This is a genomic window from Pseudomonas sp. D5(2026) (assembly GCF_057766845.1).
In genome coordinates, this window is sequence record NZ_CM173421.1 from 580029 (window position 1) to 692919 (window position 112891).

The 112891-nt window shown below is 59.8% G+C and carries 96 protein-coding genes, 8 tRNA genes, 3 rRNA genes and 5 pseudogenes (2 of these 112 only partly in view); 64 read left to right on the forward strand and 48 right to left on the reverse strand.

Translation table 11 applies throughout. The features are described from left to right. A protein-coding gene (locus AC3B5Q_RS02680; RefSeq protein ID WP_488392813.1) for an alpha-2-macroglobulin family protein crosses the window boundary here: on the forward strand, positions 1–2800 show its 3' portion. 2102 nt of this gene lie to the left of the window's left edge; 2800 of the gene's 4902 nt are visible here — the last part of the coding sequence; its start codon lies off the left edge, out of view; its stop codon occupies positions 2798–2800. A 151-nt stretch (positions 2801–2951) separates the two neighbouring features. On the opposite strand, the gene AC3B5Q_RS02685 is transcribed toward AC3B5Q_RS02680, so the two are convergent. Beyond that, positions 2952–3245 carry a hypothetical protein gene (locus AC3B5Q_RS02685; protein ID WP_004577004.1) on the reverse strand — a complete coding sequence of 98 codons (294 nt, stop codon included), beginning with the start codon at positions 3243–3245 and terminating at the stop codon, positions 2952–2954. 77 nt (positions 3246–3322) lie between these two features. On the opposite strand from AC3B5Q_RS02685, the gene pbpC reads away from it, so the two are divergent. Together pbpC and AC3B5Q_RS02695 are read left to right on the forward strand one after the other, a co-directional pair. Continuing rightward, entirely contained in the window at positions 3323–5677 is a 2355-nt protein-coding gene (gene pbpC / locus AC3B5Q_RS02690; RefSeq protein WP_488392814.1) for a peptidoglycan glycosyltransferase PbpC, read from the forward strand. Between the two features lie 92 nt (positions 5678–5769). Further along, a complete protein-coding gene (locus AC3B5Q_RS02695) occupies positions 5770–7434 on the forward strand; it encodes a ShlB/FhaC/HecB family hemolysin secretion/activation protein (protein ID WP_275966680.1) in 1665 nt (554 codons plus the stop codon). Positions 7435–7508: 74 nt separating this feature from the next. Here the strand turns inward: AC3B5Q_RS02695 and AC3B5Q_RS02700 are convergent, their stop codons facing one another. The 8 genes from AC3B5Q_RS02700 to AC3B5Q_RS02735 all read right to left on the reverse strand — a co-directional run bounded on the left by AC3B5Q_RS02700 (position 7509) and on the right by AC3B5Q_RS02735 (position 13705). Beyond that, a complete protein-coding gene (locus AC3B5Q_RS02700) occupies positions 7509–8285 on the reverse strand; it encodes a response regulator transcription factor (RefSeq protein WP_021783971.1) in 777 nt (258 codons plus the stop codon). Between the two features lie 119 nt (positions 8286–8404). Then, positions 8405–8875, reverse strand: a complete 471-nt coding sequence (locus tag AC3B5Q_RS02705) for an A24 family peptidase (RefSeq protein ID WP_021783972.1) — start codon at positions 8873–8875, stop codon at positions 8405–8407. A gap of 247 nt (positions 8876–9122) precedes the next feature. Further along, positions 9123–9692: a DUF4136 domain-containing protein gene (locus tag AC3B5Q_RS02710; RefSeq protein WP_021783973.1), complete on the reverse strand. Its 570-nt coding sequence runs from the start codon at positions 9690–9692 to the stop codon at positions 9123–9125. Positions 9693–9711: 19 nt separating this feature from the next. Then, on the reverse strand, positions 9712–10347 hold the full coding sequence (locus AC3B5Q_RS02715; RefSeq protein ID WP_021783974.1) for a DUF4136 domain-containing protein: 636 nt from the start codon (positions 10345–10347) through the stop codon (positions 9712–9714). A gap of 22 nt (positions 10348–10369) precedes the next feature. Then, entirely contained in the window at positions 10370–11119 is a 750-nt protein-coding gene (locus AC3B5Q_RS02720; RefSeq protein ID WP_021783975.1) for a methyltransferase domain-containing protein, read from the reverse strand. Beyond that, positions 11116–11421 (reverse strand): MazG-like family protein, encoded by a 306-nt coding sequence (locus tag AC3B5Q_RS02725; protein WP_021783976.1) that lies wholly within the window; start codon positions 11419–11421, stop codon positions 11116–11118. The genes AC3B5Q_RS02720 and AC3B5Q_RS02725 overlap by 4 nt, the downstream gene beginning before the upstream one ends. A gap of 77 nt (positions 11422–11498) precedes the next feature. After that, a complete protein-coding gene (locus AC3B5Q_RS02730) occupies positions 11499–12350 on the reverse strand; it encodes a MaoC family dehydratase (RefSeq protein ID WP_021783977.1) in 852 nt (283 codons plus the stop codon). Between the two features lie 2 nt (positions 12351–12352). After that, complete coding sequence (locus tag AC3B5Q_RS02735) at positions 12353–13705, reverse strand: 3-oxoacyl-ACP reductase (protein ID WP_021783978.1); 1353 nt, start codon at positions 13703–13705, stop codon at positions 12353–12355. A gap of 117 nt (positions 13706–13822) precedes the next feature. Here AC3B5Q_RS02735 and AC3B5Q_RS02740 point away from each other — a divergent pair, with 117 nt between their 5' ends. Together AC3B5Q_RS02740 and AC3B5Q_RS02745 are read left to right on the forward strand one after the other, a co-directional pair. Beyond that, positions 13823–15100: an acetyl-CoA C-acetyltransferase gene (locus AC3B5Q_RS02740; RefSeq protein ID WP_274102500.1), complete on the forward strand. Its 1278-nt coding sequence runs from the start codon at positions 13823–13825 to the stop codon at positions 15098–15100. Positions 15101–15189: 89 nt separating this feature from the next. Then, a complete protein-coding gene (locus AC3B5Q_RS02745) occupies positions 15190–15969 on the forward strand; it encodes an AraC family transcriptional regulator (protein ID WP_410480409.1) in 780 nt (259 codons plus the stop codon). Positions 15970–16035: 66 nt separating this feature from the next. Here AC3B5Q_RS02745 and AC3B5Q_RS02750 read toward each other — a convergent pair whose 3' ends face one another. From AC3B5Q_RS02750 to AC3B5Q_RS02770, 5 genes and pseudogenes are all read right to left on the reverse strand, one after another. Beyond that, positions 16036–16803: a methyl-accepting chemotaxis protein gene (locus AC3B5Q_RS02750; RefSeq protein WP_370626959.1), complete on the reverse strand. Its 768-nt coding sequence runs from the start codon at positions 16801–16803 to the stop codon at positions 16036–16038. A 90-nt stretch (positions 16804–16893) separates the two neighbouring features. Beyond that, positions 16894–17979, reverse strand: a pseudogene (locus AC3B5Q_RS02755) (HAMP domain-containing protein); the annotation flags it as partial. A 167-nt stretch (positions 17980–18146) separates the two neighbouring features. Continuing rightward, positions 18147–18557 carry a Cu(I)-responsive transcriptional regulator gene (gene cueR, locus AC3B5Q_RS02760; protein WP_021783982.1) on the reverse strand — a complete coding sequence of 137 codons (411 nt, stop codon included), beginning with the start codon at positions 18555–18557 and terminating at the stop codon, positions 18147–18149. After that, positions 18554–20953, reverse strand: coding sequence for a heavy metal translocating P-type ATPase (locus tag AC3B5Q_RS02765; protein WP_103463359.1), 2400 nt, complete (start codon positions 20951–20953; stop codon positions 18554–18556). The genes cueR and AC3B5Q_RS02765 overlap by 4 nt, the downstream gene beginning before the upstream one ends. Positions 20954–21005: 52 nt before the next feature. Further along, on the reverse strand, positions 21006–21392 hold the full coding sequence (locus AC3B5Q_RS02770) for a hypothetical protein (RefSeq protein WP_021783984.1): 387 nt from the start codon (positions 21390–21392) through the stop codon (positions 21006–21008). A 145-nt stretch (positions 21393–21537) separates the two neighbouring features. Between AC3B5Q_RS02770 and AC3B5Q_RS02775 the strand changes: the two genes are divergently transcribed. Next, on the forward strand, positions 21538–21735 hold the full coding sequence (locus AC3B5Q_RS02775; protein WP_014589568.1) for a heavy-metal-associated domain-containing protein: 198 nt from the start codon (positions 21538–21540) through the stop codon (positions 21733–21735). Between the two features lie 107 nt (positions 21736–21842). Continuing rightward, a complete protein-coding gene (locus AC3B5Q_RS02780; protein WP_003255285.1) occupies positions 21843–23024 on the forward strand; it encodes a multidrug effflux MFS transporter in 1182 nt (393 codons plus the stop codon). Here AC3B5Q_RS02780 and AC3B5Q_RS02785 read toward each other — a convergent pair. Then, positions 22975–23172, reverse strand: a complete 198-nt coding sequence (locus tag AC3B5Q_RS02785; protein WP_003255284.1) for a hypothetical protein — start codon at positions 23170–23172, stop codon at positions 22975–22977. The two genes, AC3B5Q_RS02780 and AC3B5Q_RS02785, sit on opposite strands and share 50 nt — an antisense overlap. Before the next feature lie 490 nt (positions 23173–23662). Here AC3B5Q_RS02785 and AC3B5Q_RS02790 point away from each other — a divergent pair, with 490 nt between their 5' ends. Next, a complete protein-coding gene (locus AC3B5Q_RS02790) occupies positions 23663–24376 on the forward strand; it encodes an ArsR/SmtB family transcription factor (protein ID WP_021783985.1) in 714 nt (237 codons plus the stop codon). Between the two features lie 20 nt (positions 24377–24396). On the opposite strand, the gene AC3B5Q_RS02795 is transcribed toward AC3B5Q_RS02790, so the two are convergent. From AC3B5Q_RS02795 to AC3B5Q_RS02815, 5 genes are all read right to left on the reverse strand, one after another. Continuing rightward, the gene (locus tag AC3B5Q_RS02795) at positions 24397–25344 is read right to left on the reverse strand and encodes an adenosine deaminase (RefSeq protein ID WP_135192822.1); all 948 of its coding nucleotides are present in this window, start codon (positions 25342–25344) and stop codon (positions 24397–24399) included. 86 nt (positions 25345–25430) lie between these two features. Next, positions 25431–26117 (reverse strand): SDR family oxidoreductase, encoded by a 687-nt coding sequence (locus AC3B5Q_RS02800; RefSeq protein ID WP_021783987.1) that lies wholly within the window; start codon positions 26115–26117, stop codon positions 25431–25433. Between the two features lie 368 nt (positions 26118–26485). Continuing rightward, a complete protein-coding gene (locus tag AC3B5Q_RS02805; RefSeq protein WP_021783988.1) occupies positions 26486–27070 on the reverse strand; it encodes an IMPACT family protein in 585 nt (194 codons plus the stop codon). A gap of 9 nt (positions 27071–27079) precedes the next feature. After that, a complete protein-coding gene (locus AC3B5Q_RS02810; protein WP_003255279.1) occupies positions 27080–27742 on the reverse strand; it encodes a TetR/AcrR family transcriptional regulator in 663 nt (220 codons plus the stop codon). Positions 27743–27832: 90 nt separating this feature from the next. Further along, positions 27833–28750: a LysR family transcriptional regulator gene (locus AC3B5Q_RS02815; RefSeq protein WP_021783989.1), complete on the reverse strand. Its 918-nt coding sequence runs from the start codon at positions 28748–28750 to the stop codon at positions 27833–27835. Between the two features lie 118 nt (positions 28751–28868). Between AC3B5Q_RS02815 and aptA the strand changes: the two genes are divergently transcribed. The 10 genes from aptA to AC3B5Q_RS02865 all read left to right on the forward strand — a co-directional run bounded on the left by aptA (position 28869) and on the right by AC3B5Q_RS02865 (position 41844). Beyond that, a complete protein-coding gene (aptA, locus tag AC3B5Q_RS02820) occupies positions 28869–30215 on the forward strand; it encodes an omega-aminotransferase AptA (RefSeq protein WP_021783990.1) in 1347 nt (448 codons plus the stop codon). A gap of 73 nt (positions 30216–30288) precedes the next feature. Next, complete coding sequence (locus AC3B5Q_RS02825; RefSeq protein WP_003255276.1) at positions 30289–31782, forward strand: CoA-acylating methylmalonate-semialdehyde dehydrogenase; 1494 nt, start codon at positions 30289–30291, stop codon at positions 31780–31782. A gap of 1044 nt (positions 31783–32826) precedes the next feature. Next, positions 32827–34363, forward strand: a 16S ribosomal RNA gene (locus AC3B5Q_RS02830). A gap of 85 nt (positions 34364–34448) precedes the next feature. After that, positions 34449–34525, forward strand: a tRNA-Ile gene (locus AC3B5Q_RS02835). Between the two features lie 25 nt (positions 34526–34550). Beyond that, positions 34551–34626, forward strand: a tRNA-Ala gene (locus AC3B5Q_RS02840). Between the two features lie 243 nt (positions 34627–34869). After that, a 23S ribosomal RNA gene (locus AC3B5Q_RS02845) occupies positions 34870–37762 on the forward strand. Positions 37763–37893: 131 nt separating this feature from the next. Continuing rightward, positions 37894–38009 (forward strand): 5S ribosomal RNA (gene rrf / locus AC3B5Q_RS02850). Together the 16S, 23S and 5S rRNA genes with 2 tRNA genes alongside form the textbook arrangement of a ribosomal RNA operon. A gap of 272 nt (positions 38010–38281) precedes the next feature. Then, positions 38282–38941, forward strand: coding sequence for a paraquat-inducible protein A (locus AC3B5Q_RS02855; protein WP_021784207.1), 660 nt, complete (start codon positions 38282–38284; stop codon positions 38939–38941). Further along, complete coding sequence (locus AC3B5Q_RS02860) at positions 38928–39551, forward strand: paraquat-inducible protein A (RefSeq protein WP_021784206.1); 624 nt, start codon at positions 38928–38930, stop codon at positions 39549–39551. The genes AC3B5Q_RS02855 and AC3B5Q_RS02860 overlap by 14 nt, the downstream gene beginning before the upstream one ends. Continuing rightward, entirely contained in the window at positions 39544–41844 is a 2301-nt protein-coding gene (locus AC3B5Q_RS02865) for a PqiB family protein (protein WP_028698100.1), read from the forward strand. Before AC3B5Q_RS02860 ends, AC3B5Q_RS02865 begins: the two co-directional genes overlap by 8 nt. Before the next feature lie 160 nt (positions 41845–42004). Here AC3B5Q_RS02865 and rpsT read toward each other — a convergent pair whose 3' ends face one another. After that, positions 42005–42283 carry a 30S ribosomal protein S20 gene (gene rpsT, locus AC3B5Q_RS02870; RefSeq protein WP_003247625.1) on the reverse strand — a complete coding sequence of 93 codons (279 nt, stop codon included), beginning with the start codon at positions 42281–42283 and terminating at the stop codon, positions 42005–42007. Between the two features lie 250 nt (positions 42284–42533). Between rpsT and murJ the strand changes: the two genes are divergently transcribed. The 6 genes from murJ (at position 42534) to ispH (ending at position 49869) form a co-directional block, all read left to right on the forward strand. Continuing rightward, the gene (gene murJ, locus AC3B5Q_RS02875) at positions 42534–44072 is read left to right on the forward strand and encodes a murein biosynthesis integral membrane protein MurJ (protein ID WP_274119221.1); all 1539 of its coding nucleotides are present in this window, start codon (positions 42534–42536) and stop codon (positions 44070–44072) included. 118 nt (positions 44073–44190) lie between these two features. Next, the gene (gene ribF, locus AC3B5Q_RS02880) at positions 44191–45141 is read left to right on the forward strand and encodes a bifunctional riboflavin kinase/FAD synthetase (RefSeq protein WP_103470194.1); all 951 of its coding nucleotides are present in this window, start codon (positions 44191–44193) and stop codon (positions 45139–45141) included. Next, on the forward strand, positions 45138–47969 hold the full coding sequence (gene ileS, locus AC3B5Q_RS02885) for an isoleucine--tRNA ligase (protein WP_103443434.1): 2832 nt from the start codon (positions 45138–45140) through the stop codon (positions 47967–47969). The genes ribF and ileS overlap by 4 nt, the downstream gene beginning before the upstream one ends. After that, the gene (gene lspA / locus AC3B5Q_RS02890) at positions 47962–48477 is read left to right on the forward strand and encodes a signal peptidase II (RefSeq protein ID WP_014589581.1); all 516 of its coding nucleotides are present in this window, start codon (positions 47962–47964) and stop codon (positions 48475–48477) included. Before ileS ends, lspA begins: the two co-directional genes overlap by 8 nt. Then, a complete protein-coding gene (gene fkpB, locus AC3B5Q_RS02895) occupies positions 48470–48907 on the forward strand; it encodes an FKBP-type peptidyl-prolyl cis-trans isomerase (protein WP_010951871.1) in 438 nt (145 codons plus the stop codon). The genes lspA and fkpB overlap by 8 nt, the downstream gene beginning before the upstream one ends. A 14-nt stretch (positions 48908–48921) precedes the next feature. Beyond that, on the forward strand, positions 48922–49869 hold the full coding sequence (gene ispH / locus AC3B5Q_RS02900) for a 4-hydroxy-3-methylbut-2-enyl diphosphate reductase (RefSeq protein WP_021784201.1): 948 nt from the start codon (positions 48922–48924) through the stop codon (positions 49867–49869). A 76-nt stretch (positions 49870–49945) separates the two neighbouring features. Here ispH and AC3B5Q_RS02905 read toward each other — a convergent pair whose 3' ends face one another. Then, entirely contained in the window at positions 49946–50428 is a 483-nt protein-coding gene (locus AC3B5Q_RS02905; protein WP_103443435.1) for a GspH/FimT family pseudopilin, read from the reverse strand. Between the two features lie 109 nt (positions 50429–50537). Between AC3B5Q_RS02905 and AC3B5Q_RS02910 the strand changes: the two genes are divergently transcribed. The 5 genes from AC3B5Q_RS02910 to thiO are packed head-to-tail and all read left to right on the forward strand — an operon-like array spanning position 50538 to position 53359. After that, complete coding sequence (locus AC3B5Q_RS02910) at positions 50538–50720, forward strand: prepilin-type N-terminal cleavage/methylation domain-containing protein (RefSeq protein WP_021784199.1); 183 nt, start codon at positions 50538–50540, stop codon at positions 50718–50720. Further along, complete coding sequence (locus AC3B5Q_RS02915) at positions 50717–51355, forward strand: PilW family protein (RefSeq protein ID WP_021784198.1); 639 nt, start codon at positions 50717–50719, stop codon at positions 51353–51355. The genes AC3B5Q_RS02910 and AC3B5Q_RS02915 overlap by 4 nt, the downstream gene beginning before the upstream one ends. After that, positions 51352–51816: a hypothetical protein gene (locus AC3B5Q_RS02920; protein ID WP_103443436.1), complete on the forward strand. Its 465-nt coding sequence runs from the start codon at positions 51352–51354 to the stop codon at positions 51814–51816. Before AC3B5Q_RS02915 ends, AC3B5Q_RS02920 begins: the two co-directional genes overlap by 4 nt. A 1-nt stretch (position 51817) precedes the next feature. After that, on the forward strand, positions 51818–52207 hold the full coding sequence (locus tag AC3B5Q_RS02925) for a type IV pilin protein (RefSeq protein WP_021784196.1): 390 nt from the start codon (positions 51818–51820) through the stop codon (positions 52205–52207). A 54-nt stretch (positions 52208–52261) separates the two neighbouring features. Then, the gene (gene thiO, locus AC3B5Q_RS02930) at positions 52262–53359 is read left to right on the forward strand and encodes a glycine oxidase ThiO (RefSeq protein ID WP_103470191.1); all 1098 of its coding nucleotides are present in this window, start codon (positions 52262–52264) and stop codon (positions 53357–53359) included. A gap of 59 nt (positions 53360–53418) precedes the next feature. On the opposite strand, the gene AC3B5Q_RS02935 is transcribed toward thiO, so the two are convergent. Both AC3B5Q_RS02935 and AC3B5Q_RS02940 read right to left on the reverse strand, forming a co-directional pair. Next, positions 53419–53649 (reverse strand): PP0621 family protein, encoded by a 231-nt coding sequence (locus AC3B5Q_RS02935; protein WP_003247559.1) that lies wholly within the window; start codon positions 53647–53649, stop codon positions 53419–53421. A 94-nt stretch (positions 53650–53743) separates the two neighbouring features. After that, positions 53744–54763 carry an outer membrane protein assembly factor BamD gene (locus AC3B5Q_RS02940; protein WP_021784194.1) on the reverse strand — a complete coding sequence of 340 codons (1020 nt, stop codon included), beginning with the start codon at positions 54761–54763 and terminating at the stop codon, positions 53744–53746. A gap of 147 nt (positions 54764–54910) precedes the next feature. Here AC3B5Q_RS02940 and rluD point away from each other — a divergent pair, with 147 nt between their 5' ends. The 8 genes from rluD to AC3B5Q_RS02980 all read left to right on the forward strand — a co-directional run bounded on the left by rluD (position 54911) and on the right by AC3B5Q_RS02980 (position 60230). Next, complete coding sequence (gene rluD / locus AC3B5Q_RS02945) at positions 54911–55873, forward strand: 23S rRNA pseudouridine(1911/1915/1917) synthase RluD (protein ID WP_003247554.1); 963 nt, start codon at positions 54911–54913, stop codon at positions 55871–55873. Beyond that, positions 55870–56610: a peptidoglycan editing factor PgeF gene (gene pgeF / locus AC3B5Q_RS02950; protein WP_103443438.1), complete on the forward strand. Its 741-nt coding sequence runs from the start codon at positions 55870–55872 to the stop codon at positions 56608–56610. The genes rluD and pgeF overlap by 4 nt, the downstream gene beginning before the upstream one ends. 249 nt (positions 56611–56859) lie before the next feature. Then, the gene (clpB, locus tag AC3B5Q_RS02955) at positions 56860–59424 is read left to right on the forward strand and encodes an ATP-dependent chaperone ClpB (protein WP_103443440.1); all 2565 of its coding nucleotides are present in this window, start codon (positions 56860–56862) and stop codon (positions 59422–59424) included. Between the two features lie 362 nt (positions 59425–59786). Further along, positions 59787–59862 (forward strand) — tRNA-Asn (locus tag AC3B5Q_RS02960). A 4-nt stretch (positions 59863–59866) separates the two neighbouring features. Next, positions 59867–59943: transfer RNA gene (locus tag AC3B5Q_RS02965), tRNA-Pro, on the forward strand. Between the two features lie 6 nt (positions 59944–59949). Then, positions 59950–60025: transfer RNA gene (locus tag AC3B5Q_RS02970), tRNA-Lys, on the forward strand. Between the two features lie 47 nt (positions 60026–60072). Further along, a tRNA-Pro gene (locus tag AC3B5Q_RS02975) sits at positions 60073–60149 on the forward strand. Between the two features lie 5 nt (positions 60150–60154). Then, positions 60155–60230, forward strand: a tRNA-Lys gene (locus AC3B5Q_RS02980). A gap of 186 nt (positions 60231–60416) precedes the next feature. On the opposite strand, the gene AC3B5Q_RS02985 is transcribed toward AC3B5Q_RS02980, so the two are convergent. From AC3B5Q_RS02985 to AC3B5Q_RS03000, 4 genes are all read right to left on the reverse strand, one after another. Further along, the gene (locus AC3B5Q_RS02985; protein WP_060546218.1) at positions 60417–61712 is read right to left on the reverse strand and encodes an NAD(P)/FAD-dependent oxidoreductase; all 1296 of its coding nucleotides are present in this window, start codon (positions 61710–61712) and stop codon (positions 60417–60419) included. Positions 61713–61796: 84 nt separating this feature from the next. Continuing rightward, positions 61797–61970: a DUF3094 domain-containing protein gene (locus AC3B5Q_RS02990; protein ID WP_008091951.1), complete on the reverse strand. Its 174-nt coding sequence runs from the start codon at positions 61968–61970 to the stop codon at positions 61797–61799. A 132-nt stretch (positions 61971–62102) separates the two neighbouring features. Next, positions 62103–62732, reverse strand: coding sequence for a DUF1780 domain-containing protein (locus tag AC3B5Q_RS02995; RefSeq protein WP_003247546.1), 630 nt, complete (start codon positions 62730–62732; stop codon positions 62103–62105). A gap of 55 nt (positions 62733–62787) precedes the next feature. Continuing rightward, positions 62788–63219 carry a hypothetical protein gene (locus tag AC3B5Q_RS03000; RefSeq protein WP_021784189.1) on the reverse strand — a complete coding sequence of 144 codons (432 nt, stop codon included), beginning with the start codon at positions 63217–63219 and terminating at the stop codon, positions 62788–62790. 87 nt (positions 63220–63306) lie between these two features. Here AC3B5Q_RS03000 and AC3B5Q_RS03005 point away from each other — a divergent pair, with 87 nt between their 5' ends. Continuing rightward, positions 63307–64014, forward strand: a complete 708-nt coding sequence (locus tag AC3B5Q_RS03005; RefSeq protein ID WP_021784188.1) for an energy-coupling factor ABC transporter permease — start codon at positions 63307–63309, stop codon at positions 64012–64014. 194 nt (positions 64015–64208) lie between these two features. On the opposite strand, the gene yacG is transcribed toward AC3B5Q_RS03005, so the two are convergent. From yacG to AC3B5Q_RS03025, 4 genes are read right to left on the reverse strand one after another with little or no spacing between them, the layout of a single operon-like run. Continuing rightward, complete coding sequence (gene yacG / locus AC3B5Q_RS03010; RefSeq protein ID WP_010951889.1) at positions 64209–64409, reverse strand: DNA gyrase inhibitor YacG; 201 nt, start codon at positions 64407–64409, stop codon at positions 64209–64211. Continuing rightward, positions 64406–65029: a dephospho-CoA kinase gene (gene coaE / locus AC3B5Q_RS03015; RefSeq protein ID WP_004575721.1), complete on the reverse strand. Its 624-nt coding sequence runs from the start codon at positions 65027–65029 to the stop codon at positions 64406–64408. Before coaE ends, yacG begins: the two co-directional genes overlap by 4 nt. Further along, positions 65029–65895, reverse strand: a complete 867-nt coding sequence (locus AC3B5Q_RS03020; RefSeq protein WP_274103377.1) for a prepilin peptidase — start codon at positions 65893–65895, stop codon at positions 65029–65031. The genes coaE and AC3B5Q_RS03020 overlap by 1 nt, the downstream gene beginning before the upstream one ends. A gap of 2 nt (positions 65896–65897) precedes the next feature. Beyond that, positions 65898–67106, reverse strand: coding sequence for a type II secretion system F family protein (locus AC3B5Q_RS03025; protein ID WP_274103376.1), 1209 nt, complete (start codon positions 67104–67106; stop codon positions 65898–65900). 216 nt (positions 67107–67322) lie between these two features. Here AC3B5Q_RS03025 and AC3B5Q_RS03030 point away from each other — a divergent pair, with 216 nt between their 5' ends. The 7 genes and pseudogenes from AC3B5Q_RS03030 to AC3B5Q_RS03060 all read left to right on the forward strand — a co-directional run bounded on the left by AC3B5Q_RS03030 (position 67323) and on the right by AC3B5Q_RS03060 (position 73661). Beyond that, complete coding sequence (locus tag AC3B5Q_RS03030; protein ID WP_274103375.1) at positions 67323–67733, forward strand: pilin; 411 nt, start codon at positions 67323–67325, stop codon at positions 67731–67733. 71 nt (positions 67734–67804) lie between these two features. After that, positions 67805–67880, forward strand: a tRNA-Thr gene (locus tag AC3B5Q_RS03035). Positions 67881–68130: 250 nt separating this feature from the next. Next, on the forward strand, positions 68131–69285 hold the full coding sequence (locus AC3B5Q_RS03040; RefSeq protein ID WP_488392815.1) for a Fic family protein: 1155 nt from the start codon (positions 68131–68133) through the stop codon (positions 69283–69285). A gap of 1161 nt (positions 69286–70446) precedes the next feature. Continuing rightward, positions 70447–71426, forward strand: a pseudogene (locus AC3B5Q_RS03045) (site-specific integrase). Next, positions 71423–71698 (forward strand): hypothetical protein, encoded by a 276-nt coding sequence (locus AC3B5Q_RS03050; protein WP_488392816.1) that lies wholly within the window; start codon positions 71423–71425, stop codon positions 71696–71698. The pseudogene AC3B5Q_RS03045 and the gene AC3B5Q_RS03050 overlap by 4 nt, the downstream one beginning before the upstream one ends. 295 nt (positions 71699–71993) lie before the next feature. Further along, positions 71994–72854 carry a hypothetical protein gene (locus AC3B5Q_RS03055; protein WP_488392817.1) on the forward strand — a complete coding sequence of 287 codons (861 nt, stop codon included), beginning with the start codon at positions 71994–71996 and terminating at the stop codon, positions 72852–72854. A 216-nt stretch (positions 72855–73070) separates the two neighbouring features. Then, positions 73071–73661 carry a DUF4145 domain-containing protein gene (locus AC3B5Q_RS03060; RefSeq protein ID WP_488392818.1) on the forward strand — a complete coding sequence of 197 codons (591 nt, stop codon included), beginning with the start codon at positions 73071–73073 and terminating at the stop codon, positions 73659–73661. A gap of 153 nt (positions 73662–73814) precedes the next feature. Here AC3B5Q_RS03060 and AC3B5Q_RS03065 read toward each other — a convergent pair whose 3' ends face one another. Genes AC3B5Q_RS03065 through tnpB (AC3B5Q_RS03075) form a run of 3 tightly spaced genes read right to left on the reverse strand, consistent with a single transcriptional unit; the run spans position 73815 to position 76765 of the window. Continuing rightward, positions 73815–74798 (reverse strand): hypothetical protein, encoded by a 984-nt coding sequence (locus tag AC3B5Q_RS03065; protein ID WP_488392819.1) that lies wholly within the window; start codon positions 74796–74798, stop codon positions 73815–73817. Between the two features lie 32 nt (positions 74799–74830). Then, entirely contained in the window at positions 74831–76387 is a 1557-nt protein-coding gene (tnpC, locus tag AC3B5Q_RS03070; protein ID WP_488392820.1) for an IS66 family transposase, read from the reverse strand. Between the two features lie 18 nt (positions 76388–76405). Next, a complete protein-coding gene (tnpB, locus tag AC3B5Q_RS03075) occupies positions 76406–76765 on the reverse strand; it encodes an IS66 family insertion sequence element accessory protein TnpB (RefSeq protein WP_488392821.1) in 360 nt (119 codons plus the stop codon). Positions 76766–76852: 87 nt separating this feature from the next. On the opposite strand from tnpB (AC3B5Q_RS03075), the pseudogene AC3B5Q_RS03080 reads away from it, so the two are divergent. Continuing rightward, positions 76853–76984: pseudogene (locus AC3B5Q_RS03080) on the forward strand (group II intron maturase-specific domain-containing protein); the annotation flags it as partial. A gap of 139 nt (positions 76985–77123) precedes the next feature. On the opposite strand, the gene AC3B5Q_RS03085 reads toward AC3B5Q_RS03080, so the two are convergent. The 3 genes from AC3B5Q_RS03085 to AC3B5Q_RS03095 all read right to left on the reverse strand — a co-directional run bounded on the left by AC3B5Q_RS03085 (position 77124) and on the right by AC3B5Q_RS03095 (position 80965). Then, on the reverse strand, positions 77124–78581 hold the full coding sequence (locus tag AC3B5Q_RS03085; RefSeq protein ID WP_488392822.1) for a phosphoribosyltransferase-like protein: 1458 nt from the start codon (positions 78579–78581) through the stop codon (positions 77124–77126). Between the two features lie 210 nt (positions 78582–78791). Further along, entirely contained in the window at positions 78792–80180 is a 1389-nt protein-coding gene (locus tag AC3B5Q_RS03090) for a PDDEXK-like family protein (RefSeq protein WP_488392823.1), read from the reverse strand. 305 nt (positions 80181–80485) lie between these two features. Next, complete coding sequence (locus AC3B5Q_RS03095) at positions 80486–80965, reverse strand: hypothetical protein (RefSeq protein WP_488392824.1); 480 nt, start codon at positions 80963–80965, stop codon at positions 80486–80488. A gap of 676 nt (positions 80966–81641) precedes the next feature. Here AC3B5Q_RS03095 and AC3B5Q_RS03100 point away from each other — a divergent pair. The 10 genes and pseudogenes from AC3B5Q_RS03100 to AC3B5Q_RS03145 all read left to right on the forward strand — a co-directional run bounded on the left by AC3B5Q_RS03100 (position 81642) and on the right by AC3B5Q_RS03145 (position 91425). After that, a complete protein-coding gene (locus AC3B5Q_RS03100; protein WP_274101951.1) occupies positions 81642–83042 on the forward strand; it encodes a PAAR domain-containing protein in 1401 nt (466 codons plus the stop codon). Continuing rightward, on the forward strand, positions 83035–83424 hold the full coding sequence (locus tag AC3B5Q_RS03105; RefSeq protein ID WP_274146617.1) for a hypothetical protein: 390 nt from the start codon (positions 83035–83037) through the stop codon (positions 83422–83424). Before AC3B5Q_RS03100 ends, AC3B5Q_RS03105 begins: the two co-directional genes overlap by 8 nt. A 315-nt stretch (positions 83425–83739) precedes the next feature. Beyond that, positions 83740–83949: an FRG domain-containing protein gene (locus AC3B5Q_RS03110; protein ID WP_488392825.1), complete on the forward strand. Its 210-nt coding sequence runs from the start codon at positions 83740–83742 to the stop codon at positions 83947–83949. Between the two features lie 212 nt (positions 83950–84161). Then, positions 84162–85694, forward strand: a pseudogene (gene tnpC, locus AC3B5Q_RS03115) (IS66 family transposase). A gap of 363 nt (positions 85695–86057) precedes the next feature. Then, on the forward strand, positions 86058–86969 hold the full coding sequence (locus AC3B5Q_RS03120; RefSeq protein ID WP_488392826.1) for a hypothetical protein: 912 nt from the start codon (positions 86058–86060) through the stop codon (positions 86967–86969). Between the two features lie 344 nt (positions 86970–87313). Further along, positions 87314–87673, forward strand: coding sequence for an IS66 family insertion sequence element accessory protein TnpB (gene tnpB / locus AC3B5Q_RS03125; protein WP_010954006.1), 360 nt, complete (start codon positions 87314–87316; stop codon positions 87671–87673). A gap of 18 nt (positions 87674–87691) precedes the next feature. Next, complete coding sequence (locus AC3B5Q_RS03130; RefSeq protein WP_488392827.1) at positions 87692–89224, forward strand: IS66-like element ISPpu13 family transposase; 1533 nt, start codon at positions 87692–87694, stop codon at positions 89222–89224. A 67-nt stretch (positions 89225–89291) separates the two neighbouring features. Continuing rightward, a complete protein-coding gene (locus tag AC3B5Q_RS03135; protein WP_010954796.1) occupies positions 89292–89552 on the forward strand; it encodes a DUF6429 family protein in 261 nt (86 codons plus the stop codon). Between the two features lie 716 nt (positions 89553–90268). Further along, the gene (locus AC3B5Q_RS03140; protein ID WP_019750407.1) at positions 90269–90481 is read left to right on the forward strand and encodes a hypothetical protein; all 213 of its coding nucleotides are present in this window, start codon (positions 90269–90271) and stop codon (positions 90479–90481) included. Between the two features lie 245 nt (positions 90482–90726). Further along, positions 90727–91425 (forward strand): hypothetical protein, encoded by a 699-nt coding sequence (locus AC3B5Q_RS03145; RefSeq protein ID WP_346649011.1) that lies wholly within the window; start codon positions 90727–90729, stop codon positions 91423–91425. 96 nt (positions 91426–91521) lie between these two features. Here AC3B5Q_RS03145 and AC3B5Q_RS03150 read toward each other — a convergent pair whose 3' ends face one another. Beyond that, positions 91522–92907, reverse strand: a complete 1386-nt coding sequence (locus tag AC3B5Q_RS03150; RefSeq protein WP_488392828.1) for a GntP family permease — start codon at positions 92905–92907, stop codon at positions 91522–91524. A 432-nt stretch (positions 92908–93339) separates the two neighbouring features. Between AC3B5Q_RS03150 and AC3B5Q_RS03155 the strand changes: the two genes are divergently transcribed. The 3 genes and pseudogenes from AC3B5Q_RS03155 (at position 93340) to AC3B5Q_RS03165 (ending at position 94872) form a co-directional block, all read left to right on the forward strand. After that, a complete protein-coding gene (locus AC3B5Q_RS03155) occupies positions 93340–94269 on the forward strand; it encodes a malate dehydrogenase (RefSeq protein ID WP_049586352.1) in 930 nt (309 codons plus the stop codon). Positions 94270–94390: 121 nt separating this feature from the next. Continuing rightward, positions 94391–94507, forward strand: a pseudogene (locus tag AC3B5Q_RS03160) (type VI secretion system tube protein Hcp); the annotation flags it as partial. A gap of 5 nt (positions 94508–94512) precedes the next feature. Further along, the gene (locus AC3B5Q_RS03165; RefSeq protein ID WP_020191670.1) at positions 94513–94872 is read left to right on the forward strand and encodes a hypothetical protein; all 360 of its coding nucleotides are present in this window, start codon (positions 94513–94515) and stop codon (positions 94870–94872) included. Between the two features lie 61 nt (positions 94873–94933). On the opposite strand, the gene AC3B5Q_RS03170 is transcribed toward AC3B5Q_RS03165, so the two are convergent. Beyond that, positions 94934–95755 (reverse strand): amino acid ABC transporter permease, encoded by an 822-nt coding sequence (locus AC3B5Q_RS03170; protein ID WP_003247513.1) that lies wholly within the window; start codon positions 95753–95755, stop codon positions 94934–94936. After that, positions 95752–96573 carry an ABC transporter substrate-binding protein gene (locus AC3B5Q_RS03175; protein WP_003247511.1) on the reverse strand — a complete coding sequence of 274 codons (822 nt, stop codon included), beginning with the start codon at positions 96571–96573 and terminating at the stop codon, positions 95752–95754. Before AC3B5Q_RS03175 ends, AC3B5Q_RS03170 begins: the two co-directional genes overlap by 4 nt. A 118-nt stretch (positions 96574–96691) precedes the next feature. On the opposite strand from AC3B5Q_RS03175, the gene AC3B5Q_RS03180 reads away from it, so the two are divergent. Next, positions 96692–97576 (forward strand): homocysteine S-methyltransferase family protein, encoded by an 885-nt coding sequence (locus tag AC3B5Q_RS03180; protein ID WP_181004816.1) that lies wholly within the window; start codon positions 96692–96694, stop codon positions 97574–97576. Between the two features lie 147 nt (positions 97577–97723). On the opposite strand, the gene AC3B5Q_RS03185 is transcribed toward AC3B5Q_RS03180, so the two are convergent. The 3 genes from AC3B5Q_RS03185 to AC3B5Q_RS03195 all read right to left on the reverse strand — a co-directional run bounded on the left by AC3B5Q_RS03185 (position 97724) and on the right by AC3B5Q_RS03195 (position 104315). Continuing rightward, complete coding sequence (locus tag AC3B5Q_RS03185) at positions 97724–98677, reverse strand: arsenic resistance protein (protein WP_323601686.1); 954 nt, start codon at positions 98675–98677, stop codon at positions 97724–97726. 248 nt (positions 98678–98925) lie between these two features. Next, on the reverse strand, positions 98926–100179 hold the full coding sequence (gene glyA / locus AC3B5Q_RS03190; RefSeq protein ID WP_014589625.1) for a serine hydroxymethyltransferase: 1254 nt from the start codon (positions 100177–100179) through the stop codon (positions 98926–98928). A 305-nt stretch (positions 100180–100484) separates the two neighbouring features. Further along, positions 100485–104315 carry a sensor domain-containing protein gene (locus tag AC3B5Q_RS03195; RefSeq protein WP_021784176.1) on the reverse strand — a complete coding sequence of 1277 codons (3831 nt, stop codon included), beginning with the start codon at positions 104313–104315 and terminating at the stop codon, positions 100485–100487. Positions 104316–104563: 248 nt separating this feature from the next. Here AC3B5Q_RS03195 and AC3B5Q_RS03200 point away from each other — a divergent pair, with 248 nt between their 5' ends. From AC3B5Q_RS03200 to gdhA, 3 genes are all read left to right on the forward strand, one after another. After that, positions 104564–104965, forward strand: a complete 402-nt coding sequence (locus tag AC3B5Q_RS03200) for a hypothetical protein (protein ID WP_103443465.1) — start codon at positions 104564–104566, stop codon at positions 104963–104965. Between the two features lie 304 nt (positions 104966–105269). After that, positions 105270–106937, forward strand: coding sequence for an energy-dependent translational throttle protein EttA (gene ettA / locus AC3B5Q_RS03205; RefSeq protein ID WP_003247499.1), 1668 nt, complete (start codon positions 105270–105272; stop codon positions 106935–106937). Between the two features lie 221 nt (positions 106938–107158). Next, positions 107159–108499 (forward strand): NADP-specific glutamate dehydrogenase, encoded by a 1341-nt coding sequence (gdhA, locus tag AC3B5Q_RS03210; protein WP_021784174.1) that lies wholly within the window; start codon positions 107159–107161, stop codon positions 108497–108499. Positions 108500–108531: 32 nt separating this feature from the next. On the opposite strand, the gene AC3B5Q_RS03215 is transcribed toward gdhA, so the two are convergent. From AC3B5Q_RS03215 to AC3B5Q_RS03230, 4 genes are all read right to left on the reverse strand, one after another. Next, the gene (locus tag AC3B5Q_RS03215; protein ID WP_488392829.1) at positions 108532–109029 is read right to left on the reverse strand and encodes a GreA/GreB family elongation factor; all 498 of its coding nucleotides are present in this window, start codon (positions 109027–109029) and stop codon (positions 108532–108534) included. Between the two features lie 67 nt (positions 109030–109096). Next, a complete protein-coding gene (locus AC3B5Q_RS03220; protein WP_003247495.1) occupies positions 109097–109453 on the reverse strand; it encodes a lipoprotein in 357 nt (118 codons plus the stop codon). A gap of 215 nt (positions 109454–109668) precedes the next feature. Further along, the gene (locus AC3B5Q_RS03225) at positions 109669–111522 is read right to left on the reverse strand and encodes an Lnb N-terminal periplasmic domain-containing protein (RefSeq protein WP_021784171.1); all 1854 of its coding nucleotides are present in this window, start codon (positions 111520–111522) and stop codon (positions 109669–109671) included. Between the two features lie 71 nt (positions 111523–111593). Then, positions 111594–112082 carry a DUF3015 domain-containing protein gene (locus tag AC3B5Q_RS03230; RefSeq protein ID WP_021784170.1) on the reverse strand — a complete coding sequence of 163 codons (489 nt, stop codon included), beginning with the start codon at positions 112080–112082 and terminating at the stop codon, positions 111594–111596. Positions 112083–112332: 250 nt separating this feature from the next. On the opposite strand from AC3B5Q_RS03230, the gene AC3B5Q_RS03235 reads away from it, so the two are divergent. Further along, positions 112333–112891 carry the 5' end (the start) of a Lon protease family protein gene (locus AC3B5Q_RS03235; RefSeq protein ID WP_021784169.1) on the forward strand. 1880 nt of this gene lie beyond the right edge of the window, so the window shows 559 of its 2439 coding nt (coding positions 1–559); the start codon lies at positions 112333–112335; its stop codon lies off the right edge, out of view.

The following is a 112891-nucleotide window of genomic DNA, read 5'->3' on the forward strand; positions in this document are numbered from 1 at the left end:
CCGCGTCGAGGTCGAAGACCCGCAGACCGGTCTGGTATCCAGCGAGCGCTTCTGGGCCGGCTATCGCGCCCAGGACAACGCTGAGGGCGGCGCGGTGCGACCGGACCAGGTCAAGCTGGCGCTGGACAAACCCTCCTACGCCGATGGCGCTACCGCCAAGGTCACCGTCACCCCGCCCGCTGCGGGCAGTGGCTACCTGATGATCGAGTCCAGCGATGGCCCGCTGTGGTGGCAGGAAATCGATGTGCCCGCCGAAGGCAAGACCTTTGACGTGCAACTGGACAAGGCCTGGGCCCGCCACGATCTGTACATCAGCGCGTTGGTTATCCGCCCTGGTGAGCGCAAGGCCAATGCCACGCCCAAGCGCGCCGTGGGCGTGCTGCACCTGCCGCTGGACCGCGCCGAGCGCAAGCTTGCGCTGAGCCTGCAGGCACCGGAGAAAATGCGACCGAAACAGCCGTTGACGGTGAAGATCAAGGCCGCTAACGCCGATGGCAGTGTGCCCAAACAGGTGCATGTGCTGTTGTCGGCGGTGGACGTGGGCATCCTCAACATCACCGATTTCAAAACCCCCGACCCGTTCGCCAGCCTGTTCGGGCGCAAGGCCTATGGTGCCGATCAACTGGACATCTACGGCCAATTGATCGAGGCCGGGCAGGGCCGCCTGGCCAGCCTGGCGTTCGGTGGTGACGCAGCGATGGCCAAGGGGGGCAAGCGACCCAACACTACGGTAACCATCGTTGCCCAACAGAGCCTGCCGGTGACGCTGGACGACAAGGGTGAGGGCCAGGTCACGGTCGATATCCCCGACTTCAACGGCGAACTGCGGTTGATGGCCCAGGCCTGGACCGAAGAGCACTTCGGCATGGCCGAAGGCAAGACCGTGGTCGCCGCACCGTTGATTGCCGAGCTTTCGGCCCCGCGCTTCCTGGCCGGTGGCGACCGTACCAGCCTGGCACTGGACCTCGCCAACCTGTCCGGCCGCGCTCAGCAACTGAGCGTCGAAATCACCACGGATGGGCAACTGAGCCTGGCGGCCAATGCCGTGCAGAGCGTTAACCTGGGCGAAGGGCAGCGCTCGACGCTGATGATTCCGGTGCAGGCCCAGGGGGGGCTGGGGCAGGGCAAGGTGCATGTCCGGGTGACTGGCCTGCAACTGCCGAACGAGCCGATCACAGCGTTCGAGCGTGAGTGGACGCTGGGCGTGCGACCGGCCTACCCGGCAATGCTCAAGCACTACCGTGTGGCCCTGAAGGACCAGCCGTGGACCCTGCCCGAAGCAGACCTGGCCGCCTTCGAACCCGCTGGCCTGGAAGCCAGCCTGGCCTTGTCGAGCCGGCCGCCGCTGAACCTTGCCGAGCAGATTCGCGCGCTGCAAGCCTACCCCTACGGCTGCCTCGAACAGACCACCAGTGGCCTGTACCCCTCGCTGTACGCCGATGCCGACAGCCTCAAGCGCCTGGGCATCAAGGGCGAGCCGGCGGATGTGCGCAAGCGCAAGATCGAAATGGGCATCGAGCACTTGCTGGGGATGCAGCGCTACAACGGCAGCTTTGGCCTGTGGAGTTCGGACAGCGAAGAAGAGTACTGGCTCACCGCCTATGTTACCGACTTCCTGCTGCGTGCCCGTGACCAAGGTTACGGCGTGCCTGCCGAGGCACTGAAGAAGGCCAGTGAGCGCCTGCTGCGTTACCTGCAGGAACGCAACCTGATCGAAGTCGACTACAGCGAAAATGCCGACCACACGCGCTTTGCCGTGCAGGCCTATGCGGCGCTGGTGCTGTCGCGCAGCCAGCAGGCGCCGTTGGGGGCCCTGCGTGGCCTGTTCGAACGTCGCGCCGATGCCCGCTCCGGTCTGCCGCTGGTACAACTGGCAGTGGCGCTGGACAAAATGGGCGACAAACCGCGTGCCGAGCAAGCCTTGCAGGCGGGCCTGGGCATCAGCCGGGGCAAAGGCTGGCTGGCCGATTATGGCAGCGCCCTGCGTGACCAGGCGCTGATCCTGGCGCTGCTGCAGGAAAGCAACCTGGCCAGCAGCCAGGTCGATCAGCGCCTGTTCGCCTTGTCGGATGAACTGGCAGCCAACCGTTGGCTGTCGACCCAAGAGCGCAATGCACTGTTCCTCGCTGGCCGTGGCCTGCTGGGCAAGCCGGAAGGCCAGTGGCAGGCACGCCTGGACAGCGGGGGTGAAGTGCGCGAGTTGAACAATGCCGACGCCGGTATGAAGCTGGAAGGCCCGTTACTGGCCTCGCCACTGAGCGTGCAGAATGAAGGCAACGAGACGCTGTACCAGCAGCTGACCTTGTCGGGCTACCCACGGCAGGCGCCTGCTGCTGGCGGCAACGGCCTGCAGATTCGCAGAGAGTACCTGGGTATGAATGGCCAGCCGCTGGACCTGCACAACCTGCGCAGTGGCGACCTTGTGCTCGTGCACCTGGCGCTCAAGGCTGAGGACCGCGTGCCGGATGCGTTGGTGGTGGACCTGCTGCCGGCCGGCCTGGAGCTGGAAAACCAGAACCTGGCTCAAAGCGCCGCCAGCCTGGACAACGCCAGCAGTGCAGTGAAGGCGTGGCGCGAGTCGATGCAGAACGCCAGCGTGGTGCATCAGGAGTACCGTGATGACCGTTATGTTGCCGCGCTCAAGCTTGACGGCTATGGCACCACCCACCTGCTGTACCTGGCGCGAGCAGTGACCCCGGGCACCTACCGCGTGCCGCCGCCGCAGGTCGAGTCGATGTATCGGCCGAACCTGCAGGCCGTGGGCGATGGGCAAGGGGAGATGACGGTGAAAGCCCGCTAGAGACCCGCTCTACGCGGAAAGTGTGGGAGCGGCCTTGCGTCGTGATAGGGCCGCAAAGCGGCCCCGACAATTCAAGCGGCGAAGCTGAAAGCCTGGGGCTGCTGTGCAGCCCTGTCGCGACGCAAGGCCGCTCCCACAAAGACCGCGCAGATCAGTGGATCACCCAGCTCATCACCCACAGCCCCAGCACCAGCCAGATGATTCCGAGGATAATCGAGGCGCGCATGAATGCGCGGATTGCCGAGTACAGCAGCATCAGGCCGATGATCAGGGCCAGGATGCTCAGCAGCGACGTGTCCATGCCCAAGGTGCGCGACAGGCCATCGATGAAGTTGCCACCGGCATTGGCCAGCAGGTTGAACAACCCGCTCAATGCGTCGACGATGAAGCGGATCAACGACCCCAGTGCCTGGCCCAGCCACTCGAAAAAACCTTCTACATGCATAGTTGCTTCCTGATGAAAAAATCGGCGAGGTTGTCGTCCCAAAGCCTTTGGCCATTACCTGGCCAGGTCGGTTCCCGATGCCAAGCTTAGCGCGACCACGGTGCCGTGCGGGCAGGTTGTTGCGTGCCACGCTGATCAGTCTGCTGGTGCTCGGCAGCCTGTTCTGGCTGGCTGATCGTATCTGGCCGCTGCCGCTGCCGGGTGATGACCTGGCCCGGGTAGTGCTGGCCGAAGACGGCACGCCGTTGTGGCGCTTTGCTGATGCTGATGGCGTGTGGCGCTACCCCGTAAGCCCCGAAGAGGTTTCGCCGCTTTACCTGCAGGCCTTGCTGACTTACGAGGACCGTTGGTTCTACGACCACCCAGGGGTCAACCCGCTGGCCTTGGCCCGCGCGGCCTGGCTGAACCTGCGCGGCTGGCGTGTCGTGTCGGGCGGCAGCACATTGTCGATGCAGGTGGCACGCCTGCTCGACCCGCACGACCGTACCCTGGTTGGCAAACTGCGCCAGCTATGGCGCACGTTGCAGCTGGAATGGCACTTGTCCAAGCGCGAGATCCTGCAGATCTACCTGAACCGCGCACCTTTCGGCGGCACGCTTCAGGGCGTGGCGGCAGCCAGCTGGGCGTACCTGGGCAAGTCCCCCCGGCACCTGACACCTGCCGAAGCGGCATTGCTGGCCGTGCTGCCCCAGGCACCCAGCCGGCTGCGCCCGGACCGCCACCCCAAGCGTGCCCAGCGTGCCCGGGACAAGGTGCTGCAGCGCCTGGCTGAATACCAGGTATGGCCGGCCCAGCAAATCCGCGAGGCGGCCGAGGAGCCGCTGGTGCTGGCGCCGCGGCAGGAACCGGCCCTGGCGCCATTACTGGCCCGGCGCCTGAACCGCGCGGACAGCCCGCCGCTGATCCGCACCACGCTTGACGCTGCGCTTCAGCGGCGCCTCGAAGACTTGCTGCTGGGCTGGCGCGCCCGGCTGCCCGAGCGTACCTCGGCCGCCATTCTGGTGGTTGAAGCGCAGAGCATGGCGGTGCGCGCGTACCTGGGCTCGGTAGATTTGTCTGATGAGCGCCGCTTTGGCCATGTCGACATGGTGCGCTCGCTACGTTCGCCCGGCTCCACCCTCAAGCCTTTTCTCTACGGCATGGCGCTGGACGATGGCCTGATCCATTCCGAATCGCTGTTGCAGGATGTTCCGCGACGCTACGGCGACTACCGCCCCGGCAACTTCTCCATGGGTTTCAGCGGGCCTGTGTCGGCCAGCTCGGCGCTGGCCCTGTCGCTCAACCTGCCCGCCGTGCAATTGCTGGAAGCCTACGGCCCGAAACGCTTTGCCGCGCAACTGCGCATGGCGGGCATGCCGCTGATACTGCCGCCCCTTGCCGAGCCCAACCTGTCGTTGATCCTGGGCGGTGCCGGCAGCCGGCTGGAAGACCTGGTCGGCGGCTACGCGGCGCTGGCGCGGGGGGGCAACAGTGCGCAGGTGCGCCTGCAGCCACAGGCCCCCTTGGTGGAGCACCGGTTGCTGTCGCCAGGGGCGGCGTGGATCATCCGGCGTATCCTCAGTGGCCAGGCGCGCCCGGACCGCGACCCGCACGCCGAACTGGTGCAGCGCCCGCAACTGGCCTGGAAAACCGGCACCAGCTACGGCTTTCGCGATGCCTGGTCGATTGGCGTGGGGCCGCGCTACCTGATCGGCGTATGGATTGGCCGCCCCGACGGTACACCGGTACCCGGGCAGTTCGGCCTGGCGTCGGCGGCGCCGCTGATGTTGCAGGTGCACGATCTGTTGAGCAATCGCGACAGCCAACGCGGCATCAGCGTCCCTGTAGAGCGGGTACCTGCGAATATCGGTGTTGCGGCGATCTGTTGGCCGCTGGGCCAGCCGATGAGCAAGCAGGACACCAACTGTCGGCGTCAGCGCTTTGCATGGACCCTGGACGGCACCACGCCGCCAACCTTGCAGGCAGCCGACCAGCCGCTGGGCCTGGGCTTGCGTGAAAAGGTGTGGGTCAACGAGCAGGGCTTGCGGGTCGATGGTAGCTGCCCGGGCGCCAGGGCTCGTGACATCGCCCTGTGGCCGGCGCCGCTGGAACCGTGGCTACCCCGTGTCGAGCGGCGCCTGGCGCGATTGCCGGCCATCGACCCGGCCTGCCCGCCGCAGGCGCCGGCCAGTGCACCACCGCTGTCGATCGTCGGCGTGCGCCCAGGCGACAATCTGCGTCGCCCGGCCACCAGCACTGAGCCGCTGCAATTGCAGCTCTCTGCCTTGGGTGGTGGTGGACGGCGCTGGTGGTTCCTCAACGGCCAGCCGCTGGGTGAAACCCAAGGGCAGGACAGCCTGTTGCTGCGTTTGCCACAGGTCGGGCAGGCTGAACTCAGCGCGCTGGACGAAAGCGGTCAGACGGCGCGGGTGGCGTTCCAGGTCAGCGAGTAGATGTTCGACGGCAGCCGGGCCAGCACCTACGCTTGCAAGTGACGGGTGTGGCCGGCTGGTGCCCCGCAACCCATGGGAACATGGAGTGCCCTATGCGTCCTCTGGTCGTGCCCCTGATGTTGCTGCTTTGGGCACTTGCTGCCCATGCCGACCCGTTGCCGGGGTTTCTCGACAGCCATGAGTACGAGCGGCGTCTGCCCAGCGCCAACCTGCCGATGACGGACTACTCCCCTGTGAACCCCCGCATACGGCTGGCCGGGGCGGCTATCGACAATCCCAGCTGGGCCCCGGCCAACACCCGGCTGGTGCTGCATAAAGTGCGCTTCGAGGGCGGCACGGTGTTCCCCTTGGGCGACCTGCGCGAACACTATCAGCCGCTGATCGGGCACGAAACCACGTTGGGTGAATTGCAGCAATACACCCAGCGCCTGACCCAACGCTACCGGCAGGAGGGCTACTTGTTGTCGTATGCCTACCTGCCGCCTCAGGATGTGGCCGATGGCAGGGTCAATGTGGTGCTGGTCGAAGGTTACGTACGTGATTACCACGTGGACGGCGATATCGGATCGGCCAATGAGTATTTGCAGCAGTTGCTGGCGCGCATTGAGGCCGAGCGCCCACTGACCCGCGAAACGCTGGAGCGCTATCTGGGCCTGGCTACGCGCATGCCAGGGGTCGTGGTAGAGGCCGAATTGGCAATGGCGCGGGCTGCCGATGGTGTCGCCCAGCTGACCGTGCATGCACGGCGCAAGCCACTCAGCGCCGCTGTGACCGTGGCCGACTCCAGCCGTGATGCTGCACAGGCCCTGATCACCGTAGCCAGCAATGCCCAGACCCGCCATGGCGAACGCGTAACGGCCAGCTGGCTGCTGCCCCCTGGCAATGACCGGGTCTACTACCAGCGTCTCGATTACAGCCAGTACCTGGACGCCGCCGGAAGCCAACTGCTGCTGTCGGCGTCGCGCTACCGCAGCGAGCCCGGCACGCGCATACGTTTGGACGATGGCCGCGATATCACCCGCAAGCACGACAGTGAGCGCTATGCGATCGGCCTGCGTCAGCCGGTGGTTGTAAGGCCCAATGAGTGGCTGGCGGTGCAGGGCCACGTGTATTCAGTCAGTGAGCATGGTGAAGACCGGATGGCCGAACAGCCACCGTCTCGCAAGTACGACACCTATGTGCGGGCGCTGGCATTCGAAGGTGACTGGCGCAAGGTGGAGCAGGGGCGTTTGCGTATCGTCAGTGCCGGGGTCTATCAGGGCCTGGACTACCTGGGAGCACGCAGCGATGCTGACTACGATCTCGATTTCCTGCGCTTGCGGCTTTCCGGTTTGCAGAGCGACAGGCTGTTGGATAACTGGCAGGGGGTGGTGTCCGGGGCGTTGTACTGGAGTGATGATCGATTGCCTGACAGCGAGCGTGCGGGGTTTGGCGGGCAGAATTTCGGGCGCGGTTACCCGCGCGATCAGGCGGACGGTGACAAGGGCTGGGGAGTGGCTTACGAGCTCAACTACAGCGTGCGCAGTAGCTGGCTTGCGCGGGTTCAGCCCTATGCGGTGGTGGATACCGCACAGGCCTGGCATAACCGGGGACCGGTGGAGGACGCCCATCTGGCTTCGGTGGCGCTGGGTGTGCGGTTAGGGGTTGGGCATATGTTCAATGTGGCGCTGGAGGTGGCCAAGCCGTTGGCGGATGTGGCGCTGGATAGCCTGGACCGTGGGCCTCGGCTGACATTGAACCTGGCAATCCAGTTGTAGCAGGCAAATATGGGCTTGCCGGAGCAGCGTTTCGCAGCGCAAGGCTGCTCCAAAATGGTGGGCCGCGCCTTCACTCAATGGGTCGTGAACCGCTGGTGCACGGGCGACGAGCTGGGGGTCAGCGCAAGAGCCAGTTGGGTGCGGTTGTGCATATGCGTCAAACGCAATACCTGAGACACATAGAGCTTCACGGTGTTTTCGGTAATGCCCAGTTCGCAGGCGATCTGGTAATTGGTCTTGCCCTTGCCTACCAGGCGCGCCACTTCCAGCTGGCGTGGTGACAGTTTCTCGAACGCTGCCGGTAGCTCGCTTTCGCTTTCTTCTGCATCACTGGCACGCCGGTGGGCACCTTGGCCACGGGCTTTTTCCAGGTCCTGATACAGTTCGTCCACCGACTCGGCCAGTTCCTGCAAGCGCTGGTTCAAGCCACCCAGATCGCGAATGTTGCGCTGGCGCTCCAGCAAGGCCTCTTCCTGCCGGCGGACGCCTTCCAGCAGTTCATCGAGGTCCATTGGCTTCTGGTAGTAATCGGCGAAACCTTCGCGTAGCGCCCGGATCAAGTCCTGCTTCTCGGCACGCCCAGTCAACATGATGGCTTCGAACATACGCTGGCTACCGTTGATCTCCTTCAATGCGCGTACCAGCTCGATGCCATCCCGATCGGGCATGTGCAGGTCACAGATGAGCAAGCCAATAGTCGGGTCTGCCACATAGTGCTCGATGGCTTCGTCGGTTGAGAGGGCTGTAACGCAGGCATAGCCCTTGGTTTCGAGGAATTCACTCAGTTGCTCGACAATGACCGGTTGGTCATCAACCACCAACACCTTCACTTCACTCACTGATCTGGACACGATCAACTCCCTGTTCTTATACGGCCCTGCTCCCATGCCAGACGCTCTGGCAGCTTAAAAGTAGTCGCACCAGGCGACAATGTACAAGGTGTGTACAAGTCATCGGACCACTGGAAGGCTTATTGGATCCATACGGCCGTCAGAAGAAAACCTGATAACACATAGGGGACAAATGCCTGCTTATCACCCATTTCCTCGGTCAGTTCCTGCAAACGTTTTTTCACTTTGGGGTTGAGCAGCGTCCACAGACGCCGGCGTGTCAGTAGCCAGACCAGCACACTGACGCCCGCGCCAATGAAGGTTCCGAGCACATACTGCGGGCTGGTGGCCAGGGCCAGGGCGCCCATCAGCTTGACGTCGTCGGCACCGAAGCGGCCGAGCATGTAGCCTGGCAAGGTCAGCAGCATGACGATGGCCAGCGCCCAGCCGGCATCGCTGGCATCGGCGCCTATCCAGCTGTGACCAGTGCTGAACAACCAGGCCAGGGCGCAGCTCGCCACCCCCAGGGTCAGCACGTTGGAGATCTGGCGTTGACGCACATCCTGTTCGGAGCACAAGGCAAGCCACAGCAGGAGAACAATGCTTTGCATTGGCAGGTCGCCCTTCCCAAATGTTGAACACATCTACCCGGTCAGTCAGGTTTCCTTAAATGAAGATAGACGGGAACATGCGGGGGAGTGCAGTTGGCAATAGAAAAAGGCGCTGTCGAAACGGATTTTGTCGCAGTTGACACAGGCCTGGCAGGGGTTGCAGTCGTACTTGGAATCGCGATCTCTGTGGGCGCGGGTGCACCCGCTCCCACAGTGCCACGGCGTATGCAAAAGCCGCGTTCTAGCGCTATTTTTTGCTCCCCGGTGGGTAGTTGCCCAGCACCTTGGCCACGGTATTCTGGATAGCGCTGTTACGTTCTTCTGGGCTTGGCGGGTAGTTGTTCATGATCTGCTCGGCACTGCCGCGCCATACCAGCTTGCCGTCACGCCCATCGAACAGGTCGACCTGAATGGTGGCGACCTTGTAGTCGACACTGCGGGTTTCGTTGTACATCGGGCCACCCCAGTAGCCGCCCCAGTAGCCACCCCAGCCACCGCCGTAGTTGGTGGTGATCTGTTGTTGGCGCTGTTCCACGATCAGGTACGTGCGTACGGTCAGGTCCGGCCGCGCTCCGCCTTGTACAGGACGCAGGCCACGCTGGTCGAGTTGGTCTGCCACCGCCTGGCGAATGCGCTGCTCGGTAAGGTCGCTCTTGATCCGTGGGTCATCCGGGCGGTACTGCAGGCCCGGCTCCTGCCATGCCCAGCTACGGTAGGCGGCAAAATCGCGGCTGGCATCGAAATCCTGCTGGACGTTGTTGCTTGAGCAGGCAGCGAGCAACAACGCGAATGACAGTAGAACGAGACGGCGCAACATGATGGTTCTCCGTTAGCTATTAACTGGGAGGATAGCCGCTGAGCGCCTTGTGCACAGAATCGCGCAAGGCACTTTCGCGCTCGCGGGGCGAGTCCTTGTTGCTGCTGCTTTCGGCGCTGGCGCTCCAGACCGGCTGGCCGCTGCGGGCGTCGTACAGGTCGATGCGCACCACCAGGACTTCGACCTCGTAGGTACGCACGATGGGCACGCTGGCATAGCCCCCATAACCATGGTGATAGCCGCCATAGCCCACACCACCATAAGGGTACGGCCCGTAGTAGGGGTCGTAGCTGTCGTAGTCACGCACCTGGCGCAAGCGTTTTTCCAGGCGTATACCGGCGCTTACCAGCAAATCGCCAGGGCCTGCGCGAGAGGGGCGCAGGCCATGCTGATCGAGCGCGCCGCTCACCGCATCGGCCAGTTGCGCCGGGTCGGCACCTACAGCGCCGCTGGGCAACTGCCCGTTGCGCCAGCTCCAGCTGCGGTAGTGCCCGTAATCGCGAACGGGCGCTGGGTAGGCACTGGCGTCGAAGGTGGTGGCCGCCTGGGCAGGGGCCGGTGGTAACGGGCGGCTGCTGGCCACATACGGGTTGCTGCCCTGGCAGCCAGCCAGGGCAATGGGCAGCAAGGCCAGGCACAACAAACGGTACGGCATGTGTTCCTCCCGGCGCGGCGGATTAGCGGGGGCGGCAAACCCAGTGCAGGTAGCGGCCAAGCCCGGCGAAGCTGGGGTGGCGACGGTGGGCCAGTTCCATTTCCAGCAGGTCGAGCAGCTCGGCCTTGCCCTGGAATTCCTTGGGCATATAGTCGTGAAACACCCGCACGCCGCTTTCGCTTTCAACCTGCCACATAGGCTCAAGTTGCGCCTTGAGTTCGCGTGGATCAAGCGGTTTCTGTGGGGTCAGGCTCTGCTTTTCACCTTCCAGCCGGTTGCTGCGCAACTTGCGGAAATGGCCCTTGAGCAGGTTGCGATAGACCAGGGCGTCGCGGTTGTAGAAGGCCAGCGATAACCAACCGCCGGGGGCCGTGAGCTGGTGCAGCACCGGCAGGATGCTCTCGGGTTCGGCCAGCCATTCGAGTACGGCGTGGCAGAGCACCAGGTCGTAGCGCTCGGTCAGTTGGCCGAGCAGGTCTTGCCAGGGCGCCTGGATGAAAGTGGCGGTCTGGCCGGCTTCGGCAAAGCGCGCTCTGGCGCCGTCGAGCATGGGCGCCGCGGGTTCGGCCAGGGTCAGCTGGTGGCCGCGCTCGGCCAGCCACAAGGCCATGTGGCCCAACCCGGCGCCGATGTCGAGGATGCGTAGCGGGCGGTCGGGTAGCGCTTCGGCCAGGTCGGCCTGCAACACCGCCAGGCGGATCGCGCCCTTGGCGCCGCCATAGATCTTTTCGGCAAAGCGGGTGGCCAGCTCATCGAAATGACGATCGTTCATCGGGCGAAGCGCCTCTCGCTGTCGGCCAGCTTGGCACGCACCACTTGGTCCATGTCCAGACCCAGTTCGCTGCACAGCAGCAACAGGTAGAGCACCACGTCACCGATTTCCTGGCCGGCGTGGGCCAGTTTGTCGGCAGGCAGTTGGCGCGATTCGTCCTCGCTCAGCCACTGGAAGATTTCTACCAGCTCGGCCATTTCGACGCTGGCGGCCATGGCCAGGTTCTTCGGGCTGTGGAAGCCGCGCCAGTCGTTGGTATCGCGGATCTGATGCAGGCGTTGGGTGATTTCTTGCAGGTTCATCGGGGGTCTCCTATTGCTGCATAGCTTCTGCCCAGGCCCGATGCAAAGCAAGCGTATGCCGCCAGGACAGGCCCGGCCTACAGGCACTCCCAACGGCCGACCATATGCAGCACGCCCCCGTGCCCATCCAGGCGCAGTTGGCCCGAAGGGCCCGCTTCACTGGCACTGAGCACCACCTCCGAAGGCAACCTTACCGGCTTGCGGAAGTCCACCTCAAAGGCATAGCCACTGTGCGGCAGGTGCCCGCGCAGCGCGGCCAAGGCCATGGCCTTGGTCCACATGCCATGGGCAATGGCCCTTGGGAAGCCGAACAACCGCGCACTGACCGCGCTGAGGTGGATAGGGTTGTAATCCCCGCACACCTTGGCATAACGCCGGCCGATATCACTGTCGGCATACCAGCGGGTGGCCTCGGGCAATGGAACAGGCTCAGTGTCGGCGGTCTCACTTGCCTCGCCTTCCAGCGTCAAGCCACGCACCAACATGCGGCTGGTCTCGCGCCAGAGCAGGCCGATGCCATCTTCAGCCTCGGTGACCAGGTCGAAGGTGCCACCTTTGGCATGGCGCTGCAGGTTGTGCGCGTGCACCGCAAAACGTAGCCCTTCGACAGCACCAAGGGGGCGCAGCACTTCGATGCGGTTGTGCAGGTGTACCAGGCCAAGCAGTGGAAAGGGGAAATCATCGGCAGTCATCAACTGCAATTGCAGGGCAAACGCCATCACATGTGGATAAGTCCCCGGCAGGCGACCATCATCGGGAAAGTGGCAAAGCCTTCGATACGCCCCCAGGTTGCCCGGCTGAACCCGAATGAAACAGCGCAGGCCATCGTCCGGCAGCCGGTCGCCGCTGATGGTGCGTTTGCTGGCTGCGCGCAGGTACAGGCTGGCGCGGGCGGCCGGGTTGTGCAGATCGTGCCATTGTCGGCTCATGCTCAAGCTCCCATCAGTGCCTGACCGCACACCCGCAACACCTGGCCGTTGACCGACCCGGAGCCTGGCTGGCTGAGCCACGCAATGGCTTCGGCGACGTCCTGCGGGCGCCCACCCTGGCCCAACGAACTCAAGCGCCGCCCTGCCTCGCGCAGGCCCATGGGCATGGCTGCAGTCATGTGGGTTTCGATGAAACCGGGAGCGATGGCGTTGATGCTGCCACCGCGCTCGGCGAGCCGTGGCGCCCAGGCCTGGGCCAGGCCAATCAGCCCGGCCTTGCTCGCGGCATAGTTGGCCTGCCCGCGGTTGCCGGCAATGCCGCTGACCGAGGCCAGCAGGGTGATGCGCGCGTTTTCCCCCAGCGCGCCATTGTCATACAGCGCCTGGGTGAGCACCTGCGGTGCCTTGAGGTTCACGGCCAGCACGGCGTCCCAGTATTCCGGAGTCATGTTGGCCAGCGTCTTGTCGCGAGTGATACCGGCGTTGTGCACCACAATATCGATGCCGTCGGGCAGGGCCGCGAGCAGTTGCGTTGCCGCATCGCCAGCGCATATATCCAGTGGCAGTGCCTTGCCGCCGAGGCGTGCAGCGAGGGCGTCTAGGTCCTGGCTGGCCTGCGGTACATCCAGCAGCAGTACATCGGCGCCGTCCCGTGCCAAGGTTTCCGCAATGGCGGCGCCGATACCGCGCGCAGCCCCCGTGACCAGCGCACGGCGACCGCCCAGTGGGCGGGTCCAGTCTTCCACCTGGCTGGTGCAGGCTTGCAGGCGCAGAACCTGGCCAGAGATGAAGGCACTCTTTGGCGAGAGGAAGAAGCGCAGGGCGCCTTCCAGCTGATCTTCGGCACCGGGGGCGACATACAACAGCTGGGCAGTGGCGCCGTTGCGCAGTTCCTTGGCCAGTGAGCGGCTGAAGCCCTCAAGGGCACGCTGTGCAACGCTGGCCAGTGGGTTGTCGAGGCCTTCCGGTGCACGGCCCAGCACCAGTACATGGGCGCATGGGGCCAGACTGCGTAGCAGCGGCTGGAAAAATTCACGCAACTGCTTCAGTGCATCGCTGTCGGACAAGTGACTGGCATCGAATACCACGGCCTTGATTTTCGGCCCCAGGCCGGCCACCCAGGCTTCAGCCTGCAGGTTGTCGGCATTGAAGCTGTATACCTCGTCAGTGAGGCGCGGGGCGATGGCTTCGACCTGCTTCGCCAGTGGCCCGCCACCCAGTATCAGGGCACCTTCTACCGGGCGCAGGCGGCCAGCCTGCCAGCGCTCCAGTGGCGCCGGGCGTGGCAGGCCAATGGCATCCACGAGGCGGCGGCCGAGATTGGAGTTGGCAAAACCGAGGTAGCGATCGCTCATGAGGGGTCTCCCGAAAGGCAAGCTTGAAAGTGTGGACCAACTTTGCGGCAGGGTCGTTCGAATGCGGTAAAAACACCTAGGCTGTACCGATCAAATTGTTTCAGGAGGAACCAGCGCATGCGTTCAACTCGCCGGGTCGCGATCCTGGGCGGCAACCGGATCCCCTTCGCCCGCTCCAATGGCGCCTACGCCACGGCCAGCAACCAGGCGATGCTCACGGCCGCGCTTGAAGGCTTGATCGAACGCTATTGCCTGCACGGGCTGCGGTTGGGCGAGGTGGTGGCCGGTGCCGTGCTCAAGCACTCGCGCGACATGAACCTGACCCGCGAGTGCGTGTTGGGTTCGCGCCTGTCACCGCAGACCCCGGCCTATGACATTCAGCAGGCCTGCGGTACCGGGCTGGAGGCTGCGCTGCTGGTGGCCAACAAGATTGCCCTGGGGCAGATCGACTGCGGTATTGCTGGCGGTGTCGATAGCACCTCCGATGCGCCCATCGCCGTCAACGAAGGCTTGCGCCATATAATGCTGCAGGCCAACCGTGGCAAAAGCCTTGGCGATCGGTTAAAGCCCTTTCTCAAGCTGCGGCCTCATCACCTGAAACCCGAGCTGCCACGCAATAGCGAGCCGCGTACGGGGTTGTCGATGGGCGAGCATTGCGAACGCATGGCCCACACCTGGCGCGTTGGCCGCGCCGAGCAGGACGAACTGGCGCTGCTCAGTCACCAGAAGCTGGCTGCGGCCTATGCCGAGGGTTGGCAGGACGACCTGTTGACGCCGTTTCTTTCGCTGACACAGGACAACAACCTGCGCCCCGACCTGAGCCTTGAGCAGTTGGCCAGGCTCAAACCAGCCTTTGACCGCAGCGGGCAAGGCACATTGACGGCGGGTAATTCCACGCCGTTGACCGATGGTGCTTCGCTGGTGCTGTTGGGCAGCGAGGCGTGGGCGCAGCAGCAGGGGTTGCAGGTGCTTGCCTATCTGGTCGATGGCGAAACCGCTGCGGTGGATTTTGTCACGGGGCGCGAAGGGTTATTGATGGCGCCGGTGTATGCCGTGCCGCGCTTGCTGGCACGCAATGGCCTGACGCTTCAGGACTTTGACTACTACGAAATCCACGAAGCCTTTGCTGCCCAGGTGCTGTGCACGCTCAAGGCCTGGGAGGATGCCGATTACTGCCGTGAACGGTTGGGCCTGGAGGCGCCGCTTGGCGCGATCGACCGCAGCAAACTCAATGTCAAGGGCAGTTCGCTGGCGGCCGGGCACCCGTTTGCGGCAACCGGTGGGCGGATATTGGCCTGCCTGGCCAAGCTGCTGGCGACGGCGGGTAAGGGGCGCGGGCTGATTTCGATCTGTGCGGCAGGCGGGCAGGGGGTGACCGTTATCGTCGAGCGCTGAAGCCCCTCCAGGGTAACTGCAGAGGCGGCGAGTGCCTTGATCATGATCCAGCTGTTAGGCTTGTCTGGTCAGAACTAAAAGAAGAAACCATGCCGATCATCGGACACCCCCGCGCCATCCCCGCGCTGGAACACCTGCCCAGACCGCTCTACGCCCGTGCCGAAAGCCTTGGCGCCGGCTCCTGGACCACTCGCCACCAGCACGACTGGGTACAGTTCTCCTATGCCATCAGCGGCGTACTTGGCGTGTACACACGCGACGGCAGTTACTTTGCCCCTCCGCAGTGGGGGGTATGGATCCCTGCCGATGCCGAGCATGAAGTGGTCACCTCGATGCAAGCCGAGATGCGCAGCCTGTATGTGCGCCGCGATGCCTGCCCATGGGCGCCGGAACAATGCCGGGTTCTGGAAGTGACGCCGCTGGCGCGCGAGCTGATCAAGCAGTTCTGCCTGTTCCCGGCGGATTACCCAGAAGACGACAGCTCCGAGGCGCGTCTGGTGGCGGTGCTGCTCGACCAGTTGCGCACCTTGCCGGAAGTCGGTTTTTCGCTGCCGTTGCCCCGCCACCCTGGTTTGCTGGCGCTGTGCAATGGCTTGATCGCTGCACCAGATCAGTCGCAGACCTTGCAGCAATGGGCGCGGGAGCTGGGGTGTTCGGAGAAGACGCTGATGCGGCTGTTTCAACGGGAAACCGGGTTGAGCTTTCGTAATTGGCGCCAGCGCATGCGGCTGTTGTCTTCGCTGGCGTTGCTGGAGGCGGGGGAGAATGTGACCGAGGCGGCGCTGGGGTGTGGGTATGACTCCACGTCGGCCTACATTGCGGCGTTCAAGCAGCTGTTTGGCGCGACACCGGGGGAATTGAAGCTCTGATTTTCGGTGGCCTGTGCCGGCCCTTTCGCGGGGTTAGCCGCGAAAGGGCCGGCACAGGCAGATACATCAGGTGCGGAACCTGCGCACCAGCGTATCCAGCTCATTGGACAGCCCGGCCAGGCTCTCGGAGTCCTGGCGCGCTGCCTGGGCCAGCTCGGCCACCAACTGCGCATCCCCGTGAATCTGGCTGATGTGCCGGTTGATGTCCTCGGCCACCTGATGCTGTTCTTCGGCCGCCGTAGCAATTTGGGTATTCATGTCGCGGATGACGTCCACCGACTCACGGATCTGCCCGAAGCTGTCGCGGGCCAGGCCAATACGGCTCACCGACTGCTGCGAAACTTCCAGGCTGGCGTGCATCTGCTCGGCCACTTCGGCGGTACGGCTGGCCAGGTTGCCCAGCAAACCGTCGATTTCGGCGGTGGAGTCGGCAGTACGCTTGGCCAGCGCCCGCACTTCGTCGGCCACCACGGCAAAGCCACGGCCCTGCTCACCGGCACGGGCCGCCTCGATGGCGGCGTTGAGGGCCAGCAGGTTGGTTTGTTCGGCAATCGAACGGATGGTGCCGAGGATCGACTGAATGGCGTTGCTGTCACGCTCCAGCTGCTGGATAGACTGCGCCGATTGCTCGATTTCCTGGCTCAGGCGATCAACGCTGTGTACCGCCGCATCGATCTGCTGCTGGCCTTCGCGGGCCTGCTGCTGGCCGCTGTCGGCCGACTGCGCCGCCTGGCTGCAGGAGCGTGCCACTTCATTGGCGGTGGCGACCATTTCGTGGAAAGCAGTGGAAACCATGTCCACGGCTTCGCGCTGGCGGCCGGCCGCCTCGGCCATGTCGCTGGAGACGCGGGTCGAGCTGCTGGACGTGCTGAGGATCTTGCTGGCAGCAGCGCCGATATGCTGGATCAGGCTGCGAATGGCACCGAGGAACTGGTTGAACCAGCTGGCCAGTTGGGCGGTTTCGTCGCGGCCGCGGATTTCCAGGTTGCGGGTCAGGTCACCCTCACCTTGGGCAATGTCTTCCAGGCCATTGGTGACACTGTTGATCGGGCGCACGATCAGCTTGGCAAAGGCCGCACCGACCACCGCGAACAGTGCGGCCAACACGACAGCGATGACGCCGATCAGCCAAGTGAGCCGGGTGGTGGTCTGCATCACTTCGCTTTGTTCGATCAGGCCGATGAAGGTCCAGCCCAGTTGCTGGTCGGGGTAGACGTTGGCCATGTAGTGCACGCCATTGAGTTCGACCTCGACCAGGCCTTTGCCGGCTTTGGCCAGCTTGGCGTAACCGTCGCCAAAGCTTCCCAGCTGCTTGAAGTTGTGGGCGGCGTCGCGTGGGTCGACCATCACGTTGCCGTTGCTTTCCACCAGCATCAGGTAGCCGCTTTCGCCCAGTTTGATCTGCTTGACGATCTCGGTCAGGCCTTTGAGCGACACGTCGATGTTGACCACGCCGCCGGGGTTGCCCAGCTGGTTGGCCACGGTGCGCACGGTGCTGACCAGCACCGCATCGTCGGCGGCCCAGTAGTAGGCGCCGGTGCGCAACGTCTTGCCAGGGTTGGCCATGGCAAGTTGGTACCAGGGGCGCGTGCGTGGGTCATAATTGACAAACTTCTGGCCGGCCGGCCACCCAGTGTAGCCGCCGTCACTCACCCCGTAGGACAGGTAGGCGTAGGCGGGATGTGAGTTGGCCAGGCGGGTCATGAAGTCGAGTATTTTGCTGGCCTGCTCGCCCAGTTCGTAGGACGGGGTTGCGCTCATGTATTTGTTCAGCTCGCTACCCGTGGCGGCGACCATTGGCTGGGAAGCCATGTACTCGACGTTCTGGTTGATCCCCTGGAAGAAGATGTTCATCGCGTTGCTGACCTGGCGGATTTCCCGGCTGCTGCTGTCGAGGAATCCATCGCGGGCTTCGCCGCGCAGGTTGATGACCACCAAGGTGGCCACGAGAACGATGGGCAAGCCGGCGATGACCGCGAATGCCCAGGTCAGTTTCTGTTTGATGTTCATCGACGCTCCCGGAACTTTTATTTTTGACACACGAGGCAGGTAGCAACTACATCGGCAGCATCCGGGTTTAATGAAGCCAAAACGCCTGTATTTATTGGATAAAGTCGTGGTTGGTGACTATTCGGTCGTGTTTGGACATTTATGGCATACCAAAAGCTCGTGGCAGTTCAGTGACAGCAGTTGCCAGGAGCGCCATTGGCCAGGTCTTTGAGGATCGGGCAGTCCGGGCGGTCGTCGCCCTGGCAATGCGAAACCAGTTCGCCGAGGGTGTCGCGCAGGCTCACCAGTTCCTCGATGCGCCGGTTCAGTTCATCGATGTGCTGCATGGCCAGCGCCTTCACATCGGCGCTCGCACGTTGGCGGTCCTGCCACAAGGTCAGTAACTTGCCGACCTCCTCAAGGGAAAAGCCCAGATCGCGGGAGCGTTTGATGAAGGCCAGGTTGTGCAAGTCCTCCGCCTGGTACAGCCGGTAGCCGCTGTCGCTGCGTGTGGCCGGTTTGAGCAGGCCGATGGATTCGTAGTATCGGATCATCTTGGTGCTGAGCCCGCTGCGGCGGGCGGCCTGACCGATATTCATGGCGCCTCCTGGGTACTGCTGGTGGGTTTCCACGTTTTGAGCCACAGTGCGTTGCTGACGACGCTGACGCTGGACATGGCCATGGCGGCACCCGCCAGTACCGGGTTGAGGTAACCCAGCGCGGCCAGCGGGATGCCGATCAGGTTGTAGATGAATGCCCAGAACAGGTTCTGGCGGATCTTCGCGTAGGTCTTGCGGCTGATTTCCAGCGCGGCGGGCACCAGGCGCGGGTCGCCACGCATCAGGGTGATGCCGGCGGCCTGCATGGCCACGTCGGTACCGCCACCCATGGCAATGCCGATGTCGGCCGCGGCCAACGCCGGTGCATCGTTGATGCCATCGCCAACCATGGCGACCACACCATCCTGCCTGAGCGCGGTCACGGTTGCGGCCTTGTCGGCCGGTAGCACTTCGGCATGCACATCGTCGATGCCCAGGGCCTCGGCAACCACTCTGGCGCTGCCACGGTTGTCACCGGTCAGCAGGTGGCTGCTGATGTGTTGGGCGTGCAGGGTGGCGATGGCCTGCGCGGCGCCGGGCTTGAGGCTGTCACCAAAGGCGAACAGGCCCACCACTCTTGCTTGCGTACCGCGTTCGATCAACCACGACAGTGTGCGTCCTTCGGCTTCCCAGGCCTGGGCCTGGGCGGCCAATTCGCCGGGCTGCAGGCCGCTTTCGTCAAGCAGTCGGCGGTTGCCCAGCGCCAGTTCACGGCCTTCAACGCGACCGGCAATGCCGCGCCCGGTCAGCGACTGGCTGTCGGCAACGGTTGGCACGTCCAGCCCTTGCTCTGCACAGGCCACCAGCACCGCCTTGGCCAGCGGGTGTTCACTCCCGCGTTGCAGGGCGCCGGCCAGGCGGTGCAGGTCGGTGCTGTTGCCGTCCAGCGCCTGGCTGTGAACCACCCGCGGGCTGCCGGAGGTGAGGGTGCCGGTTTTGTCGAACACTACGCGGTTGACCGCATGGGCACGCTCCAGGGCTTCGGCATCCTTGATCAGGATGCCGTGGCGGGCGGCGACCCCGGTGCCGGCCATGATCGCGGCGGGCGTGGCCAGGCCGAGGGCGCAGGGACAGGCAATGACCAGCACGGCGACGGCGTTGATCAGCGCGGTTTCCAGCGGTGTCCCCGCCAGCCACCAGCCAATCAGGGTGATCAGGGCCAGTACCAGCACAGCGGGGACGAACACCTGGCTGACACGGTCGACCAGCTTCTGGATCGGCGCTTTGGCGGCCTGTGCGTCTTCCACCAGGCGGATGATGCGCGCCAGCACGGTCTCGGTGCCCAGCGCCTGGGTACGCACCAGCAGCCGGCCTTCGCCATTGATGGCGCCACCGGTGACGCTGTCGCCGGGTTGCTTGGGCACTGGCAGGCTCTCGCCGCTGATCAGGGCCTCATCGGCGTGGCTGCTGCCGTCTTCGACCACGCCGTCGACCGGGAAGCGCTCGCCGGGCTTGACCAGTACCAGGTCGCCCAAGCGCAACTGGGCGATCGCCACGTCCTCCTCCAGGCCGTCGACCACACGCACGGCGCGTTCCGGGCGCAGGGCTTCGAGGGCGCGGATGGCACTGGCGGTCTGGCGCTTGGCGCGGCTTTCCAGGTACTTGCCCAGCAATACCAGGGCAATCACCACGGCCGAGGCTTCGAAGTACAGGTGCGGGGCCATGCCGGCGGGAGCCTGTGCCCATTGGTACAGGCTCAGGCCATAGCCAGCGCTGGTGCCCAGGGCTACCAGCAGGTCCATGTTGCCGGCACCGGCGCGCACGGCCTTCCAGGCTGCAATGTAGAAGCGGGCACCGAGAATGAACTGCACGGGGGTGGCCAGCAGGAACTGCGCCCAGGCGGGTAGCATCCAGTGCAAGCCGAACGGTTGTACCAGCATGGGTAATACCAGCGGCAGGGCCAACAGCAAGGCTGCACCAACTGCCAGGCGCTCGTTGCGCAGGCGTCGCTGGACAGCGCTTTGGTCGTCCTTGGTCGATTGTGGCAGGCTGGCGCTGTAGCCTGCTTTTTGCACAGCGTCGATCAGCAGGTTGTCATCCAGGGCCGCAAGCACTTCGAGGTGTGCGCGTTCGCTGGCCAAGTTGACGCTGACCTGCCCGACCCCCGGCACTTTGCCCAGGGCGCGCTCTACGCGGCCGACACAACTGGCGCAGGTCATACCGCCTATCTGCAGTTCGAGGGTGCGGGTTGGTACCCCGTAGCCGGCCTCGCGCACGGCTTCGACCAACGCTGGCAGGCTGGCAGGCGGGGCTACAACCCGGGCTTTTTCAGTGGTGAGGTTTACGCTGACCTGTTCAGCGCCGGCGACCTTGCGCAGGGCGCGCTCGACCCGGCCAGCACAGCTGGCGCAGGTCATGCCGGAGATCGGCAGGTCGTATGTGGTGGATGCGGGCATGGCTCTCCTCCTTGGACAGGCCTCCAGCATCAACCTTGCCACGCAGGCAAGGTCAATAGCCCAGGTCGGCTCGTTTCAACTCCAGCCCATATTGCCCCATGGCGATGCGGTATTTGTTGATCTGGCCCGCCTGCAGATTCAACCGCGTGCTGCGCTGGTCCTCTATACCTGCTGCGCAACCCGGCATTTGCCCAGGTAGCAGGCGCAGGCGCACATCCACCGGGCCAGGCGGCAGGTTGAACGAGGTGGACTGCTCCTGGAAAACGCGCCCGGAAAGCTGGTCGTTGAGGTACACGCCGATTTCGCAATTGGTGGCCACTTCCAGGCGCTCCCGGGAAATGATCAGTACGCTGTAGGCTGAGTTGCCCTCGGCGAAGGCCGGTGGCACCACAGCCAGCGCGCCCAATAGCCCGACGACGCCCAATGCTGCCCTGAACATGAAAAATCTCCTGCTTGCCTGATCGTCAAAGGCGCAGCTTGGCCGACGCGGACGCGGATTTCCACCCCGGGTGTTGCAGGGAGGGCTTGACCTTGCCCTGATGGCAAGCTTGAGACTTGTGGAAAACCTGAAGGAGGCAACCCCTATGCAAGTGTTCAATGTACAAGGCATGACCTGCGGCCATTGTGTGAAAGCCGTGACCCGCGCGGTGCAGGAGCAGGATGCTGCAGCCAGGGTGGAAGTTGATCTGGCGGGCAAACAGGTGCGTGTGCAGAGCGAGTTGGCGCAGGAGCAGATTCTCACTGCGATTCGGGATGAGGGGTATCAGGCCGAACTCGCCTGAAGACCTGATTGCTCCCGCCGGGGGTAACAGTGTTGCAAATGTTTTCACATCGATAGGGTCCACAGCAGGTAGAATCAGCCACTTGCTTAGCCTGCTATGGATTCCTGATGAACCTGCGAATGGTGCTCATCCTGGGCGCACTCAGTGCGTTTGGGCCCTTGGCGATCGACTTCTACCTGCCAGCCTTCCCGGCCATGGCGCAAGCGTTCGCCACCGATGAAAAACACGTCCAGGCCACGTTGGCCGCCTACTTCCTGGGCCTGTCTATCGGGCAGCTGGCCTATGGGCCGGTTGCCGACCGTTTTGGCCGCCGCAAACCGCTGATGTTCGGCGTTACGCTGTTCACCTTGGCATCACTGGCCTGTGCCTACGCCCCCAACCTCGATACCTTGGTGGTGGCGCGTTTCATCCAGGCACTGGGTGGTTGTGCCGGTATGGTGCTTTCGCGGGCCATCGTCAGCGACAAGTGCGATCCGGTAGCGTCAGCCAAAGTGTTTTCGCAACTGATGCTGGTCATGGGCCTCGCGCCGATCCTGGCACCGATGCTGGGTGGGGTGCTGGTGAATCTGGCCGGCTGGCAGTCGATCTTTCTCGCTCTGAGCTTGTTCAGTGCCGGCTGCCTGTTGGCGGTAAGCCTGGGCCTGCCGGAAAGCCTGCCTGAGCATATACCGCGTCAGCCGCTGTCTGGCGCCTTGCGCCAGTACCTGCGGCTGCTGGCTGATCGGGTTTTCCTCGGACATGCCCTGACCGGCGGTATCGCCATTGCCGGCATGTTCGCCTATATCGCCGGTTCACCTTTCGTGTTCATCAAACTGTATGGCGTGCCCGCTGAGCACTACGGCTGGCTGTTCGGCACCAACGCCGCAGGTTTTATTCTGGTGGCGCAGGTGAACGCCCGCCTGCTGGCCAAACGCGGGCCGGCCTTCCTGCTGGGCCGTGCGGTGTGGCTGTATCTGGTTGCGGGCCTGGTGCTGCTGGGCGTGGCGGCGTTGCGCCCTGCGCAACTGTGGCCGCTACTGGTGCCGCTGTTCATCTGTATCGCCAGCCTTGGTTGCATCATTCCCAATGCTTCGGCCTGCGCCATGAGTGGACAGGGCGCGCGTGCCGGCAGCGCCTCGGCACTGATGGGCTGTGTGCAGTTCAGCGTAGCTGCGGGTGCTGCGGCGCTGGTCGGGCTGCTGCATGATGGCAGTGCGGTGCCCATGGCAATCGTGATCAGCCTGTGCGGGGCGCTGGTGGTCAGTGTTGCGCTGTTGACCCGGCGTTTGCAGGCCAAGGCTCCCGCATGAGCGGGTGAGGTGCCTGCAGCCGGGTTTCCAGCGTGGCGACGAAGGCGCGCGCCTCAGCCTCGCTGCGGAAACTGACCACATGCTGATCGAGCTGGACTTGCCAGGGGCAGGCGGGGTTTCGGCTCGACGCACTTACGATAATTTTCATCGCGGCATACCTCCAGGAAGGGGAGCCGATCAAGTGTAGCGCTGGCCCGCCAGCCTGCCATGACACGGCTTCAGCGTCCTGACTGACGGTAAGTGTGTGCATTTCCCTGGCGGTGTTTCCTGCTTTGGGCCCAATGCCTGTAAAGCCCCAGAACCTTCGCTTTGTTTTGCGCTATTTGTGGAAGGTTGCTGTGGGCCACATCTGAAATGGCTGCAAGTTTGTTTTCATCAAGATGTTTCAGCGTGGCGGTGTGGGCGTACCGGTGCCTTGGCTGACTTGGTGCCGAGGAGTTTTTCGAAGCCGCTTTGCTGCTTGCCATGGGTAGATATACCCAGTGGTTTTTCATCTTGGGTAGGGTGGCACGTGGTCGTCTGACCGGCGTTTTTCTGCGGCTTATACTGGCGAACCAGGCCAGTGCCAGCGAGAGGCGCTTCCCTGGCAGGGTTGGCCATCGCATCCCCACCGTGAAATTGCAGGGAGTTACAAGGACATGAACGCAGCCAGCAGTATCAGCCAGATCGCCAGCCTGATGGCCGATCCCAAGCGCAGTGCCATGTTGTGGGCATTGATCGATGGCACACCTAGATTGGCCAATGAACTCGCGATAATGACTGGCCTGACTTCATCGTCCGCCTGCGCACACCTTTCGTTGCTGTCGTCGGCCGGCTTGCTCAAGCATGAAGCCAGGGGCCGCAAACGCTACTTTTGCCTGGCAACCCCGCAGGTCGGAGCGGCGGTAGAAGCCTTGGCCAGCGTGCAGCTGGAAAGCGCCAGGGGAGAGCGTGCCGAAGCGCCAGTATCGTCACTGCCCATGTCGATGCGCCGGGCGCGCCGTTGTGGCGATCATCTGGGTGGGGAGTTGGCCAGTGAGCTATATCATCGCATGGTGGTGGCCGGCTGGCTGGAAGGCAGCGGTCGGCAGTTGATGGTCAGTGACGAGGGGCGGGCGCAGTTGGCCTTGGTCGGGGTATACATCGATGCCTTGGCGCCACACCAGCAACGAGGTTGCGTGATCTGCCGCTGCACCGAGTGGAATGACCAGGGCCCTCACCTGGGGGGCGTACTTGGCCAGGCCTTGTTCAGGTTGTTCCTGCAATCTGGCTGGATGCGCGAGTTAGAGGACACGCGGGCATTGCATATTTCGGCGCTGGGTATCCAGCAGATCAATCGCATCGCCCGCGTGGCGACGTTGCAGGTCGGTTGAGCGCAACGTCTTCATGCTACTCAGACCAGCCGTGCATCCAGGCTGTTCTGCGCCAGGCGACGTGCCTGGTCCTCGGTCATGCCCAAGTGGGTGTGCAGGGCGTGGAAGTTCTCCGTGACATAGCCACCGAAGTAGGCCGGGTCGTCCGAGTTGACCGTGACTTTCACACCACGCTCGAGCATGTCGAGGATGTTGTGCTGGCTCATGTGCTCGAACACGCAGAGCTTGGTGTTGGACAGCGGGCACACCGTGAGCGGGATCTGCTCGTCGATGATGCGCTGCATCAGGCGCTCGTCCTCAATGGCACGTACGCCATGGTCGATACGTTTGATCTTCAGCAGGTCGAGGGCTTCCCAGATGTACTCGGGTGGGCCTTCTTCGCCAGCGTGGGCAACGGCGACGAAGCCTTCGCTGCGGGCGCGGTCGAACACACGCTTGAACTTGCTTGGCGGGTGGCCCATCTCCGAGCTGTCCAGGCCAACGGCAATGAAGGCATCGCGGAACGGCAAGGCCTGATCGAGGGTCTTTTGCGCTTCATCCTCGCTGAGGTGGCGCAGGAAGCTGAGGATCAGGCCGCTGCTGATGCCCAGTTGTTCGCGACCATCCTTGAGCGCCTGGCTGATGCCGTTGAGCACCACTTCGAAAGCAATGCCACGGTCGGTATGGGTCTGTGGGTCGAAGAAGGGTTCAGTGTGGATCACGTTCTGGGCTTTGCAGCGTTGCAGGTAGGCCCAGGTCAGGTCATAGAAGTCCTGCTCGGTGCGCAGCACGTCGGCGCCCTGGTAGTACAGGTCGAGGAACTCCTGCAGGTTGTTGAAGGCATAGGCACCGCGCAAGGTTTCCACATCGGCCCAGGGCAAGGCGATCTTGTTGCGCTCGGCCAGGGCGAACAGCAACTCGGGCTCCAGTGAGCCTTCCAGGTGCAGGTGCAGTTCGGCCTTGGGCAGGGCGTTCAACCAGTCATACATAGTGGTTCATCTCAATCAGGTACGGTTGCGGCCATTCTACAGGGGCCGGCCGGGCAATGCGCCCAGCCGGGCTGCGACCTGGTGAATCACCAGACCAAGGGTTCGCCCTTGTAGTTGATGAAACGCAGGCCGCCGTTGCCGCTTTGGGCCTTGATCTGTTCGATCATGCCTCGGGTGCTGGTGAGCACATCGATATCGGCGTTTTCGCCACCCATGTCGGTTTTCACCCAGCCTGGGTGCATGGCCAGCACGCACAGGTCCGGGCGCTGCTGCTCAACGAAGAAGCTGTTGATCATCGAGTTCAGTGCCGCCTTGCTGGCCTTGTACAGGCAGATTTCGCCACCGTCGGGGATGGTAACGCTTCCCAGGATCGAGCTCATGAAGGCCAGCACACCACTGCCTTCACGTATTTGACCCACCAGGCGGCGAGCCACGCGTATCGGCGCTACGGCATTGGTCATGAACAGATCGCCAATGTCGCTGTTGCTTACGGCCTCCAGGTCTTGCGGCAAGGGGCCCATGACCCCGGCGTTGACGAATATCAGGTCGAACACCTGGCCTTGCAGGCGTTGCTTCAGGCTGTCGAGCTGAACGGTGTCGTTCATTTCCAGCTGCTCGATACGCACGCCGGGCACGTTCGCCAGGGCGCCGGGCTGCTGCGGGTTACGGACGGTGGCAGTGATGTGCCAACCGTCTTCGTGCAGGCGTTGTACCAAGCCCAGGCCAAGCCCGCGCGAGGCGCCGATGATGAGGGCAGTTCTTGAATTGGCCATAGGAACATTCCTTTATCGGTGTAGGAGAAAGGAATTGAGCATACGTCACGGCGGATACGCGTGCCTGGTTTGCTTGTGGTCAAAAAATGATCAGTTATGTCCGGGCCTTGCGGGGCCGGGCGCTTCGCCTGTTGGCGCACGGGTTATCCACAAGCTGGTCCACAGTTATTGTGTGCAAGGTGAGCAAGCGGGGTGCGGCTTGGATGGGAGGCTCGCTGGGGATAAGTCGCGCGCATTCAGCAGTTTACGGCGGTCATCAAATCGTGATCAAAATATGATCAAAGCCCTGAAGGCCTTGAAATCACTAGCCTGCAAGAGAATGCCCCAAGCTTATCCACAGGCAGGCCCACAGTTGTTGTGGGCAATGTTCAGCGTGCTTCGAGCAAAATACGTCCGCGGCTCAAATCCGCCAGTTGCTGTTGCAATGGCGCCAGGTGGGCGTCACCGAGGGCAATCAGCAGGTTAACGCCATTGGCGGTGAACTGTTCATCCAGGACCAGGCCGTCAACCTCGGCCAGGCGCAGCTTCACCAGCGCCAGCTCGCTGAAACTGCAGCTGCAGCTGAAATTGCTGCGCTGTACCAGCAGGCGCTTGGGCGCCTGTTGCAGGCACTTGTTGGCGCCGCCGCCATAGGCCCTGGCCAGGCCGCCGGTACCCAGCTGGATGCCGCCGTACCAGCGGATCACCAGCACCACCACCTGGTCGCAGTCCTGCGCTTCGATGGCCGCCAGGATCGGCCGCCCAGCGGTGCCGCCGGGTTCGCCATCGTCGCTGCTGCGGTACTGCGCGCCGAGTTTCCAGGCCCAGCAGTTGTGGGTTGCGGCCAGGTCGCTATGACGTTCGATGAAACTCATCGCTTCGGCGGCACTGCTGATTGGCCCGGCGAGGGTGATGAAGCGGCTTTTGCGGATTTCCTCGCGGTATTCGCAGAGGTCGAGCAGGGTAGAAGGCATAAAGGACGGTCAGGCAGCCGGCTTGATGCCGCAGCCCTTCAAAATGATGTGGATAAGGTTGTTGCTCGCGTCTTCCATGTCCTGCTTGGTCAGGCGGCTGCGGCCAGTCACCTGGCAAATCTGGGTGGCGAAGTCTGCATAGTGCTGGGTGCTGCCCCAGAGCAGGAAGATCAGGTGCACCGGGTCGACCGGGTCCATTTTGCCTGCTTCGATCCAGGCCTGGAAGACCGCAGCACGGCCGCGGAACCATTCGCGGTAATCGGCGCTGAAGTATTCGGTCAGGCAGGTGCCACCGCTGATCACTTCCATGGCGAAAATGCGCGAAGCTTGCGGGTTGCGCCGGGAGAACTCCATCTTGGTACGGATGTACTGGCTCAGGGCTTCACCGGGGTCGTCATCGACGCTCAAGGCGTTGAAGGTGCTGTCCCACAACTCGATGATATTGCTGAGCACGGCGATGTACAGGCCCAGCTTGTTGGTGAAGTAGTAATGCAGGTTGGCCTTGGGCAACCCCGCCTTGAGCGCGATGGTGTTCATGCTGGTGCCCTTGAAACCATGGCGGGCGAATTCATCTTCGGCGGCCTGGATAATGGCCTGTTCGTTCTTCTGGCGGATACGGCCCGCGGGCTTGCCCGAGGCGGAGAGGCGATGCGCAGGGACTTCTAGGGTCATGGGCGATTCCGTACGAGGCAGTGGCTGCGGCTGTGGGACAAGATTACCTGCCTGTGCCGAAGTGACAAGCGTTTGCGGCACAGACTGGCATCAACGTGTCGCAGCCAGGCTTTCGAGGAAGCTTTCCAGCACCAGGTTGGGGCGCCGGCCTTTGCGGGTAACCCAGCTCAGGCTCAGGTCATAAAAACGCTCCTTGGGCTTGAGCGCACGCAAACGGCCTTGTTGTACCCAGAACATGGCGTAGTGGTCGGGCAGATAGCCGATGTAACGCCCGGTGAGGATCAGAAACGCCATGCCCTCGCGGTCAGAAGCACTGGCGGTGCAATTCAGCGCCTGGTAATGCGCCTGGATTTCGGCGGGTAGACGGAAGGTGGGGGTGATGGCTTCCTGGCTATTGAGGCGGTCGTCGTCTATCTGCTGGTCATCGGCATAGAACAGCGGGTGGCCGACGGCGCAGTACAGCAGCGAGCGTTCGCTGTACAACGGTTGGTACTCAAGCCCCGAAAGCGGGCTGGTCTGGGGTACGACGCCAACGTGAAGGCTGCCATCGAGCACGCCGTGCTCGACCTGGCTGGGGGCGATCATACGGATCTGGATGCGCACATCAGGGCCGCGGTCCTTGAGTTCCGCCAGGGCATGGGTGATACGCATGTGCGGCAAGGTCACCAGGTTGTCGGTCAGACCAATGTTCAGCTCGCCGCGCAAATGCTGGTGCAGGCCGTTGACCTCGGTGCGGAAGCTTTCCAGCGCGCTGAGCAGTTGCAGGGCTGAATGGTAGACCTCGCGGCCTTCCTCAGTCAGCGAGAAACCGGCGCGTCCGCGCTGACACAGGCGCAGGCCGAGGCGTTGCTCAAGGTCGTTCATCTGCTGGCTGATGGCCGAGCGCCCAATGCCCAGTACGTTCTCGGCAGCCGAGAAGCCACCGCACTCGACGACGCTGCGGTAGATCTTCAGAAGGCGGATGTCGAAGTCGCTGACTTGGGCGAGTGGATCGGGTCGTCGGCTCATTAGTTTAGTCTCGGCCTGTCTGAAGATTAGAAATGTAGGCTTTTTCTGACTCTATCGCCGTGCCAATTTAGCTGCAACAAGATACATCGTTGCCTAATCGTCTTCCGAGGAACCGCCGATGAACATGCCCGAAACCGCCCCTGCCGGTATCGCCAGCCAGCTCAAGCTGGACGCCCACTGGATGCCCTACACCGCCAACCGCAACTTCCAGCGCGACCCTCGCCTGATCGTGGCGGCCGAAGGCAACTACCTGGTCGATGACCACGGGCGCAAGATCTTCGACGCCCTGTCCGGCCTGTGGACCTGCGGCGCAGGGCACACTCGCAAGGAAATCGCTGACGCGGTGACCCGCCAACTGAGTACGCTGGACTATTCCCCAGCATTCCAGTTCGGCCACCCGCTGTCGTTCCAGCTGGCGGAAAAGATCGCCGAGCTGGTTCCGGGCAATCTGAATCACGTCTTTTATACCAACTCCGGTTCCGAATGCGCCGACACCGCATTGAAGATGGTGCGTGCCTACTGGCGCCTGAAAGGCCAGGCCACCAAGACCAAGATCATCGGCCGTGCCCGTGGTTACCATGGCGTGAACATCGCGGGTACCAGCCTGGGTGGCGTCAACGGTAACCGCAAGATGTTTGGTCAGCTGCTGGACGTCGACCACCTGCCTCACACTGTATTGCCGGTGAACGCCTTCTCCAAAGGCTTGCCGGAAGAGGGCGGTATCGCTCTGGCTGACGAAATGCTCAAGCTGATCGAGCTGCACGATGCCTCCAACATCGCAGCAGTCATCGTCGAGCCGCTGGCCGGTTCGGCCGGTGTGCTGCCGCCGCCGAAGGGTTACCTGAAGCGTCTGCGTGAAATCTGCACCCAGCACAACATTCTGCTGATCTTCGATGAAGTGATCACTGGCTTCGGCCGCATGGGCGCGATGACCGGCTCGGAAGCCTTCGGCGTTACCCCGGACCTGATGTGCATCGCCAAGCAGGTGACCAACGGCGCCATCCCGATGGGCGCAGTGATTGCCAGCAGCGAGATCTACCAGACGTTCATGAATCAGCCGACCCCGGAATACGCCGTGGAATTCCCACACGGCTACACCTACTCGGCGCACCCGGTAGCCTGTGCCGCCGGTATCGCCGCGCTGGACCTGCTGCAGAAGGAAAACCTGGTGCAGTCTGCTGCTGAACTGGCGCCGCATTTCGAGAAGCTGCTGCACGGCGTGAAGGGCACCAAGAATATCGTCGATATCCGCAACTACGGCCTGGCCGGCGCCATCCAGATCGCCGCCCGTGACGGTGACGCCATCGTTCGCCCATACGAAGCGGCCATGAAGCTGTGGAAAGCTGGCTTCTATGTACGCTTTGGTGGCGACACCCTGCAGTTCGGCCCAACCTTCAATACCAAGCCGCAGGAACTGGATCGCCTGTTCGATGCGGTAGGCGAAACCCTGAACCTGATCGACTGATCTTTCCGATTTTGATGCCAGGCGCATGCCCGCTGCGGGCGCCTGGCTCTCCTATGTTTATCTGGAGTTTTGCATGAGCATTGTTCAGCACCTGATTCACGGCGAACTGGTTACCAAAGGTGAGCGCACCGCCGATGTCTTCAACCCGTCCACTGGCCAGGCCGTTCGCAAGGTCGAACTGGCCAGCCGCGCAACTGTTCAGGAAGCGATCGATTCCGCCAAGGCTGCCTTCCCGGCCTGGCGCAACACCCCACCGGCCAAGCGTGCCCAGGTGATGTTCCGCTTCAAGCAACTGCTGGAGCAGAACGAAGCCAAGATTTCGCAGATGATCAGCGAAGAGCATGGCAAGACCCTGGAAGACGCCGCCGGCGAACTGAAGCGTGGTATCGAGAACGTCGAGTTCGCGTGTGCAGCCCCAGAAGTGCTGAAGGGTGAGTACAGCCGCAACGTCGGTCCGAACATCGACGCCTGGTCCGACTTCCAGCCGCTGGGCGTGGTTGCCGGTATCACCCCATTCAACTTCCCAGCCATGGTGCCGCTGTGGATGTACCCACTGGCCATCGCCTGCGGCAACGCATTCATCCTCAAGCCTTCCGAGCGTGACCCGAGCTCGACTCTGTACATTGCCCAGTTGCTGCTGGAAGCCGGTTTGCCGAAGGGCATCCTCAACGTGGTGCACGGTGACAAGGAAGCGGTGGATGCGCTGATCGAAGCGCCGGAAGTGAAAGCACTGAGCTTCGTGGGTTCTACCCCGATCGCCGAGTACATCTATGCCGAAGGCACCAAGCGTGGCAAGCGTGTACAAGCCTTGGGGGGCGCGAAGAACCACGCGGTGCTGATGCCGGATGCCGACCTGGACAACGCAGTCAGTGCCCTGATGGGCGCGGCTTACGGTTCATGTGGCGAGCGTTGCATGGCCATTTCGGTAGCCGTGTGCGTAGGCGACCAAGTGGCCGATGCCCTGATTGCCAAGCTGGAGCCACAGATCAAGGCGCTGAAGATTGGTGCCGGCACCTCGTGTGGCCTGGACATGGGCCCGCTGGTGACTGCGGCAGCGCGTGACAAGGTCGTGGGTTACATCGATGACGGTGTTGCTGCTGGCGCCAAGCTGGTGGTGGATGGCCGTGGCTTCCGTGTGGCAGGTAATGAAGATGGCTACTTCGTGGGTGGCACCCTGTTCGACAAGGTGACCCCGGAGATGCGCATCTATAAAGAGGAGATCTTTGGCCCGGTGCTGTGCGTGGTCCGGGTTAATAGCCTGGAGCAGGCCATGCAGCTGATCAACGATCACGAGTATGGCAACGGCACTTGCATCTTTACCCGTGACGGTGAAGCGGCCCGTCTGTTCTGCGACGAGATCGAGGTGGGTATGGTGGGTGTCAACGTACCGCTGCCGGTGCCGGTGGCCTACCACAGCTTTGGTGGCTGGAAGCGTTCTCTGTTTGGTGACCTGCATGCCTATGGTCCGGATGGTGTGCGCTTCTATACCCGTCGTAAGGCAATTACCCAGCGTTGGCCACAGCGGGCCAGCCATGAAGCGTCGCAGTTTGCATTCCCTAGCCTTTAAGGTGGGGTAAGCAAAGCGGGGAGGCCGTCAGGCCTCCCCGTTTTGTTTTTGGGGTTTGGTTGTTGCTGTTGTAGGGGGAGAGGGCTGTTTTGAGAGGGCGTTGGCTATGAGATGTGTCCGCCATCACCTTTGCAGTGCCTGTGAGATCGAGCGCCGCCCGCGCGGCGCATCGCGAGCTGCGCTCGCTCCTACGTTTGTTTCGGGCCAGTCACGCCTGTGATAGGCGCGCGCGACCGCCTTGTTTGTACGACGCGATATCGCGCCATGCGCCAAGGCGTTCGCGCGCAAATCCCCCAGAAATAATTGGCCCGAAACAAACGTAGGAGCGAGCGCAGCTCGCGATGCGCTTGTTTGTACGACGCGATATCGCGCCATGCGCCAAGGCGTTCGCGCGCAAATCCCACAGGCATAATTGGCCCGAAACAAACGTAGGAGCGAGCGCAGCTCGCGATGCGCCGCGCGGGCGGCGCTCGATCTCACAGGCGCTGAATGTGTTGCGGCGAGCACCTGGTGGCCTTGATACGGTCTTCGCCTGGAATATTTCAAATAAATGAAATTAAAGGTTGACGCGCTTTCGAATCCCCTTATAATGCGCCCCACTTCCAGCGACATCGGAACGAAAAACTCCTTGATATTCAACGAGTTAAGTAGTTAAGGCGAAAGCTGGAGGGGCTACGATCAAATGGTCGAAAGCGGTTGAAAAGGTGGTTGACAGTGCTTCTAAGTGCTGTATGATTCGCCTCCCGCTACGAGAGATCGCAGCGAGCCAAGTGTTTGAAGCTAAACGAGTTTCTCGCAAAAAACTTCAAAATAAACGCTTGACAGGCTCTGAGGAAAGCGTAGAATTCGCGCCTCGGTTGAGACGAAAAGCTCTTAACCAAACGCTCTTTAACAAATCGAATCAAGCAATTCGTGTGGGTGCTTGTGAGTACGGACTGATAGTCAAAAAGATTATCAGCATCACAAGTGACCATGCGAGAAATCACATAGTCATTTGAGATTGCTGAGCCAAGTTTAGGGTTTCTTAAAAACCCAAGCAGTATTGAACTGAAGAGTTTGATCATGGCTCAGATTGAACGCTGGCGGCAGGCCTAACACATGCAAGTCGAGCGGATGACGGGAGCTTGCTCCTTGATTCAGCGGCGGACGGGTGAGTAATGCCTAGGAATCTGCCTGGTAGTGGGGGACAACGTTTCGAAAGGAACGCTAATACCGCATACGTCCTACGGGAGAAAGCAGGGGACCTTCGGGCCTTGCGCTATCAGATGAGCCTAGGTCGGATTAGCTAGTTGGTGGGGTAATGGCTCACCAAGGCGACGATCCGTAACTGGTCTGAGAGGATGATCAGTCACACTGGAACTGAGACACGGTCCAGACTCCTACGGGAGGCAGCAGTGGGGAATATTGGACAATGGGCGAAAGCCTGATCCAGCCATGCCGCGTGTGTGAAGAAGGTCTTCGGATTGTAAAGCACTTTAAGTTGGGAGGAAGGGCAGTAAGTTAATACCTTGCTGTTTTGACGTTACCGACAGAATAAGCACCGGCTAACTCTGTGCCAGCAGCCGCGGTAATACAGAGGGTGCAAGCGTTAATCGGAATTACTGGGCGTAAAGCGCGCGTAGGTGGTTTGTTAAGTTGGATGTGAAAGCCCCGGGCTCAACCTGGGAACTGCATCCAAAACTGGCAAGCTAGAGTACGGTAGAGGGTGGTGGAATTTCCTGTGTAGCGGTGAAATGCGTAGATATAGGAAGGAACACCAGTGGCGAAGGCGACCACCTGGACTGATACTGACACTGAGGTGCGAAAGCGTGGGGAGCAAACAGGATTAGATACCCTGGTAGTCCACGCCGTAAACGATGTCAACTAGCCGTTGGAATCCTTGAGATTTTAGTGGCGCAGCTAACGCATTAAGTTGACCGCCTGGGGAGTACGGCCGCAAGGTTAAAACTCAAATGAATTGACGGGGGCCCGCACAAGCGGTGGAGCATGTGGTTTAATTCGAAGCAACGCGAAGAACCTTACCAGGCCTTGACATGCAGAGAACTTTCCAGAGATGGATTGGTGCCTTCGGGAACTCTGACACAGGTGCTGCATGGCTGTCGTCAGCTCGTGTCGTGAGATGTTGGGTTAAGTCCCGTAACGAGCGCAACCCTTGTCCTTAGTTACCAGCACGTTATGGTGGGCACTCTAAGGAGACTGCCGGTGACAAACCGGAGGAAGGTGGGGATGACGTCAAGTCATCATGGCCCTTACGGCCTGGGCTACACACGTGCTACAATGGTCGGTACAGAGGGTTGCCAAGCCGCGAGGTGGAGCTAATCTCACAAAACCGATCGTAGTCCGGATCGCAGTCTGCAACTCGACTGCGTGAAGTCGGAATCGCTAGTAATCGCGAATCAGAATGTCGCGGTGAATACGTTCCCGGGCCTTGTACACACCGCCCGTCACACCATGGGAGTGGGTTGCACCAGAAGTAGCTAGTCTAACCTTCGGGAGGACGGTTACCACGGTGTGATTCATGACTGGGGTGAAGTCGTAACAAGGTAGCCGTAGGGGAACCTGCGGCTGGATCACCTCCTTAATCGACGACATCAGCCTGCTGATGAGCTCCCACACGAATTGCTTGATTCATTGTAAAAGACGATGCTGTAAAGCGACCCTGTTATAGGTCTGTAGCTCAGTTGGTTAGAGCGCACCCCTGATAAGGGTGAGGTCGGCAGTTCAAATCTGCCCAGACCTACCATTACATGGTATTCGCCGTTGAATACGGGGCCATAGCTCAGCTGGGAGAGCGCCTGCCTTGCACGCAGGAGGTCAGCGGTTCGATCCCGCTTGGCTCCACCACTTTCGCCGTATGCAGTAGCTTGTCAGAACTTAGAAATGAACATTCACCTCGAATGTTGATTTCTGACTTTTGTCAGATCGTTCTTTAAAAATTCGGATATGTGATAGATATAGACTGAACACCAGTTTCACTGCTGGTGGATCAGGCTAAGGTAAAATTTGTGAGTTCTGCTCGAAAGAGCAACGTACGAATTTTCGGCGAATGTCGTCTTCACAGTATAACCAGATTGCTTGGGGTTATATGGTCAAGTGAAGAAGCGCATACGGTGGATGCCTTGGCAGTCAGAGGCGATGAAAGACGTGGTAGCCTGCGATAAGCTTTGGGGAGTCGGCAAACAGACTGTGATCCAGAGATCTCTGAATGGGGGAACCCACTCAGCATAAGCTGAGTATCTTGTACTGAATACATAGGTGCAAGAGGCGAACCAGGGGAACTGAAACATCTAAGTACCCTGAGGAAAAGAAATCAACCGAGATTCCCTTAGTAGTGGCGAGCGAACGGGGACCAGCCCTTAAGTTGATTTGAGATTAGTGGAACGCTTTGGAAAGTGCGGCCATAGTGGGTGATAGCCCCGTACACGAAAATCTCTTATCAATGAAATCGAGTAGGACGGAGCACGAGAAACTTTGTCTGAATATGGGGGGACCATCCTCCAAGGCTAAATACTACTGACTGACCGATAGTGAACCAGTACCGTGAGGGAAAGGCGAAAAGAACCCCGGAGAGGGGAGTGAAATAGAACCTGAAACCGTATGCGTACAAGCAGTGGGAGCCTACTTTGTTAGGTGACTGCGTACCTTTTGTATAATGGGTCAGCGACTTATATTCAGTGGCGAGCTTAACCGAATAGGGGAGGCGTAGCGAAAGCGAGTCTTAATAGGGCGTTTAGTCGCTGGGTATAGACCCGAAACCGGGCGATCTATCCATGGGCAGGTTGAAGGTTAGGTAACACTGACTGGAGGACCGAACCGACTACCGTTGAAAAGTTAGCGGATGACCTGTGGATCGGAGTGAAAGGCTAATCAAGCTCGGAGATAGCTGGTTCTCCTCGAAAGCTATTTAGGTAGCGCCTCATGTATCACTGTAGGGGGTAGAGCACTGTTTCGGCTAGGGGGTCATCCCGACTTACCAAACCGATGCAAACTCCGAATACCTACAAGTGCCGAGCATGGGAGACACACGGCGGGTGCTAACGTCCGTCGTGAAAAGGGAAACAACCCAGACCGTCAGCTAAGGTCCCAAAGTCATGGTTAAGTGGGAAACGATGTGGGAAGGCTTAGACAGCTAGGAGGTTGGCTTAGAAGCAGCCACCCTTTAAAGAAAGCGTAATAGCTCACTAGTCGAGTCGGCCTGCGCGGAAGATGTAACGGGGCTCAAACCATGCACCGAAGCTACGGGTATCATCTTACGATGATGCGGTAGAGGAGCGTTCTGTAAGCCTGTGAAGGTGAGTTGAGAAGCTTGCTGGAGGTATCAGAAGTGCGAATGCTGACATGAGTAACGACAATGCGAGTGAAAAACTCGCACGCCGAAAGACCAAGGTTTCCTGCGCAACGTTAATCGACGCAGGGTTAGTCGGTCCCTAAGGCGAGGCTGAAAAGCGTAGTCGATGGAAAACAGGTTAATATTCCTGTACTTCCAGTTATTGCGATGGAGGGACGGAGAAGGTTAGGCCAGCCTGGCGTTGGTTGTCCAGGTTTAAGGTGGTAGGCTGAAATCTTAGGCAAATCCGGGATTTCAAGGCCGAGAGCTGATGACGAGTTGCCTTTAGGCGACGAAGTGGTTGATACCATGCTTCCAAGAAAAGCTCCTAAGCTTCAGATAACTGGGAACCGTACCCCAAACCGACACAGGTGGTTAGGTAGAGAATACCAAGGCGCTTGAGAGAACTCGGGTGAAGGAACTAGGCAAAATGGCACCGTAACTTCGGGAGAAGGTGCGCCGGCGAGGGTGAAGGACTTGCTCCGTAAGCTCATGCCGGTCGAAGATACCAGGCCGCTGCGACTGTTTATTAAAAACACAGCACTCTGCAAACACGAAAGTGGACGTATAGGGTGTGACGCCTGCCCGGTGCCGGAAGGTTAATTGATGGGGTTAGCGCAAGCGAAGCTCTTGATCGAAGCCCCGGTAAACGGCGGCCGTAACTATAACGGTCCTAAGGTAGCGAAATTCCTTGTCGGGTAAGTTCCGACCTGCACGAATGGCGTAACGATGGCGGCGCTGTCTCCACCCGAGACTCAGTGAAATTGAAATCGCTGTGAAGATGCAGTGTATCCGCGGCTAGACGGAAAGACCCCGTGAACCTTTACTATAGCTTTGCACTGGACTTTGAATTTGCTTGTGTAGGATAGGTGGGAGGCTTTGAAGTGGGGACGCCAGTTCTCATGGAGCCATCCTTGAAATACCACCCTGGCAACTTTGAGGTTCTAACTCAGGTCCGTTATCCGGATCGAGGACAGTGTATGGTGGGTAGTTTGACTGGGGCGGTCTCCTCCCAAAGAGTAACGGAGGAGTACGAAGGTGCGCTCAGACCGGTCGGAAATCGGTCGTAGAGTATAAAGGCAAAAGCGCGCTTGACTGCGAGACAAACACGTCGAGCAGGTACGAAAGTAGGTCTTAGTGATCCGGTGGTTCTGTATGGAAGGGCCATCGCTCAACGGATAAAAGGTACTCCGGGGATAACAGGCTGATACCGCCCAAGAGTTCATATCGACGGCGGTGTTTGGCACCTCGATGTCGGCTCATCACATCCTGGGGCTGAAGCCGGTCCCAAGGGTATGGCTGTTCGCCATTTAAAGTGGTACGCGAGCTGGGTTTAGAACGTCGTGAGACAGTTCGGTCCCTATCTGCCGTGGACGTTTGAGATTTGAGAGGGGCTGCTCCTAGTACGAGAGGACCGGAGTGGACGAACCTCTGGTGTTCCGGTTGTCACGCCAGTGGCATTGCCGGGTAGCTATGTTCGGAAGAGATAACCGCTGAAAGCATCTAAGCGGGAAACTTGCCTCAAGATGAGATCTCACTGGGATCTTGAATCCCCTAAAGGGCCGTCGAAGACTACGACGTTGATAGGTTGGGTGTGTAAGCGCTGTGAGGCGTTGAGCTAACCAATACTAATTGCCCGTGAGGCTTGACCATATAACACCCAAGCAATTTGCTGACGCAGATTGTGGTGGTGAAGACGAAAGACCCGAAAATTCGTAAGACCACAAATATCGCATATCCGAATTCGCTGGGCTGTCCATCTGGACATTCTGGCTACAGAATTTCTTGACGACCATAGAGCATTGGAACCACCTGATCCCATCCCGAACTCAGTAGTGAAACGATGCATCGCCGATGGTAGTGTGGGGTTTCCCCATGTGAGAGTAGGTCATCGTCAAGATTCATTTCGCAAAACCCCTATCTGCACATGCAGGTAGGGGTTTTGTCTTTGTGGGCCGAAAATTCCGGGCCTGCTCGAATTGCTGTGGGGCATGCCGTGAAGCAGGCAACTCGGTGGAGGGCACCGGCTTCGCCGGTGATCGCGGGTAAACCCGCTCCTACAGAGAATGGTGCAACGGCAGGCAGGGGCGTATACCCTCCAGGCCAACGTCGCCTCCCACAATTCGAGCCAGAACACTAGAATAGCCCCACGCACCTATTCAGAAGCGCTATATGTCCAATTCTGTCGAACCTGAAACCCTGGCACAGTTGCCGTTGGACGAGCTTGTCGCCTGCCATGAATGCGACCTGCTGCTACGCAAGCCCGTGCTGCAGCATGATGAAAAAGCCCAATGCCCGCGCTGCGGCTACGAGCTCTATGCCCACCGGCACAATGTGGTCAATCGCAGCCTGGCCTTGGTGCTGGCGGCCCTTTTGCTGTTCGTGCCGGCCAATTTCCTGCCGATCATGCAGTTGCACCTGCTTGGTCAGACTTCAGACGATACGGTCTGGAGTGGCGTGCTAGGCCTGTACAACTCGGGAATGCGCGGTGTTGCCGTGGTGGTCTTGCTCTGTAGCATGGTCATTCCACTGGCGAAACTGCTCTGTCAGCTGGTCGTCCTGTTGAGCATCCGCCTGAACTTCGGGCGTGACTACGGCCTGGTCTTCTACCGTATCTATCACCACCTACGTGACTGGGGCATGCTCGAGGTCTATTTCATGGGGGTGCTGGTGGCCATCGTAAAGCTGGTGGATCTGGCCGAGCTGACCGTGGGCCTTGGGCTGTTCTGTTTCATCAGTCTGTTATTGATCCAGGTGTGGCTCGAGGTGGTGATGTCGCCCCACCAGATCTGGAGTGCGTTATCGGGGGAGGACCTGCATGCGGGCGATTGACGCAGGCATTCTTGTCTGCAATGAGTGTCACGAACTGAACAGGCAAGAGGCTGACAGTACTTCGCAAACCTGCACACGCTGCGGCGCTATCGTGCATGCACGCCGGCCGAACAGTATCGTGCGTACCTGGGCGTTGCTGATTGCGGCGTCGATCCTCTACATCCCAGCCAACATATTGCCGATCATGACCGTGAGTACCCTCGGTCAGGGCAGCCCGGACACCATCATGTCCGGGGTCATCACCCTGCTCAAACACGGCATGGTGCCCATTGCGGCTGTGGTGTTCATTGCCAGTATCCTGGTCCCCACGTTCAAGCTGGTGGGCATCGGCTTGCTGTTGTATTCCGTTCAGCGGCGGCAACCGCTTTCAGCCCGGCAGCGGATACTGATGTACCGCTTCATCGAATTCATTGGGCGCTGGTCCATGCTGGATATCTTCGTCATTGCCATCTTGGTGGCAGTGGTGAATTTTGGCCGAATAGCCAGTGTCGAAGCCAACCTGGGCGCTGTCGCCTTCGCAACTGTGGTGATCCTGACAATGCTTGCCGCTTTAACTTTCGATCCCCGACTGATTTGGGATAACACGGAGTCGGATGACGACCATGAGTGACCTGCCAACGGCTAAAACCCGCCCAGCCTCGAACTGGTCGGCCATCTGGATCCTGCCTTTGATTGCGCTGATGATCGGTGGCTGGCTCGCGTGGCAGGCTTACCGCGACGCTGGCGTGGAAATTGAAGTCCGCTTTGAGTCGGGAGAGGGTATCGTCGCCAACAAGACCGAGGTCATCTACAAGGGCATGCCGGTTGGCAAGGTGAAAAGCCTGGTGCTCGACGCCAAGGGCGACACGCAGGGGGTGATCGCTACCATCGAGATGAACAAGGCCGCCGAGCCCCATCTGAACAAAGGCACGCGTTTCTGGCTGGTGAAGCCGAGCGTCAGCCTGGCCGGAATATCCGGCCTTGAAACACTGGTTTCGGGCAATTACATCGCTGTTAGTCCGGGGGAGGGGGAGCGTACCAAACGCTTTGTGGCATTGAAGGTGGCACCACCGCTCTCGGACTCTGAGCCAGGCCTGCACCTGACCCTCAAGGCCGACAGGCTGGGCTCGCTCAACCGTGACAGCCCGGTGTTCTACAAGCAGATTCAGGTTGGCCGGGTGAAAAGCTACCGCCTGTCCGAGGACCAGAGCACAGTAGAGGTAAAAGTCTTCATCGAGCCGGCTTACGCCAGCCTGGTGCGCAAGCACACACGTTTCTGGAACGCCAGCGGTGTCAGCATCGATGCTTCGCTTTCGGGTGTGAAGGTGCGCAGTGAGTCGTTGTCGAGCATTGTGGCGGGTGGTATCGCTTTCGCCACGCCGGAGTACCGCAAGGACAGCCCGCCCACCGATCCGAGCCTGCCGTTCCGCCTGTACGAGGACTTCGATGCCGCCCAGGCGGGTATCCGGGTAAAAGTGAAGCTGAGCGATTATGAAGGCCTGCAGGCGGGTCGCACGCCGGTCATGTACAAGGGCATCCAGGTGGGCTCGCTGAAAGCCCTGAAGATGGAAGACAACCTGGCCAGCGCTTCGGCCGAGCTGACACTCGACCCACTGACCGAGGACTACCTGGTAGACGGGACCCAGTTCTGGGTAGTCAAGCCGTCGATTTCCCTGGCGGGAATCACTGGCCTGGAAGCGCTGGTCAAAGGTAACTACATCGCCATTCGTCCCGGTGAGAAGGGCGCACGGCCAGAGCGTGAGTTCGAGGCGCGTGCCAAGGCGCCGCCACTCGACCTCAAGGCGCCGGGCCTGCACATGGTGTTGTTCGCCGACACCTTGGGTTCGCTGGAAGTCGGCAGCCCGGTGATGTACCGCCAGGTGAAGGTGGGCAGCGTGCAGAGCTATCAGTTCGCTCGTAACAGCAATCGAATCCTGATCGGTGTGCATATCGAGAAGGAGTACGAGAAACTGGTCAATGGTTCGTCCCGCTTCTGGAATGTCAGTGGGATCACCCTGACCGGCGGCCTGTCGGGTATCAAGATCAAGAGTGAATCGCTGCAAACACTGATGGCCGGCGGTATTGCCTTCGATACGCCACGACCCGATGTACCGCTGAAGCGGCACATTCCACGCTTCCGTCTGCATGACAGCCAGGAAGCGGTAAACCGTGCGGGTACGTTGATCACCATCCGTGTAGAGCGTGCCGATGGCTTGAAACCGGGCACGGCCATCCGCTTCCGCGGCCTGGATGTGGGCAGTATCGAGAGCGTTGACCTCACCGATGACCTGCAGGCGGTACTGCTGCGGGCGCGTATTACCGAAGCGGCGGATCGTATTGCACGTGCCGGTACGCAGTTCTGGGTGGTCAAACCGGCGCTGGGCCTGGTGCGCACTGAAAACCTCGATACCCTGATTGGTGGGCAGTACGTGGAGGTGCAGCCAGCAGCCAAGGACCGTGGGCCACAGCGCGATTTCATCGCTTTGGCCGATGCCCCACAGGTCGCAGGGCCAGAGGTCGGCCTGCCATTGACGCTCAGTGCGCCACGCCGCGGCTCGATCAAGCCGGGCGTGCCGGTTACCTATCGTGAGGTCAAGGTGGGCAAGGTGACAGGCTTCGAGCTGGGCCAGAACGCTGATCGCGTGCTGATTCATATCCTCATCGAGCCGCGCTATGCCGCCTTGGTGCGCAGTGGTAGCCGCTTCTGGAACAGCAGTGGTTTCGGTTTCGACTGGGGGCTGTTCAAGGGCGCTACAGTGCGTACCGAGTCGGTGGAAACCCTGATTGATGGCGGTATCGCCTTCGCAACGCCAGATGGCGAGCAGATGGGTAACCCGGCACGGCCGCGGCAGACCTTTGCCTTGTTCGACAAGGCCGAGGATGAATGGCTGCAATGGGCGCCGAAGATTCAGATAGCCAAGTGATGCAAGGGTAGGGCCGCCTGGCGCGGCCCCTGCTTTGTGGCGCTGCCCAAAGCATATCGGTCATCATGTGCAGGTTGCAGCAACGCGCATCGGTGACGGTGTATAAATCGCAGGCAACAAAAAACCGACCCTAGGGTCGGTTTTTCGACTAGCGCGTCGCTTAGGCAGCTGCAGCTTCTTTCAGCGCCTTGATGTGGCCATTCAGACGGCCTTTGTGACGAGCAGCCTTGTTCTTGTGGATGATACCCTTGTCGGCCATACGGTCGATTACAGGTACAGCCAGAACGTAAGCGGCTTGCGCTTTTTCGGCGTCTTTTGCGTCGATGGCTTTAACTACATTCTTGATGTAGGTGCGGACCATGGAACGCAGGCTGGCGTTGTGGCTGCGACGCTTCTCAGCCTGTTTTGCACGTTTCTTGGCGGAAGGTGTGTTGGCCACCGTCGAGCTCCTCGAAAGACTTTAGGTAAATAGCAAACAAAATAGGCCGCGAATCATGCCGATCAGTCGAGCGGATGTCAAGGCCACCTGCAAGGTTCCGCCGAGCGGTGCGCCAACAAGCGGGAAAGATTCCTTTCTGCTGCGCGACCTGTACACTCGGGAATTTTTGGCTCCCCTGCGAAGGCGCGGGAGTATCGCACATTCGGACGCTGTCTGGCAGCGTCCTCTGTCATTGGCGTGAATCTTTTCGATGAACCTGCTCAAATCCCTGGCTGCAGTAAGCTCGATCACCATGATTTCGCGGGTGCTTGGCTTTGTACGCGACACCATCCTGGCCCGTATTTTTGGTGCTGGTGTCGCTACCGACGCCTTCTTCATCGCGTTCAAGCTGCCCAACCTGTTGCGGCGCATTTTTGCCGAGGGTGCATTCTCCCAGGCCTTCGTGCCGATTCTGGCCGAGTACAAGACCCAGCAAGGCGAGGAGGCGACACGCACTTTCATCGCCTATATCAGTGGCCTTCTGACCCTGGTGCTGGCCCTGGTGACCGCCATCGGCATCCTCGCTGCACCCTGGGTGGTGTGGGCGACGGCCCCAGGTTTTGTCGACAGCACCGAAAAATACGAGCTGACCACCGCCCTGTTGCGGGTGACGTTTCCTTATATATTCCTGATCTCGCTGTCTTCCCTGGCCGGCGCGATCCTCAATACCTGGAACCGCTTTTCGGTGCCGGCCTTCACGCCCACCCTGCTGAACGTGGCGATGATCGCCTTCGCCGTGTTGCTGACACCGTATTTCAACCCGCCAATCATGGCGTTGGCCTGGGGCGTGCTGGCGGGTGGCCTGGCGCAGTTGCTGTACCAGCTGCCAGCGCTGAAGAAGATCGGCATGCTCGTGCTGCCGCGTCTGAACCTCAAGGACGCGGGTGTGTGGCGGGTACTGAAACAGATGCTGCCGGCGATCCTGGGGGTGTCGGTGAGCCAGATCTCGCTGATCATCAACACCATTTTTGCTTCCTTCCTGGTCGCCGGCTCGGTGTCGTGGATGTACTACGCCGACCGCCTTATGGAGCTGCCTTCGGGCGTGCTGGGCGTGGCCCTGGGCACCATCCTGCTGCCGACCCTGGCCAAGACCTACGCCAACAAGGACCGCGAGGAGTACTCGCGGATTCTCGACTGGGGCCTGCGCCTGTGCTTCCTGCTGGTGCTGCCATGCACCCTGGCTTTGGCCATTCTTGCCGAGCCGCTGACCGTCGCGCTGTTCCAATATGGCAAGTTCAGCGCGTTTGATGCGGCCATGACCCAGCGGGCGCTGATCGCCTATTCCGTGGGCTTGCTGGCAATCATTCTGGTCAAGGTACTGGCACCGGGCTTCTACGCGCAGCAGAATATCCGCACGCCGGTGAAGATTGCAGTCTTCACCCTGGTCTGCACCCAGCTGTTCAACCTTGCCCTGGTCGGCCCGCTTGCACATGCCGGCCTGGCATTGGCGATCAGCCTCGGTGCCTGCCTGAATGCCGGCCTGCTGTTCTGGAAACTGCGCAGTCAGCGGTTGTTCGAGCCTCAGCCTGGCTGGGCAGTGTTCCTGCTCAAGCTTGTGTTGGCGGTGGCGCTGATGTCGGCAGTACTGCTGGCGGGCATGCACTATATGCCGGCCTGGGAACAGGGCATCATGCTTGAGCGCTTCCTGCGGCTTGGGGCGCTGATCCTGGCGGGCGTCGGGACGTATTTTGGCTGCCTGTACCTGTGCGGCTTCCGGCCCCGGCATTTCGCTCGCAAAGCCTTGCACTGAGGCTTTTGGCGGGTCAGGCGTCGGTTTTTCGCATTCCACGCCGCCCTTGGGCGCTGCTGCCTGTCACCAGCGCCCGGGTGTGGTTATAATCGGCCACTTTATGAGCAAGAAGCGCGTTATGCAGCTGGTTCGAGGTCTTCACAACCTGCGCCCCGAGCACCGGGGCTGTGTCGCCACCATTGGCAACTTCGACGGGGTTCACCGTGGCCACCAGGCAATCCTGGCGCGCCTGCGCGAGCGTGGTCAGGCCTTGGGCCTGCCGACCTGCGTGGTGATCTTCGAACCGCAACCACGCGAGTACTTCGCACCTGATACCGCGCCGGCGCGCCTGGCTCGGCTGCGTGACAAGATTGAGCTGTTGGCGACCGAAGGCATCGACCGGGTGCTGTGCCTGGCCTTCAATCAGCGACTGAGCAAGCTCAGTGCCGAAGCCTTCGTCAAGGCCATCCTGGTCGACGGCCTGGGCGTGCGTCACCTCGAAGTGGGCGATGACTTCCGCTTTGGCTGCGACCGCGCTGGCGACTTTGCTTTCCTGGTCGAGGCCGGCAGCGCGTACGGCTTCACCGTCGAGGCCGCCAACACGGTAATCCAGGACGGCCTGCGGGTCAGCAGCACCGAAGTGCGCAAGGCCTTGTCCGAGGGCAACTTCGAGCTGGCCGAACACCTGCTGGGCCGCCCGTACCGCATTACAGGCCGCGTGCTGCACGGCCAGAAGCTGGCCCGCCAGCTCGGCACACCTACCGCCAACATTCAGCTCAAGCGCCGCCGCGTGCCGCTGTCCGGGGTATACCTGGCCAGCATCGTGATCGACGGCAAGGCTTGGCCGGGTGTCGGCAATATCGGCGTGCGCCCCACCGTTGCCGGTGATGGGCGCCCGCACCTGGAGATTCATCTTCTGGACTTTGCCGGCGACCTTTACGGCCGGCGCCTGACGGTGGAGTTCCACCACAAGCTGCGTGAAGAGCAGCGATTCGCCTCCCTGGAGGCGCTGAAGTCGGCGATCGATGCGGATATCGCCGCCGCACGTGCACATTGGCACGCTCAACCGCTAACGAAGAGCCTGAAATGACCGACTACAAAGCCACGCTTAACCTTCCGGACACCGCCTTCCCCATGAAGGCCGGCCTGCCTCAGCGCGAACCGCAGATCCTGCAGCGCTGGGACAGCATTGGCCTGTACCAGAAGCTGCGCGAAATTGGCAAGGATCGTCCCAAGTTCGTCCTGCACGACGGCCCGCCCTATGCCAACGGCAAGATTCACATCGGTCATGCGCTGAACAAGATCCTCAAGGACATGATCGTCCGTTCCAAGACCCTGGCAGGCTTCGATGCGCCGTACGTGCCAGGCTGGGACTGCCACGGCCTGCCGATCGAGCACAAGGTGGAGGTTACCCACGGCAAGCACCTTTCCGCCGACCGTACCCGCGAGCTGTGCCGCGAGTACGCTGCCGAGCAGATTGAAGGGCAGAAGACCGAGTTCATCCGCCTGGGCGTGCTGGGTGACTGGGACAACCCATACAAGACCATGAACTTCGCCAACGAGGCCGGTGAAATCCGCGCCTTGGCCGAAATGGTCAAGCAAGGCTTCGTGTTCAAGGGCCTGAAGCCGGTGAACTGGTGCTTTGATTGCGGTTCGGCGCTGGCTGAAGCGGAAGTCGAGTACGCCGACAAGAAGTCGCAGACCATCGACGTGGCCTTCCCGGTTGCCGATGAGGCCAAGCTGGCCGCCGCCTTCGGCCTGGCCTCTCTGGCCAAGCCGGCCGCCATCGTGATCTGGACCACCACCCCGTGGACCATCCCGGCCAACCAGGCCCTGAACATCCACCCGGAATTCAAGTACGCCTTGGTCGACACCGGCGAGCGCCTGCTGGTGCTGGCTGAAGAGCTGGTCGAGTCGTGCCTGAAGCGTTACAACCTGGAAGGCTCGGTCCTTGCCACCGCCCAAGGTTCTGCGCTGGAACTGATCAACTTCCGCCATCCGTTCTACGATCGCATGTCGCCAATCTACCTGGCCGACTACGTCGAACTGGGCGCCGGTACCGGCGTGGTGCACTCCTCGCCAGCCTACGGTGAGGACGACTTCGTCACCTGCAAGCGCTACGGCATGGTCAACGACGACATCCTCACCCCGGTGCAGAGCAACGGCGTGTATGTCGAGTCGCTGCCATTCTTCGGCGGCCAGTTCATCTGGAAGGCCAACCCGGCCATCGTCGAGAAGCTGAGCGAAGTCGGTGCGCTGATGCACACCGAGACCATCAGCCACAGCTACATGCACTGCTGGCGCCACAAGACCCCGCTGATCTACCGCGCCACCGCGCAGTGGTTCGTGGGCATGGACAAGCAGCCGACCACCGGCGAGCCGCTGCGTGAGCGTGCGCTGAAAGCCATTGAAGACACCAAGTTCGTTCCGGCCTGGGGCCAGGCGCGCCTGCACGCGATGATCGCCAACCGCCCGGACTGGTGCATCTCGCGTCAGCGCAACTGGGGTGTGCCGATCCCGTTCTTCCTGCACAAGCAGACCGGCGAGCTGCATCCGCGCACTGTCGAGCTGATGGAAGAAGTGGCCAAGCGTGTCGAGCAGCAGGGCATCGAGGCCTGGTTCAAGCTGGACGCCGCCGAACTGCTGGGCGCTGAAGCCGAGCAGTACGACAAGATCGCCGACACCCTCGACGTGTGGTTCGACTCGGGCACCACCCACTGGCACGTGTTGCGTGGCTCGCACGACATTGGCCACGCCACCGGCCCGCGCGCTGACCTGTACCTTGAAGGTTCCGACCAACACCGCGGCTGGTTCCACTCGTCCTTGCTGACCGGTTGCGCCATCGACAACCACGCGCCGTACCGCGAGCTGCTGACCCACGGCTTCACCGTGGACGAGAACGGCCGCAAGATGTCCAAGTCGCTGGGCAACACCATCGAGCCGGAGAAGGTCAACAACACCCTGGGTGCCGATATCCTGCGCCTGTGGGTTTCGGCCACCGACTATTCCGGTGAAATGGCGGTTTCCGAGCAGATCCTGCAGCGCAGTGCCGACGCCTACCGGCGTATCCGCAATACCGCCCGCTTCCTGCTGTCCAACCTGTCCGGTTTCGACCCGGCCCGCGACCTGCTGGCCTCGGAAGACATGCTGGCGCTGGACCGCTGGGCCGTTGACCGTACGCTGCTGCTGCAACGCGAGCTGGAAGAGCACTACAGCGAGTACCGTTTCTGGAACGTCTACTCCAAAGTGCACAACTTCTGCGTACAGGAACTGGGCGGCTTCTACCTCGACATCATCAAGGACCGCCAGTACACCACCGGCGCCAACAGTGTCGCCCGCCGTTCCTGCCAGACTGCGCTGTATCACATCAGCGAAGCGCTGGTGCGCTGGATCGCGCCGATCCTGGCATTCACCGCCGACGAAATCTGGCAGTACCTGCCGGGCGAGCGCAACGAGTCGGTGATGCTCAACGGCTGGTACGAAGGCCTGAGCGAGCTGCCGGAAGGTACCGAGCTGGGCCGCGCTTACTGGGACCGTGTGATGGCGGTGAAGGCATCGGTGAACAAAGAGCTGGAAAACCAGCGTACCGCCAAGGTCATTGGTGGCAACCTGCAGGCTGAAGTTACCCTGTATGCCGACGAAGGCCTGAGTGCCGACCTGGGCAAGCTGGGCGACGAGCTGCGCTTCGTGCTGATCACCTCGGCCGCCAGCGTGGTGCCGTTTGCACAGGCGCCTGCCGAAGCCGTCGCCACCGAAGTCGAAGGCCTCAAGCTGAAAGTGGTCAAGTCCGGCCACGCCAAGTGCGGCCGTTGCTGGCACTTCCGCGCCGATGTCGGCAGCCACCCGGAGCACCCGGAAATCTGCAGCCGTTGTGTCGACAACCTGAGCGGCCAGGGTGAGGTGCGCCACTATGCCTAACCCTGCAGCGGGGCGCTTCGGGCGCCTTGCATGGCTGTGGCTGAGCTTGCTGGTCCTGGTCGTCGACCAGGCCACCAAGCTGTACTTCAACAACGCCCTGACCATGTACCAGCAGATCGTGGTCATTCCTGACTACTTCAGCTGGACCCTGGCCTACAACACCGGTGCCGCGTTCAGCTTCCTGGCTGATGGTGCAGGTTGGCAGCGCTGGTTGTTCGCCTTGATCGCCGTAGTGGTCAGCGCGGTGCTGGTGGTGTGGCTCAAGCGCCTGGGGCGCAACGAGACCTGGCTGGCCGTGGCGCTGGCGCTGGTGCTGGGTGGGGCGATTGGCAACCTGTACGACCGTATCGTGCTGGGCCATGTGGTCGACTTCATCCTGGTGCACTGGCAAAACCGCCATTACTTCCCGGCCTTCAACGTGGCCGACAGCGCCATCACCGTTGGTGCGGTGATGCTGGCGCTGGATATGTTCAAGAGCAAGAAGTCCGAGGATCCGGTCCATGACTGACACCCGTATCGGCCAGAACACCGAAGTCACCCTGCACTTCGCGCTGCACCTGGAAAACGGCGACACCGTCGACAGCACATTCGATAAAGCCCCAGCCACCTTCAAAGTGGGTGATGGCAACCTGCTGCCGGGCTTTGAAAACGCCCTGTTCGGCTTCAAGGCCGGCGACAAGCGAACCGTGGCAGTGGCCCCGGAGAACGCCTTCGGCCAGCCTAACCCGCAGAACGTGCAGGTCATGCCGAGGTCCAACTTCGAAGGCATGGAGTTGTCCGAAGGGCTGCTGATCATCTTCAACGACGCCGCCAACACCGAGTTGCCGGGGGTGGTCAAAGCGTTCGATGACGACCAGGTCACCATCGACTTCAATCACCCACTGGCTGGCAAGACCCTGACCTTCGAGGTGGAGATCCTCGAGGTGAAGGCCCTGTAAGCCTGGAGCCGAGCATGCAAATCAAACTCGCCAACCCTCGCGGCTTTTGCGCCGGGGTCGACCGGGCGATCGAGATCGTCAACCGCGCGCTGGAAGTCTTCGGCCCGCCGATCTATGTGCGCCACGAAGTGGTGCACAACAAGTTCGTGGTGGAAGACTTGCGTAACCGCGGCGCCATCTTTGTCGAAGAGCTGGACCAGGTACCGGACGATGTCATCGTCATCTTCAGTGCCCACGGTGTTTCCCAGGCCGTGCGCCAGGAAGCGGCTGGCCGTGGCCTGAAAGTGTTCGATGCCACCTGCCCGCTGGTGACCAAGGTTCACATCGAAGTGGCCAAGTACAGCCGCGATGGTCGTGAGTGCATTCTCATCGGCCACGAAGGGCACCCCGAAGTCGAAGGCACCATGGGCCAGTACGATGCCTGCAACGGCGGCGCCATCTACCTTGTCGAAGACGAGGAAGATGTTGCCAACCTGCAGGTGCGCGACCCGGACCACCTGGCTTTCGTCACCCAGACAACACTGTCGATGGACGACACCAGCCGCGTCATCGATGCGCTGCGTGCACGCTTCCCGAACATCGGCGGCCCGCGCAAGGACGACATCTGCTACGCCACCCAGAACCGCCAGGATGCCGTCAAGCAACTGGCTGGCGAGAGCGACGTGGTGCTGGTGGTCGGCAGCCCGAACAGTTCCAATTCCAACCGTTTGCGCGAGCTGGCTGAGCGCATGGGCACCCCGGCCTACCTGATCGACGGTGCCGAGGACCTGCAACGCGGCTGGTTTGAGCAAACCGCGCGGATCGGCATCACCGCCGGTGCCTCGGCACCCGAAGTGCTGGTGCGCGGCGTGATCGAACAGCTCAAGGCCTGGGGCGCCACTGGCGCTGAAGAGCTGGACGGGCGTGAAGAGAACATCACCTTTTCAATGCCCAAAGAGCTGCGTGTTCGCTCGCTGATCTAAGGGGCTGCATCGCCGCCAATGCAGGGGCTGCTTTGCAGCCCTTTCGCGACACAAGACCGCTCCTGCAATGACCGCCCTAGCAGCGGCCAGTGCTCAGGTCCTCTGTAACCAACCTGACTCTGCCGCTTGATGCCAGCGCCACTTGATATCGGCTGCGAGCAGAGGAGCGTTCGCACATTTCCAGTGTTGCACCCAGCCAGCCGTTGCCCGACGTCATCGGCACGCCCAGCGCACTGAATTTGAACTGCTCACCACGATTGCTGACTATTTTCAGGGGCTTTGCCAGCCGCTGCTCACGCAGCACCTGCCGGTTATGCTCCAGCACTACCCGCCAACCATTCCCCCAATTACCGTCCAGCGCCAGCACCAGCACCGGCTGGCCCTGCAACAGCGCATGGCTGCGTGCACTACGCAACGCTTGGGCCAGATCACGCGCTGCTGCTGCCCTGTGAAGGTCATCGCTCATTCTGGCGTAGGCCGGTATGCCGAACTGCGTCAGCAACACCGCCACGGCCAAGGCCGACAACATTTGTATCAGTGTTACGCCGCGTTGCTTCACCGTGCATTCCTCCCTGGACGTGCTTGGCTATAGCTTCCTGGCGGTTGGACAAGAGATCCAGTCGCCCAAGTTGAAAGCAATGACGGGAAAAGTCGCAGGAGGTGCAGGGATGCACGCAAGGCAAGGGGGCATGACGCTTCTGGAAGTGTTGTTGGCGGTTGTGGTCGTGGCCGTGGGTCTGTTCGCAACGGCTGCGACGCAATTGCAGGCATTGCAGGCTGTGGACAGCGCGCGCCGTGACGGCCAGGCGGCGATGGCGCTGCACAGCGAACATGAGCGCAGGCGGCGATGAGGCGCTGTCAGGCAGGGCTTGGCTTGCTTGAGATGGTGGTGGCGCTGGCGATCGGATTGATGCTGCTGGCGGCGGCCAGCCAGCTTTTTGTCTCCGCGCACCAGACTTGGCGCCTGCAAAGTACGGCAGTGCGCATGCAGGATTCTGCGCGGCTTGCATTGCTGCGCATGGCGCAGGATATCCGCATGGCCGGGATGTTCGGTTGCCTGCGTCTGAGCCCAGGCGACTTTCTGGTCCCCGGCGCGGAGCAGGCCTTTGCCCGGCCCTTGGCGAGTGGCCCGTCAAGTTTGAGCCTGGTTGTCGCTGAGTTACCAGGGTATGCCGGCGACCCCGACTGGACCTTGCTGACAAACTGTATCAACACGGTGGAGGTACACAAGGAGCGCGCGCAAGGTAGCGACACGCTTATGGCTGTGCCTGTCAGCCGGCATCGCTATGTTCACGTTGGAAGTACGCTTTACTTCGAGCGGCGCGGCCGTAATCAGCCCTTGGTCGATCACGTGCGCGAACTGCGTGTAGTGCAGGTGGCTGGAGAGCGGATCGATCTTCAGCTGACATTGTATGAGCCGACCTTGCAGCTTGAGCAGCACCATGCGCTGAGCGTCGCAATTCGCAACCCGGTCCCCGCTTCATGACTCGCCAGCGTGGCGTGGTTCTTCTACTGGCCTTGATCCTGAGCGTCCTGCTGGGCCTGCTTGCCACATCTGCCCTGCGTGACGCGTTGGTGGAAACACGGATGACCGGCTACCTGAGCGATGGCCTGCTGGCGCTGGAAGAGGCAGAAGCCACTTTGCTGGCCGGGGTACGCGAACTTGAACGGGCGCCCCCTGACGCTTGTAACGCGTGCCTGCCGCCGCCCAAGCCGCACGATCTGGTTGGGCAGTGGCAAGGTACCCAGACCGGTTTTTTCCAAGTGCAGAACCTGGGTGTCAGCAAATGTGCCGCGCACATGCCCGAAGGGCAGCCGGTTAGTCTGTTCCGGATTACCGCCGTCAGTAAGCAAAGCCGCTCACGGCATGTGCTGGAAGCGGTCTACGCCGTGGCTGGCAATCAAACCCAACGCATCACCTGGCGACAAAGATTGCGAGGAGACTGACATGCAGCAAGGCTTGAGCCTGATCGAGTTGTTGATTGTGCTGGCCGTGACCGGCATTCTGGCAGCCATTGCCTACCCCAGTTACAGCGACCAGCTTCGGCGAGCCGCGCGCAGCGAAGTGGTTGGCCTGCTGCATGATGCCGCCCTGCGCCTGGAGCGCCACCGTGTGCGCACTGGCCAATACGCCGAGGGCGACCTGGTCTTGCCCGAAGGTACCCGCTACTACAGCCTTCAGGCCCAGCGCGACAGTGACACCTTCACGCTGCGCGCCCGGCGGCTACCGCATGGGCTGATGGCGCAGGATGGCTGTGGCGATTTCCAGCTCGACCAGGCTGGCGTGCAGCGCAATCCGGGTGCCGTTGAGCACAGCGCACACTGCTGGGGAAGCTGAAGGTTGAATGATGCCCGGTGCATCGCGGTTTTACTTCAGGTGTTGGATCGACAGATGAGCAAGCAAGTAGTGGTGGTCGGCGGCGGGGTGATCGGCCTGCTGACGGCATTCAACCTGGCAGCCAAGGTCGGCCAGGTGGTGGTGTGCGATCAGGGTGAGGTTGGCCGAGAGTCGTCCTGGGCTGGCGGAGGCATTGTCTCGCCGTTGTACCCGTGGCGCTACAGCCCCGCAGTGACCGCTCTGGCGCACTGGTCGCAGGACTTTTATCCACAGCTGGGCGAGCGCCTGTTCGCCAGCACCGGCGTCGACCCCGAAGTTCACACCACCGGGCTGTACTGGCTCGACCTGGACGACGAGGCCGAAGCGTTGGCCTGGGCCGCGTGCGAGCAGCGGCCGCTGAGTGCCGTGGATATTTCGGCGGCCTACGATGCGGTCCCGGTGCTGGGCCCGGGCTTCAAGCACGCCATCTACATGGCTGGCGTGGCCAATGTGCGCAACCCGCGCTTGGTCAAGTCGCTGAAGGCGGCGTTACTGGCGCTGCCGAACGTGACCTTGCGCGAACATTGCCAGATCACCGGCTTCGAGCAAGAAAAGGGGCGCGTGACCGGTGTGCAGACTGCCGATGGCGTACTGGCGGCGGATGAGGTTGTGCTCAGCGCAGGCGCCTGGAGTGGCGACCTGTTGCGTACCCTTGGCCTTGAGCTGCCGGTGGAGCCCGTGAAGGGCCAGATGATCCTGTTCAAGTGTGCTGAAGATTTCCTGCCGAGCATGGTGCTGGCCAAGGGGCGCTATGCGATTCCGCGACGTGACGGGCACATTCTGGTGGGGAGCACGCTGGAACACGCCGGGTATGACAAGACCCCGACCGGGGATGCGCTGGAAAGCCTGAAGGCATCGGCGGTGGAGTTGTTGCCTGAGCTTGAAGGCGCCACAGTGGTGGCGCACTGGGCGGGACTACGGCCGGGGTCGCCAGAAGGCATCCCTTACATTGGGCCTGTGCCAGGGCATGAAGGGTTGTGGCTGAACTGCGGGCATTATCGCAATGGGCTGGTGCTGGCGCCGGCTTCGTGCCAGCTGTTTACCGATTTGCTGACTGGTGCCGAGCCGATCATCGACCCGGCACCCTATGCGCCAGAAGGGCGTTTGGGCTGAGAGCATCTTCCCGCTCCCACGGTGGGAGCGGGTTCTGTGTGCATCCGCGGGTTTTGCGCTCAACCCTTGTGGCCAGGGCCCTGCTGCAGGTGTGCCTGGCTGCAGTACCACTCATTACCCTGCTGCAGCGCCCGGTCGTTGGGCAGGTGCACGCCGCAATGGGCGCAGCGCACCATCTTCAGCGGCGCATCCAGCTTCGCCTCGGGGTGCGACTGCTGGCTGACTTTGAACTTGCGCCACAGCCAGAACGCGGCGGCGATCAGGGCGATCCAGAAAAGTAGGCGAACCATGGTGTCCAGCTTGTCGATTGAAGAAGCCGACAGTCTAGGACGCGGCCAATAAAAAAGGGAGGCCCAAGGCCTCCCTTTCATTCACCGCCGAAGGTCAGTCGAACAGACCAAAGGTCATGTAGCTGAACCAGGAACGGTCTTTCTCGGCTTCTTTCGGGCCTTCCGGCACGATCGGGTCGCCGTTCTCGTCTTTAGGCAGCAGCTCCCGCGGCATCTCGTCGCGCGCGTCCTGGAACTGCTTGACCACGTCCTGATTGGCGCGGGTTTCGCCTGGCGGCAGCGGGGTATCGGTTTCGATCAGGCCCAAGGTCGCCTTGGACAGCCAGCCGCGGCCGTCAGACTCGGTCTGCTTGGGCTGGAACTCGCCATCGACCAGGCTCGGGTGGTCCGGGTAGTTGAGCTTGAGGGTTTCCAGGCTCGTGGCGGCCAGTTCGTCCAGGTGCAGCTTCTGGTACGACTCGACCATCACGGCCAGGCCGTCACCGACGGACGGGGTTTCCTGGAAGTTTTCGACCACGTAGCGGCCACGGTTGGCAGCAGCTACATAAGCCTGGCGGCCCAGATAGTAGTCGGCCACGTGAATTTCGTACGAAGCCAGCAGGTTGCGCAGGTAGATCATGCGCTGCTTGGCGTCTGGTGCGTAGCGGCTGTTGGGGAAACGGCTGGTCAGCTGGGCGAACTCGTTATACGAGTCGCGGGCGGCGCCCGGGTCACGCTTGGTCATGTCCAGCGGCAGGAAGCGCGCCAGCAGGCCGCGGTCCTGGTCGAACGAGGTCAGGCCTTTGAGGTAGTAGGCGTAATCGACGTTCGGGTGCTGCGGGTGCAGGCGGATAAAGCGCTCGGCGGCCGACTTGGCGGCCTCGGGCTCGGAGTTTTTGTAGTTGGCGTAGATCAGCTCGAGCTGCGCCTGATCGGCATAGCGGCCGAACGGGTAGCGCGACTCCAGGGCCTTGAGCTTGTTCACGGCGCTGGTGTAGCTGGAATTGTCCAGATCAGCCTGGGCCTGCTGGTACAGTTCGGCCTCGCTGAGGTTCTCGTCAATGACCTCTTTATTAGAGGAACAGGCCGCGGTAAGCCCGAGGATGGCGATCAGCAGCAGGTGTTTCACTTGCATGGCGGCTTGCGTCCCTTTGACGGCCGCTGTCTTGGGCGGTGCCGTCCTGTTATGATGAGCGCCCCGGCCAACCCCGGGACAAAAGAAGCCGTATTTAACCACAAGCTCGCAGCCGAAACCAAAGGCTGTGCGCCCGCCGAATCGAGCATGTCCGAGATCATTCAACTTAGCGCAGAGGTACCGTCCGAACTGGGCGGCCAACGCCTCGACCAGGTCGCCGCCCAATTGTTCGCCGAGTACTCGCGTTCGCGGCTAACTTCGTGGATCAAAGAGGGCCGCCTGACGGTCGATGGTGCAGTCGTGCGCCCTCGAGACCTTGTTCATGGTGGTTCTCTGCTTGCCCTGGAGGCCGAGCAAGAGGCCCAGGGTGAGTGGATCGCAGAAGATATCGAACTGGATATCGTCTACGAAGACGACCACATCCTGGTGATCAACAAGCCTGCCGGGCTGGTTGTGCACCCGGCGGCAGGGCATGCCAGCGGCACCTTGCTCAACGCGCTGCTGCACCATGTGCCAGACATCGTCAACGTGCCGCGCGCCGGTATCGTGCACCGCCTGGACAAGGACACCACCGGCCTGATGGTGGTGGCCAAGACCCTGCAGGCGCAGACCAAGCTGGTCGAGCAGATGCAGGCCCGCAAGGTCAGCCGCATCTACGAGTGCATCGTGATCGGCGTGGTGACTGCCGGTGGCAAGATCGACGCGCCCATCGGCCGCCACGGCGGCATGCGCCAGCGCATGGCTGTAACCGACGGCGGCAAGCCGGCGGTCAGCCACTACCGTGTACTCAAGCGCTTCCGCTCGCACACCCATGTGCGGGTCAAGCTGGAAACCGGCCGTACCCACCAGATCCGCGTGCACATGGCCCATGTCGGTTTCCCGCTGGTAGGCGACCAGACGTACGGCGGGCGCTTCCGTATTCCGCCCGCTGCCAGCCCGACCATGGTCGAAGCGGTCAAGACCTTCCCGCGCCAGGCGCTGCATGCGCGTTTCCTTGCCTTGGCCCACCCGATTACCGGTGAAGTCATGAAGTGGGAATCGCCACTGCCGGATGACTTCGTCTGGTTGCTGTCGCTGCTGAACCAGGACCGCGAGAGTTTCATCGGATGAGTGGCCTGACACAGGCGTTGCTGTTCCCCGACTGGCCGGCCCCGGTCTCGGTGCGCGCCTGTGTCACCACCCGTCAGGGCGGCGTCAGCCTGCCGCCCTATGAAACCTTCAACCTCGGCGACCATGTTGGGGATGACCCTGCCGCGGTCGCCGAGAACCGCCGCCGCCTGAGCGAACAGTTCGCCATCCAACCGGCCTGGCTCAAGCAGGTACATGGCCTGGTGGTGGCGGATGCCGACCCGGCTGTGGTCGCCGAGGCCGATGCCAGCTGGACCCGCCAGCCTGGCATTGCCTGCACCGTGATGACCGCCGATTGCCTGCCTGCGCTGTTCTGCGACCGCGCCGGCACCCGCGTGGCGGCGGCGCATGCTGGTTGGCGCGGGCTGGCGGGTGGCGTGCTGGAAGCCACGCTGGACCGGCTGGCGCTGCCGCCAGAAGAGGTGCTGGTGTGGTTGGGGCCTGCCATCGGCCCGCAAGCGTTCGAAGTGGGGCTGGAAGTGCGTGATGCCTTTACCGCCGTGCACCCGCAAGCAGCTCGGGCATTCGTTGATGGCGAACGGCCAGGCAAGCTGTTGGCGGATATCTATGAGCTGGCGCGTATTCGCCTGGCTGCCCGTGGAGTGACTGCTGTTTATGGCGGTGGCTTGTGCACGGTCAGTGATGCGCGGTTCTTCTCCTATCGCCGTACCCCGCAGGGTGGGCGCTTCGCATCGTTGGTCTGGCTGGACCCGCGCTAGCCTGTACCGGCCTCTTCGCGGGCACGCCCGCTCCCACAGAGATTCCGCAAACGTTGAAACCGGTGGTGTACCTGTGGGGGCGAGCACGCCCGCGAATGGCCCCCATTAATCCAACAGGTTGACTTCGGTCAACCCCGCTAAGCTTGAATCTTCCAGAATCAGCCTTATCTATAAAGTCATCTCAGGCAGGTTTCTTTATAAACAGGCGCTGTCCATCGCTCCGACCTGCCCTTTAAAGGAAGGTACACCATGCGAATAGACCGTTTAACCAGCAAGCTGCAACTTGCAATATCCGATGCCCAGTCTTTGGCCGTTGGCATGGACCACCCTGCCATCGAGCCCGTGCACCTGTTACAGGCGCTGCTCGAACAGCAGGGCGGCTCCATCAAACCGCTGCTGATGCAGGTAGGCTTCGACATCAATAGCCTGCGCCAGGGGCTGGTGAAAGAGCTCGACCAACTGCCGAAAATACAGAACCCTACCGGCGACGTGAACATGTCGCAGGACTTGGCGCGCCTGCTTAACCAGGCAGACCGCCTGGCACAGCAGAAGGGCGACCAGTTCATCTCCAGCGAGCTGGTGCTGTTGGCCGCCATGGACGAAAACAGCAAGCTCGGCAAGCTGCTGCTGAGCCAGGGCGTGAGCAAGAAAGCGCTGGAAAATGCCATCAACAACCTGCGTGGCGGCGCGGCAGTGAATGACGCCAACGCTGAGGAATCGCGCCAGGCGCTGGACAAGTACACCGTCGACCTGACCAAGCGTGCCGAAGAGGGCAAGCTGGACCCGGTCATTGGCCGTGACGATGAAATCCGCCGTACCGTGCAGGTGCTGCAACGCCGTACCAAGAACAACCCGGTGCTGATCGGTGAGCCTGGCGTGGGTAAAACCGCCATTGCCGAAGGCTTGGCCCAGCGCATCATCAATGGTGAAGTGCCTGACGGCCTCAAAGGCAAGCGCCTGCTGGCGCTGGACATGGGCGCGCTGATTGCCGGTGCCAAGTACCGCGGTGAGTTCGAAGAGCGCTTGAAAAGCCTGCTGAACGAGCTTTCCAAGCAAGAAGGCCAGATCATCCTGTTCATCGACGAACTGCACACCATGGTCGGCGCCGGCAAGGGCGAGGGCGCCATGGACGCCGGCAACATGCTCAAACCGGCCCTGGCCCGCGGCGAGCTGCATTGCGTTGGCGCCACCACGCTGAACGAGTACCGCCAGTTCATCGAGAAGGACGCCGCCCTGGAGCGCCGCTTCCAGAAGGTGCTGGTCGAGGAGCCGAGCGAGGAAGACACCATCGCCATCCTGCGTGGCCTGAAAGAGCGCTATGAAGTGCACCACAAGGTGGCCATCACCGACGGTGCAATCATCGCTGCGGCCAAGCTCAGCCACCGCTACATCACCGACCGCCAACTGCCGGACAAGGCCATTGACCTGATCGACGAAGCGGCCAGCCGCATCCGCATGGAGATTGACTCCAAACCGGAAGTGCTCGACCGCCTTGATCGCCGCCTGATCCAGCTGAAGGTGGAGTCGCAGGCGCTGAAGAAAGAGGAAGACGAAGCGGCGAAAAAGCGCCTGGAGAAGCTGACCGAGGAAATCGAGCGGCTTGAGCGTGAGTATTCCGACCTGGAAGAAATCTGGGCTTCGGAGAAAGCTGAAGTGCAGGGCTCGGCGCAGATCCAGCAAAAGATCGAGCAGTCTCGCCAGGAACTGGAAGCCGCCCGTCGCAAAGGCGACCTGAACCGCATGGCCGAACTGCAGTACGGGGTGATTCCGGACCTGGAGCGCAGCCTGCAGATGGTCGACCAGCACGGCAAGTCCGACAACCAGTTGCTGCGCAACAAGGTCACCGAGGAAGAAATTGCCGAAGTGGTGTCGAAGTGGACCGGCATTCCTGTGGCCAAGATGCTCGAAGGCGAGCGCGAGAAGCTGCTGAAGATGGAAGAGTTGCTGCACCAGCGCGTGATTGGCCAGAGCGAGGCGGTAACCGCCGTAGCCAACGCCGTACGCCGCTCACGTGCCGGGCTGTCTGACCCGAACCGGCCGAGTGGTTCGTTCCTGTTCCTCGGCCCGACCGGTGTGGGCAAGACCGAACTGTGCAAGGCGCTGGCCGAGTTCCTGTTCGACACCGAAGAGGCGATGGTGCGCATCGACATGTCCGAATTCATGGAGAAGCACTCCGTAGCGCGCCTGATCGGTGCACCGCCAGGCTATGTCGGGTATGAAGAGGGCGGTTACCTGACCGAGGCCGTGCGGCGCAAGCCTTACTCGGTGGTGCTGCTGGACGAGGTGGAAAAAGCCCACCCGGATGTGTTCAACGTGCTGCTGCAGGTGCTGGAAGACGGCCGCTTGACTGACAGCCACGGGCGCACCGTGGACTTCCGCAACACCGTGATCGTGATGACCTCCAACCTGGGCTCTGCGCAGATTCAGGAACTGGTGGGTGACCGCGAGGCACAGCGTGCGGCAGTGATGGATGCGGTGGGGGCACACTTCCGTCCGGAGTTCATCAACCGCATCGACGAAGTGGTGGTGTTCGAGCCTTTGGGCCGCGAGCAGATTGCCGGTATTACCGAAATCCAGCTCGGCCGCCTGCGCAGCCGCCTGCTGGAGCGCGAACTGTCGCTGAGCCTGAGCCCAGAGGCGTTGGACAAGCTGATTGCCGTGGGTTACGACCCGGTATACGGCGCACGGCCGCTGAAGCGGGCGATCCAGCGCTGGATCGAGAACCCGCTGGCGCAGCTGATTCTGGCCGGCAAGTTCCTGCCCGGTACGGCGATCACCGCCAAGGTGGAAGGCGACGAAATCGTCTTCGGCTGATTGTGTTGCACCATGAGCCCCGCGTTTGCGGGGCTTTTTTTGCCTGTTACAAATGCCGGTCCAGCCCAGCTATTTCGGGCCTTTGCGCCAATCCGGGGTAACCGCCTGAAATTTTTGAAATTTTTGCTTGCATCAAATTTAGAGTGCCCCTAATATACGCCGCGTTGTCAGGCACTAAGCGAATCACCAGCAACATCAGTGATCGCAAAACAACTTACAAATCAGTAAGTTGAATGAAAAAAAGTGGTTGACAAGCAAAACGAAGAATGTAGAATAGCCGGCCTCAGCAGCGACAACGCAAAAGCGAAGAAGCTAAAGAGTCCGAAGCGAACACAGTCTTCGGAGTTGTGCCGAAGTTCAGTTCCGCGATAGCTCAGTCGGTAGAGCAAATGACTGTTAATCATTGGGTCCCTGGTTCGAGTCCAGGTCGCGGAGCCAATCTCGGGGTGTAGCGCAGTCCGGTAGCGCGCCTGCTTTGGGAGCAGGATGTCAGGAGTTCGAATCCCCTCACCCCGACCATTTTCCGGGTCGTTAGCTCAGTTGGTAGAGCAGTTGGCTTTTAACCAATTGGTCGTAGGTTCGAATCCTACACGACCCACCATGTAGAAAAGGGCATCTCCAAAGAGATGCCCTTTTTTTTGAAACACTCGGGGTGTAGCGCAGTCCGGTAGCGCGCCTGCTTTGGGAGCAGGATGTCAGGAGTTCGAATCCCCTCACCCCGACCATTTTTGGGTCGTTAGCTCAGTTGGTAGAGCAGTTGGCTTTTAACCAATTGGTCGTAGGTTCGAATCCTACACGACCCACCATGAACAAAGGGCATCTCGCATGAGATGCCCTTTTTCTTTTGCCTCGAAAAATGCGCCCATCGGTGCAAATCCCACCTGTTTGCCACACCGCCCCTTTGTAGGAGCGGGTTCACCCGCGAATGCGGCAGTGCAGCCACCATCGCATTCACAGGTAAACCCGCGCCATACAGGGCATGCGGGCGCCTGTTAGTGCAGCTTCAGGCGCGGCTCGGTACCCCGGCCAATCTTGCTGCCCAGCATCATCAACGCCGTGCGGAAGAACCCGTACAGCGCCATCTGGTGCATGCGGTACAGCGACACATAGAACATGCGCGCCAGCCAGCCTTCCAGCTTCACGCTGCCCATCAGGTTACCCATCAGGTTGCCCACCGCCGAGAAGCGCGACAGCGATACCAGCGAGCCATAGTCCTTGTACTCGTACGTCGGCAGGGCCTTGTTCTCCAGGCGCGCCTTCAGGCTTTGCGCCAGCATCGAAGCCTGCTGGTGCGCTGCCTGTGCACGCGGCGGCACGTTACGGTCGCTGCCAGGTTGCGGGCAGGCGGCGCAGTCACCGAAGGCGAAGATGTTGTCGTCGCGGGTGGTTTGCAGGGTAGGGCGCACGACCAACTGGTTGATGCGGTTGGTTTCCAGGCCATCGATGTCCTTGAGGAAACCTGGCGCGCGGATACCGGCTGCCCACACTTTCAGGCTGGCCTGGATCACTTCACCGTCCTTGGTTTTCAGGCCGTCCTCGGTCACTTCACTGACCGCGGCGTTGGTCATCACCTTCACCCCGAGTTTTTCCAGGGTCTTGTGAACCGGTATGCTGATGCGCTCCGGCAGCGCCGGCAGAACACGCGGGCCCGCCTCGATAAGGGTGATGTGCATGTCCTTGGGCTGGATGCGGTCCAGGCCATAGGCCGCCAGCTCGTGGGCAGCGTGGTGCAGCTCGGCCGCCAGCTCTACACCGGTGGCACCGGCGCCGACAATGGCTACGCTGATTTTTTCGCTGGCCACGTCGCCGGCGTGGGCACGCAGGTAGTGGTTCAGCAGTTGCTGGTGGAAACGCTCGGCCTGCTTACGGGTATCCAGGAACAGGCAGTGCTGCGCTGCGCCCAGGGTGCCGAAGTCGTTGGTGTTGGAGCCCACGGCGATCACCAGGGTGTCGTAGCCCAGGGTGCGCGCAGGCAGCAGCTCGCGGCCCTCTTCGTCGAGGGTGGCAGCCAGTTGAATCTGCTTGCCTTCACGGTCCAGGCCGCTCATGCGCCCCAGCTGGAAATTGAAGTGGTTCCACTTGGCCTGAGCCACGTAGTTCAGTTCGTCTTCCGAGGAGTTCAGCGAGCCGGCGGCCACTTCGTGCAGCAGTGGCTTCCAGATATGCGTGAGGTTGGTGTCGACCAGGGTGATTTCGGCCTGCTTGCGCTTGCCCAGGCTTTTACCCAGGCGGGTCGCCAGTTCCAGGCCGCCGGCGCCGCCGCCGACAATCACGATGCGATGAGTCATGGGAATATCTCATAAGGTTTACGGAATTCGTGGCCCTGGGGGCCGGCCGCAAACTGCACGAGGGGAGGGCGAGCGCTAAGCAGCTCATAGCACCAGTCCACTCAGCAGGCGGCTGATGAGACCCAACCCGATGGTCACGGCCAGCACCAGCACAAGGAGCAGCCACGGCCGGAAGGGCCTGCGCTCGACTTGGTGCTGGGGGGCTCGCAGATACTCATCGACACGACGCTGATCTTCCGGGTTCAGGCGGCTGGTCATGGTGGGCCTCGTCAGGTAGACGTTTGTGACTGTGCAAACGCTACAGCGTTCGCGCAGGCGCTTGAAACAAATGATAATGCTTTCTATCCCTGGCGCCGAGTGTACGCCATCGCAAACAGTCGCTGCACTGGATCAAAGACTGATGCCTACGTCGAAGACGATGCTGCGGCCCAGGTTGCCGCGCAGGAAATCCGGCGCATCGGGGTGGGCAAACAGTACCCGGGCAAAGGTTGGCCCGACCAGCGACAGCGAGCGCCAGCCCTGGCGCAGGTATTCGGTAGGCGGCGGGAAGTGGGTGTTGAGGTCGAGCACTTCGCGCTTGAGGCTGGAGAACGCGATGATGTCCAGCTCGTTCAGTTCCAGTCCGCGTTCTCGGTAATTGTGCGCCTTCTTGCGCAAGGTGGGCGCCAGGCGCCCCAGCAGTTCGGTGGCACTGATGCGCCGTGGGCGTGCTTCGCGGCGTACCAGCTGCGCCAGGGAAAACGCACTGCGTCGCCGCTGCAGCTCCTCGCGCCATTCATCGTTCAGCCGGCGGCCCTCGTCGAGCACGAAAAACACCTCGAAGGCGGCGTCGCGGAACAGCACGTCTGGTGGCTCCTGCCCCGCCGGGGTGAAGTCCTCGCTGCGGTAGGGAATGTTCAGCCCCTGCAACAGGCGCTGGCACACCCAACGCTCCCGCTCCCACTTACGGGCGTTGGAGAGAAAGGCATTGGCTTGTTCGGCCTGGATGGTAAGCAGGCGCAGGTAGTCTGAGTCATCCATGCAGACAAGCTTAGCCGCTAATCGATGACGGTAAGATGCTGTTTAAGCGTGAGAATCAGCCCAGCATTGACCACTGCTGCACCAGCCCGACCAGATGCACCAGGCCAAAGCCCAGGCAGATCAGCGAACTGACCACGATAAAACGCTGCGAACGCCCGGTGCCCGCCAGCAATACTGGCCCCAGCAGACCGCGTAGCAAATACACCAGGGTGATCAGGCAAATGACTGGCAGTAGCAAGGGCAGCCGCCCGATCGCCCCGGCAGCCGACAGCGCATAGGCCGACCAGGCCAGCAACACGCAGGCGATGGCAGCGGTGATCAGCGCCGGGTAGTAGCGGCCCCTTTCGGCGGCCACCGCCATGCGCTCACCGGCCCCGAACAAACGGTACCAACGCGGCCCCACGGCGATGATGGCCAGGTGAATTACGCCGATGATGGCGTTGAGTGCCGCTGCCAGTAGCAGGGCGGGGTTGGTTCCTTCCAGCATGACCAATGCTTCCTGCATCGAATGGAAGGCGACAGCCTACCGCAGCCGAAGGCATGGGAGAATGGGTGTAGACTCGGTTTTATCCACATGGCTGCAAAGGGTATTGTTCAGGTGATCAGCGCGCAGGTGTTATCCGGCACCACCCTTACCCTCGGCTGGCTGGGTTATGTGCCGTTGCTGATCTGGGCGGTCAGCCAGGTTCGCTGGGTTGAACTGTTTACCGACCGGCGCCGCCAGCATTTGCTGTTTGGTACGGTGTTCTGCCTGTTTGCGCTGTGGCTGGTGCGGCGCGACTTTGATACCGGGGTGTCGTACCACTTTATTGGCATGACGGCGGTCACCCTGTTGCTGGACTGGCCGCTGGCGGTGCTGGGTGGGTTCATGGCCCAGCTCGGCTTGCTGGCGCTGGGGCGTCAGGACCTGGCGGCGCTGGGGTTGAATGGTTTGTTGCTGGTTGGCTTGCCGGTGCTGATTACCGAGGTGTGCGCGGTATTGGTGGAGCGTGCCCAGCCCCGCAACCTGTTCGTTTACATCTTTTGTTCGGGTTTTTTTCCGGCCGCGCTGACTGTGCTGGTTTGCGTCCCCGCAGCGCTAGGGGTGTTGTGGCTGGACGGGCGGTTTGCCCTGCCGGAGTGGCTCAGCGACTTTGTGGGCTACCTGTGGCTGATGATGTTCCCCGAGGCGTTCATCAACGGCATGGTGATCAGTGCGCTGGTGGTGTTTTGCCCCGAGTGGCTGGAAACCTTCAACCGGACGCGGTACCTGCAGGCGCCGTGGAAGGAAGATGAGCGGTGAATGTGTGGCGGCTGTGCCGGCCTCTTCGGGGGTAATGCACAGCACTTAGAGGTTGCACTCTCACTGTGGGAGCGGGCATGCCCGCGAACACGGGCGAAGCCCAGTGCCATCCACCGCGCCGCCTGCTTCGCGGGCTTGCCCGCTCCCACAGGTACCGCGCGGGTTGTGGGCCCGCGTTGTATTTGTGGATCAGCTCAATGCCGCGGCTCCAGGTCCCCCGAATACAGCTCATCTTCGGACTCTTCCGACCCCGCAATCTTGTGCTCCTCAGCCGCCCAGGCGCCCAGGTCGATCAGCTTGCAACGGTCCGAACAAAACGGTCGGAACGCGTTTTTTTCGCTCCATTCCACAGGCGCGCCGCAAGTTGGGCAATCGACGGTCAATGGCTGGCTCATGGCTGGCCTCCTTTCAAAGTCAGGTAAAAGTGGTGCAGGCGGTCAATCTGCTCATGCAGCGCGGCCAGGCCGCCGTCGTTGACCACCACATCATCGGCATGGCGCAGGCGATCCTCACGGGCCAACTGCGCCTGCAAAATGGCCTGCACGTGCTCGGCACTGGTGTTGTCCCGCGCCAGGGTACGGGCTATTTGCAGGTCCTGCGGCGCATCGATCACCAGTACGCGTTGGGTCTTATGGTGCTGGCCCGATTCGATCAGCAGCGGCGACACATAGACCGCATAAGGCGACTGCGCCTTGGCCAGATAGCTGAAAATCTCCTGACCGATCAGCGGGTGCAGCAGTTGCTCCAGCCATTTGCGTTGCGCCGGGTCGGCGAAAATCAGCTGGCGCAGGGCGGCGCGATCAAGCTGGCCGTCGCCCTGCAGCACGCCCGGGCCGAAGCGCTCGACGATGCTGGCCAGGGCCGGGCGACCAGGTTCGACAACCCAACGCGCGGCCTGGTCGGCATCGACCAGGTGCACGCCAAGCTCGACAAAGCGCTCGGCAGCGGCGCTTTTGCCGCTACCAATGCCGCCGGTCAGGCCGAGAATCCAGGGGGTAAAGGCCGCAGTGGTCATCAGTATCCAAGCAGTTGTATGTATGAGGCGTATATTTCATCACCCCAGAGCACGGCAATCCACCCCGCAATTGCCAGATAAGGGCCAAACGGGATTGCCGTGCCCATGGCATGCCGGCGAAAACGCAGCAGGCACAGGCCAACAAGCGCCCCAACCACCGACGACAACAGCAGCGTCAACGGCAGCACCTGCCAACCCCCCCACGCCCCGATCAGCGCCATCAGCTTGAAATCGCCATAGCCCATGCCTTCCTTGCCGGTGACCAGCCTGAACACCCAGTACACCGTCCACAGGCTGAGGTACCCGGCCACTGCGCCCCACAGTGCGTCGGCCAGGGCCACATGGATACCAAAGGCATTGACGATCAGCCCTAGCCACATGGTCGGCAGCACCAGCACATCCGGCAGCAGCTGGTGGTCCGCATCGATCAGGCTCAGCGCCAGCAGGCACCAGGTCAGCGGCAACGCCAGCAACGCCTCTACCGAAGCGCCGAAGCGCCAGGCCACTACCAGCGACAGCAGCGCGCTGGCCACTTCCACTACCGGGTAACGCAGGCTGATGCGTTTTTTGCAGGACGAACAGCGCCCGCCCAAGGCCAGGTAGCTGATGACCGGAATGTTCTCCCACGCACGAACCCGGTGCGCGCAGTGTGGGCACCGGGAGGCGGGCAGGCACAGGTCGAAACGCGCGTGCTGCGTGGTCGGCAGCCCCAATACCTCTTGCGCCTCACGCTGCCATTGCCGCTCCAGCATGATCGGCAGGCGATACACCAGCACATTGATAAAACTGCCCACCAGCAGGCCGAGCACCGTGGCGAAAGTAAGGAAGTACGCTGGCTGTTCAGCCAGCAAAGCCCATAAAGTCATGTTCAGATCAAACTACCCAACTGGAAGATCGGCAGGTACATCGCCACCACCAGGCCACCCACCAGCAAGCCCAGGATCAGCACGATGGCCGGCTCCAGCAGGCTGGTCAACTGGTCCAGCGCCTGGCTGACCTGTTCCTCGTAATGGCTGGCGGCTTTTTCCAGCATCTGGTCCAGCGTGCCGCTGGATTCACCGATGGCCGTCAACTGCACCAGCAAGGGGGGAAACAGCGGTTCACCGGCCATCGCCTGGTTCAGCCCTTGCCCATTGGCCATGCCTTGGCGCAGCCGCAACACCGCCTGCTCGTGCAGGTCGCCACCCGTTACCCGCGCCACCGTCCCCAGCGCATCCAGCAACGGCACCCCGGCGCCGTAGGACGTTGCCAGGCTGCGCGCAAACCGCGCCAGCGCGGCCTGCCCCAGCAACTTGCCAAACACGGGCAAGTCCAGCACCCGCCGAGATATCCACAGGCGCGCTGGCGCGTGCTGCCGGTAAAGCTGGCGCACGGCAACACCCAGCACCAAGCCCATCACCAGCAGCAGCGGCGCAAACCGGCTCAGCCCTGTGGACAAGTTGATCACCCATTGGGTAAATGCCGGCAACGCCGCACCCATGCCCGAGAACATGCTCTCGAATTTAGGAATCACCTCCAGCAACAAGATTGCCGACACCCCCAGCCCGGTCAGCAACAGCAGCAGCGGGTAGATCATCGCCTTGCGCACCTTCTTGTGCAGCACCCGACGCTGCTCCAGCATGCCGGCCAGCTGCTCCAGCTGCCGGTCGAGCGTACCGGACTGCTCGCCCACCCGTACCAGGTTGCAATACAGCGCATCGAACCATGCCGGGTGACGCTGCAATGCATCCGCCAACCCCAGGCCCGAGGCCACATCCTGTTTCAATCTTTCCAGCAGCGCCGCCTGCGCCGCATCGCAACCACTGCGGCCCATCACCTCGAACGCCTGCAGCAGCGGCACGCCGGCCTTGAGCAACGTCGCCAACTGCCGGCTGAACCCCGCCGGGTCTGCCTTTTCGCGCCGCTTTGGCAAGCTGAACGCCAGCCCGCTGGCCGGCCGCAAACTCGCCACCGTGATGCCCTGGCGAATCAGCCCGGCGCGCACATAAGCCGGGCTGCGCCCGGGTGTTTGGCCGCTGACCGGCGCGCCATTGGCGTCGGTGCCGTGCCAGCGGTAGAGAAGTGAAGATGAAGTCATGCAAAGGTCCTTGTTCAGCCCTGGCGACAAGCCTGGAAACAGCTTGCCGCGTCCATGCAAGGGCACGCGTCCGTGATGCTCACTAGAGTAGTTCAGCGAAGATGACGCCCGTGCGGGCAGGGGTGACAAAAGGTGTCTGTTCAGGCCTACTGCGCCGCTGCCGGTTGGGGCGCAACTGACCTCAATGTGTAAGCGAATCAAAAAGGAACTACGTTCATGAAAGGGCAACGCGGTATCACCCTGATCGAACTGATGATCGTCGTCGCGATCATCGGCATTCTGGCGACCATCGCCTTACCGATGTACACCAACCACCAGGCCCGCTCCAAGGCCGCGGCCGGGTTGCTGGAGATCAGCGCGCTGAAGACGGCGATGGATCTGCGGCTGAATGATGGGAAGAATGTAGCGGATGTAGCCGCCCTGGGTGGCCAGCCGGCGACGGCGCATTGTGCGATCACGGCGAGCGGCAAGGCCGCGGATGGTAGCGGTAGCATTGTCTGCACCCTGGTGGATGCGCCTGCCAACGCACTGGGCAAGGCCCTGACCCTGACGCGTTCGGCCAGCGGCTGGGCGTGCACGACCGACATCGAGGAAGACCTGGCGCCCAAAGGGTGCAAGGGGGCTTGAGGGCAGGGCAATAAACCAGCGGAAACAGGGGTTTGCGTTACGGGTGTGAGCAGTGGTACGTTGCGCTACACGCCGGTGTAGCTCAGTCGGTAGAGCAGCGCACTCGTAACGCGAAGGTCGCAGGTTCGATTCCTGTCTCCGGCACCAGAATCAGTTGGCCTATGGCGATTTCTCGCTACCAGGTACCAATAGAAGCCCGCCTTGTGCGGGCTTTTTTGTTCCCGCTTTTTCCCAAAGGATCTGCGTGTTTCTGACTTTGTGGTTCGCAGTTTTCCACTTAAGGTTGCACGTATTTTTAGATAATGGTTAGCTGTCGATCAGGTTTTGGCCAGCGTTTACGGGGTGAGAACCGAAATTTTTCTAGATAATGATTTTCCCGTTTAGAGATAATTTTGAGATGCCCCAGTTTTCTCACCACGACCTGCAGCTACTGAACCCGTCCTTCGACTCGCCGCTGGTTGACGTTCTGGCCGAGCTCGAGTTTCTGCGCAGGCTGAGGCTGGAAGGGGACACTCCACCTCAGGTGTTCTTTCAGTTGAAGGCGCTGTTCCACACGCTGGAGAGCTTGGGGTCTGCTCGAATCGAGGGCAACCACACCACACTGGCCGACTACATCGACAGCAAAGTCGAAGGGAAGGCCGAGAGCACCGATCAGTTGCTGGAAATTGCCAACATCGAAAAGGCGATGGATTACATCGAAGAGGTGATCAAGCCTGGTGCAGACCTGACAGAGCATACTATCCGAGAATTGCACGCCATGACCGTAATGGGGTTACGGCGTGAAGGCGATAAAACGCCAGGCGCCTACCGGGAATGGGCGGTCAGGATCGCACAGGCGGAGCATCTGCCTCCAGAAGGTGTGCTGGTGCCGCAGTACATGCAGGAGTTGGTCAGCTTCATCAATCGCGACGATTCCCCTAAATACGCGCTGATGAAGGTCGCCCTGGCGCACCACCGTTTCGGTTGGATTCATCCATTCGGCAATGGCAATGGGCGGGTGGTAAGGCTGCTGACCTACGCGCTGTTGATGAAGTACGGCTTCAACGTGAACACGGGTGGTCGGGTGCTCAACCCCACAGCGGTATTCTGCAATGACCGGGACAAGTACTACACCATGCTAGGGCTTGCCGATACTGGCACCACAGCAGGGCTGGAGGCATGGTGTACCTATGTGCTGCAGGGCATCCGCGACGAATTGGAGAAGGTGGACAAGCTCACCGACTATGGCTACCTCACGAAGTGCATTCTGTTGCCGGCGGTGAGTTTTGCACGCAGTCGAGAGTGGATTACCGAGACCGAGGAACAGATTCTGGTCAGCGTCATAAAGATGAAGGTCGTGAAATCGAGTGACATTGCTCAGGCACTCCCCGCGCTCACGGCTAACCAACGGACTTATCAGATCAAGAATCTGGTAGAGCAAGGCATGCTTCTGCCAATCAACCCAGGTTCGAGGCAATACACCATTGGCTTTTCCAACAATTATCTGGTGCGTGGGGTCATCAAGGCACTGAGGGAGCAGGGGTTCATTCCAGAGCCACTCGACAGGCCTTGAATAATTGAAAGATCGGCACTAATTCAGCTTAAATTCTCTCCTTTCGTGAACTTTAAGGCCCGAATGTAAGCACGATGCTCGAATATTCCACGCCCCTGTGTGGGAGCGGCCTTGTGTCGCGAAAGGGCCGCAAGGCGGCCCCGGCAATTCTTGCTCCACCGCTGAACTGTGCCCTGCAACACAGTTCCCTCTCCCCACAAAACCCTTTCAAGCTACTTCGGAGCAGCTTTTCAAAGCATACGCAGCCGGGCAGTGGAACAGGTTTCGCTACCCGGAATATTACCCCGTACCTGTGTGAGCCAACTGTCTTGCTCAATTTCTAAAAGCTAGCGCGATTCCTGTGGGAGCGGGCAAGCCCGCGAAGGGCTGCAAAGCAGCCCCAACCAAGCCGGAAAACATGAACTGACTGGCATTAGGGCTTGCCCGCGAACACGGGTGAAGCCCGTGCCATGCGCCGAGATACTGACCCGCCATACGCACGTATAAAAAACAGTGCCAATGCAATTTTCGTCAGCGACCTGTGGTACGAGCCCTGAAAGCCCCCGGCAATGATTTTTGGTGTACTCCCCAAGCCGGTAGCTCGCACGTTCACTACCCATGTGATGGACGCCTATTCCAGTACATCGCTTTCGTGCGCCAGACGTTCTCTCTTTACTTCGCGGTCCTGCAGCAACCTATCCGCTTGGCCGACTATTGCGCCAACCTGTGCCCGTCTCTTTCTGTGGAAAGAGACGGGCACTTCTACCACTGCTGCAGCCCTGATCGCACAAGGCTTTGCGGCAATCCCCCTCGTGACAATCGGCGTGACAAACGCCGATGTCACCAGCAACAGCCACGTAGATGATGGTGCCGCTGACCAGGGAATGGACTGCACCTGACTGACAGTCAGGCATGCCCCGGTCATCGCAGTGCTGCTTGCACATGGCTCAGGATCTTCAGGCGCTGGTCTCGTCAGCCAGCACTGCCTCCACCCGCCCACCGGCAACGGTGTTAAGGAGGCCAGATCATGAGGTGCCCTTGCTCCCGGACGTAAGGAGCCGCCAGTCCCGCGTAGTGGACATTCCCCACAGGTCGCAGGGGCCTTGATCCCTGATAACACTCAACATTCTTGGCGGGATGACGTGGGGCGAGGATCGAAGAGCGGACGATGAGGTGACCGACATGGCATTGGTGAGTAAACGCGATGGCCGTAATTTCGGCCACGGCAGGCAATTGAGTTACGCAGGTTCGCAGGCGCTGAAAGACATGTTCGGCAGCGGTCACTACGGCACGGTGAGGGCACACTGTGATCGGTGGCAGGCATTCGTGAAGTGGTGCCGCTCCGAACAAGGGCCCGGTATCAATGATGCGCGGCTGATTGATCGAAAGGTGTTGGCCGACTACGCAGCGTATCTGCGCGACATGGTTAGGCGCGGTGACCTCGCCGTAAGCACCGCACAAAATCGACTATCCAGCGTTAACAGGACCATGGCGGGGCTTCGCGGTGATCAGTACGTGAAGTTGCCAAGTCCGAGCAAGGCGTTGGGTATGCAGCGCACTGGGGTTCGCCAGTCGGTGCCGCAGGGCCAAGACCGCGAACAGGTGAAGCAGATCGTCGATGCGCTTTGCAGCATTCACCAGCTATGGGCCGCAGCGATCGTTCTGCAGGCGAGAGCCACCGGCATGCGTTTGCGTGAGGCCATTTTGGCTGACCTTCCACGGCGAAGCCGTGAGGCAAAAGATTTTGGCAGGATCAACATCCAGGACGGCACCAAAGGCGGCCGCGCTGGCGCCTCGGCGTCACGTTGGATTGCGGTGGACGACCTATTCGACGCGTGCTTGGATTTGCAGAGCAGGTGTCGCCTTCGGGTAGCCGCAACTTGATTGCCCCAAACGAAAGCTACCTGAGCGTTTTTCAGAAAATCGTTCGCCCTGCGCGGGACATCCTCCATGCCTACAGCCTCAAAGGTTTTCATGAGCTAAGGGCGGCGTTTGCGTGTGAGCGCTATGAGCAAATCACCCAGCACCGCGCACCTATCAACGGTGGTGAATGTTGCCAAATAGATAGGAGCCTTGATCGTGAGGCCCGAAGGCAAATCAGCTATGAGCTGGGGCACGGCCGGATCGACGTGGTCGCTGCCTACGTTGGGGGGCGAGCATGAGTAAGCCGTTCGATATGGAACTGTTCTTGGCTGGCGTGCTGACCGGGTCGCGCGCGACGCGGCAACGCCATTTGCGTCAGGCGAAGATTATCCAAGCCGAAATCGCAGAGCGCTGGCAGCGAGAGACGCCTTGGGCTTGGCAGAGAAAGCATGTGGTTTGGTTTCTCCAACATCGCCTAGGGCGGCGTAGTGAGGTAACGCGGTATTACTATTTGCTGACTGCGCGGCTGCTCGCTCGCCGATTAGAAAAGTCATGGGTAGTTAAGCGCTAAGCGAGGAGCTTGTGTTAATGGTCAAAATCGGCAGCAATCAACTGATTGTTACTTCTCTTGGTAGACAAATTTCGACTTGCAAGGTCTACCGCCACTAGTGGACTTTTGCAAGCCACATATACAGCGGGAAGCCCACGCCATCGCTTGATCGCTTCATCCTAGATCGCGGCGCAGAGATTTTAATGCTTCATGCTGAAAAAATTGAGCCAAGCGACTGTGTGATCCCAATGTGCTATTATGGATGCCCTGCTAGGGATGAGACTTCTGTCAGTCCGCGAGAATAAGAGCCAAGCGTATGGAATCAGAATCAGTTGTACAGCCGATAAAGCCACTCACTAAGGAGGAGGCATATCAGCGCGAACAGAAGCAGGCATTGAATGGAATTAAAGTTGGAGAGATTTGCCCGACTGGTTGTAAGGTAATTAAAATCTTCGCCCGAGGTGATGAATATGTAATATATGAGATCGAATCAACCAATCCTGTTGAGTCGATTCGGGTGTATATTCACACTAAAATTGAAGATAATGAGCAGCCTGTTGAGAACTTTAATAAGTCAAAAGATGCTTTTGATCGAATAAAATCAATAATATTTAAATATAGTGCGGACTCCTCATACAAGCAACGTGCTGCTTCAGCCCTTGTATTAGCTATTAGGGGTAATGTTGAAGACGCGAATAAGATTTTTGCAAAAATTGAGAGCGATGCTAGGTCCGATTTTTCTCAGCGCGTTTTAGGGAGATTGTATTATTTATTGGGGGCAATTGTGCTTTGCGGCGTGGTTTGCTCAATGTCTGTATATGCTTATATTCACAGGCAACAAGTTTTTTTTACCGAAAATAGCATGCTTTTGCAATTTTGCTACGCAGCAGCATACGCGTCAATCGGTGGTTTTTTTTCAGTGTCACTTAAAGCAAAAGATGTATGGGCACAGCAGGCAATCCAAAATTGGATGTACAGTCTTTATGGTGCGGAGCGACTAGTAATATCGGTGATTGCAGGAGTTATAACATTTACAATCATCAAGGCCGGAATAATTTTTTCCTTTGTTGAATCTGGCGGGTCTGGTCCATTCATCTTGCTCTCCCTTTGTTTTTTGTCTGGCTTTAGTGAATCGTTAATTCCTAACTATATGGGGCGTTTGGAAAAGGAAGCGTAATATTTAGTATTTTGAATGACTATGCATAATTTATACGTGGCCAGATTTGGTGTGGTAATTTATCAGGCTTCAGGTTATTTTGATTAAGCTGGAGCGCAAGTCTTAATTCATGAGGATGTTGACTGAAAGTTGATTCGCTGTCGGTGGGCGTAGGGTGAAATGGTTGGGACCATCTTGAATTTGTAAGGCTGGGTTTTCAGTTTTGGGGAAGGGGAAGTGATCTATATCTGTACTCGCTGTGAAGAATATAGCAATTTTGTTACTATGCAGGTTCACCTGTTGCCAGATGAAGCACCTCCAGAGGAGTTTACATTTGCCAAGTGCGAAATCTGCGGCAATCCAGCTGTATTTGTACGAGAGGATGTTGGCGATGGTTTCGAAAATGATTCTTACTATCGTTTGTATCCGGCGCATGATCGACATATAGGATATTTTCTTCCTGGAGTGGTTCGAGTATCTTACGAGGAGGCTGTGCGTTGTGAAAGCTCAAAGGCATGGATCGCCTGCGTGGTGATGGTTGGGAGAGCACTTGAAGCGGTAACTAAAGACTATGATAGTAAACAGAAAACTATGTTTTCAGGTCTTCAGGCGATGTATCAAAATGGTGCTATTAGTCAGGAGATACATGATTGGGCTAACGAGCTTCGTGTGATTAGAAATTATGGCGCTCATGCGTCCGAGGAGCACATAGATCGTCAAGATGCGAATGAGGCTTTAGATTTTTTGCAAGCAATACTTGAGACGCTTTACTATATGCGACCAAAATTTCAAAAAATGAAAGCACGACGCGCGAAGCCAGCGAAGTAATGATTTGTGCCGGATCAGTGTTGAGCTATATTTTATGTGGTTTGTGCGTTAATCGGCAATTATGGATGTAAACAGTTTTTAGTGTTTCGCTAAGTGTTCAGAAGGGCGGTACTCCGTAAGTGCTACGCTCCGTAGCTGATGCTTGTCTAGAAGTTATGTGTCAACATTGATTCTAACGAAAGAGCTGCCGATCATTGCCTCAGCCATGCAAGCACAATAGTGTGTAGCAAGCTCTTGTTGCGGAAGCAAGGATAAGTAATTGAAGTTATGAGCAGCCTCCATCCACTCTAAAAGAGTCGCTTTTGGAGTGCGATGGTAGGCTCTCCAGAAGAAGTTAAAGTGGTCTAGCGGAGTATTTAACGAGTTTCTAGTAGCGTTCGGGTCAACTACGCCGAAAAAAGTTGATGGATGTTGCTTGTATGCCTCAAGCTCAGTCTCCGTTAGGGGGATAATGCATATAAAGCGCATGCCGTTACTTGATGTAAAAATACAGTGTGCTTGTCTCTGATCTGGCATAACTAGACCACTTTCTAAGAGAGCTTCGCATTTCACACCGTCCGGTCCTGGCACCACGTAATTCGATCCGGCCTGAAGTCTGTCATCTGGCGATCGAATAGCAAAAACGTCTGCCTCACCATCGAATGAAACCGGGATTCGCCAGTGCTCACTCATGGATCTTGTAAGGTCGAACAATGGTAAATGCCTTCTTTGAATATTAACCTGCTCTAAGAGAGGCTTATATCCAGGTTGAAGATCATCTATGTGAAATCCCAGAAGTACAAGGCTGAGGGGCACGTCAATCATATCTAGGTGATGCTCTTCTGGTGAGTGAGTTGCGATCACATAAGTCGGAGGTAGTGTTCTGCCAGTCGGGTCCTTCGAGTATTTATTCAGTAATGCCCTAGTTTCCGCCAAGGGATTAGGCAGGTGCTCGCGTTGATTATATTCCAAACGGTGATCGTTCGTATCTATAAAGACGATTCTGGAGTGATCAGCCTTCTTACGTAAAGCGCTGTAAAGTAGTTTATTGATCTTCATTCTGAGGCCTTCACGGCGCTTGGCCTCTACTGAGTATTTTGTACCAGTGGCCACATGAGTAGCGACAAACTCCACGTGAGTTGAGCGAGTGCGATCCATGAACCCCACCTTCTAAAAGATAGGGCCTCAGCTTACCGTGGTATCTCTGGCGAGCAGTTCCATGGCAGCAAGGCTTCGTAGTCTGAGACCGACGACGCATACGGCAGGCGCTCAAGTACGTGGCGCAGCCACGTATAGGGCTCCTGGCCGTTGACCTTGGCGGTCTCGACCAAGCTGTATATCTGCGCACTTGCCGTGGCGCCCTTGGGCGTGTCACTGAACAGCCAAGCCTTGCGCCCAATGACAAACGGTTTTATCGCACGCTCTGCCAGGTTGTTGTCGATTGGCAAATGGCCCGCTTCGACATACCGTTCCAGGCGGCTCCAGTTGTTTGCCAGGTAATGCACCGCCTTGCCCAATACGCTTTGCGGCGTCACCTGGGCGTACGTCTTGTCCAGCCAGCTTTTCAGCTGACCGAGGATCGGTAAGCTTCTTTCCTGGCGACCGATGAACCGCTGTTCGTCGCTGACCTCCTTGAGGTCGCGCTCGATGTCATACAGCTTATTGATCATCGTCAGCGCCACATCGGCTCGTCCGGTCTTACCCTTGGGCTGCACCTTTTGTGCTTCGACGAACTTGCGGCGCGCGTGAACCATGCATGCCAGTCGCTCGATACCGGGCTGCAACGCCAAAGCGTTGTAACCCGCATAATCGTCGGTCATCACATAGCCGCGATAGCCTTGCAACAGACGCAATGGTACTTCCTGCGCACGGCTGGTGGTGTAGTCGAACAGCACAACTTGTCGATCAGGCGGGCCACTGGCTTGCACCCACATCCAGGATTGGCTGGTCGGGTCTCGATCCGGTTCTTTCAACACCTGGACGCGGGTCTCATCGCAATGAATCACCGGACTTTCCAGCAGCCGATCACGCATCAGGTTCAACAGCGGCTGGAAGTATTTACTGCACTGGATCACCCAACGCGCCAGGGTTTGTCGTGGAACCTCGATGCCGTGGCGGGACAGCACACTTTCAAACCTGTGTAGCGGCAAGCCATCGACGTACTTGGTCGTCAGCAGCATGGCCAGCACGCTTGGGCTGGCCATGCTTTTTTCGATTAACTGGGCGGGCTTGTCAGCAGTGACAGGAGCAGTCTCGCAACCACGGCAGCCATAGATCTTGCGCACGTGTTTGAGTACGCGGATCTGCATCGGCACGATATCGAGCTGCTCGCTGGTTTCTTCGCCGATGACATGCTTGCGGCAACCGCAGGCGCAGGTCAGTTCGTGTTCGGGCAACTCATGGATAACTTCGATACGTGGCAGATTAGCCGCCAGTGGCTTGCGCTTGCCACGGCGCTTGACCGGGACAACGACTTCTTCATCGGCATCATCGACTACAGCCAGCAGAGGGTCATTTTCCGCTTCATCGAACATGGCCAGTTGCGGCGTTTTGGGATCGACGGTTTGCTCGGACTTGCGGCCAAAGAAACGGTCACGCCATAACTTGATTAGCTCTTTCAGATCGTCAATTTGGACGATGTGGGCCTGATTGACTTCCTGCTCGCGCAAACGGGCAGCATAGCTCTCAAGCAATAATTGCTTGAGCAGGGCAGGATCGTCTGGGAGATTGTCGGGCACGGAAATCATGCCGCGGATTATACCGGGTCAGGCGACGTAGAGCGGAGTCAAAACCTGATGGGGACGGTTGCGCCAAAGGTCGAAACCGTCGAGCAGCCAATTGAGTTCTTGGACGGTCAGGACAATCGCTTCGTCGCTGGGCTCAGGCGACATTTTGAAGCGCTCGGCTTCCAGGCGCTTGAGCCAGAGGCAGAAGCCGTTGCGCTCCCAGTACAACACTTTGATCCGATTACGCGCCTTGTTGAGGAAGACGAAGAGCACGGGGTCGAACACGGCGACTTTGATATCCAGTTCTACCAAGGCAGTAAGGCCGTCGATGGACTTTCGAAAGTCCACAGGCTTGGGGTAGAGGTAGACTTTTTCGACTTTGCTGTCGGGGCGCATCATGCAGGGCTGGCTCCAGAAGGAAATCGGGAGCACAGCATCGGGCATCAGGTAAGCGCTTTGAATGTGGGGTTCATGGAGCACTTACCTTATAACGGCCGAGGCCCGTGGTGGAACTCGGGGGCGCCACATATGAATCAGGCGCTGCCGAAGAAACTATGGGATCGACTCGGACTGGTCTCGATACTGGATACGATCAACCGGCTTAGCCGCATAGCCTGAACCGCCGTGTACGGAACCGTACGCACGGTGGTGTGAGAGGACGGCGGGTGTGAACCCGCCTCCTACTCGATCCATGCTCTTTGTCGTGAGTAATCCAAAACCAGTAATTAACTTTTTCTGCATGTTGAAGATTTTTTTGTTACGAGTTCGGGAAGACCTTGTCGGCTTCTTTCCGTAACGCGATGCAAAACTCATCGTACTTTATAGGGTCGAGAAATTCTTCAATGAATTGTGAGATTTTTTCAGTGCTTGAAAGTACGGAGCCTCTTTTTAAGGTTGCTCTTTCTACTTCGTGTAACCATTTTGCATCGTCAATATGTGAAAAATGATCTGGAAGTTCAGGGAATCGCTCTTTATTGGAATATATGCGTTCAATGTCTAACATCGCGATGAAACTAGGCTTCAGATGTATTACGTGAACTTTGTTCAGTTCGTTCAGCCGCGCAGAAGCACGCTTGGCGTGTGTGTCGTTATCAAGGACGAATATAGCGTGCTTTTTACTTTCTCGCAAAAGCTCAAGTAGTTTTGTGGACTGATATAGACCGCCAAGTGCAACGGCATTCACTGTTCCGACATTTATTTTCTCGGAAAGGTTATGTTTGCTCAAAAAATGGTCGACGAAAATCTCGTCTACCTTCCCCTCCACAAAAAGGGTGAGCTCTGATGTTTCTCGCTCAACTTTTGGGTCGGTGGCTTCTGTTATGTCAGCGGTCTTCTTCCGTTCGTCTTCGGCGCTTTTTAATAGCTTGGCTGCGCCTGGGATTTTCGCTGCGCGAGGAAACAATGGCAACCAGCCCTTGCTGTTACTCCATATTATAGGTAAAGATGTGTTGGGAGTGTTATGGTCGAAAACTAAGAGTCCACCTAACTCTGCAAACCCTAAGCTTGAGGTGGAGATTGTCCTGCAGTAACGCTTTATACTATCGAGCGCCGTACTTCGTTCGGACATAGGCATTCCATGGTAAAATACAGCATCCAAGTTCGCCACGGTGTCTTTGACGTTGTATTCTAGTGCCGTTACTACGGAAGCCCCTGTTTCGTCCATTACATATTTTATTCCGTCATCGTATCCAGCAACTGTAAGGACAAAAATATTTCTTGAGCGCGAGAGTGAGTAGACCTCTTCAGCTACCCGGCTTACTTCTTTGGCAATGGTTTTCCCTGAGCCAATAACGTCGTCAACCAATACAATATTTTCTATTTTTGAAAGATCTAGTTTGTCTTCTTCATCACTAGAAACAAAGCTGTCCTCTGAGATCCCAGCAGTTACCCTGTAATGATATGCAATTAATGCACCGCTTTTTGCTGAGCTACCTACAGCTGCGAATAGAGTGTTATTCCCCTTCATGGGGAATCCTTTTTCTGCGATTTTTCTCACGAGTTTGGTGTGAGCAATTTCTAGTGAGGCCCTTATTTGTGCTGAACCCAGAACATCAAGATGCTCTATGATTTTAACAGCTAAGTTGTGATCTTCTTTGTCAAACTGAAGAACCCATTTTATCGCGTGATCCAAAGATACTTGAATCGGCCATTTTGTTATCGCTCTGTCAATTCTGTCGATAAGGCTGCGTAGGTTAGATGGTAGGGCGGTTATCATTGTAAGTCTCTGCTTCCTATGTTGTGGTGTAAAGCGATCCGTGCTCTTAATTATCGCAGTTCTTTTCTAATTAAATCATGCTCCGGGTCCTGTCGTAATTATATCGGGACTCTGTGGTGGGGCTCTGTGCTCATTATGAGTGTATAGCTGTACCCAGCCTGCTTTAACAGGAGAGTAATGTAAAAACCTCCGTCCCATTTATCGCAGGGGCTATGTGCAAACTGTCTTTAACCGGTTTGCATGCTCTTCAAGCTTGCGGATAAGATCGGTAATGCCTAATTCTCTATTAAGTACAACCTTGCGCCAAGAATTGCCCTGACGCTTGCCAAAGCGGTAGTCAAAAATCTTGAGATACTCTCGCAGTTTCTCCCCCTCAGTATCAGACTTCGCATGCCCCATATCGAGAATTAGCGCTACATCATATTTCGTCTTAGTACTATCCGAGTAACTCACATGGAGGTAAACTGGCCACCAGTTTTCTCCTGCGAATTTTTCCCATCCTGGCGGACATAAGTCCAACCAGGCACGGGCATGCTCAATGTGGTCGCGAGTAAAACCTAGGACCCTGCTCACTAAGGTTTCTTTTATGGACGCCATGCCTTGGGTCTCACGAAGCAAAGAGAATGCGGCTTTATTCTGCAGCATGAAGATCATGTGGCTGGAGCTTCCGTCCTGCAGCCAACACTTTTCTAAGCGTCCAATCGTAGTTTCCAGCATAAACCGAATGGCAAGGCCATGCAGTTGATGCAAATCCGCAGCTAAAGAGATAGCTCTTTGGCTCGACGGGCTTTCCCAATCCGTCTGCCGATTGCAATAGCTCACTACTAACTTAGCTGCCGCGTTGCCACGCTCCACGTGCAGCAGCGCGCGATCGGCCGATGCTTTCAGCCAATCGTACCCCAAATGCAACCAGTAGCCATTGGAAGGACGTTCAGACCAGTCGCCGCCTGTGAAATCTCTATCCAGCGCAATGAAGACACTACTGTATTCCTTCAATTGGGGATTGCTGGCTACGGCCTCTTGCCAACTTGCTCGGTAGCCGTCAAGCTGATATTGGCTGTGAGCGGTGCCTGCCTTGTTCTCGATCAGCAGTACGAACCGGTTATCCGGGTCGATGACGAATAAATCAACACGCTCAGCCGCCTTCAGCCCTAGCTCGCGGGCAGTAAAAACGCTGCCAAAACTGGCAGTTCGGATTCGGGAAGGCGGCCATTCGGTGAAGAAACGGGAGGTGGTGCTTCTACCGTCCAGACCGCATTCCGCAACTGCCTGAGTGGCACTCATCAGGAGATCTCGAACGATTTGATCACCTTGGCCATGTCCTTCACGGGGATCGAACAGCCAAGCCAGGAAATCCGAGTGCTGATTCTCACTCAAATTTATCACGTCGAGAATGTCATCACCGATTTTCAGAATTTCACAGAGCTCTGAGAGCTTGGGGTCACAAAGAAACGTTTCTACCGCTTCGGTTGTTGCGTCCATTCGGTAATTCTCGCTGCGAAGATGGGGTGGGAGGTGCTGCGATTGAGTCGGCTGGCAAGCAGCAAGCGCAAACGCCGAACCGAGAAATGGCAAAATGATGCCAATCCATGCGGTCAAGGGCAAGAGCCAATGGAAAGCATTATGCGTCAGCTTCGTCTAGAAGTTCTATTCCGAGTTTTTAATGCCATTCATATCGACGAATTAATATTACTAACAACCATGCCTAGCCACCGACTGGCCACTTCGCTTCGATAGTACTAAGTGGTGGCAGGACTGCTATCGACCCATTGCTGATGCTTAGGTTTGCCTACAGAGTATGGCGATTTAAATAAAAACTCAGGACGCATGCGAAACACGTGTACATAACGTTTGAGTTTATCTACAGTCAGAAGGCTAGCTGAAGAAACGGTTAGTGGTCAGCGTCAAAGATGCTCGTCCAGAAGTTCGCGAAGCCCAGAGAGTTGTGCGCCAACGTCTTTTATGTCCAGTCTCTCCCACTCCGCATGAAGAGCGTGGTTGCGAATCGCCGCATATGACTTCAATCGCTTTGCTTTTACCTGTGTAAATACGCTGCGTTTCGTCAGTTCATCAATTAGAGGTTCGAGAGACACACCATTAACCGCAATCTCATACTTTCGAGCTATGCGCTTTATAGTGTCTTCAAGCACCGCAGAAGATAGGACAGCAGCTTCGCTGAGCTTGCCTGCCTTGTGATACAGCGTCGCTTGATCAAGGAAGTCATCAAACGCTGAGGCTACTACTTGGTCCTCAAGCTTGATCAGCAACCCTGCCTGCGCTTCATGTCGCACCGATTGAAGTAGGCCCAGAAGTTTTTCGATGGAGGATTTAGGGAAGCCACCTTTGAGCTGCTCATCCTCGACGATCCTTTGCAACTCTGCCATGTAAAAGCTGCTAGGCGGGGCGACTTGGTGTATCGCGTTAGCCGCGGACGAGAACCAACTCTGCGCCTCCACGACGTCTCTCATCCAGTAGTCTTGGGATGAATGTGACCGGGAGACAGCATTGCCCCGTGAAATCAGTTCATCGATGCGTTTGAGTACGTGATCCTGCATGGTGAATTGTCCCTGTAGTTGTATTACATTGAAGGACTGACAGTGGTTCAGTGTCAGCATGCACCGTTTGTGTTCATTTTCTGCAGCCGCCCGCCTAGAACTCCTAGCAGGGAGCGGTAGCCTTCGCTGAAGGCGAAGAGTTCCTGATTTGATTCCACCGAAAGCCATAACTAGCTGATTTTTTTATAGATACCCTATGAGGTATATCAAAAAATCCACCAAATTCCAGCCCCGCGAAAACCGGGCCCTCACGTCCAACAACCGTCTGTCTGTCTCCGCACCAGAATCAGTTGGCCTATGGCGATTTCTCGCTACCTGGCACCAATAGAAGCCCGCCTTGTGCGGGCTTTTTTGTTCCCGCTGTCCCGTTCTCAAACCGCTAGGTCGTGCCTAGTCCTAAATCCGCGTTGCTCGTAGGAATCGTCTCGTTAGCTGCTCGAGGCCTCATTTGCCCCTTCTTAGCTGTTAGGTTCTTTCGCTCCTACAGTTCGCAAGGGACTCTGAAATGCGCGTCAGTCTGGATGGGCTTGGCCAAGCAGTAGACGGTGATGTGACCACCACAGGTGCGATTTGCATCGCCACCGGGGAAGGTTACCTCGACGAGGGACGAATGGTCCTGAGGATGGGGGATCCCACCACACCTTGTCCACTTTGCGGGCTGGAAGGAAAGGTCGTCGAAGGGGTGTGGCACTTCATCTCGGATGGCCAGCCAGTCGCGATGGATGGCGCGTTAGTTGATTGCGGTTGCCCAGAGGGTAGCAACCGGGTGGTGGCGCCTTTAGGGGAAATGCCCCCGCCGCGGCTGCCGGTTGCCGTACGCACTGGCCTCACACCCGCTGGCCCTGGGAGCTCTAGCGTTTTGGCAGGGGCTTCGCACGCCATGGTTGGCGGATTGCCTGGGCAGATGCAGCCGGGATTCTATGTGGTGCCCCGGAGCATGTCGTTCCCGCAGATTCTGTTGGAGCTGGCTAGCCATGATTCGACCTTGCCCATTTCGTACCTGCAACGCCTGAACCCGACTTTCGAGCAGGGGTTCAAGGCAGGGGAAATCTTCGTCATCGGCGATCCGGATAACGGTTATGCCTGCACCCAGGAGGAGGGCCAACTCATGGCGGCCGCCGAGCGCGCGCGACGTTCCTTGGCTGTACTCGATTTTGCCGAGTCAGATTTCATGATGGAGTATCAGGCTGAAATTGCCGGACTGCTTAGTGACGCCAGTCTCTCCATGGGTGTGGGTAAGGACATGATGGACCACGGCCTCCGGCAGCTTCGCAGCACACTTGGCAACATCGAGCGTTTGCATCAGCAAGAATTTCTGCGCCATGGCCATCTGAATAGTCCATCGTTCTTCGCCGAACGACGGCTGTTATTGGAGCAGCTAGATGGTCAGTTGAAAGCGACTTTTCTAAATAAACATCTGAATCTAGGGGCCTACGAGCGGCTGAAGAAAAGCTTGAATATCTCGACCAAGAGCCTTGTGCATCATTGGTCGAAAGCCGGCGGGCCAGGGCAGATTCCTGGGTACGCCACGTACTTGGACAAAGTGGCGAAGCTTAGTAAGTACCTTCGGTATGGTGGGCATGTCGGAATTGGCTTAGGTGGTACATCTTCCTATCTGAAAGTCCAAGAGGCCTGCCGTGCAGGGGAAACCGAAGCCTGCAAAAAAATTCGTTTGTCTGAGGCAGGTGCTTTCACTGGGGGGCTGGCGGGAGGGATCGTGGGTGGCAAGATTGCTGGGATCACTGCGCTCGCTGTATGTGGGGTGTTCTCTGCTGGTACCGCGGGTTTCGGGGCGCCGGTATGTGGCATTGCGCTGGTCGGGGGAGGGGCTTTTGCTGGGAGCATCGCCGGTGCGGAGGGCGGTGAGCAAATGGGCGAGCTGATCTACGAATCACATTATGACTGAGTTCGAGAGTTGGCCCGTGTGGCTGAAGTGGATAATGCTGGCGTGTCCGTTCGTGATCGCGTTGGCCGGTTGTGCGGTCAGTGCATTCATCGCGGGTACAAGAAATTTCACGGTTGCAACCTCGGCTATCCAAAGTCATCCCGGCCTGGAGCAAATGAAACTGTTTTTGGGCACGCGGCGCTTTGGCGCTCGGTGGCTGCTGATAACGTTTCTTTGTGGAATACTCACTTGGCCTGGCGTACATATGCGCCGAGGGCATCTGGACATCGAAGAACTAGAAAACTTCCCTGCAAAACTTAAGTTGGCTCTACAGGTATCCACGTGGCTGACGGCCTTTGGCTTCGCTTGGATGTGGGTGACCTATGGATTCATCAAGGCGTGAACGTTGATGCCACGGCGGTCGTAGCTCTCACTGGATCCTTCGCAAGTCCCGATTCGATTCCACTGAAAGCCATAAATAGCTGATTTGTTTATAGATACCCTATGAGGTACGTCTATAAATCCACCAAATTCCAGCCCCGTGAAAACCGGGCCCTGACGCCCAACAACCGTCCGTCTGTCTCCGCACCAGTAAATTCAAGGGTTACAGATGTTTTCCTGTGATCAATATGTCGCTCGTGACAACAGGGTGACAGCAAAAAAGCCCCGCATACCTCATTGGATGCGGGGCTTTTTCGTTTAAACGGATATACCTCAAATGGCAACGCACGATAGGTTCACTGAGCACTTCTATCAGACCGCTGAGGAGCTCTGGCAGGCGCTTTCACCCACACGGGTGCCGACACGATTGCTTGATTGGAGGACTAGATCATTCACCGCTGCCTATTTTGCGGCCAGCAGTGCCATCGCTCGTTTCAGTGAGTGGGGGGCAGATGGTCAGAAAAAATGGGCACCCGAAGCACGTTAAGTAAGTGCCATTCGGGTCTGTCCCCCTTTTGGCTCAAACGCCTGGAGTCCGAACGTTTCAAAACTTCACCCGATCCGACTGACGTCGCCATCGTCCTGACCGTTCAGGAGCTGAACTGAAACTGGCTGCTCGATGGCTTCGACCTCTGGCGCAACCGTCCGCATCAGGTTTTGACGCCTCGATACGTCGCCTGATTCGGTATAATCCGCGGCATGATTTCCATGCCCGAAAACCTCCCTGACGATCCTGTTCTGCTCAAGCAACTGCTTGGCCAGATGATCAACGAGCGCGCGTCCGACAAGGGCAAGATCGTTCATCTCGAAGAGGAAGTTGCGCTGTTGCGCCAGCGCTTGTTCGGGCGCAAGACCGAGCAGACTGGCGATGCGGCGACACCGCAGTTGCCACTCTTCGACGAAGCGGAAAGCCTGGCCGAGCCCTTGGATGAGGCTGACGACGAAGAAGTCGTTGCGCCGACCAAACGCCGTGGCAAGTGCAAGCCGCTGCCGGCTGATTTGCCGCGTATCGAAGTTGTCCACGAACTGCCCGAGCATGAACTGACCTGCGCTTGTGGCTGCCGCAAACATGCCATCGGTGAAGAAGTCAGCGAACAGCTTGAAATCGTCCCGATGCAGATTCGCGTCATCAAGCATGTTCGCAAGGTGTACGGCTGCCGGGACTGCGAGTCAGTGCCCGTAACCGCGGACAAGCCCGCCCAGATGATCGAGAAAAGCATGACCAGCCCGAGTGTGCTGGCCATGCTGCTGACCACCAAATACGTAGACGGCTTGCCGCTTCACCGCTTCGAAAAAGTGCTGGGGCGTCACGGTATCGATATCCCGCGCCAAACCCTGGCACGCTGGGTGATTCAATGCAGCGAGCACTTTCAGCAGCTGCTGAATCTGATGCGCGAAAGCCTGTTGAACAGTCGGATCATCCACTGTGATGAAACACGTGTGCAGGTGTTGAAAGAGCCTGGTCGTGAGCTCAGCAGCCAATCCTGGATGTGGGTGCAAACCGGCGGCCCAGCTGATCGTCCGGTGATCCTTTTCGACTACACCACCAGCCGAGCGCAGGAGGTGCCTGTGCGCCTGCTGGATGGCTTTCGCGGCTATGTCATGACCGACGACTACGCCGGTTACAACGCGCTAGCCGCACAGGACGGCGTGGAGCGATTGGGCTGCTGGGCTCACGCGCGCCGCAAGTTCGTCGAAGCGCAGAAAGTACAGCCCAAGGGCAAAACAGGACGCGCTGACATCGCATTGAACCTGATCAATAAGCTCTATGGCGTCGAGCGCGACTTGAAGGACAGTGACGACGAAGATCGTAAGGTTGCCCGCATGAAGCGCAGCCTGCCATTGCTGACTCAGCTGAAAAACTGGGTAGAGAAAACGCAACCTCAGGTCACGACGCAGAATGCCTTGGGCAAGGCCATCGGTTACTTGGCCAGCAACTGGAGCAAATTGGAACGCTACGTCGAGCACGGCTACTTGCCGATGGACAACAACGCGGCTGAGCGTGCGATCCGCCCGTTTGTCATCGGGAGAAAGAACTGGTTGTTCAGTGACACGCCCAAAGGTGCCACTGCCAGCGCACAACTTTACAGCTTGGTAGAAACGGCCAAAGCCAACAGCCAAGAACCCTATGCGTGACTGCGCCACGCACTGGAACGCCTGCCGCAGGCGTGCTCAGTCGAAGACTACGAAGCGCTACTGCCATGGAATTGCACACCTCACATACACAGCTAGGTGCGCTGCCCATCTTTGGTTAGGTGGGGTTTATGGAGCGCTTACGAAGATATTCCAAGATGAGCTTTTTGGGTCGGAGTGTCTTTCGGAAAACGGCCGTAATGGGTCGATGGCTGCAAGTTACGGTGAGCGATCCGACCCAAAGCTGACGGTGGCTATAGGCAGAAATTAGCGATGAACCAGGCAAGACTCGCAAGCGTTAGGCGATCCATTTTTAAAAAGCACAGGCCTGCTATATGGGTGCTCTGTTCGCTGTATCTTCGACCTAGGTAGGGGCAAAGTGCTATTATCGCCCGTGAATGGACCTGGCGTTGCTTGTCGCGCCTTAAGTTCAGCCCCTAAAATGCTAAATGACTGAATATCATGACTGAACTTTTGATCGAAGAAATCTTAGGAAAGCCAGCAGTAATTTTTCCTCCAATTTTTCAAAAAGTCTTAGAGGAAGCGTATGATACACCATATGTGTTCATGGATTGTGACGCGTTCAATCAACTGAAAGATGCGGTTACAGTAAAACAAACCTATTGGTTAGAAATGTTGTACAGGGCTCATTGGGCTGCCACCTCAAATCTCGTCAGGCACACTAAGTGGTTGGAGGGCTGTATCGGTAGCGCGACTACTTCTCCTAATTTCATGTCTTTTTGCTCTAATCTGAGAGGGTTGCTCGAGTCAGCAACAGATGCATACTCTGCATTAGGAGATGTGGCGGAAACGCTGGCAAATGCAACTAGTTTTATTGACGACGCATTGGCACTCAACCCAAACGGAATGTGGGCGGCGAGCGATGAGTTGGAAAAACAGCTGATTCATTTTAGCTTCGCTCGCAAGCTTAAAAAAAACGAGAATGCCCCTGTTGAGCACAGAGCGAAAAGCGTAAATGACTACATTATGGAACTCGATGGACCTGAGTTGCCGCTGCGAGAGCTTTATTCTGAGTTATGTCAAGTGGTCCACCCCGCGTTCCAAGCAACTTCTTGGCTGATTGACGGTAAAGATAATGGTTTTTGGATTGCGGCACCTGATGACATGTCTGCAATTCAGGAAATGTGCAACCGCTATGCCAACTGCATTGAGTTCATTCAGCTGGCTTCTGCGAATACGAGCCTCCTAATATATAAAGCCATCAATAGTTTTGATTGCAAGGAGCTTCATAATGTTGCTGCTGAAAAGTTAAACATGTCGAACAACCCAGCGTTTCAACGCATGCAGCTCACGACAAAATTGCAACGGGACACCAAACAACCTCACCCGAATACGATTTTCGAGCGTATGTAATAGTCTGAATGCATCTTAGTAGCCTAATTGTGTAATGGATTTCCATACTCGCCTGGGTAGCAATTTTCCACCTTCACTGGTGAAGATACTCTTGTAATAGTTCTCGTCATAACGCCAGCTCTAAGGGGGCTGGCTTTCTCGTCCCAGATAGCGAAATGAACGATCTGTACCCTTGTTATGTATTAGGTTTTTCCCCATGCTCAAATCGGGCTTCCATCGAACTGCTTCACCACCGCATCACTCGTGACGGCGAAATTCTGTAAGCGCTCCATGAACCCCACATTCAAAGCGCTTACCTGATCCTCGATGCTGTGCTCCCGATTTCTTTCTGGAGCTCGCCGACCATGATGCGACCCGACGCCAAAGTCGAAAAAGTGTACCTCTACCCCAAGCCCGTCGACTTTCGAAAATCCATCGATGGCCTGGCCGCGCTGGTCGAACTCGATATCAAGGTGGCGGTGTTCGACCCAGTGCTTTTCGTCTTCCTCAACAAGCCTCGCAATCGCGTGAAAATCCTTTATTGGGAGCGAAACGGCTTCTGCCTCTGGCTCAAACGCCTGGAGTCCGAACGTTTCAAAACTTCACCCGATCCGACTGACGTCGCCATCGTCCTGACCGTTCAGGAACTGAACTGGCTGCTCGATGGCTTCGACCTCTGGCGCAACCGTCCGCATCAGGTTTTGACGCCTCGATACGTCGCCTGATTCGGTATAATCCGCGGCATGATTTCCATGCCCGAAAACCTCCCTGACGATCCTGTTCTGCTCAAGCAACTGCTTGAGCAGATGATCAACGAGCGCGCGTCCGACAAGGGCAAGATCGTTCATCTCGAAGAGGAAGTTGCGCTGTTGCGCCAGCGCTTGTTCGGGCGCAAGACCGAGCAGACTGGCGATGCGGCGACACCACAGTTGCCACTCTTCGACGAAGCGGAAAGCCTGGCCGAGCCCTTGGATGAGGCTGACGACGAAGAAGTCGTTGCGCCAACCAAACGCCGTGGCAAGCGCAAGCCGCTGCCAGCTGATTTGCCGCGTATCGAAGTTGTCCACGAACTGCCCGAGCATGAACTGACCTGCGCTTGTGGCTGCCGTAAACATGCCATCGGTGAAGAAGTCAGCGAACAACTTGAAATCGTCCCGATGCAGATTCGCGTCATCAAACATGTTCGCATGGTGTACGGCTGCCGGGACTGCGAGTCAGCGCCCGTAACGGCGGACAAGCCCGCCCAGATGATCGAGAAAAGCATGGCCAGCCCGAGTGTGCTGGCCATGCTGCTGACCACCAAATACGTAGACGGCTTGCCGCTTCACCGCTTCGAAAAAGTGCTGGGGCGTCACGGTATCGATATCCCGCGCCAGACCCTGGCACGCTGGGTGATTCAATGCAGCGAGCACTTTCAGCCGCTGCTGAATCTGATGCGCGAAAGCCTGTTGAACAGTCGGATCATCCACTGTGATGAAACACGTGTGCAGGTGTTGAAAGAGCCTGGTCGTGAGCCCAGCAGCCAATCCTGGATGTGGGTGCAAACCGGCGGCCCACCTGATCGCCCGGTGATCCTTTTCGACTACACCACCAGCCGAGCGCAGGAGGTGCCGGTGCGCCTGCTGGACGGCTATCGCGGCTATGTCATGACCGACGACTACGCCGGTTACAACGCGCTGGCCGCACAGGACGGGCTGGAGCGATTGGGCTGCTGGGCGCACGCGCGCCGCAAGTTCGTCGAAGCGCAGAAAGTACAGCCCAAGGGCAAAACAGGACGCGCTGACATCGCATTGAACCTGATCAATAAGCTCTATTGCGTCGAGCGCGACTTGAAGGACAGTGACGACGAAGATCGTAAGGTTGCCCGCATGGAGCGCAGCCTGCCATTACTGACTCAGCTGAAAAACTGGGTAGAGAAAACGCAACCTCAGGTCACGACGCAGAATGCCTTGGGCAAGGCCATCGGTTACTTGGCCAGCAACTGGAGCAAATTGGAGCGCTACGTCGAGCACGGCTACTTGCCGATGGACAACAACGCGGCCGAGCGCGCGATCCGCCCGTTTGTCATCGGCAGAAAGAACTGGTTGTTCAGTGACACGCCCAGAGGGGCGACGGCCAGTGCGCAACTTTACAGCCTGGTCGAGACGGCCAAAGCCAACGGCCAAGAGCCCTATGCGTGGCTGCGCCACGCACTAGAGCGCCTGCCGCAGGCGTCCTCCGTGGAAGACTACGAAGCGCTGCTGCCGTGGAATTGCAAGCCTAAAATACATAGTTAAGTGCTACCCCCATCGTGGGTCAGATGGGGCCTACGAAGCGCTGAAGGACAAGAGCGGGGTGACGACCATGGAATACGACGAAAAACTGATTGAAGACGCAGTGCTTGCCTTGTTGGCAGCCTATAGCTCCGACAAAGGTAACGCGTGGAAAGGATTTGACTTCGAGATCATGAATCGACTGCATGAACAGGGTTTCATCAGTGATCCAGTTAATAGAAACAAATCCATCTGGTTGACGGCGGAGGGGCTGGAGCGAGGCCGACAGCTAGCTGACCAGTTGTTCGGGTTGAAGAGTCAAGCGGGGCAGGTGCCCGACTCGAATACCTGATTTTCCCGTCCTTCATGTAACGGGTTGGGTTTATGGATCGCTTACGAAATTCATCGCCTGATGGTCACGTGGCACGGTAGGGGCCGATGATGCAGGGCGCACCACACTCCATTTCGTAGAGAGTTGGTTGTCGGGGGCCACTGGACGGTGGAGAATCCAGCTACGTTGAAGTCGAACCCACGGCTGCTCAGGCAGATGAGCGATTAATCCCTAGCAGATTGCTATAGACGCAGAAGCCATTGGTTTTTATGGGTTGTCATCCAATTCGGCGCGATTCGTACGTCATTCGTAGACGTTTCCTACAAGTTATCCTATTGCCCGACCAACCAATGTGAGGCTAAATCTCTCCGTCACGGTAAATCCCGTGACCGGGCGTAGGAACCCGTTGGTAAACTTGGCGCACGCACTAGGCGCCCCTGCACCACAGCTGGCGCTTTTTTTGCGTCTGCCGCGCTGTGTCATGGCGGCTGTGTGTGGGCAGGCTTCGGCCTGGCCGGGTTTCCAAGTTTCCCGGTATTCCTACCCCGCACACAGCTGCCACCCAATCCCGTAGGAAGGATCGTGGCAGCTCCAACTAAAACTTGGAGCCTCATGCATGCTTATCTCAAGTCCAAGCAGGACCCTCGCATCCGTTCTCCTCCGCCGTTCCGAAATGGCCCTCAGCTACTTCACCCCCAACCAACCCCGCTCCGTCTCCGTCCAACCGGAGGCCCGCCATGACTGACCAAGAACGCCTCTCCACCATCCAAAGCTACGCCTGGACCCTAGAACTGCTAGGCGAGGCCCTGGTCCAGCACGACGAAATGCTCGAGTGCGAACACAACCCGCGGCTGAGTTTTCGCAACACGGCCGGTATCCACCAGGCGATCCGGATCATCAGCCGATTGGCCAGTGAGCAGTGTGGGAAGGTGATGGAGCAGGGTGGGTAGGACCCGGCTGATTAGCGGGCACCGCGGAAGATGGCATGGCACTGCGGTGTGGATGCATGAACGGCTGCTTTGCAGCCCTTGGACATGCAACACAAAAGCAGCCCCTTCTGCGGGGATGGTAGCAACTGCCTCAAGTTGAGTAGAACGCTCGCGCCTCTGTAGTGCATGGTAATCAGGCAAAGCGCACTTAATGCGCTTTGCCCTGACCATTTGCCTGGCCATGTGCCAACTACCGAGGATTCTGCATGGATCAAAACAGAGACAGCCTGAAAACCACCAACCCTATCGCCGGGCTGCCGGGCGCGGTATTCGAAAAGGCGTGGGAAGTACGCTGGGCATTGAAGCTGGCCTATGTAGGCTTTTTCATCGATATCGCGCTCATGCACTCACTGGGTACAACCTTGCTGGATTTCTCGGGGGACATGGCGATCGTCTGGGAAAATGTCGGGCGTATATTCGTGGGCATCATGCTCTTCTGCCTGGTGGTGTCGGTGGTAATCCCGGTGCTGGCGCGGGTGGCGGCGATCATGGGCAGCTTTATTCCGTGGCAGCGGCTTCAGGGCCCGCGAGATTATTCGCTGTTTCCCAACTACGTGACCTTCAGTGCACTGCGAGAGCACAGCCTTCGTGAAGGCAACGAATTCCTCTACAACTATTGGAAACGCAGGACCACGCAGCGCGAGGAGTGGCGGCAACAGCGCTTCCAAGCCGGGGTACTGGTGTTCGGCCTGGTGCTGATGGCAATTGCAGATGCTGGGGTTAGTGCTCATTTCCAACTGCCCGGATTAATGGCCTATTTCACCTTTTGGTTTGGCTGGAAGGGCTATGCGCTACTGAGCATCGTCACCCTGTGCCTGCTGCACTGGGCGTGGTGGTCATCGGATGAGATCGGCCAGATCTACTATCCGCCCTTGGCCGAGAAGCTGAACAAAAACCAGTACTGACGTCGGTGTGAACCTGCTCTGCAGCTCATCGTGACCCAAGGTCCGCACCATCCGTGCAGACCTTGGGATGATCTAGGGCAGTTGTTGCAAGCCGCTTCAGCTCACAGCAAACGCCGTGTTCAGCAGCAACACCACGATCAAGCCAACCACCGCCACAATGGACTGCACCACCGAGATGGTCTTGGTGGCTTCGCCCATGGTCATGCCAAAGGATTCTTTCACCATCCAGAAGCCTGCATGGTTCGCATAGTTGAAGAACAGCGAACCGCAGCCGATGGACAAGGCCAGCAAAGGCAGGTTGAGGCTGGGGTCTGCACCTGCCAGAGGCGCCAGCAAGCCGGCAGCACCTACAATGCCGACCGTGGCGGAACCGGTAGACACCGAGAGCAACATCGCGATCAGCCACCCCAGGATCAGGGGAGGGAAGGCAGATTGCTGGGTCAGGTGCACAATGGCATCGCCAACCTTGGCGCTGGTCAGCATCTCCTGGAAGGCACCGCCACCGGCAATGATCATGATGATCGAGGCAATTGGCTTGAGGCTTTTGCCCAGTGCATCGCGCAGCTGTTCGGCGTCGCCGCCGCGCGCAAGCACCAGGCTGGCGCCAGCGAACAGCACGCCCAGCAGCATGGCGATCAGCGGGTTGCCCAGGAAACTGGCCAGTTCCAGCAGCGCATTGCCTTTGGGCAGCAGCATCTCGGCGACGGCATGCACCAGCATCAGGATGGCCGGCAGCAATGCGGCCAGCATGCCGACCATTACCCCGGGGCGGGGTTGGCCATCGGCTTTTTCAGCCAGTGTGAACTGGTCCAGCAATGCCTGATCGGGCCGCGTACTCATGCGCGGTGAAATGAACATGCCGTACAGCGGGCCCCCCAGGATCATTGCCGGAATGGCGGCAAGGAAGCCATACAGCATGGTGGGCCCGACCGAGGTCTTGAGCACGGCAATGGCGGTCAGGGGGCCTGGGTGCGGCGGTACCATGCCGTGCATGGCGGCAAGCGCCGAAATGACCGGCACACCTACATACACATACGCCGAACCTTTGAAGCGCGCCTTGCTTTCCAGTTTGCGCGCCACGCTGAATATCAGCGGCAGCATGATCACCAGGCCGACTTCGAAAAACATGGGGATGCCAATGACAAAGGCAACCAGCATCATGGCCCAAGGGATCATGCGGTCGGAGGTGCGCTTGAGGATGACATCCGCGACCTGTTCCGTGACGCCAGCGTCAGCCAGGATCTTGCCGAGCATCGCACCCAGCGCGATCACCACCCCCACTGCGCCCAGTGTCTTGCCGGCGCCGGTGAGCAGGTGGGCGACGATGCTGCCTGGCGCCATATGCGTCGCGAAGCCCACGCCAATGGACACCACCAGCAAGGCCAGCAGCGGATGCATTTTCAGGCGCGAAACGATGAGCGCCACCAGCACCAGAACACTGGCCAGTGCCGTCAGTAATAGCTGTATATCTAAGGGGGTCATTCAAGGAGTCTCGGTTGGGCTGGCGCTCGGGCTGCACTCAGGGTTTGAAGGCGTGACGGGCGTTTCCACGGGGCATGCCCAGGTGGCTGCCGTTGGGCTGCTGCTACGGTTTCGAGGAAGGGGACGCGGCTTTGCGCTAGCTGCCGCTCACAGGCGGGCGCCTGGTAACGGAAGGTGGGCAGCAGGGAGGCGTGGCGCTGAGGCCGGTGGGCGGCGGTGTGGCGACGGGGCACTTGGGCAGCATAGTCATCGGTTGATTCACCTTGTTGTATGGTCATCTATATGAATCTGACCAAAGTATTTGCGCTGCCGTGGAATACTGTCAAGTGAAGGTCGTCGCATCGTCTTGGGTGGCCATTTAGCCCCGGCAGGCAATACTTCTCTTTATACGCAGGCGTGTTCCTGGTGGCGCGCGCCGCTGGGAGGTGTCTGGTGAACAAATTAACGATTGTGGGTGCCGGCCTGGTCGGCGAGGCGGCGGCGCAGATCATCGCCCGGGATGAGTTGTGCCGTGAGCTGGTGTTGATGGACGTGCAGGGTGAACTGGCGCAGGGCAAGGCGCTGGACGTTTGGCAGGCGGCTGTGGATTCAGGGTCCGATACCCATGTTCACGGCGGGGCCAAAGCCGAGATGCTGGAGGGGTCCGAGCTGGTGGTGATCACGGCGGGCGTGCCGCGCAAGCCCGGCCAGTCGCGCCAGGATGTATTGAGTACCAACCTGCCAATCCTCGACAGCATCATGGCGGATATCAAGCACCACGCGCCGACAGCGACGGTGCTGGTGGTGTCCAACCCGGTCGATGTGCTCACCTACCGCGCCTGGAGCGTGAGCGGTCAGGGGCGCGACAAGGTGTTCGGGCAGGCGGGGGTGCTGGATACCGCGCGCATGAAGTGCTTCATCGCCGAGCAAACCGGGTTTTCTGCACGGGATATCACGGCGTTGGTGCTGGGCGGGCATGGCGACAGCATGGTGCCGCTGATGCGCTACTGCCAGATTGGCTCGGTGCCATTGTCGCACTTCCTGTCCAGCGAGCAGATCGAACAGATTGTCGAGCGCACCCGTAAGGGCGGCGGCGAGATTCTGGGGTTGAAGAAGACGGGGAGCGCCTGCGATGCACCGGGCGTGGCCATTGCGCAGATGGTCGATGCGATCGCCAATGGGCGGAACCGTATTTTGCCGGCGGTGGCGATTCTTGAGGGCGAGTATGGGCGAACGGATATCGCCATGGGCGTGCCCTGCGTACTGGCAGAGAAGGGGCTTGCGCGGATTATCGAGTTGCCGCTGGATGCGCAGGAACAGGCGATGTTCGACCACTCTGCCGACCAGGTGGCGCGGGATATTGCAGAGATGAAGGCGTTGTAGAGCTTGAAGCGTCATGCATCGGGTGTGGCGGCTCGGGCAGTGGGGGAACACTTTGCCTCCGTACCTGTCACACCCGTTCATTGGGGTTCAGACCCACCATTACCAAGGAGAGGTAGGCATGGGCGGTGCAACATCGGGACGTACCACCTTGACCAACTTCACGTTCACCAAGTTTCTCGACCGCGCGAGTTGTAAGCTGCTGGAAGCCAGATGCTCGGGCCAGCATCTCAAGGAAGTATCGGAGTGAATGAAGTTGAGCCTGGGCTAATTGCGATTCTGATTCTTGCCCCCATGATGCTGGCGATGGTCGTACAGTGTTTCATCGCACATAAATACACTGAGTACTACGAGTCGTTGCTAACGCGCTGTAGCTTCGTGACCGGCAACAAAATCACGTTTCAACATGCAGGCCTTCTGGGCAAGGTCATGCGTACGGGGTTGATCTCCATGGTGCTGGCTATACCGAGCCTCTTCGTGCGCAGGGGGTTGATTGACTTCGATGAAGTCAAACGTTTCCCCTCAAGCATGAGACGACTGCTGGTGAGTCTGTTGGTCATTCACATCCTGCTGGCCACCGCGCTGATTATTTTCACTTACGCGTAGCCTGGCCGCTCCTGCATGGGGCGCGGTCAGGCCTGTCGGTTGTGCACGAGCCGTGTAGCCCTCAGCGCTGATAAGCCTTGCCAAAATGCCGTTCCAGGCGCGCCTGCAGCAGCTCCAGCAGTATCGACAGCACCCAGTAGATCACGGCGGCGGTGGTCAGCATTTCCAGGTAGCGATAGCTCGAACGCCCATACGACTGCGCCAGAAACATCACCTCCCAAACCCCCATCACGGATATCAGCGACGAGTCCTTGAGCATCGAGATGAACTGGTTGGCGGTGGGCGGAATGATCACCCGCATGGCCTGGGGCAGGATGATGTGGCAGAAGATCTGCGGCGTGCGCATACCCAGCGCCAATGCTGCTTCACGTTGCCCACGGGCCACGCCGAGGATGCCGGCGCGGAAGATCTCGCTCAGGTAGGCCCCGTAGTTCAGCGACAAGGCAATGATGCCGGCGCTGATGGCGCCGGGTACCAGGCCCACCTGCGGCAGCCCCAGGTAGATCAGCAGAATCTGGATCAGCAGCGGCGTGCCACGGAAGAACGAGGTGTAGAAGCTGGCCACACCCACCAGCACCGCGCTGTTGGATAACCGTGCCAGCGCGGCCGCAAAGCCGAGCAGCACGGATACCACCATCGAGCACAGGCACAGGAACAGGGTCAGTGCGGCGCCTTGCAGAAAACCATTGGGCCCCAGCTTGAAACCGGCCAGGTTGGGAAACTTCTCCAGAATGATGGCGAACTTCAGGTCAAAGCTGAGGAAGAAGGCGACAAACAGCCCGAACAGCGCCAGCCAGGTCAGCAGTAACCGGGTGCGAAAGCCGAACAGGCCGGCGCCCGCAGGCTTTGCCACGGGCTTGGGGGAGGGAGGGAAGGTGCTCATTTGCTGATGTCGGCGCCAATCCATTTCTGCGACAGCTTGGCCAGGGTGCCATCAGCCTTCAGCTCGGCGAACACCTGGCGTACCTTGGCATCCCACTCAGGGTCGCCTTTTTCGATGGCTACCGCGTTGGGCTCTTCATACAGCGGCGCGCCGGCCAGCTTGAAGCGCTTGTCCTGCTGCAGGCGCGGCTGCGCGGTCACCAGGTTGGTAATGATGGCGTCCAGGCGCACGCCAGTGCCCAGGCCCAAGTCCTGGAAGGCGACGTTTTCAGTGTCGTAGGGCGCAGCCTGCACGAAGTCGAACGGGTAATCGATCTTCTGGTCTTCCTTGCCTTCAATGACCAGGTTCTTGTTCAGGTAGCTTTCGTAGCTCGATGCACTGATCGAACCTACTTTGCGGCCTTCCAGGTCTTTGGCGCCATGGATGCGCTCATCCGAGGCATTGACCACGATCACGGCGGGCGATGCGTAGTACTCCACAGGGAAGTCGAACACCTCGGCGCGCGCCTTGCTCGGGGTCATCGAGCAAATGCAGATGTCGTAGCGCCCGCTCCAGCGGCCAGCGGCAATCACGTCCCAGGACGGTGTTTCCAGGCGCAGTTTGACGCCGAGCTTGTCGGCCACTGCCTTGGCCACGTCCACGTCGTAACCGTCGAGCTGGTTGTGGTCATTGAGGAAGGAAAACGGCGGGTAGCTTTCCATCAGCACGTTGACCATTTCCTTGCGCGATTCAACCCGCTCCAACGTGGCGCCAGCAAAGGCTTGGGTGGCAGTTGCGAGCAGTACAAGGCCCGCACCCAGCAGAGAAGAAAATCGCATGTACATACCTGATATGTTGGGCAAATGGGTGATAGGGTATTTAATAGTTATAACCCCAATCCCCATAATGAATTTTATTCATAAGAACCTTCAGAGAAGTTATATGGCAGAGCGAACGATGGTAATTCTGGACGGTGGCATGGGCCGAGAGCTGCAGCGCAGCGGTGCACCGTTTCGCCAGCCCGAGTGGTCGGCGCTGGCGCTGAGCGAGGCGCCCGAGGCGGTCGTGGGCGTGCATGCAGCCTTCATCGATGCGGGTGCGCAGGTCATCACCAGCAACAGCTATGCAGTAGTGCCGTTCCACATCGGTGAAGAACGCTTTGCCGCCGAAGGGCGACAACTGGCCCATATCGCAGGCCAGCTTGCGCGGCACGCGGCAGATACCGGCGCGCACCCGGTCAGGGTGGCAGGTTCGCTGCCGCCGCTGTTCGGGTCCTACCGCCCCGACCTGTTCCAGCCCGAGCGTGTGGCAGAGGTGCTGACCCCACTGCTCCAGGGCTTGGCCCCGCATGTCGACCTTTGGCTGGCCGAAACTCAGAGTTCCGTGGCCGAAGTGCGGGCCATTCATAGCCACTTGCCGGCAGACGGCAGGCCGTTCTGGGTGTCATTCACCCTGCAGGACGAGGACGTCGACGACGTACCGCGCCTGCGTTCCGGTGAACCAGTGGCCGAAGCCATCGAGGCCGCAGTCAGCCTGGGGGTGGCTGCGGTGTTGTTCAACTGCAGCCAGCCTGAGGTGATCGGCGCCGCCATTGATGTCGCGCGCTCGGTCATCGAGCGACACAACGCCGAGATTGCCATCGGTGCCTATGCCAACGCATTCCCGCCGCAGCCCAAAGAAGCCACTGCCAACGATGGCCTGGACGAACTGCGCGAAGACCTCGATCCGCCGGGTTACCTGGCATGGGCCAAGGACTGGCGTGCGCGCGGTGCCAGCATGGTCGGCGGTTGCTGCGGTATCGGCCCGGAGCATATCGCCGAGCTGAAGCGCAACCTGGCTTAAGCGCCCACGTGGCCGGGCGGCTTTGCTAGAGGCGAACAGTCGCTGACGTTGAGCCTGGCCCGGCGTATCGAGGTCGGCTATCTGGAAGAGGTGCGGGTGTTCGCTGTGTGCCCCGAATAGTCTTTTCTCTATGACGAGTGGCACGGGTCAGCGCACAAACCGTGGTACCGCTCGTATATAGATCAGTTCGCTGACCAGCTCTACCAGGGTTTGCGTGATCACGGCTGCCGCTGCCAACCCGCGCATCTCTTCTGGCAGCGCCAGCGCCAGCGGCAGCACCACCAGCGAGTTGCGCGTGGCTGCGCTGAACGTCACCGAGCGTGCCTCGCTGGCCGGCAGGCGCAGCAGGCGCGCACAGATGAAACCGAGCACCGGCGCCAGCAGCATAAAGCCGATGTATACCGGAACGACCGGCAGCAAACGGTCGAAATCACGCAGTACCACGACAATCTGCGAAGCGATCACCACCATCAGCACCAAGGCCATGGCCGGCACCGGCAACCACGCCCAAGCGTCGTTCCAGGTCGCGACTGCGCGCGAGCGCCGGGTACCGGCGCTGGTGAGCACCGCGAGGGCCATCGGCAACACGATCAACAGCACGAAGGCTTCCACGAACGGGGTGATGGAGATTGCCACCTGGCTGCTGCCACCCAGCATCAGGGCCAGATACACCGGCAGCAGTACCAGTTGCGCCAGCAATAACAGGGGGGTTGCGGCCAGGGTCAGGCGTGAGTCGCCTTTGCCAATGTGGGTGAACACCACCACGTAGTCGATGCAGGGCGTAAGCAGCACCAGCAAGGCCCCGACGAGGATCGCCGGGTGTTCCACCAGCCCACGGGTGATGGCCCAGACAAGCAGCGGAACGAGAACGAAATTGGCCAGTAGCAGGGCCGTGATGAAGCGGCGGTTACCCAGGCCCTGGCGCAGGTCGAGGAAGGGTATTTGTAGGAACATCGCGTACATCAGCACGGCGATGGCGGGGGTGATCAGGGCTTCAAGCTGGCGCGCAGTGTCGCTGGCCAGCAGGCCGAAGGCGATAGCGGCCAGTACGGCGGCGAAGTAGATGGGGATCTGCCGGGTTTCGAGTTGCTCTCTGGTCAAGGTGTGGCCTGTGGTTGGTGGTGTCAAACAGGGTAATACGTGATGGCACGTGGCTGCTCGAAATCATTCCCTGTGGGAGCGGGCGTGCCCGCGAACACCGGCGCAGCCGGTGCCATCCACCGCGTAGCCTTCTTCGCGGGCACGCCCGCTCCCACAGGATGTGTATCAGGCCTGCGAACGGGTTTCATGGTCCGTTCACGAAAAAGCCCGGCACTGGGCCGGGCTCTTTCACTTCAGGCAAGCGCCAATCAGTTGCCGTAAACCGGCAGCTTCTTGCAGATGGCCTTGACCTTCTCACGAACGGCGTCGATCACCGCTTCGTTGTTCAGGTCGGCCAGGATGTCGCAGATCCAGCTCGCCAGTTCCTTGCACTCGGCTTCTTTGAAACCACGGGTGGTAACGGCTGGGGTGCCGAAACGCAGGCCCGAGGTGACGAACGGCGAACGCGGGTCGTTCGGTACCGAGTTCTTGTTGACGGTGATGAAAGCTTTGCCCAGGGCGGCGTCAGCATCCTTACCGGAGATTTCCTGCTTGATCAGCGACAGCAGGAACAGGTGGTTCTGGGTGCCACCGGAAACCACGTCGAAACCGCGCTCGATGAACACGCTGGCCATGGCCTGGGCGTTCTTCACGACCTGCTGCTGGTAAGCCTTGAACTCTGGCTGCAGGGCTTCCTTGAAGCAGATGGCCTTGGCCGCGATGACGTGCTCCAGCGGGCCGCCCTGTGCGCCCGGGAAGACGGCGGAGTTCAGCTTCTTCTCGATGTCGGCGTTGGCACGGGCCAGGATCAGGCCGCCGCGCGGGCCGCGCAGGGTCTTGTGGGTGGTGGTGGTGACCACGTCGGCGAACGGAACAGGGTTCGGGTACACGCCAGCGGCAACCAGGCCGGCAACGTGGGCCATGTCGACGAACAGGTAGGCACCGACCTTGTCGGCGATGGCGCGGAAGCGGGCGAAGTCCAGAACCTGCGAGTAGGCCGAGAAGCCGGCAACGATCATCTTCGGCTTGTGCTCGACAGCCAGACGCTCGACTTCGTCGTAGTCGATCAGGCCATTGCCGTCGATGCCGTACTGGATGGCGTTGTACAGCTTGCCCGAGGAGCTTACCGAAGCACCGTGGGTCAGGTGGCCACCGTGTGCCAGGCTCATGCCCAGGATGGTGTCACCGGCCGACAGCAGGGCCAGGTAGACGGCAGCGTTGGCCTGGGAGCCAGCGTGCGGCTGTACGTTGGCGTAGTCGGCGCCGAACAGCTCCTTGGCACGGTCGATGGCCAGTTGCTCGACGACGTCGACGTATTCGCAACCGCCGTAGTAGCGCTTGCCTGGGTAGCCTTCGGCGTACTTGTTGGTCAGGACCGAGCCCTGAGCTTCCATGACTGCCGGGCTGGTGTAGTTTTCCGAAGCGATCAGCTCGATATGCTCTTCCTGGCGCAGAGCTTCTTGCTGCATGGCTTCGAAGAGCTCGGCGTCGTACTTGGCAATGGTCAAATCACGGCTGAACATGGCGGTCCTCAAGGATCGGGGTAATTTGGGTGTGCATTCTAACCGATTGATTCGCGGCTGGCATATGAAGTGGCATCAAGTCGCGGACCAATGGGCTTCATCTTGCATCCCGCGCCGTTTCTGGGCTGGGCGGGGGCAGGAGTTGACTCGCAGGTCCGCTTTTTATGCAGGATTCGGTTGCGGCACCGTACTTGTAGGAACGGGTTTACCCGCGAAGAAGGCGGCGCGGTGGATGGCACCGGCTTCGCCGGTGTTCGCGGGTAAACCCGCTCCTACGGGAACCTTGTGAACAGGCAGCGTGCGGGTCAATGGAACATGAACAAGGTCTCGTTGGAGAATTGCGCCTCGAACTGATGCGCCGGCATCGGCCGCCCGAACAGATAGCCCTGCACCTCGTCGCAACCATGCTCGCGCAGAAACTCCAGCTGTTCGTGGGTTTCCACGCCCTCGGCGATGACTGCCAGGTTGAGGCTGTGGGCCATGGCGATGATCGCCCGGGCAATCTGCGCGTCCTGCTCGCCTTCGGGCAGTCCGTCGACGAAGGTACGGTCGATCTTCAGTACGTCGATGGGGAACTGCTTGAGGTAGTTGAGCGACGAGTAGCCGGTGCCGAAGTCGTCTACCGCAATGCTCAGGCCGAGGTTCTTCAGGCTGGCAAGAATCTGCAGCGCCTCGTTTACCTCGCGCATCAGGATACTTTCGGTCAACTCCAGCTCCAGGCATGCCGGCGGCAGGCCGCTTTCATCCAGGATGTTGGCAATCCGCGTGCCCAGCTGGCCGTCGGAGAACTGCCGCGCCGAAATATTCACCGACACTTTCGGCACTCGCACCTTGGCCTTGTGCCAGGCCTTGAGCTGGCGGCTGGCCTCGCGCAGCACCCAATCGCCCACGTCCACCACCAGGCCCAGTTCCTCGATCACCGGGATGAAGTCGCCCGGCGGCACCAGGCCGCGGGTCGGGTGACGCCAGCGCAGCAGCGCTTCGGCGCCGGTCAGGCGCTTGCCGTCGCCGCTGAACTGCGGCTGGTAATAGAGGATGAACTCGTTCTGCTCCATGGCATGGCGCAGGTCGCTTTCCAGCTCCAGGCGCTCCAGGGCGCTGGCGTTCATTTCGGCCTGGTAGAACTGGAAGTTGTTCTTGCCGCGCTCCTTGGCGTGGTACATGGCGGTGTCGGCGTTCTTCATCAGCTGGCTCAGCTCACTGCCATCCTGTGGGCTGAGGGCGATGCCGATGCTGGCGGTGACGAAGAACTCGCGGTTTTCCAGCACGAACGGCCGCACCAGGCTGCCGAGGATGTTCTCGGCCACGTGGATGGCGCGGTTCAGGGCCATTTCGCGGGTGGGGCGCGGCTGCAGCAGCAGGGTGAACTCGTCGCCGCCCATGCGTGCCACCGTGTCATCGTCATCCACGCAGGCCAGCAGGCGCAGGGCCATGTCCTTGAGCATGCGGTCGCCGGCCGCATGGCCGAGGGAGTCGTTGATCGGTTTGAAGCGGTCGAGGTCGAGGAACATCAGCACAACCCAGGCCTTCTGCCGCTCGGCCTGCTGCAGGGCATTGTACAAACGGTCCTGGAACAGTGTGCGGTTGGGCAGGTGGGTAAGGGCGTCGTAGTAGGCCAGGCGGTGGATGCGCTGTTCGCTGGCTTTGCGTTCGCTGATGTCGGTGAAGAAGCACACGTAGCTGGCCAGGTCGCCTTCGTCGTCCAGTACCGCCGTGATGCCGACCCAGGCCGGGTAATGGTCGCCGTCACGGCGCTTGAGCCACACCTCACCTTCCCAGCTGCCGCGCTGGTGCAGTTGCTTGACCACATAGCGCAGGTGGCCTTCCTGCTGTTCGTCGACAGTGAGCATGCCCGGCAATTGGTCGAGCACTTCACTGACGGCGTAACCGCTCACGCGGCTGAACGCTTCGTTGGCCTGGACGATATAGCCGGCCGGGTCGGTGATGAGGATCGCTGACGTGGAATGTTCGAATACGGTCGCGGCCATGCGCAGGTCTTTCTCGGCGCGGCGTTGCTGGCTGATGTCGCGGCCCACCCCAAGTACGCCTTCGAAGCGTTGGTCATCGTCCCACACCAGCACCAGGCGCAGCTCGATCGGGATCTTGCGGCCATCGGCACGCAGGCAGTCGAACAGGAACAGTTGGGTGGGTAACTGGCTGCACAATTGCGCCATTTGCGCCGGATCGCCCATGGCCTTGCTGACACGCTCCATCAGGCTGTAGATACCGGTGAGCTGGGCCGGGTTGGCGACGATGGATTGCCAGCCGTTGGCGAAGATCCAGTCGGCCTGGTAGCCCAGCACGCTCTTTACCGAGGGGCTGACATAATTGAGCTTGAGCTGGCTGTCGGTGGAGAAAATCACGTCGCTGATGCTTTCGGCGAGCATGCGGTAGCGTTGCTCGCTGTCACGCAGCGACTGGCTGGCCTCGATCTGAACGGTCACATCCTTGCCCACACCGATGATGCGCGTAACCAGGCCTTCGGCGTTGCGGGTCAGCACCTGCTCGCGGATGTCGTAGCAGCGCCAGCCTCCGTCGCGGTGGCGGAAGCGCAGCTGGCAGTGCAGCGGTTGGTCATGACCGCTGTCGCGCTGTTGCTGGCGCAGTGCCTGGTAGTGTGCGGCGTCCTCGGGGTGCAGCAGCAGCTCCCAGAAGCGGTCGCCCATCTGTGCCAGCTCGGTGCGGTCGTAGCCCAGGGTCTGGCCGAGGTGGCGGTTGCTGAAGATCATCCGTTGGCTGGGCACATCCTGCACATACAACTGGTCGGGTACGGTGCGTACCACGTCCGACCAGAAGCTTTCGCGTTCCAGTAGCGACAGCTCCACCTGTTTGCGGCTGGTGATATCGCTGATGCTGAGGATCACCGCCTGGTAATCGCGACGCTGCAGCGGCAGGCGAGCCATCAGCCACAGGTGCAGCTCGTCTCCCTGGGGTGTCGGCAGACGCACTTCCAGCTCCAGCAACGGGCGTTGTTCGATCAGTGCATCGATCAGTTGCATGCCAATGCTGTCGCGGCTGTCGCCAGTGCCATCGATCAGCCGCTGCCAGGCCCCTTCGTGGCAGTCGATGTTCAGCAGCTGGCGCGCCACTTGGTTGACCTCGGTGATCTTCAGCTCCAGCAGCAGCGAGCGGCGCAGGTTCGGATCCAGCGCCAGGCTGTGCTTGAGTGCGGCCCGGTTGCGCAGGTGGTAGCGATCGAGCTGACCGGGCAGGCTGGACAGGTCGAGCACGCACAGGGCCACGCCGGTGCCTTCAAAAATTTCCTGATAGCGCCTGCGGTCTTCCTGCAGCGCCCGCTGGCGGCGCCGCATGTTGATCAGCGCCAGTACCGGCAGCAGGGCGCAGAACAGTACCAGCAGGCATTTGCCGATCAGCGCCGGCAACAACGTTTGCCGGGCCAGTTTGGCGTCGAACAGGCCGTGTAGCTGCCAGGTGCTGTTTTCGATAAAGGCCAGCATCACGCTTTGCAGCGGCTCGTCGCTGGTATCGGTTGCGACATTGCGCAGCAGCACTTCGCCGCTGCGGCTGTTCTCCAGCAGCCACTGCGGGTGCCCACTACCCTCCAGGTGGAGGGTGAGCTCGCGGTAATAGTCCGGTGACAGGCGCAGTAGCCAGTAGCCGTGACCCTGCGCGGCATCCTGGCGCAGCAGCAGGTACAGGATGTGGTTGTCGGCCGAATTGGTGAAGAAGTACGGGCGTCCCTGGCTAAGTGCAAGCAACTCATCAAACAGCTTGCGGTCGGGGCTGCCTGCCAGGCTGTCGGCGCGCAGTTGCCCGGTGTTGTCCAGCCAGGCCGCGCTCTGCAGGGCGGGGAGGCGCTGGCGTAGGGTGCCGAGCAGGCTGGGCAGGGCGGCAGGGGTGGGGGCATCTGGGTAGGGTTGCACCACGTTCACGGCCTGCTGCGCCTTGAGCGCCATGTTCAGGCTCAGGTGGTCGGCCAGTTCCGCAGAGGCGTCCAGGCTCTGTTTGCGCAAGTCGGCCTGAGTATGTTTGAACTGGGCGAATAGCTGCCACACCAGCAGTCCCAGCAGGATCAGGGCCAGCAGCGCCAGCGCACCCTTGATCGACCCGCGCAGTATGGTGGCGGGTGCTTGTGGTGCGGAACGCAATGACGACGAATGAGTAAGGTTGGTCAAGCGTTGATCCTGCGATTGGGCTGGCGATGGCAGGGAATGATCTTGCACGGCGCGTGCCGGCACCGGGCTTGCGCACCGCGGAGGCGCACTATAAGGCCGGATACCCGAAACCGGCTAGCATGCCTCGGATTATGGCAAAGTGCCAGCCGTGTTGACCGGTGGTGGCTGCCCGGTGGTTCGGCAAGCCCCTGCAACCTGTGCGAGAATAGCGCCCGCTTCACATGACAACGCATCGGAGATGTTCGGTTTTGGTTACTCACTTTTCCTCCAATGGCCTCGATTCCGCCTGCGGGCGCAGCAGTCAGACCCTTGTCAGCACTGCCGTGACCGAGGACGTATCCTGCAAGTCTTGCCAGCGTTCGCTGGGCAAACCCGAGGCGGCCGCTGCCGCCAAAAGCAAGGCCCCGTCGCTGGCTGAACTGCGCAAGACTGCCAAGGTGGCAGTAGAGCCACCAACGCCGACAGTGACTGCGGCCAAGCCGGCAGCCAAGGTGGTCAGCACAGCGCCTGCCAAACCGGCCAAGGTGGCCGAGCAGCAACCTGCCCGCAGCGGCGGCTTCAGCGTGAAGTCCGCCTGGGCCGCGCGCCTGGCCGAGCAGGGCGACCGTTGCCGGTTGCCGCGGGGCAAGGTCAAGCAGCGTCACGTCTGAGCCTCTTCTGCTGCTGTGCCGGCCCTTTCGCGGGCTCGCCCGCTCCCACAGGAATCGCGGATTCTTCAGACTCTGTGGTGACGCTGTGGGAGCGGGCGTGCCCGCTAAGAGGCCGGCACAGGCAATGAATTCATCCCAGTGACCGCACTGATCACACCCCACCATCGGCCCCTCCTATGCAACGCCGCGCGTTGGCGTAGAATGGTCGACTTTGTTCAATGACACCCCGTAAACACATCCCCCTGGCCACTGCGTGCCGGGGCGATCGGCGATGTCTTTACCTATCTGATTAGAGGGCTTGGTTTTGGCTCAATACGTCTACACCATGCATCGGCTGAGCAAGGTCGTGCCGCCGAAGCGGGAAATTCTCAAGAACATTTCCCTGTCGTTCTTCCCAGGCGCCAAGATTGGTGTACTTGGCCTGAACGGCGCCGGTAAATCGACCCTGCTGCGGATCATGGCGGGCGTCGACAAGGAATTCGACGGCGAAGCCCGTCCGATGCCCGACATCAACGTGGGTTACCTGCCACAGGAACCGCAACTGGACCCAACCAAGACCGTACGTGAAGTGGTCGAGGAAGCGGTCAGCGTGATCAAGGACGCCCAGGCCCGCCTGGACGAGGTCTACGCGGCCTACGCCGAGCCGGATGCCGACTTCGACAAGCTGGCCGCCGAGCAGGCCAAGCTGGAAGCCATCCTGCAGGCCGCTGATGGCCACAACCTGGAGCGCCAGCTGGACGTCGCTGCCGACGCCCTGCGCCTGCCTGCCTGGGATGCGCGCATCGAACACCTGTCCGGTGGTGAAAAGCGCCGTGTGGCTCTGTGTCGCCTGCTGCTGTCGGCCCCTGACATGCTGCTGCTCGACGAACCGACCAACCACCTGGACGCCGACTCGGTGGCCTGGCTGGAGCGCTTCCTGCACGACTTCCCGGGCACCGTGGTAGCCATTACCCACGACCGTTACTTCCTCGACAACGTCGCCGGCTGGATCCTGGAGCTGGACCGCGGCGCCGGCATCCCGTACGAAGGCAACTACTCGGGCTGGCTGGAAGCCAAGTCGGAGCGTCTGGCGCAGGAGTCCAAGCAGCAGAGCGCCCACGAGAAGGCCATGAAAGAGGAACTGGAGTGGGTGCGCAAAGGCGCCAAAGCCCGCCAGTCCAAGTCCAAGGCCCGTCTGCAGCGCTTTGAAGAAATGCAGTCGCAGGAATTCCAGAAGCGCAGCGAAACCAACGAAATCTACATCCCGGCCGGTCCGCGCCTGGGTGACAAGGTTATCGAGTTCAAGAACGTCACCAAGGGCTACGGTGACCGTGTGCTGATCGACAACCTGTCGTTCGCCATGCCCAAAGGTGCCATCGTTGGTGTGATCGGTGGTAACGGTGCCGGTAAGTCGACCCTGTTCCGCATGCTGATGGGCAAGGAGCAGCCGGACTCGGGCAGCATCGAGATCGGTGAAACCGTGCAGTTGGCCTGTGTGGACCAGAGCCGCGAGGACCTGGACGGCGCCAAGACCGTGTTCCAGCAGATCTCCGACGGTTCCGACCAGATCCGCATCGGCAACTACGAGATCCCTTCGCGTACCTACGTTGGCCGCTTCAACTTCAAAGGTGGCGATCAGCAGAAGTTCGTCAAGGACCTGTCCGGTGGTGAGCGTGGCCGCCTGCACCTGGCCCTGACCCTGAAGGAAGGCGGTAACGTTCTGCTGCTCGACGAACCGTCCAACGACCTTGACGTCGAAACCCTGCGTTCGCTGGAAGAAGCCCTGCTGGACTTCCCGGGCGCCGCGATCGTGATTTCCCACGACCGTTGGTTCCTGGACCGCGTGGCTACCCACATCCTGGCGTACGAAGACGACTCGAACGTGGTCTTCTTCGAGGGTAACTACACCGAGTACGAAGCCGACCGCAAGAAGCGTCTGGGTGATGCTGCTGCCCAGCCGCACCGTGTACGGCACAAGAAGCTGGCCCAGTAAGCCGGTTTTCTGATGCACAAAAATGGGGCTCAAAGGAGCCCCATTTTTGTGCTTGATGGAAAGCTGAAAACAAGGAATCGGGAGCGTGTTTTGTATACACTTACATAAAGCGCACCAAATAATTTCATAAAAACGACATTTCGCCCTGTTCCGGTGCGATTGCTTCTTGGTACATTCCTGAAAAAACCAATAAGTCCAATCCTCTTGGTGAGATGTCTACCATGATCGAATCTGTCGACAATTTTCTTGCACGCCTAAAGCAGCGTGACCCTGGCCAACCAGAATTCCACCAGGCCGTAGAAGAGGTGCTTCGCACCCTGTGGCCATTCCTTGAAGCCAACCCCCGCTACCTGCAGTCCGGTATCCTCGAGCGCATGGTCGAGCCTGAGCGCGCCTTGCTGTTCCGCGTATCCTGGGTCGATGACCAGGGCAAGGTGCAGGTCAACCGCGGTTATCGCATTCAGATGAGCAGTGCCATTGGCCCGTACAAGGGCGGCCTGCGCTTCCACCCGTCGGTGAACCTCAGCGTGCTGAAGTTCCTGGCCTTCGAGCAGGTGTTCAAGAACTCGCTGACTTCGTTGCCCATGGGCGGCGGCAAGGGCGGCGCGGACTTTGACCCCAAAGGCAAGAGCGACGCCGAAGTGATGCGCTTCTGCCAGGCGTTCATGAGCGAGCTGTATCGTCACATCGGCGCCGACTGCGACGTACCGGCCGGTGACATCGGCGTGGGTGCCCGCGAAATCGGCTTCATGTTCGGCCAGTACAAGCGCCTGGCCAACCAGTTCACCTCGGTGCTGACCGGCAAGGGCATGACCTATGGCGGCAGCCTGATCCGCCCGGAAGCCACCGGCTATGGCTGCGTTTACTTCGCCGAAGAAATGCTCAAGCGTCAGGACAAGCGTATCGACGGCCGCCGCGTGGCGGTGTCCGGTTCGGGCAACGTCGCCCAATATGCTGCGCGCAAGGTCATGGACCTGGGCGGCAAGGTGATCTCGCTGTCTGACTCTGAAGGAACTTTGTATGCCGAGGCCGGCCTGACCGATGCCCAGTGGGACGCCTTGATGGAGCTGAAAAACGTCAAGCGTGGCCGTATCAGCGAGCTGGCCGGGCAGTTCGGCCTGGAGTTCCGCAAGGGCCAGACCCCGTGGAGCCTGCCGTGCGACATCGCCCTGCCATGCGCCACGCAGAACGAGCTGGGCGCCGAAGATGCCCGCACCTTGCTGCGTAACGGCTGCATCTGTGTGGCCGAAGGCGCCAACATGCCGACTACCCTCGAGGCTGTGGACATCTTCCTGGACGCCGGCATTCTGTATGCCCCAGGCAAGGCCTCCAATGCCGGCGGCGTAGCCGTGTCGGGCCTGGAAATGTCGCAGAACGCCATGCGCCTGCTGTGGACTGCCGGTGAAGTGGACAGCAAGCTGCACAGCATCATGCAGTCGATTCACCATGCATGCGTGCACTACGGTGAAGAGGCTGATGGCCGTATCAACTACGTCAAAGGGGCGAACATCGCGGGCTTCGTGAAAGTGGCCGATGCGATGCTGGCGCAAGGCGTGGTCTGACCTGAAGTTCTTGGGGCCGCTGTGCGGCCCCCTCAGGGCTCACCCTCGATCTCGAGCACTTCAATTACTTGCTCGCCCATCGGCCGGCGCCATACCACCTCATCTCCAGGCCCCGCGCCCAGCAAGGCACGCCCCAATGGCGAGCCCCAGTTGATCAAGCCCCGCCCGGCATCTGCTTCATCCTCGCCCACCAGCCGTACAATATGCTCCTGGTCCTGCGCATCGACAAATCGCACCCGGCTACCAATCTGCGCCTTGCTGCGAGAAGTGGCCGCCCGCACCACCTGTGCGCTCTGCACCCGTGCGTTGAAGTAACGCAGGTCGCGTTCGGTATCGGCCAGCTGCTGCTTGTCGCCACGCTCACCCTGAGCCTGCAGTTCGCTGCGCAAGGTATTCAGCTCGGCCAAGTGGGCTTGCAGCTGGCGCAGGCCGCTGGCGGTGACGTAGTTGGGTTGTTCGCTGATGCGCCGCTCAACCGGTTGGTCGGCCTGGGCGGCGGCTTGGTCTTCGTTGACGAATGCTCGGCTCATGCAAGGCCTCCTTGTGCTTGAGACCATCATGGCAGGCCGCCGGTTTAAAGGAATGTCCGTTTGCGACTCAGTTGTGGCGATAGGCCTTGGCAGCGCCGCGGTCTTTTTCCTGCTCCCACTCGCGGTCACGCTGGTCCCAGAAACGCTCGTGGTATTGGCGCTGTTCTTCGCTGTTCTGCATGGCATGACACTGGCGGAAGCCATCGTCCCAGCCGGTTTCGTACTGACGCTCGTGCAGGTAGCGGGGTACGTTTTTGCGGAAGTTGCCCACCATCAGCCCGGCCGCCTGGCGGCCACTGCTGCAGCCGTCCTGGAAGCCATCCGCATAGGCGGGAGGGTAACCGTGGTTGACCATCTGCTCGTGGGTGGTTTCGCAACCTGACAGCAACAACGCAATGCACACGCCGAACCAGTACCGCGACATAGCCACAAAGCCCTCCAGTTGATGGTGGAAAGTCTAGGTGGCGATTTGTCGGGTAGATGTCAAAACAGTGTCAAAGAGTTGGTTCAGTCACACTGCTTTGCCAGCCTAACAGACCAATTCGCGGGCAAGCCCGCGCCCACAGGGACTTCACAGGCCTCGAATCGTGTGGAGACCCTGTGGGAGCGGGCGTGCCCGCGAAAGGCCGCAAAGCAGCCTCAGTAGTGATACCACTTCAGCTCGAGCATCACCTCGTTCTGTGCCGTGGCCAGGTGGCTGAACTCACGCGAAGCGCTCAACCGAAGCCCAAGGTTCTGGCTGATTTCCCACTGCTGGTTCAGGCTTAAACTGCGCCGCACCTCGCCGTTGGTGAAGTAATCGCCCTTGGCCTCCAGCGTCATGTTGCCCAACCCATTGCGCCACAGCAGGCCGCCATTGAAGCCAGCCGCCGGGGCAATGAATTGTGCGAAGTCGTTGTGATGCTCGACCCGCACCGTGCCCAGGGCAAACCCCAGCAAACCGTCGGCCAGCTGCCAGGTGCCGCCAGCGCCACCATTCACATGGCTCACCAGCACTTCGTCATCATGCTTGCCCGGCACCCGCTCCAGCCCGCCAGCCACTTGCCATGACCAAGGCTTGAGCAGCTCGTTACGGGGTGTCAATGAACGGATGGTGGCCAGGTCCAGGCGCTGCACCTGCCAATCGTTGCCTTCATACTGGCGCAGCTTCAATTGCAGGATTTCGATCTGTGCGCCCAGCGGGAAGCCATAGGCGTTGTCATTCAGGTCGTGGTAGGCCATGCGCAAGCCATATTCGGCGTAGGCGCGGTCTTCGCGGGTACCCACGCCCAACTGCCAGGTGCGCGAGTCATGGCCATCTTCGGGCAGGCCGGGGCGTTCGATTTGCAGGGGGCGCGGCGGGTTGCTGTTGATCGCCCGCAGCAACTCGAAGCTGCGTTTGGCCTGCCCTGGGTCGCGTTCCTGGCCATTGGCCCGATAGCGCTCAAGACGATACGCGGCATCTTGCACCAACGCTTGGCGTTCGCGAGGCAAGGCCTGGAATTCAGGGCTTTGCAATTGCGCAGTGTCGGCGCTTACAGCCAGCACCTGGCGCTTTTCGTTGTGGTCGAGTGGCTCGGCCCTGGCCAGCAATTCACGCTCACGAGAGGGGCGGTAAGTTTCGCTGGCGACCAGGCCGGACTGCTTCACGGCTTTTACCGTGTCGGTGGGAATGGCGGTCAGCGGGAACTGAGACGTCAGGTCCAGGCTCGGCCGGGCCACTTGCAGCAGCTCCAGCAGGCGATAGGAGCAATTCTCGTCGAAGAAGAAGTAATCGAACTGGATCTGCTTCAGCTCCCACACATGCTCGACCATACGTCCGGTTTCTTCGGGGGTCAGGTCTAGCTGGTATTCCCACAGGTCGCGGTTTTCCAGGCTGCGGTATTCGGACAGTTTTTCCTGGTAGGGCATCAGCGCGAACAGCCCCGGGTAGCCACCCATCAGGCCTTTCCAGGCGTACAGGATGCTGTTGTCGCTGCCTTCGATATAGGCACCGAAGTTGATGGCGTAGCTCAGCAGCGTGGTGTCGTCGCTGCGGGTGTTGGACTGGTCGATGCGCAGCAGGGTGTGACCGAACATCGACGACGGGCTGTTCAGGTAGGCTGCCGGGAAGATCAACGCGGCGCTGTGCGGGTCGATCGACTGGTACCAGGTCTTGAATTCCTGGCAGTCCGGTTGTGGCAAGTCTTGCAGGTCTAGCTGTTCACGAAGCCAGCGGGTGCGCGCGGGGAATACGCACTGGGCGTGCTTGTCACCGAGACTGGCCGGGGCATACAGCGCATCGACCGTAGCCTTGAGTTCCTGGTCCGGATGGTGCGCGCCATCTTCGGCGAGGAAGAACGCATCATCATCCACATAGCTGCGCCAGCCGCCTAGCTTGGCGGTTTCATAATGACCAATGGCGAGCCAGTAAGGGGTATTGGCCAATTGCTGGAGACGGCCTGGATCCAGCACAGGGGCGGCATGAACAGGGGCGCAGGCACACAGCGCCAGGCAAGCAAAGCGTTTGAGCATATCGGGCAACTACTTCTTGACGATGCCGAAAAAGGCGAAACCCGCCCCGGGTGGGGCGGGAGCAGCTGTGCTTAGGCCTCGGTAGCGTATTTGGCCAGGCGTGGGTCGCTCTTCAGAACGGCCAGGGTGTTGCTGTGGACAGTTTCGGCAGTGACGTCGGCGCTGCTGAAGATCTGGTTGAAGTGCTGGTGGGTGACCGAGTTGAAGTAGCTGCGGTCTTCCGGTGCTACGCCGAGAACGACGGCATAGGTGGTCAGAGCTTCGCCCTGGCCCATGGCCATGTCTTCGGACAGCTCGTTCATCATGCCGTTCATGGCGAACCAGGACTTGCCGCCGTAGGTCAGCGAAGCCCTGGTCGAGCAGCCGTTGGTGCCGGAGGTCATGCCAAAGGTGGCGTTACCGGAGGTGCCGTTGGTGGTAGAAGCCAGGAAGTGTGCCGGCGTGCCGCGCTGGCCTTCGAACAGCATGTTGCCCCAGCCGCAGTTCGGGCCGCCTGGCGCTTCGGCCATGGCGTTCAGCGAGACCACGGTGAACAGAGTACCCAGAAGAATCCGTTTCATAGCATTTGTTCTCTTTGTCTTAACCAAGGGTCAGGGTTTCTGGCAACTCGGTTGCCAGGTCGGGAAAGCTTTTCACCCACCCGCGCAGCTTGGAGTTTAGGCACGATCTAAAGGTTGCGTTGTTGATTGCGAAAAATTTGCTGTCACAAGACTGCACCGGCTGCGACATAAAGTCCCGTGGAGCCTTGCAAGGCGCGCGCGGGCAGCGCCAGAATGCTGCGTATCTGCCCCGCCGAAGTAAGGAAACCCAATGCCCGATCCTGTCGCTGCGCGCCTGCGTCTTGCGCCTGAAGCCCTGACCCGGCGTTTCTCACCCGAGCAGTTTGCCTTTACCCATACCGACGATCTGGAGCCGTTTCGCGGAGTCCTGGGCCAGGAACGTGCTGTCGAGGCCCTGCAGTTTGGCGTGGCCATGCCGCGCCCCGGTTACAATGTGTACGTAATGGGCGAGCCCGGCACCGGGCGCTTCTCGTTCGTCAAGCGCTACCTCAAGGCCGAGGGCAAGCGCCAGCAAACCCCGGCCGACTGGGTTTACGTCAACCACTTCGACGACACCCGTGAACCACGTGCACTGGAGCTGCCGTCCGGAAGCGCCGCCGAGTTCATCAGCGACATGGGCGGATTGATCGACAACCTGCTGTCGACGTTCCCGGCGGTGTTCGAACACCCGTCCTACCAGCAGAAGAAGGGCGCCATCGACCGCGCTTTCAACCAGCGCTATGACCGCGCGCTGGATGTGATCGAGCGCGCGTCGCTGGAAAAGGACGTGGCCTTGTACCGCGATGCCAGCAACGTCGCCTTCACGCCGA

What these genes read in the sequence shown, in the direction of transcription:
- AC3B5Q_RS02685 (WP_004577004.1), bottom strand. Translation starts at nt 3,245, where the DNA reads ATGCATGTAGAAGGTTTTTTCGAGTGGCTGGGCCAGGCACTGGGGTCG.
- pbpC (WP_488392814.1), top strand. Translation starts at nt 3,323, where the DNA reads ATGCCAAGCTTAGCGCGACCACGGTGCCGTGCGGGCAGGTTGTTGCGT.
- AC3B5Q_RS02695 (WP_275966680.1), top strand. Translation starts at nt 5,770, where the DNA reads ATGCGTCCTCTGGTCGTGCCCCTGATGTTGCTGCTTTGGGCACTTGCT.
- AC3B5Q_RS02705 (WP_021783972.1), bottom strand. Translation starts at nt 8,875, where the DNA reads ATGCAAAGCATTGTTCTCCTGCTGTGGCTTGCCTTGTGCTCCGAACAG.
- AC3B5Q_RS02710 (WP_021783973.1), bottom strand. Translation starts at nt 9,692, where the DNA reads ATGTTGCGCCGTCTCGTTCTACTGTCATTCGCGTTGTTGCTCGCTGCC.
- AC3B5Q_RS02715 (WP_021783974.1), bottom strand. Translation starts at nt 10,347, where the DNA reads ATGCCGTACCGTTTGTTGTGCCTGGCCTTGCTGCCCATTGCCCTGGCT.
- AC3B5Q_RS02720 (WP_021783975.1), bottom strand. Translation starts at nt 11,119, where the DNA reads ATGAACGATCGTCATTTCGATGAGCTGGCCACCCGCTTTGCCGAAAAG.
- AC3B5Q_RS02725 (WP_021783976.1), bottom strand. Translation starts at nt 11,421, where the DNA reads ATGAACCTGCAAGAAATCACCCAACGCCTGCATCAGATCCGCGATACC.
- AC3B5Q_RS02730 (WP_021783977.1), bottom strand. Translation starts at nt 12,350, where the DNA reads ATGAGCCGACAATGGCACGATCTGCACAACCCGGCCGCCCGCGCCAGC.
- AC3B5Q_RS02735 (WP_021783978.1), bottom strand. Translation starts at nt 13,705, where the DNA reads ATGAGCGATCGCTACCTCGGTTTTGCCAACTCCAATCTCGGCCGCCGC.
- AC3B5Q_RS02740 (WP_274102500.1), top strand. Translation starts at nt 13,823, where the DNA reads ATGCGTTCAACTCGCCGGGTCGCGATCCTGGGCGGCAACCGGATCCCC.
- AC3B5Q_RS02745 (WP_410480409.1), top strand. Translation starts at nt 15,190, where the DNA reads ATGCCGATCATCGGACACCCCCGCGCCATCCCCGCGCTGGAACACCTG.
- AC3B5Q_RS02750 (WP_370626959.1), bottom strand. Translation starts at nt 16,803, where the DNA reads ATGGCCGAGGCGGCCGGCCGCCAGCGCGAAGCCGTGGACATGGTTTCC.
- cueR (WP_021783982.1), bottom strand. Translation starts at nt 18,557, where the DNA reads ATGAATATCGGTCAGGCCGCCCGCCGCAGCGGGCTCAGCACCAAGATG.
- AC3B5Q_RS02765 (WP_103463359.1), bottom strand. Translation starts at nt 20,953, where the DNA reads ATGCCCGCATCCACCACATACGACCTGCCGATCTCCGGCATGACCTGC.
- AC3B5Q_RS02770 (WP_021783984.1), bottom strand. Translation starts at nt 21,392, where the DNA reads ATGTTCAGGGCAGCATTGGGCGTCGTCGGGCTATTGGGCGCGCTGGCT.
- AC3B5Q_RS02775 (WP_014589568.1), top strand. Translation starts at nt 21,538, where the DNA reads ATGCAAGTGTTCAATGTACAAGGCATGACCTGCGGCCATTGTGTGAAA.
- AC3B5Q_RS02780 (WP_003255285.1), top strand. Translation starts at nt 21,843, where the DNA reads ATGAACCTGCGAATGGTGCTCATCCTGGGCGCACTCAGTGCGTTTGGG.
- AC3B5Q_RS02785 (WP_003255284.1), bottom strand. Translation starts at nt 23,172, where the DNA reads ATGAAAATTATCGTAAGTGCGTCGAGCCGAAACCCCGCCTGCCCCTGG.
- AC3B5Q_RS02790 (WP_021783985.1), top strand. Translation starts at nt 23,663, where the DNA reads ATGAACGCAGCCAGCAGTATCAGCCAGATCGCCAGCCTGATGGCCGAT.
- AC3B5Q_RS02795 (WP_135192822.1), bottom strand. Translation starts at nt 25,344, where the DNA reads ATGTATGACTGGTTGAACGCCCTGCCCAAGGCCGAACTGCACCTGCAC.
- AC3B5Q_RS02800 (WP_021783987.1), bottom strand. Translation starts at nt 26,117, where the DNA reads ATGGCCAATTCAAGAACTGCCCTCATCATCGGCGCCTCGCGCGGGCTT.
- AC3B5Q_RS02805 (WP_021783988.1), bottom strand. Translation starts at nt 27,070, where the DNA reads ATGCCTTCTACCCTGCTCGACCTCTGCGAATACCGCGAGGAAATCCGC.
- AC3B5Q_RS02810 (WP_003255279.1), bottom strand. Translation starts at nt 27,742, where the DNA reads ATGACCCTAGAAGTCCCTGCGCATCGCCTCTCCGCCTCGGGCAAGCCC.
- AC3B5Q_RS02815 (WP_021783989.1), bottom strand. Translation starts at nt 28,750, where the DNA reads ATGAGCCGACGACCCGATCCACTCGCCCAAGTCAGCGACTTCGACATC.
- aptA (WP_021783990.1), top strand. Translation starts at nt 28,869, where the DNA reads ATGAACATGCCCGAAACCGCCCCTGCCGGTATCGCCAGCCAGCTCAAG.
- AC3B5Q_RS02825 (WP_003255276.1), top strand. Translation starts at nt 30,289, where the DNA reads ATGAGCATTGTTCAGCACCTGATTCACGGCGAACTGGTTACCAAAGGT.
- AC3B5Q_RS02855 (WP_021784207.1), top strand. Translation starts at nt 38,282, where the DNA reads ATGTCCAATTCTGTCGAACCTGAAACCCTGGCACAGTTGCCGTTGGAC.
- AC3B5Q_RS02860 (WP_021784206.1), top strand. Translation starts at nt 38,928, where the DNA reads ATGCGGGCGATTGACGCAGGCATTCTTGTCTGCAATGAGTGTCACGAA.
- AC3B5Q_RS02865 (WP_028698100.1), top strand. Translation starts at nt 39,544, where the DNA reads ATGAGTGACCTGCCAACGGCTAAAACCCGCCCAGCCTCGAACTGGTCG.
- murJ (WP_274119221.1), top strand. Translation starts at nt 42,534, where the DNA reads ATGAACCTGCTCAAATCCCTGGCTGCAGTAAGCTCGATCACCATGATT.
- ribF (WP_103470194.1), top strand. Translation starts at nt 44,191, where the DNA reads ATGCAGCTGGTTCGAGGTCTTCACAACCTGCGCCCCGAGCACCGGGGC.
- ileS (WP_103443434.1), top strand. Translation starts at nt 45,138, where the DNA reads ATGACCGACTACAAAGCCACGCTTAACCTTCCGGACACCGCCTTCCCC.
- lspA (WP_014589581.1), top strand. Translation starts at nt 47,962, where the DNA reads ATGCCTAACCCTGCAGCGGGGCGCTTCGGGCGCCTTGCATGGCTGTGG.
- fkpB (WP_010951871.1), top strand. Translation starts at nt 48,470, where the DNA reads ATGACTGACACCCGTATCGGCCAGAACACCGAAGTCACCCTGCACTTC.
- ispH (WP_021784201.1), top strand. Translation starts at nt 48,922, where the DNA reads ATGCAAATCAAACTCGCCAACCCTCGCGGCTTTTGCGCCGGGGTCGAC.
- AC3B5Q_RS02910 (WP_021784199.1), top strand. Translation starts at nt 50,538, where the DNA reads ATGCACGCAAGGCAAGGGGGCATGACGCTTCTGGAAGTGTTGTTGGCG.
- AC3B5Q_RS02915 (WP_021784198.1), top strand. Translation starts at nt 50,717, where the DNA reads ATGAGGCGCTGTCAGGCAGGGCTTGGCTTGCTTGAGATGGTGGTGGCG.
- AC3B5Q_RS02920 (WP_103443436.1), top strand. Translation starts at nt 51,352, where the DNA reads ATGACTCGCCAGCGTGGCGTGGTTCTTCTACTGGCCTTGATCCTGAGC.
- AC3B5Q_RS02925 (WP_021784196.1), top strand. Translation starts at nt 51,818, where the DNA reads ATGCAGCAAGGCTTGAGCCTGATCGAGTTGTTGATTGTGCTGGCCGTG.
- thiO (WP_103470191.1), top strand. Translation starts at nt 52,262, where the DNA reads ATGAGCAAGCAAGTAGTGGTGGTCGGCGGCGGGGTGATCGGCCTGCTG.
- AC3B5Q_RS02935 (WP_003247559.1), bottom strand. Translation starts at nt 53,649, where the DNA reads ATGGTTCGCCTACTTTTCTGGATCGCCCTGATCGCCGCCGCGTTCTGG.
- AC3B5Q_RS02940 (WP_021784194.1), bottom strand. Translation starts at nt 54,763, where the DNA reads ATGCAAGTGAAACACCTGCTGCTGATCGCCATCCTCGGGCTTACCGCG.
- rluD (WP_003247554.1), top strand. Translation starts at nt 54,911, where the DNA reads ATGTCCGAGATCATTCAACTTAGCGCAGAGGTACCGTCCGAACTGGGC.
- pgeF (WP_103443438.1), top strand. Translation starts at nt 55,870, where the DNA reads ATGAGTGGCCTGACACAGGCGTTGCTGTTCCCCGACTGGCCGGCCCCG.
- clpB (WP_103443440.1), top strand. Translation starts at nt 56,860, where the DNA reads ATGCGAATAGACCGTTTAACCAGCAAGCTGCAACTTGCAATATCCGAT.
- AC3B5Q_RS02985 (WP_060546218.1), bottom strand. Translation starts at nt 61,712, where the DNA reads ATGACTCATCGCATCGTGATTGTCGGCGGCGGCGCCGGCGGCCTGGAA.
- AC3B5Q_RS02990 (WP_008091951.1), bottom strand. Translation starts at nt 61,970, where the DNA reads ATGACCAGCCGCCTGAACCCGGAAGATCAGCGTCGTGTCGATGAGTAT.
- AC3B5Q_RS02995 (WP_003247546.1), bottom strand. Translation starts at nt 62,732, where the DNA reads ATGGATGACTCAGACTACCTGCGCCTGCTTACCATCCAGGCCGAACAA.
- AC3B5Q_RS03000 (WP_021784189.1), bottom strand. Translation starts at nt 63,219, where the DNA reads ATGCTGGAAGGAACCAACCCCGCCCTGCTACTGGCAGCGGCACTCAAC.
- AC3B5Q_RS03005 (WP_021784188.1), top strand. Translation starts at nt 63,307, where the DNA reads ATGGCTGCAAAGGGTATTGTTCAGGTGATCAGCGCGCAGGTGTTATCC.
- yacG (WP_010951889.1), bottom strand. Translation starts at nt 64,409, where the DNA reads ATGAGCCAGCCATTGACCGTCGATTGCCCAACTTGCGGCGCGCCTGTG.
- coaE (WP_004575721.1), bottom strand. Translation starts at nt 65,029, where the DNA reads ATGACCACTGCGGCCTTTACCCCCTGGATTCTCGGCCTGACCGGCGGC.
- AC3B5Q_RS03020 (WP_274103377.1), bottom strand. Translation starts at nt 65,895, where the DNA reads ATGACTTTATGGGCTTTGCTGGCTGAACAGCCAGCGTACTTCCTTACT.
- AC3B5Q_RS03025 (WP_274103376.1), bottom strand. Translation starts at nt 67,106, where the DNA reads ATGACTTCATCTTCACTTCTCTACCGCTGGCACGGCACCGACGCCAAT.
- AC3B5Q_RS03030 (WP_274103375.1), top strand. Translation starts at nt 67,323, where the DNA reads ATGAAAGGGCAACGCGGTATCACCCTGATCGAACTGATGATCGTCGTC.
- AC3B5Q_RS03040 (WP_488392815.1), top strand. Translation starts at nt 68,131, where the DNA reads ATGCCCCAGTTTTCTCACCACGACCTGCAGCTACTGAACCCGTCCTTC.
- AC3B5Q_RS03050 (WP_488392816.1), top strand. Translation starts at nt 71,423, where the DNA reads ATGAGTAAGCCGTTCGATATGGAACTGTTCTTGGCTGGCGTGCTGACC.
- AC3B5Q_RS03055 (WP_488392817.1), top strand. Translation starts at nt 71,994, where the DNA reads ATGGAATCAGAATCAGTTGTACAGCCGATAAAGCCACTCACTAAGGAG.
- AC3B5Q_RS03065 (WP_488392819.1), bottom strand. Translation starts at nt 74,798, where the DNA reads ATGGATCGCACTCGCTCAACTCACGTGGAGTTTGTCGCTACTCATGTG.
- tnpC (WP_488392820.1), bottom strand. Translation starts at nt 76,387, where the DNA reads ATGATTTCCGTGCCCGACAATCTCCCAGACGATCCTGCCCTGCTCAAG.
- tnpB (WP_488392821.1), bottom strand. Translation starts at nt 76,765, where the DNA reads ATGATGCGCCCCGACAGCAAAGTCGAAAAAGTCTACCTCTACCCCAAG.
- AC3B5Q_RS03085 (WP_488392822.1), bottom strand. Translation starts at nt 78,581, where the DNA reads ATGATAACCGCCCTACCATCTAACCTACGCAGCCTTATCGACAGAATT.
- AC3B5Q_RS03095 (WP_488392824.1), bottom strand. Translation starts at nt 80,965, where the DNA reads ATGGCAGAGTTGCAAAGGATCGTCGAGGATGAGCAGCTCAAAGGTGGC.
- AC3B5Q_RS03100 (WP_274101951.1), top strand. Translation starts at nt 81,642, where the DNA reads ATGCGCGTCAGTCTGGATGGGCTTGGCCAAGCAGTAGACGGTGATGTG.
- AC3B5Q_RS03105 (WP_274146617.1), top strand. Translation starts at nt 83,035, where the DNA reads ATGACTGAGTTCGAGAGTTGGCCCGTGTGGCTGAAGTGGATAATGCTG.
- AC3B5Q_RS03110 (WP_488392825.1), top strand. Translation starts at nt 83,740, where the DNA reads ATGGCAACGCACGATAGGTTCACTGAGCACTTCTATCAGACCGCTGAG.
- AC3B5Q_RS03120 (WP_488392826.1), top strand. Translation starts at nt 86,058, where the DNA reads ATGACTGAACTTTTGATCGAAGAAATCTTAGGAAAGCCAGCAGTAATT.
- tnpB (WP_010954006.1), top strand. Translation starts at nt 87,314, where the DNA reads ATGATGCGACCCGACGCCAAAGTCGAAAAAGTGTACCTCTACCCCAAG.
- AC3B5Q_RS03130 (WP_488392827.1), top strand. Translation starts at nt 87,692, where the DNA reads ATGATTTCCATGCCCGAAAACCTCCCTGACGATCCTGTTCTGCTCAAG.
- AC3B5Q_RS03135 (WP_010954796.1), top strand. Translation starts at nt 89,292, where the DNA reads ATGGAATACGACGAAAAACTGATTGAAGACGCAGTGCTTGCCTTGTTG.
- AC3B5Q_RS03140 (WP_019750407.1), top strand. Translation starts at nt 90,269, where the DNA reads ATGACTGACCAAGAACGCCTCTCCACCATCCAAAGCTACGCCTGGACC.
- AC3B5Q_RS03145 (WP_346649011.1), top strand. Translation starts at nt 90,727, where the DNA reads ATGGATCAAAACAGAGACAGCCTGAAAACCACCAACCCTATCGCCGGG.
- AC3B5Q_RS03150 (WP_488392828.1), bottom strand. Translation starts at nt 92,907, where the DNA reads ATGACCCCCTTAGATATACAGCTATTACTGACGGCACTGGCCAGTGTT.
- AC3B5Q_RS03170 (WP_003247513.1), bottom strand. Translation starts at nt 95,755, where the DNA reads ATGAGCACCTTCCCTCCCTCCCCCAAGCCCGTGGCAAAGCCTGCGGGC.
- AC3B5Q_RS03175 (WP_003247511.1), bottom strand. Translation starts at nt 96,573, where the DNA reads ATGCGATTTTCTTCTCTGCTGGGTGCGGGCCTTGTACTGCTCGCAACT.
- AC3B5Q_RS03180 (WP_181004816.1), top strand. Translation starts at nt 96,692, where the DNA reads ATGGTAATTCTGGACGGTGGCATGGGCCGAGAGCTGCAGCGCAGCGGT.
- glyA (WP_014589625.1), bottom strand. Translation starts at nt 100,179, where the DNA reads ATGTTCAGCCGTGATTTGACCATTGCCAAGTACGACGCCGAGCTCTTC.
- gdhA (WP_021784174.1), top strand. Translation starts at nt 107,159, where the DNA reads ATGATCGAATCTGTCGACAATTTTCTTGCACGCCTAAAGCAGCGTGAC.
- AC3B5Q_RS03215 (WP_488392829.1), bottom strand. Translation starts at nt 109,029, where the DNA reads ATGAGCCGAGCATTCGTCAACGAAGACCAAGCCGCCGCCCAGGCCGAC.
- AC3B5Q_RS03220 (WP_003247495.1), bottom strand. Translation starts at nt 109,453, where the DNA reads ATGTCGCGGTACTGGTTCGGCGTGTGCATTGCGTTGTTGCTGTCAGGT.
- AC3B5Q_RS03225 (WP_021784171.1), bottom strand. Translation starts at nt 111,522, where the DNA reads ATGCTCAAACGCTTTGCTTGCCTGGCGCTGTGTGCCTGCGCCCCTGTT.
- AC3B5Q_RS03230 (WP_021784170.1), bottom strand. Translation starts at nt 112,082, where the DNA reads ATGAAACGGATTCTTCTGGGTACTCTGTTCACCGTGGTCTCGCTGAAC.